The organism is Paenibacillus sp. RC67 (assembly GCF_030020805.1).
Taxonomy (GTDB): domain Bacteria; phylum Bacillota; class Bacilli; order Paenibacillales; family NBRC-103111; genus Paenibacillus_S.
The window spans coordinates 5,648,061-5,763,403 of the sequence record NZ_CP125098.1 but is presented as its reverse complement, the minus strand read 5'-3'; the positions used below and the strand labels follow the sequence as shown (position 1 = coordinate 5,763,403).

Below are 115,343 nucleotides of genomic sequence, written 5' to 3'. Positions count from 1 at the left end.
ATTAATCGGTGAATATCAAATTAAGATTACCGAAATGGAATTTGGACCTGAATCATCAGAAGAAATTCACGAAGAGATCAAGGCGCTCATTACCGAAGCTTATGCTGCTAGATCATGGACAGGCTATTTTGAGTCTGTGTTCGAGTGAACCTTACGATAGAAACTAAATGCACATGTATCGCGGATGTGTTAGTGGAAAGGTAAAATAACACAAACAGAACCCGCCACAGATAGGCGGGTTCTGTTGCGTAAAAATCTTTTAACACGCCCGAATCCGCACAGCGGCCTGTGGCATGCAATCGGTAATACACATTTCTACACCACCACAGTTGTTAATCGTCCAGTGTACGGTACACCCTGTTCCCTCAACTTCATAGAGCACGCCTTCTGCCATGTTGACCAAGATGTTGAAGGCTTGTTCAGCTTCACTGGCATAGTGAAATTCCGCCTGATACGCCGTATAGCTTTCGTTAAAAGACTGCTGCAGCATCCAAACATTAAAACCAGTGGAAACTTTGCCAAGTTGGTAATAAGCAGCAAACCAATTGATGACCGGAGCCGACAAACCGCCAAAATGATGCCATCCTGCGCCTCGACCTGTTTGCACGATAAAGTGCTCATAACAGTTGTAGGTGGCCTCGGTCTCACGCTTCCATAAGTCTAAAGCGGTTTCCGCGATGCGGAAAGCAAGATCGGAGTAACCCAAATCGAGCATGGTTTTCCAGAAAAACCATTGATGTGGCATCCAAACCGCACCGTTCCAATAGCCATCCGCCCGATAATAAGGCGCGCTTTGGTCAACGGTGGACAGGCCGATTGGCGTCCATAAATGTTTTTCGTCAAACAGCACGGTAATTAGGCGATCCGCACGCGATTTGGTACAGATGCCGGCTACTAGCGGGTAAAGCCCATCCATCCCCATGTTGTAATTGGCCCCGGAGCTGTGCCGTAGAGGGCCTTCTGGCTCACCCTGCTCGCTATGCACTACATAGCCGTAATAACCGGCTTCTTCATCCCACGCATGCTTCTCTAAAGCATGACTCCATCGTTCTATATCCTGCTCGTATTCCCTAATGTCTTCCTGCCAATTCTCCGACATTGCGGCAGCCATTTTCAGGATTTTAGCAATACGAATGGCCTGGCTCGTTGTCACAATAGGGGCAACTGTTGCTTCGAGCGTTTGCGCATGTACATATTTTTGCGGCGGATAGTCGTCCCACCCACCGGAATTATAGAAGTAATCCCATGTCTTAAGTAGTCCGGAGCGCAGTATGCCAGTAGTAGACCCGCTAATTTTCCCGGCTAGGAACAAGTAATATTGACGTAATCGCGGATAAAAATGATTCAAGAAGGCGAGAGACTGCCCTTGGTTCCAAAGCTCAAGAAAAACATAATGCTGCACGGGCACCGGGCTGCCATGATGAATGAAGGCAGCCTGGCGGTCTCCAGGTTCTGTCATATACGCGTTCAAGCAATCTATTGAACGCCCTGCATCCAAATCGGAGAACCCGAGTGCGATAAACCCTGAATCCCATGTATATAGGGAATCCCACCAGCGCCCTGGCGTACTGTGGCGAATATACTTGCGTTTGGTGTAGACAGGGAAGACTGTATTGGTTAGTAGCGTAGCTCGCATAAGCTGCTGGCTAAACGCATAGGTGCCACCGGTAGCATAGGAGGGAGGCGGAATTAACTTTGCACGTTCAGATTTATAAATAGCTTCGCATTTGTCGTAATCTAGCGAAACCGCTGTTAGGGAGGCAAGCACTTCTTCGTACGTCCCAGAGCAGACCATGCCATGAAGGATCTTCGATGAAGCTGGTACGACATGAATGGGACGCATGAACACATTAGTAAAGTGACCCTTTCCATTACCCTGCAAGACGGTATCAACATGATTATGCACCGTATGACGGGCATACCGATCCAGTTCGTCGTTTTTGTATTGTCGTATCTCTACATTGGGGTAGTTCCACAAAAGGCCGTAATGATACGGGCAATCTTTATATCGGAGGATCATGCTGCCAGGAACAGGCCCTTCCAGTAATTCAGGCTCGATGTGCCAGGGCCGGTCGACAAAGAAAACCTCCTCGATAGCGTTATGCTCGAGTAGGGTAAATCCGTCCAGCACCAAGGGGCCAGAACCGCAAGCATATAAGGAGAGCGTGAAGTCTCCTGCTGCAAGCGTTCCGATCGGTAGACGGGCAACCCTGAGGGAGTTGGAAGTCTCTACATCGAATCGGTATGTCTGATGTCCAATTTGAAGCTCAAGCTCCCCGCTTTTCTCCGTTTGGTAACGCAGTAAAAACACGCCGTTTTTTAAAGGCTCTGCGAGGTTTATCTCATAACGCAGCAAGTCCCCTTGGTCGACACCGAAGTTGCATCCTATTGCGGACCCCCCCGTAAAATGCTGGCCTCGAATTTCACCCCTAAGAAAACCGTCATAGACCAAGCCGTCCGACGGTCGTGGGCGTGCGAAATTCAATTCGCTATAATCTAGCGCATCAACCCACACAGCGCCCTCGGGCATCTGCGCATCTGCACATACCTGTACGTCGCCGTGCCCGAGAAGGCGAGGCGGCTGAAGCGAAGCCATCCAGTGCAGTACCAAGTTTTGCGGATGCTCGGATTGGTTCATGAAGGATACTCGAATTAGACGGCACTGATCGGAGATACGGCTGAAGGAAATGTCAGTATAGACTCGATCTTTCCATTCAAGCTCATGGCGGTGGGAGAAGAAGCTGTAATCCGCCGTTGCCTCCCATGGATGATAGCCAGATTCCCACAGCACATTGGGAATATCCATTTTTCTCCTGTAGAAGCCAGGCATTAAACTAAGATCAAAACGCAAACCTCGCGCTTGATCGCTGATATGAGAGATACCCATGTATTGTTTGGTAAAAGGTCCCCAAGCAGGCAGTCTAAGATCATGGTCATCGGGGAGTGTCTCGATCTCATGCATTGTCTATCGCTCCTTCGAAATGTAGTCTCTCTTTATTTTAAAAGAGTACATACCAAAATGCCTCTTGATATAAGCTTCAATTATCTTGAAAACGGACATTCATGATATGATGGGAATAACAATTAAATGCAGGAGGATCCCCGTGCCAGTGAATCTGACAACTTACGATAAAGAACATGTGGATTATGAAGATCCAAATTTCCGGATTAAAATATGGACCATACATTATCCTAGCCAACCATCCGATCAATATGGGCCCTGGCACTATCATGAAGAGGTGGAGTTGATCGCTGTGCTGCAAGGTACCCTGACGATGGAAACAACACATATTAGCTATAATCTGCAAGCTGGTAATGTGGTGATGTTGGGCTCCAATGAACTGCACAGATCCCATAAACATGGACATGACGATCTGCTGTATATCGTCTGCCATGTTGATATGGCAGCTTTTATGGATCCATCCTTGCTTCCGTATCTCGCCGCATTTACCGGCCGCTCGGCCAATTTAACACAGTTTAATGAAACGCTGCGTAAATATCCGACAAGCATACAGGTCATTCACCAACTTATCCATCAGATGCTGCTGGATATGACGATACAACAGCGGGGCTACGAGCTCTCAATAAATGCTAGCTTGAAAAAGCTCATGTACACGTTAATTCAGATTGATGATGCCCACATCATAAAACCGATGGATCCACAGCTAGCGGAGAAATTGCGTCCTGCACTTGTCTATATCGAACAACAGTTGGATATTTCTTTCCAAATTGCGGATGTAAGCAACAAGCTGAACTATAATAGCAGCTATTTTGCCAAGCTGTTCAAAAAAGGAATGGGCATGACGTTTACGTCCTACGTCCAGATGCGCCGAATGAAACGAGCAGAGCAGCTCTTGCTAACAGAGGCGTGGTCTGTAACTGAAATTAGCGGCAAAGTAGGGTTTACCAGTCCAGCCCAGTTTTATCAATTATTTAAAAGGCATTTCGGCTGCTCGCCGAGGCAGTTTGTTGAGAAACGAACCCACCCTAAACTTTAAAGGGCCTCATCCGAAGAACTTAAACTCGCTGACGTTTTCGATATTCGGACGGGGTTAGCGATAATTATTTAGAAGCATTTGATTACGATAAGAAGAACTATAAAGAATATGATCGGAAAGAACATTGTTAGATAAATCAGAGAAGCATGGTACCTCACCTAACACCATATTCACGCTGCGGACCCTGGCGGGTCCTTGATCTGCCCGAGGTTTTTCAAGGAGCCTAGTCAGGCAGATAAAGCCTCTCGGGCTCGTGAATACAAGAAGTACCATGGATCTGATAAAGAAATAAAAACTATTAAATCTAGGAAGAGGGTTATTACTATGAAGTTACAAGAATTATTTAAAGAAAAGCCAACTAAACTATGGAACGAAAGAATGATTGAATTTGGTGATGATCTATTCACACCAGAGCGATTAGATTTTTGTGATAAGGTAATTGATAATTACTTAAATCAATTGATCTCAATACAGGAAAGTGAAGATCAGGAGAAGATAATGAAATTAGTTGAAGAGATAGTAGTAGCTTTTAATGAGTTGAATGAGGAGAATGATTATTTTATCGAGACAATGGAACGAGAAGAATTAGCGGAATTCATAGAAAAAGCAGCAATTCTAGCTGGATTAGAAGTAGAAGAAGGTCAAGACATAACAGAAGAATGGAGAGAATGGTAAGAGCAATTTATAGAGATGTCAGGATGTCATGGCACTTCATATAACACCGAAATCACACTTCGGTCCATTCGGAAAAGTTCATTACGCTCCCTCGAAATGATTTAGTTTCCTCACTAAGACTCATGTATTCGCAGGATATCACCCTTAGTAAATGCGAGCAAAAAGAGCATACGTAGGAGCCGATAGCTGAGGATCGTAGAAATCGCATGTGGGAACAAAGGTGTGGTGTCAAACACCCATATCATTCCATATTATGCACGTCTCCACGTAGCCCTAGTGATTCTCGCTCCCATGTCTCAACGGGTCTAAGCCCTTTCATTCCTTCGTCACATCTAACTAAGGGGGGGAGGTCGGTCTTTCTAACGGAACGGGTCCGAGCCCTTTTGCGTAACGTCTCCCGATACTCCGTGCTTCTTATCATCCTGCGAATGCATGAGCCGGTGAGGATAGATTATTGTTAGGCTGCTTGCGGGAAGACCTTGGCCGAGTCGTAAACTTCGCCGCTCTTGGCTAGTCCAACAAGCATGCGGGCGACTTTACCACACAGTTTCATGATGGACTTCATCCTCTTTAACTTCTTTCCTTCAACATTATGGTGGTGCAAAGCCCTAACATCCGGATTAGTCATAACCATACACATTGTCATGAGATAGAGAAAATGACGCAGGCGAGGACATCCCCGTTTGCTGAGCGCCATTGTTCCACGCCACTTCCCAGAACTGGCCTCAGCTAGATTCAATCCAGCATGGCGAAGCAACGCATTTCCGTGCGTATATCCACTTAGATCACCAGCTTCACCAAGTATACCAGCAAGACTCGTGGCGTTAACGCCGCGTATTTCAAGCAGCCTCTGAGCATAAGGAATACGTTCAAGAATGAGATGGACCTCATGCTCAATCTGCTCAAGCCGGCTCTGGGCCAGGTCATATTCTTGGAGCAATTGCCATAAGTGAAGCTTGTAAACGTGAAGCGCCTGTGTAGTACCAACACTCGATTTTGCTAGTGAAATGAGCAAATTAGCGCGCTTAATGCCAGAATGACGCTTCACAAATTGCTTCCAACCCTCGAGGATCTGCCCCGTGTTTAATTGACTAATTTCTCTTGGTAAAGGGAAGAGCCGTAATGTTGCGATTGCACTGGTGCATGTAAGGATTTTAAAGACCTGACGCAACTCAGGGAATACAATGTCTACCCAGCGATGAATCTGATTCACGGCACTATTGAGGCGTTTGGTGACCGTTTCACGGTTCGCCATGAGAATACGTAGTTCGTCATAAGTCTCTGAATGAAAACGAACTGGAGAGTAATACCCGTTTTTGATCATATCTGCAATGACAAGCGCGTCTTTACGATCACTTTTGGAAGGTGTATTATCTCGGTTTTCTTTGTTCTTTTTAACAAGATGAGGATTAACCAGAACAGCTTCAATACCTTGGTCAACAAGCCAGCGTGCAAGGCTGAACCAGTAGTGACCGGTTGGTTCCATGCCAACCATGACGGCTCAGATTGTAGGTTTTGAGGAGATCTTGGATCCAGCGCTCGAATAGCCTGAACCCCTCACGATGATTACCGAACTCGAGGGGAGTTCCCAGAGCTATCCCTCGAAAGCTGACAGCGCGTGCGACATGGGCTTCTTGGGCCATGTCTACACCAACGACCAGATGATGAACGGTAATGTTTTCTATGAGTTGATTTTGTTTGTCCTGTGCCTTAAACTTCATGATAGAGCGACCTCCTAGATGGGCTTTTTGAGGCTTTTGACCTCGTGCGTAACCCCATCGTAACGAGGCGCTCGTTTTTGTTCAAACACCAAATTTTTCGTTTTACAGGAATTCTAACGGGAAACGATAACATAATAATCAAGGAGCAGTTCACAACAGCCGATTATTGAAGATACCGTATATCTGCATCGCTATCAACATACCTATGCGTTCCAACTCCTTGATAACGGTGCCCCTCTAAATTTCACCCAAGTATGCTAGGTCAATCAACCACGCAATTCTACGTACAGCTCCGCAACGAGCGCCGTAGAGAACTTTATCGACGATTTTTTTACCACTTATTAGAGGCGAAATCCCCTTTAAAATTCCGCCTCTATTCAACTATTCTAGGGTATCTGGAACGATTTTGAGCCTATTTCAGTCTGACTTTCTATCGTATAGCGAATTTAAGCCCCGCCAATTAGCCGGTAGTTAACCCCCTCAAGGATTGGGAACCGGAACGCGCCGGTGATCGGCATGAAATCGAAGTCGGTCCTCAAGCCGGACCCAGCCTCAATAACTTCAAGCGTCTCTGGATTCCAGCCTTTATTGTCATTCCTAATCAGGGAGGTTCGTTCGCCGTCGGGATAGTGAAAAAGATAGACAGACCCGTTCCCAGCTACCGGATATACCTCTGCATAGAGCCGTTCGTCCGATAAGTCTCGGACGACGAGCACGCCCTTCCCCCCGATCCACACCGGAAGCTTATCCAGCGGCAGAGCGTATCCGGGCAGCACGACAGGACCTTCGTACACTTGCCCAGTCTCATAATCGATCCAGGTGCCACTGGGCAAATACACATCCCGCGACGTAACCTCAGCATAATCGCTCCCGTAAGCCGGTGTTGCCAATAGGGAAGGGCCGAGCATCCATTCGTATTGCTTCGTCCTTTTATTAGCCAAGGCATACGTATCCCTTTCCTGTGGGTAGGCAATTGGCAGAGGCGTCATCGTGTGCGGGTAGCCGGTGGCATAGCTCTCTTGCGCTGCGCTGTACAAATAAGGCACCAAAGAGGAATGGAAGTCAGACGCCTTCTTCACCACTGCTTCATAGGCCTCATCGTTCAGATTCCAAGGACCAAGCCCTACGGACATCGCCGGGAATACGGCTGCGAACATCGCATTCCGGACAAAATACAGCTTCTGATCCTCCGTCAGCGGAGCGTTCATGTATTTGCCTGCCACAATATCCGGATAGACGTTCGGGGCTCCGCTCGCTGCGTAATTCAAGCCGTTCAGGGCCGGACGGTCCTGATCGAAGCCGTACATCGTGTCCTCCAGGCGCAGAATGTCGCCGGGCACGGAATAAGCGCTGTTGCGAACCATTGTGAGATAGCCGGCCCCCATCTTTTTCACATTCGTTCCGTTGCACTTGGCATCGTTGCGAAGGACGAGCCCGTCCTTCAGCATTGTATCCTCTTTGAAGCCGTCCGCCTCCCACAATCCGGCCAGAGCCAAGTACCATGCCACCGCCTCAGGCTTGCGGACGTCGAGCAGATAGACCGCGCCTTTAGGAAATACAACCCGGAAGGTCAACGGCTTCCCTTCGGCATCGGAGACGAAATAGCCTCGTTCCAAGCCTTCCAGCACATAAGGGCCGTCATGCTCAGGCTCATAATGTCCGCCTTGCTCGCGTAGCGCCTTGAAGCTGATGCGCAGCCCCAGGATGAGCTTCAGTCCATGTGAGCGGAACCACGCCTTCAGCGCCTTCTGGTCCGGGTACCTGGGATTCGGGAGGCCGTCGGTCCGGCCCTCTTGCCGCTGCTCATCCCAGATCCCGAAGCTCGTCGTCGCTCCCTGTTCATTCGCCTTCCGGTCGCCCTTCCAGAAACCCGAGCCGATGACGCTCCAGCGCAGCCGGTAGCCTCGGTCGAGAAAAGCTTGAAGATCGTCCAACACCGATTGCTGGTACGTATTCCATCCCAAAGAGCCGAACGCCTCATACCCAAGCTCGAAGAAGTCGATCTTTGGCTTCGCGTCTGCGTATCCCTCGTGAAGGCGGGCGTGCTTATAATCCCGGTAAATCTCCTGCATCGTGCCGATAAAATAATACAAACCATCCACGTCGCGCACTCCGGCCACACCCAAGGCATTCTCCGTTTCGTGGATTCGGACACGTTTCACACCGTCCTCGAACAGCACCTGCGCGAAGCCGGCTGCCGGGAAGACGGCAAAATTCGAGACGAAGCGCTTGCCGTCGCTAGCATTACAGAAGTTATCGTCAGAAAAGCCGAACAGATCCGCGGTGTCCCCGTAGCCTCCATGGTCGCCAAGACCGAAAACGGGCTGGAGGGGAGCAGTCCTAGCCTCGATGACATACCGGCCTTCGGCCAGCGGAAAGACCTGCAGCTTAACACAGCAAGGGAAGGGCTCTATCCGTACCTCGGCCTGATCGCCGTGACGGTTGCAGATAAGGAGGCACACCTGGGTATCGTCGCTTGATACGTGTGAAGCGATCATCGCGTCATGAAGCCCTTCCCTGTCAGGAGAGGAGAACCGCAGGCCGGAATCTTGGTGTGCAGCTGCGATTATTGATCGTTCAGGACCGTTGAAAGAGAACCGGAAGCCGGTTTTATCGATGTGCATGACATAACTGCTCGTGGTAATGACGAGTTCGTCGGGAGTTTCCTTCAGGGTGAAGCCTGTTACATTAAGCATGATTCTGGGATCCACATCCTTATTGAAATTTATCCTTTGTTTCAATATAGAGGAATTCCTTTCCTTTTAAAATGGACTGTATTAATATATGTTTAATACAATATTTCAATTATCGAGCCGCCTAAGGGAGGGCCTGTCACTCGTGCAATGTTTATGGAATCTGAATCCCCGCATGAGCCAATGCACGTATTGGTTTCAGAAGCAGCAGTTTTCTTATAAAGAAGATATATATGCCGAATGGGTCATATTTGCCGTGGAGGACGGCTCCTTTCACTATGAGATAGGTGATCGGGAAGGCATCGCATCGTTCGGCGACATCGTTATATGCCCGCCTGGCATCCCGTTCTACAGGGATGTCATTACACCGCTGTCGTTCTATTATATTCGATTACAATGGGTCGACGGCGGGGGCAGCCTTGTGCATTCTCATGAATCGATTCCGGTAGGGAAGGTGAAGTTTAAGGATACACGGAGGCTCGCTTCGAATTACTTCCGGATGAAGAGTCTGGCCGGCTCTCCTGATCCTTTCTATTTGAGCTGGATTGCGGTGCACCTGCAAGACATTCTCTATTTGCATTATGCCGAGTCCATTCATTCGGAGCCCAAGGAAGACGTCCGCCGTGATCCCCTCATGGAACGGGCATGCCGTCTGATCGAGCAGAAGGCGTATGAGGCATTCAGTATGAAGGCGCTGTCCGATGAGCTGGGACTAAATCCTGTTCAGTTCACACGCCGGTTCCAAGCTACACAAGGCATGACCCCAACCGATTACCTGACCGGTCTACGGCTGAAAAAGGCATGCACTCTCCTCATTACCGGCGGAGCGACAATTGAAGAGGTGGCACATCAATGCGGCTACGAGAACGGCTATTACTTAAGTCGGCTGTTCTCGAAGAAATTGCAAATGAGCCCTTCGGCGTACCGAAGGACTCATCAGGTGTAAGCTCACGATCATTGGGTGCTGCCCTGGATCATTCTGTTAATCTCTTCATCAAGGCGGGAGAGCGCGGTATTGACATCAATCTTGCCCGTCATGTACTCGGTGAATTTGTCGCGGACCATGCTCTCGGCCTTTGAACGGTACTTGGACGCAACCGGATATTTCACCGGTTTGCTCTTGAAGATGCCCTGCACATTTTTCCCCATCAGCACATCGCGCGACTTACCGAATTCGCTCTTGAACTTGGGATCCTTCAGCGGCGTGACGCGGCCCTTCCGGGCGCTCTCCAGCTGCACCGCATCCGAGACCGCCGTCTGGATAACCTGAAGTGCCTGCTCCTTGTGCTGGCTCGTCTTTGTAATCATCAGCATATTGACACTGGCGTTGCCGTAAATGTTCGGCTTCTCAGGATAGCTCGGATACTGAACCATATCCCAGTTCAAGCCGTTTGCAGCAGCCAGCTCCAGGTCGTTAATGATGCTGAGATCGGTGTACATGGCGAGTGCCTTATCCTTGAGGAAAGAATCCTTCGGGGTCCCCTTTGGCTCGTTCCCGGGGATAGAGTAGAACGACTTCACCATTTCAAATACTTTTTTCCATTGGTCATTATTCATGGTAGCCTTCTCGGTCTTCGGATCGACTACAGCGATGCCAAGCGGCTGGGATACCCAGATGACGCTGTTGCCCGGGTCGAAGCCACGGATCTGCATACCGCCTGAATCCACACCGGTGACCTTTTTGGCGAGCTGCAGCACTTGATCCCAAGTCATACCGTCGTTCGGGTAGGGCACCCCGAATTTATCGAAGATGTCCTTGTTGTAGTAGAGAGCGTGATAATTTAGACTGAGCGGCAGCCCGTAGACTTCGTCATTCGCAGCTCCAATCTTGGAGTCTTCTAGAATGCTGGGGTCGAAGTGCCCTAGGTCAACGTTCATTTGCTTCAATAAGGGTGTCATGTCGTATAAAATGTCGAAGTCCTGATAGGATGCAATTTTACCGTTGTAAGTGAGTACAATGTCCGGAGGTTGGCCGGCTATGATAAGCTCAGGCAGCGTAGTCCCCTTCACCGATTTGATGAACTCTACCGTGATGTTCGGATGATCCTTTTTCAATTGCTCTTGAATCTGTGTCATTAAATCTTCGTCAAGCGTTGTGTCCATGCTGATCTTGATCGTGACCTGTTCCGAGCTGGGAGACGTGGTGCTGGCCATGTTCCCCGGTTTCGGCTTCTCGCTGGAACATCCTGCAATCATGATAGCGCTTACGATAGTGGCGATAAAAAATGATTTACACGGTTTCATAATAAGACCCCTCCGTTACATTTCATTAAGCATACTCTCTATTTCAATGTACACCATCCCAAATTACTTTAAAATGCACAATTTTAGCACTTGCCTTGCACATTGTTTCATGAGGTATAACAGGTTCAGATAATCAACAGGTAGCCAGAATACATCTATGGAAAGGAAGAGTTCGATACTGTGAATCAGGAAGACATAGATTCATTGATGACTGGGTAAATAAAGAAATTCATTTTTAGAACTTTTTCGACGTTCTTTAAGACCTATCGCAGGTCTGTACTATAAAAGTAACGGTTCCGATAGCCGATGGAACCGATCCATCGCTTGTTTTAGTTTGTTTGCACATTGTCAACAAACAGTGCCGAATTAAATATTACATGGAAATGATGTAAACATATTAGAGGGGGGATCATGAAACACATTCTTTTTAGCGCGATAACCCTTATTTTCATCGTTTCAGGAATTTTATTTTCACCATGGGTAACTGTAAGCTTCGCGGAATATCGAGCTGTTAACACGTTTGAGGGACAATGGAAAAATGCATAGGATGGATGTGGTTTCAACTGCAAAGATTGTGGTGTCAAAACCTCAAAAAAGTTTTGTTTGGCCGTAAGGTAGTTATAGAGTATGCATGTGGTTTGTTACATTCTGATTCACCTGAATATCATAAGCGGAAAGAGTTGCTTGTATCTTTTTTAGGGACAGTTCATTGAACTAACGGGTTCGAAAGCGTAATAACTAGGAAGCAGATCGCTGCGCGACAGTTCCTCCCCGTTTTCATTAAAATAACAGGCAGGATAGATTAATATATATTTTCTTTCCCTTCAAATAGTATTGAATTTAGTGGTACTTTAATAGGGGGGAACTTTCCCTAGAAAAATGTGTATAGGAGCTACAAATGTTATCAAAGGAGAAAAATGTTAACGATACAACAAATAAAAGATATTGAAAAATTGCAAAAAGAGTGTGAAATTCATGATCATTTACAACTGAAGCTTAACTGGGAAATGCTTAGAGAACGCGAATCTGATCAGCTAGATTTTTTTCATTATGAAAATGGCGAACTTGTAGCGTTTTTAGGTTTGTATGCATTTGGTTCTACAGTCGAAGTTTGCGGAATGGTGAAACCAAGTGAACGACGAAATGGGCATTTCCATCGATTGTTCCAACAAGGAATGGCAAAAGTCAAACAAACCGGGTACAAGAAAATCTTGTTGAACGCGCCTGCAGGATCAGATGCGGCAAAAGCTTTTTTGAGTAAACAAGGTGCTGAGTATGCATTCTCAGAGCATCAAATGGAGTGGCAAGAAAAGGCACTTGAAGAAACGGACGGTATTTTTCTGAGGCAAGCAACATTAGATGATTACGAAATGCGCGTACGATTATCCGTTACGGCGTTCGGTTTGGACGAAGAAGACGCCAGAGCGAGAGAAAGCAAGATCTTCGCGGATAACACTGATATGCTCATGATTGACGTGAGCGAAGGAACGGTAGGGAAAATTCGAGTGAGCCGAGAAGAGGGGCAAGCGTGGATTTATGGATTTTCCATTTTGCCAGAATATCAAGGCAAAGGAATAGGCAGAAAAGTGTTGCGCCGAATCATTAAAGAGCAAAGATCGGCGGGATATTCGGTACACTTAGAAGTCGAAACGAAAAACGACCACGCTCTAGGGTTATATGAATCGGTTGGATTTAAAACAATGCATTCTCAAGATTATTATAGGTGGATGAACTAATCGTATATCGTCGCAGATTTATGCTAAAACGATAGCTGATAAATGAATACCTCTGGTAAAATTCTTCTTGTTGGTATCCCACTTTTACTACTCTGGGGATATTACAAAGTTCCTCTTAGTGATGTTCGATTGCGTTAAAGGGTACGTTAGCGCAATAACCAGGAGCAACTCGCCACGCGGCAATTGCTCCCTGGTTTCGTTAAAGTAACGGGCAGATTTGCGCAACCAATGGCAGTTTATTAAACAGATATTGTGGTTGTTTAGAATAAAGGATATCATTGGAAATAGCAGAGCGGAGTTATGATGAGAAATGGAGATGAGAAGCTATACCGGTGTTTTATTTGACTTGGATGGGACCTTAATAAACAGCGAAGGGCTTGGAACGGAAGCGTATAATTATGGGATTCGAAAAATTTTGAATCGAGACTTGGATGAACACGAAAAACAATACTTACTTGGAAAACCATTTAAGGCTTTAAAAGAGCTCTTTCCTTTCTTATCATTGTTAGAAATCGAAAGAATCATAGAGGAGCATTGGGATACTATAAAAAATACAATCATAATATTAAAGAATATAGTGGTATTCGTGAAATGCTTCAGAGTCTTAAAGGAAATGGATTTAAATTGGGTATTGTTACGGCGAAATTAAAGCAAAATGCAGAAAAAGAATTACAAAATACCGGACTAATGTCTTTCTTTGAGGTAATTTTGGCTAAAGAAGATTGCCTTGATTTTAAACCAAGTCCAATTCCTTTACTACAGCTGGCAGAAAAACTTAATTTGAAACCAAGTGATTGTTTTTATGTTGGTGACCAACCGACTGATATACAGGCAACCCACGCTGCAAATATGACTAGCATTGCCGCTCTATGGGGTGAAGGCAAGAAAGAAAGGCTATTTCCATTAAATCCAACATACTTATTCGATTCACCAAGTCAGATAGTCACATTATTATTAAACTAAAGGGTACGATAGTGCAAATATCAGGGAGCAGATCGCCGCGGCAGCTGCTCCCTATTCCCGTTGAGGTAACTGGCAATTTTCTTTAATAACAAAAATCCATAAGACTCTAATAATAATCCATTTATATCCAGACATTCGAGCGATAAACTGTAAACAGAAAATTCGTGGAGAGAGGTTGGGATTTGGCAGATTACATTAAAGAACTACGTACTTTGGTTGGAAATACGAAAGTAATAATGGTAGTGGCAGGTGCATTTGTATTCAATGAAAGTCAACATTTACTGCTGCATCGTCGTTCAGATAACGGTTATTGGGGATTACCTGGTGGATTCATGGAATTAGGAGAGCAAATAGAAGATACTGCACGTAGAGAAGTTTTTGAGGAAACAGGATTACAACTAGGTAGTATGGATTTGTTTGGTATCTATTCAAATACTGAGAAAATTTTTATAAATGGTGACCAAGTCTCTATGGTACAAATTATGTTTACTTGTAAAGATTATAAAGGTGAGTTACATCAGTATAATAATGAATCGTTGGAAATTATGTTTTTCCCACTTAATTCATTACCTGAGAATCTTTTTCCCGATCATGCAATTTTCTTTGATGATTTATATTCTGGAAAGAAGCCTCCCTTTATTAAATAAGACTCCACTAACGGGTAACGATAGCTCAACACAAACATCATGAGGTCGCTGCGGGAACAATTGGTGGCCTCATTAAGCTAAAGGGCAGGTTAGTGTGACAATAATGCCGAGTCTTTTAGGGATACATAATTACCATTACATCAATGCAAATACGTATTGAAAGATACGGGAGGTATGAGAGATTAATGGGTGTTAAAGATATTGTATTAGGCATTCCAGTGACGAAATCAGGTAATTTTGAAGAATACGAAAAAGCAATTGACTGGTATGTAAATGTGCTGGGATTCAAATTGATATGGAAGATGGGGATTGCAAGTCTTAAGTTGGAAAACGGGCAGGAAATCTTACTTTTCGGAGAAGAAACTGACGAAAACAGCATTTGGTATACAGGTAATATTAAGCTGAACCCACATTATTCGATACAATTTACAACAGAAGACATAGAGCAGTTGCGATCTGAATTAATTGGCAGCGGCGTCACAGTGGGAGAGATTACGATCGGCGGTGGAGGAGATAAGGTTTTGATGTTTTTTGATCCGAACGGAAATCGTTTCTGGGCAATCGAAGAGCCTAAATGAATCCATTTTCGGGTACGATAGTGCAATGGACGTACTTAGGAAGCAATTTCTTCCTTTAGTACGTCTATTTTAAATTTTGCCATGGATCTGTTCTCCCTCATAATTAGTTCTCTAAATCCCAAACACTTAGATGATCCGTTTTTCTTCACAAACACTACATAAGTACAAGCTTTATGCAATAAAACAAGCTCCGTAAATGTCTCCAGAGCTTCTTGATAAATTAAAGCGATTCAGCTACATTTTTTCAACTAACTGGCAGGTAGCGGGGCAAACAAGCTGAACAGACAAGAGGCCCTGCGGAAAAGTACGCTTCTATCATGGATTATAATTAATTAGTAGCATGAAAATGAAATAATTTCTCTTAAATTAACTGTATAAGGATTCCATCTTCCTCCGAAAAATCTATATCCTAAAATCGATGTCCTTCCGACAAAAGTCAGATAGAACCAAAAGCTATCTCCATTATTAAGCCATATAAAAGTGTATTGATCCAAACAACCAGAAATTGTCCCAAGGTCAACAGCATATGGAGACATTTGAGGTACATATGAGGGTGGAGGAGAAGTTGGACCTTGCTGCGGTATAAATCCCATTCGATTTTTTCACTCCTTATTAATTGGGCTTCTAACTCAGTGTATGCCGAGATAATTAATAGGGATTGGATATATGCCCATATCTATCTCGTAAATAAGTATGGAATAGTTCTTGATTCCGACATCCCATCATTTTAGCATTAAAGCCACTTGCTGAAAGTAGCTTTTCTCATAGATAATAATGCAATACGTGAGGTGAATTTCAATGCGGTTCACAGTAGGCGATATATTCGAAATTAAGGTACGACAACGACTGTTGTTGAACTAATGGGCAGTTTTGTTGAATAAGTTGTAAAATTAACATTTAAAAGTAAGAGCATTTCTTTGTAATGAGAAATGCTTTTTATTTTTATCAAAATACGATATTTATTTATTGAAAATCGATAAATTATGTGATAAAGTAAAAACTGACATTAAATAGGTGAGGTGCGCTTTATGAAACGAGGAACAACAATCTTTTTGAAGATGGCTGTTATTCTTATTGGAATCCCAATTCTCGCTTTGTGCATATTTTTAGTGCCTAAGATTGGGAATTTTGCTGGAGAATTGTATCCAGAAATGGCTTATATGAAATCTCTCGTTTTAATCGATATGTACGCAGCAGCGATTCCTTTTTACTTTGCTCTGTATCAAGCTTTTAAACTTTTAAGCTATATTGATAAGAACCAAGCGTTCTCGGCATTATCGGTAAAAGCTTTAAAGAATATAAAATACTGTGCCATCACAATCAGTACCTTGTACCTGCTAGGTATGCCACTCTACTATCTCATGGGGAAGAGAGTTGACCCTCCAAGTTTCATACCAATGGGATTGGTCATTATTTTCGCCTCTATGGTGATTGCTGTTTTTGCTGCTGTTCTCCAAAGGCTTTTACAAGAAGCTATTAATATAAAATCAGAAAATGATTTAACGGTCTGAGGTGGAGCATATGGCAATTATTATTAATATTGATGTGATGTTAGCAAAACGAAAAATGAGCGTAACGGAGCTTTCGGAGAGGGTTGGAATTACTATGGCGAATCTTTCCATTCTGAAAAATGGGAAAGCAAAAGCGGTTCGTTTTTCAACATTAGAAGCGATATGTAAGACTTTGGATTGTCAGCCAGGTGATATTTTGGAGTACAAAAGCGACGAAGACACTCAAGACAACAAATTTATTTAACTAACGGGTCTCTTTAGTTCAACAAATCATGTAGCAGTTTGCCGCAGCAACTGCTCCTTCTGTCGTAAATCTAACGGGGTTTATAAAAGACGTAATACATGAGCCAATCTACGTGTCTGGGTAGCGTTCTTAGTTTTTAAGCTACTAACGGTAGCTGAGCCTTATCTGCAGAAAATTTTTGTCCTTCTTTCGCTATGGCTACAAGCATCCGAGCCAGTTTCCCAATCAGATTCATCATTGACTGCATTTTCGTCATGCGTTTCACTTCTACATTGTGTTTATGAAGGGCTTGGAATGCACGATTATGAGATAAAATGTGAAACACAGTGAAGTACAAGTGCTTACGTAGTAATGAGTTGCCTCGTTTTGTGCGCTTAATTTGCCCCTTGTATTTACCAGAACTACGTTCTGCCAAGTTCAATCCTGCCTTTCGCAATAACTGATTTCCATGAGACAGCATAACTAAGTCCTCACCACACAAGGAGAAAGCAAAAATAAAGCCCATTTCCGTCGTTGAGATGAGTCATTTTTCCGCATATGGGAAAATGGACAAGTTACCAAATTCGATTAGATAATCTTGAACTGCTTGGCTGAGCCTTCTCATGTCACGGGTCTGTGAGCTAGACACATTCAGTCAAAGACTTTTTTTTAATCAATAAACTTTTCGCTTGGTTTAAGTAACGAGCGAGCCTTTATGTTGAATTAATTGCAAGATTATTTGGTTCAGTACGAACAACTGAAGGATGTGGATTTACCTCAAAAAATTTCCTTGGTCGACTGACATATTAGATATGACTAGTATGTGAAATCCCTTATTTAATACAGGTTTTTCAAATTTAAGTCTTGATAAACCGTGAATAGTATTAGACTGGGAACGGAATTAAGCTAACGGGCAGGATTGTGGAATGAAATGGAAGGAGTTGAGTCGATTCTATTGAATTTATGTATTAAATAAATTGTCTCGAGGTGAAAATTTATGCTCACATCACTTGAACATGTTCAAATTCCTGTGCAACAAATGGATCGGGCAATCTCATGGTATACCGAACAGTTGGGGTTTCGATTAAGTAGCCGCGATGGAGACCGCATTGCATTCCTTACATTGCCAGCAGGTCCACTCCTTATGCTATGGCAAACTAACGACGATTTGACGAATGCGCATTATACTGTAAATGGAACAGATTTTCCTGTGTTATTATATCGTACGACCCGGATCCATGAGCTCTATAAAAACTTGACCAGATTAGGTGCTCAAATTCAACTGTATCAAAACGACGGATTCGCATGGGTGCTCAAATTTTATGATACAGAAGGAAATCTTTGGGGAGTTTTGCAATTTAATCAGCCTGATGAGAAGTCTGCAACAGAACATTTTTGATTTGTAAATCGGAGATTAATAGCGTGGGCGATGGAACCGACCCATCGCTTGTTTTTCGTTTTGTTCTCTCGCTCAACTAACAGGTACGATAACTCAATAAAGAATTTGAAGGCAGCCGGCTTCTTGTGATCGGTTGCCTTTTCTCAACTAACGGGCAGATTACGCTAATCGAATAAATTGATTATTTTGAAGCCTGATGAAGGAAAAGAGCAATTCGATGAGGGGATTTTTCAATAAGTAGTCTGCTCATTTCTAATTTTACGGAATTCCTTAGGTGTACTTTTACGATGTTTTTTAAAAGACTGGATAAAATGATTGACATGATTGAAACCAACTCTCCGGGCGATTTCGGTTATCGTATATTCAGTGGATTCTAACAACTCGCAGCTCCTTTTGATACGGTATTTAACCAAGTAGTCATAAGGAGTCATATGAATGCTTTTCTTAAAGCTGCGCGTGCACTCCGAAACGCTCAAATGGGCTGCATCAGCAATTTCTTTCAATGTTATTGGATCTGTATAGTTTTGATGGATAAAGCTAAGCATTACTTGTAACCTCTCTTGTTGGAGTCTGTTGTGTTTGGAGGACTCCTCTGAAGAAAGAGATATATTTGATATTAGAGTCAACCATAACTGAACCGTTTTGATCGAAACCTCGTACTGCCATCCCCAAGCTTTTTTCTTTTCAAATTCCTTTTTCATATCCCAAAGGATATGCAGAACTTGCTTTTGCCACTCCGCATCTCCTTTTATTTCTAGTGACAATAAGAAAGAATTCGTATAAGGAAGTACAAAGCTTTTTTCCATAATACTGTCTGAATAGAAGGCGAGTAGCTTCTCCGGAAAATTAAAACTGACATACTCCCCGTCATGAGTGAGGTGTATAACAATGTGCAGGACACTCTTATTGATAAAGATGGCTTGGCCGGCTTCTAAATAATAATCGATTCCGTTGATTTGTATCGTTAGTTTCCCTTTGGTCACTAAAGTCATTTGTAATTCTTCGTGCCAATGCAGATCGTTAACGCCTCTGCCTTTGGGAATCGACTCATGATTCGTATGCGTGTACATAATGTATGGAAAAGCCTCGTCAGGATACTGAATGGCTTCGTATAATTGTTTTCCCAAGGGACAGACTCCTCCATTCGACGATATTTCAATATAAATGAAAGATATAGTTGCACAAAATAGACGTTGGTGATGATATTATTATATCCATCTCAGGCCTATCCTTACAATTCTGTGCACAGGTAATTGTCTAATGCTTGGAGGAATTATGGTTAAATTCAATAAATCTTCGTTACCGTTTATTTTGTTAATTATCAGTATATTGTCCGTTTCAATCTCTTCTATCATGATCAAGTTTTCAGATACGCCCACTTCTGTGGCTGGGATGTACAGATTGTTTATCTCAGTCATCATCATGCTTGCCTTGGTGCCTTGGAAAAGGCTTCGTTCCATTGAGATGAATAAAAAAGATTGGAGTATCGTTCTTTTAGCCGGTCTTTTTCTAGGGTTTCACTTTCTATTCTGGATGGAATCCTTGGTCTATACCTCAGTTGCAAACTCCATGGTCATCTTGGCATTGCAGCCATTATTTGTGATGATTGGTTCATATTTTTTGTTCAAGGAACAAGCAAATCTGACAACTGTTCTATGCTTGATCGTTGCTCTTTCGGGTTCAATCCTTATCGCTTGGGGAGATATAGGAGTTTCCAAAGAAGCACTAATTGGAGACGGCTTATCGTTAATAGGGGCACTCTTCGTTTCCGCATATCTGTTGGCGGGGCAGAAAGTAAGCAATAAAATCGATGCCAATGTATACAGCATCATCGTCTTTTTTATTGGTGGCGCCGTAATGCTCGTCTACAATTTGATTAATAACTATTCTTTAATTGAATACGACTCATCCGATTGGACCTACTTTTTGTTGCTTGCGATAATCCCGACTATCTTTGGACAATATATTTTCAATCTATTATTAAAATCAATTGGGGCAACAACTATCTCCGTAGGTATCATTGGAGAACCTGTACTTGCTATCATTCTTGCGTATCTTTTATTGGGAGAAACCATATCGTTATTTCAGTTCTTAGGCGGTATCCTGACTTTATTTGGTATGGGCATGTATTTTTGGTCAAAATCTTTAAGCTACAATGTGGATAGGGGATTGAAAAATGGCAACAATCGATGATTTCTTGAAACTCGATATTCGTATTGGAACAATTACTAAATCGGAGTTTTTTGCAGAAGCAAAAATACCTGCTATTAAACTTGAAATTGACTTTGGAGCAGAGATCGGAATTAAAACATCGAGTGCACAAATTACGAAACGGTATAAGGCTGAGGAGATTATAGGGAAACAAATAGTAGGTGTCGTTAGCTTTCCTGCCAGACGTATAGCTGGTTTCAAATCAGAAGTATTAGTTCTTGGAGGAATACCGGAAAAGGGGGACGTAGTTCTCTTGAAACCAGACATTACACTACCGAATGGAACACCTATTGGGTAAGTTAAGAAAGTTAGGAATTGAACTAACGGGTACCGATAGATCAAAAAACGACTAAGACGCGGCTGCCTGCATCGATTGGCAGCCGTTTGTTACGCTCCCTCAGAGAATAAGGATTTCCTCACGAATGCTCGCTCATTCGCAGGATTTCACATGGATGTTAAAATAGGAGTTTAGATGATTTAATAGTGTGGGCATTGCGATTCCGTTAGAGGGCATGCGGAAATAGAAGGTATCGATCTATTTACAACATCTTCCATGCAAAAGCAATGCTGCACGTCTCTCTCCACAAGGTCCTTGGGATTCACTCTCCCAAATCTCAACGGGTCTATGCCCTTACATTCCTTCGTCCTACCTATCTAAGGTGTGGAGTCCGATCAACGTTAACGGAACGGGTCTAAGCCCTAAAGCGTAAAAATCTCGGTACTCCGTGCTTTCTTTGTGAAATCCTGAGAACGAGCCAATCTACGTTTCTGGGTTGTGATTTAGTTTCTAAGCTGCTAACGGAAGCTGAGCCTTATCTGTGGAAAATTCTTTGCCTTCTTTCGCCATGGCTACAAGCATACGAGACAGTTTCCCAATCAACTTCATCATTGACTGCATTTTCGTCATTCGTTTCACTTCAATATTGTGTGCATGCAGGGCTTGAAATGCACGATTGTGAGATAAGAGATGAAACACGGAGAAGTACAAATGCTTACGAAGTAATGAGTTGCCTCGTTTGGTGAGCTTAATTTGCCCTTTAAACTTGCCAGAACTACGTTCCGCTAAGTTCAATCCAGCCTTTCTCAATAACTGATTTCCGTGAGACAGATCACGTAAGTCCCCTCCAAATGCTAATATGGCCGCCGTCGCAGGGACGGAAACACCGACAGATCGAACAAGATCTGAACAGGGGATTTCGGGCAGTATCTTTTCAATCATCTCATCTGCTTCATCAATAATTTGGCAGACTCTTTCATATTCTTCGATTAGGTGTCTCAGTTCCCATTTGTCTTCTTCTAGGGCGGTAGCGTCTCCAACGCTATGTCTAGCGAGTGCTTGAAGCTAGGTCGCCTTGTTCCTGCCTCGCACACCGCCAGGTCTAGCCATGTACTCTCCCCAGATATGCACCATTTGCTCCGGAGTTAACTGCAATACGTCAGATGGGGCTGGAAAACGACGCAAAGTGGCTAATGAACGAGGAGTAAAAATATCCTCAAATGCTTGTCTGTATTCTGGAAAACGGATATCCAGCCAACGGTGGATTCTGTTCTTGATCCGTCCAGATTTAACAACCCAATGCTCTCTGTTTGTAACGATAACCCGAATGCGGCGGAAAGCTTCTTCCTTTGGAGAGAAAGGTGTGTAGAACCCGCGGCTCACTGCATCGGCAATGACCAATGCGTCCTTGGGGTCATTCTTTGAAGGGGAGTTATCTCTGCTTTCCTTATTGCGTTTGGTAGTCATTGGATTAACAAGGACAACAGAAATACCCTGATTCACCAACCAATTGGCGATATTGAACCCGTAGTGACCGGTACTCTCCATTCCCACAACGACGTCATTCATGCTGTGCATTTTTTGCAATTTACGTATGCTGCTTTTTAAATGCTCAAAGCCGGCATGCTCATTTGAAAACATGATTGGACGGTTGGTGAGGACAATACCTCGAAAATTAATGGCTTGAGCAACATGTTTCTCCTTGGCCATGTCGATGCCTATGACAAGAGTGGAAGTGGAAATACGTTCAACACGTTGATTTTGCACTTTATTTAATCTAGACTTCATAATAACGCCTCCTAAGGTGAGTTCTGAGGGCTGCAACCCAGTACATACTCATCCTAGCGAGGCGTCCGTTTTTCTGCAAATTGAATCTACTAACACCTACAGGAATGTTAACGGGTACGTTAGTTAGTTCAAGGGCAGCCGAACAATCAACTGTCTTTTCTACGCTAAACGGACAGCTACTTTTTCGAAAGTGGGTGGGTACCTTTTTGAAAATATTTAAAAGAGGAAAGAGAAAAATGAAGTATGCCGAATTACGAAGAGAACTTCTTTTTTACAAACCCATTTACGAATTTGTCATGGCTGATGTTTATTGGGTGAATTTGAATTGGAGGTTGTTGAGATTTCTGGTAGGACAGTTTGAAAAAGAATATGAGGCGAAAGGACTTTCAAAAGATGAAGTTGTCCAATTAGATAGCTCAACTACTGCATATATTTCTTCATTACTCACATTCTTCGAAAGAAAAATCCAAAAATTACAAATATACTTTGACCGTTTTAACAACTCCACACTTGTTATTAAACCAGCAGCTAACTTCTTTTACGGGCATTTTGATTTGATACTGAGGGTACAAAAAGATATAAAAAGCGAGGTCGATAAAGAGCATATTTCTTTATCTAAACTAAGATACCTGTACAATTATATATTTTCTATATACCTAGATACTGTTGAAGGAATAAAAAGATTCGAAGTGGTATCTAAGGAGTTAGAACATTTCTCGTAAAGATTTACATTAGTCCCAGACAAATTTCTATTGAACTATCGGGAAACGATAGATTCATTGAAAAATACTAAGACGCGGCTACCGGCATCAATCGGCAGTCGCGTTGCGCTAACGGGCAGGATAACGACAGTAAGGGTCGAAATCTATGATGAGTTTAAGAGGGGCAATATTCATAAAGTCGCTCATGAGAGGAGAAGAGCAATGGCGGAGGTTCTTTTATTTCATCACGCACTGGGACTGACAAAGGGGATTTTTACCTTCACCGACGAGCTTAGAAGGGCGGGGCACACTGTACATGTTCCTGACCTATTCGACGGTCATTTGTTTACCACTATCAAGGATGGCATGGCCTATGTCAAGGAGATTGGGTTCGAAGAGATAATGGAGCGTGGTTCACGAGCGGCCAGTGAGTTTCCGTACGAGATCGTCTATGCGGGGTTTTCGCTCGGTGTATTGGCGGCCCAGAAGCTCGCTCAGACCCGTGAAGGCGCCAGTGGAGCGTTGTTCTTTAACTCCTGCGTTCCGACCTCGATGTTCGGATCTCCTTGGCCAGCTAATCTGCCGGTGCAAATTCACGGCATGGACACGGATCCCTATTTCGTTGACGAGGGCGACATTGAAGCGGCACGTGAACTCGTGGCGACGGCCAATCATGCCGATCTCTTTTTGTACCCAGGCGATCAACACTTATTCGCAGACAGCAGTTTGCCGTCATATGACGCTGAAACGACGACGTTGCTGTTACAGCGTGTATTCGAATTCCTCCGGCATTTGGATGATTGAGCGTTTACTTAGGCTTTTAACGATCATTGATAATGAAATATATATGTAATTCTTGAAACATTAAGGGAAGGGAACAGTCTCTTGCATACGGGTAAAACTAGCGGGGAACGATTGCATAACAAGAAAGGAAATAATATGAAATGAAATACAAATGTAGTTGTGGCATGGACTTATCCATGATCGGCAGACTGTTCGAAATTGGGAATGAAATAGTTCGCAAAAAAGACGTTATCTGCAATTCGTCTAGATCTTTAAAACAAAATTAGTAGGTGTTACAGTGAAGACTTTGAAAATAATATTTATAGTGCTTTTTTTAGTACCCCTTATAGTTTTCGTTATAACTATGGGGATAGTACATTTCCTTTCTTCAATGGCTGATTCATATTCATCTACTACTACAATGAGTAGTTGTAGTACATTCTTTAACTCTGATAAGACAAAAGAAAGTTGCAGTTATAAATCTTTTAAAGGAACGAAATTATTAAAAACTATTAGACTCAAAGAAAATCAAGTATTTAATGCAGATTATAGTGTTGACTTAGTTTTGGGCGATCTGAAAATCCAAATTTTAAATGAAGACAAAACTATTGAGTGGGCAAGGGAAACAAATAACAAGATGGATGGAAACATAGAATTTAAGGCGCAAAGGGAAGGAAAGTACGATATAGTTTTGACAAGCAACGCAAGCGAAGGAAGCTATACAATGTTTTGGTATAAGTAACTTTTGGGGAATCTCAATGAAGAGACGAACATCAGATAAACCGTATTCATGCTGCGGCTCCTAGCGGAGCCCTCGGTCCACCGGACAACCTAGCTACATCGCGGAGCATCTGCTGAAACGTGAATTTCTAGCCGATGGGCCTATGCAAAAGCTGGTGACAGATATTACGTACCTGCCATATGGCGGAAAAATATTGTACTTGTCGAGCATTCTAGACTTGTACAACGGAGAGATTGTAGCTTATAGTATTGCAGATAAACAAGATACAGCGTTTGTTCTTGACACGTTGAACCAATTACCAGGCGGGACAGGAATGATGCTCCATAGTGATCAAGGAAGCGTATATACGTCCTGGGCATACCAGGAGGCTGTAAAAGGAAAAGGCATTACCATGAGCATGTCCCGTAAAGGTACGCCCGCTGATAATGCCCCCATTGAATCGTTTCATTCCACGCTAAAGTCTGAAACGTTCTATCTCGAAGGTTTGACCTGCACAACGACGGCAATCGTTGAGCAAACCGTTCGAGACTACATTCACTACTATAACTCAATTCGCATTCAAACGAAACTAAATAACCAGTCGCCTATAGATTTTCGGCGACTGGCTGCTTAAAACTTGAAAGGTGCTTTGATCCCTGTCTCACAAACGGGGGTCAGTCCCACCTCCTTAAAAAGAGGGTTTTTGTTTTTATCAGAACAGATTCTTGTCAAATGTCAGTGTCAAGAATTTGTTCTGATTACCGGTTGAAGCCAAAAATCACTATCAAACAATTATAAAAATTTGAATAGTTTGATTTCTCACTGAGGCCCGACGACGCGCTCCATGACGATACCAGGCTGTGTGCCGCACTGCAGTCGGTCAGCGGCGGCACATGGAGAGGCAACGTCTACGATGTGGAACGGATCGTTCAAGCTCTGGAAGCTGGAAAAAGGTATCAGGTTGGATATAGAACTGGCAAAAAGCGTCTCCGAACCGGGGCCGCTTATCGTTGGTTCGGGCATTCACGCTCTGCACTGCTTCTGAACCCACTCGGGGTCATGGCTGTCCAGCGCTTAAATTGGCGGCTGAAGTGGGCGCTTGTTTTATACCCGAGCAGCATGGCTATATGATCTATGGACAGGTCCGTCTGAAGCAACAGGCGCTGGGCCTCGCTTAACAAAACTTCCGACATATATTTGCGGGGAGCCTTCCCGTAAACCTGCTGAAATATCCGATTCACCTGGGACGGACTCAATTTTAAGGATTCGGCTATATCTTGGACGAATGTTCTTTCGCTATCTACCATTTGGCCATGTAACAGGCTGCTGCGGATCGAATCCTCAATATTCTCGGCGATGCGGCCGGCCAGTAATTCCTTTTTCGTTAGCACGACGTTGTCGGTTTGTAACAGCTGCTCCACCAACGTTCCCAAAAGCTCAAACACGGCTGCGTACATCTTCATGCTTTTTGCGGCAGAAAGCGATCGGCTCCTGTTTTCAGTCGCAAGATTACATAAGTCTGTTAGGAAGGGGGCCAATTCCTTGACAAGGGGAGAGGGTGCTTCGTAGCAGGTGGCTTGATTGCGCTCCAGCTCCTTGGACAAAGCGGGATCGGCTACGCTGAAATGCACGCAAAAATAAGTGAAACCATGCGAGCCTGCCGACTTGCACGAATGGATGATTCCCGGACGTATGAAGAGCAGGTCTCCCTTTTTTTGATCGTAAATTTGGCCTTCGACGTCCATCTGCATGTCCCCTTCGATCATCCAATGAAGCTCGTACATAGGGTGTTCATGGGATGGATATGTCCACCGGGAACCCACTTCGCGAATATGCAGCCCCATCAGATGAAAGGACATTCGAACGTCGGGAAGCCTGCCAAGTTCAACGGAATCGGCGGTCATTACAAACATAGTGTACGTCCCCCTTACTCATCCGATCTATTACCAAACTTATTATACAGCGCTTTCATTTTCGAGTAAATGCAAGAAATGGGTAATTCTATTTACGATTAGCGCATCGTCAACTCCGCTGTAGTCGTGGTATGTTAGTATTATCAATTGCCAAAGGCAGCAAAAAATCTATCCGCAAGGCGTTATCAGCATATGGTGGCTGGAAGAATGAATCCAAGCAAAATAGGGCGGCCGTTTAAGCCTAATAATGCTATCCGGTTCACTTCCCTCAAACTAGTATACTAGGGTAACTAGTCATCCTGATTTTGTTTGTAAGCGCTTGAAGGATGAATAATGAACGGCTTGTTTTCCGCGAGCGGGAGGATCTAATGAGTATTCAGATTGACACTTTAAGAGACAAAAGAGGACTCATACGGGATTTCGTTTACGAGACCTTGAAGAAAAACATCATGGAGCTTCGACTCGAGCCGGGGCGGTTTATCTCGGAAAAAGAACTGGTCGAAATGCTCCAAGTGAGCAGGACGCCGATTCGTGAAGCATTGGTTAAACTCACTCAGGAGGAATTAATCGCTACCACTCCTCAAAAGGGCTCCATCATATCGCTTATCGATTTGCAGCATGCGGAAGAATCCCGGTTTGCCAGAAAAACATTGGAATCCGCCGTTGTTCGGGAAGCATGTGAGCTGCTCAGCAAGGAACAGGTGCTTCATCTGCAAAATCTCGTCTCGCTGCAGGAACTGTGCGAATCCGAACAGAATTACGGGCGTCTGTTTGAGCTCGATGAAGAGTTTCACAAATCGATTATGATCGGCTGCGGCCGGGCTCGTACGTGGGGACTTATTCAACAAATGGCAACGCATGACAATCGCATCCGGTTTTTACGGCTTGCTTCCGATTCCGACTGGCAAATCATACTTGCCCAGCATCATGGAATTGTTCGCGCCATCAAGGAGAAGGATCCCGACCAAGCGGAAAAAATGCTAAGGGATCATCTGGAGCTGGTAGTGATTGAAAAAGAAAATTTAAAACAGAAGTACGCCAAATTTTTTAAATAAATCTAAGGAATGAAAGACGATGATTAAAGTAGCTGTTATCGGTACCGGTGGAATCGCAAATTCACATCTGGAGGCGTATGTGTCCTCGTTTAATGGAAGATGCCAAGTCATCGAACGCTCCGCATTTTTACGAGAAGACCTCGTCAGTAGTTTCCTTCTCGAAGAACGAGATTACGCTCGGCAGCGATTATAAGAAGTAACACAAAACAGGAGATGAATGCTATGCAAGCACAAGACGGCATGAATTACGCCCCGAAAGGAAAGCCGGCCCCGGTTTGTGAAAAGGGAGCTTTTCCGTTTGCGGCGATTGGTCTCGATCACGGGCACATTTTCGGAATGTGCAACGGGCTTATCGAAGCCGGAGGACAGCTGAAATGGGTGTACGACCCGGACCCGACCAAGGTGGACAAATTCATTCAAACGTATCCTGGAGTCAAGGCGGCACGATCCGAACAGGAGGTGCTGCAGGATCCGAACGTGAAATTGGTTGCAGGCGCGGCCATCACGTCAGAACGTTGTACCCTGGGAATGTGCGTCATGTCGCACGGAAAGGATTACTTTACGGACAAAGCGCCGTTTACAACGCTCGCGCAACTGAAACAGGCCCGGCAAAAAGTGGCGGAGACCGGCTTGAAGTATGCGGTTTATTACAGTGAGCGAGTGCACGTGGAAAGCGCGGTCTTTGCCGGGCAATTGATCGAACGAGGCGCGATCGGGCGTGTGCTGCAGGTGAGCGGATATGGTCCGCACAGGATCAACGTGCCGTCCAGGCCGGATTGGTTTTTTAACCGGGAGCAATTCGGCGGCATTCTTTGCGATATCGGCAGCCATCAATGCGAGCAATTTTTGTTTTACACAGGTTCCAAGGACGCAAAAGTGGTAAACAGCCAGGTGGCTAATTATAACCACAAGCAATTTCCGACGTTCGAGGATTTCGGCGATTGCAACTTGGTGGGCGACAACGGTTCCACGGGATACTTCCGTGTCGATTGGTTTACGCCGAACGGCCTCAGCACATGGGGGGACGGCCGTACGATTATTCTGGGCACCGACGGTTATATCGAATTGCGCAAATACGTTGATATAGCCAGAGAAAAAGGCGGCGGGCACGTGTACCTCGTTAATCATGAGGGCGAGTATCATTTCGACGTAAAAGGGAAGATAGGATATCCGTTTTTCGGGGAACTGATTATGGATTGCCTAAACCGCACGGAGAACGCGATGACGCAGGAGCACGCCTTTAAAGCGGGTGAGCTTTGCTTGGCGGCACAACGTGATGCCAAATTGATTGAAGGCGTGTAATAGCGAAGAAGCTGCTCGGATGGGAGCCTCAGTACAAAATTATGGAACAGTGACATTTTGGAGGAATCGACGATGAGAATGGTATTCAGATGGTTTGGTGAAGGCAATGATACGGTAACCTTCGGCCAAATCAGACAAATTCCTGGCGTGGAAGGCATTGTCTGGGCGCTTCACGACATCTCCGCAGGGGAAGAATGGCCGCTCGAAAGAATGCTGGAGATCAAAAAACAGGCTGACGAATACGGCTTTCACATTGAGGTTGTAGAGAGCGTTAACGTACATGAGGATATCAAGCTGGGCCTACCGACTAGGGACAAATATATCGACAACTATAAAATAACGATCGAGAGGCTGGCAAAGGTCGGCGTGAAGGTGATTTGCTATAACTTTATGCCGGTTTTCGACTGGATCCGCACTAACTTATTTGAGCCGCTGGAGGACAAATCCACTGCGCTCTTTTATGAAAAGGCTAAGATCGACAGCATGAATAATCCGGCAGAGCTGGTCCGAGTCATCAACGAGAATCCGGACTTCACGATGCCGGGCTGGGAGCCGGAGAGAATGAAGCATCTGCCCGCGCTTTTTGAGGCCTACAAGAACGTTACGGAAGAGGACTTGTGGAACAACCTCAAATACTTTCTGGAGCAGATCATTCCGGTTTGCGAGATCAACGACATTAAAATGGCGATTCATCCGGACGATCCGCCATGGTCTCTTTTCGGGCTGCCGAGAATCATTACGAACCGGGATAATATCCGCAGGCTGCTGAAATTGGTGGATAGCCCTTATAACGGCGTCACGTTGTGTAGCGGGTCGCTTGGCGTAAACCCGAACAACAATATAGCGGACATGGTGAGGGAATTTGCAGACCGCATTCCGTTCGCCCATATCCGAAACGTGCGGGTTTACGACAACGGAGATTTCATCGAGACCTCTCATCGATCCCAGGACGGTACGGTCGACATTTGCGAGATTGTCGCAGCGTATTATGAGAAGGGCTTTACGGGTTATGCCAGGCCAGACCACGGAAGACATATTTGGGATGAACAGTGCCGTCCTGGATACGGACTGTATGACCGTGCTCTCGGCATTATGTATTTGTGGGGAATTTGGGACTCGCTCGAAAACACCAAACGGGAGGTGGTAGCATGCTTACAATCAACGAAAATTTGAAAGGTAAAGGTAGCGGTTATAACGGGAGGAAGCGGCGTTCTTTGCTCCGCTATGGCATGGGAGCTTGGCCGTCATGGAGCGAAGGTGGCCGTATTAAACCGCACACAGGAAAAAGGAGAGCAGGTTGCAGCGCACATCAGGGAAGCCGGCGGAGAAGCGATCGCCGTTGCCTGCAACGTGCTGGATGCGGAAAGCATGAAGGCTGCGGAAGAAACGGTGACGCGCCAGCTGGGCGTGTGCGACATTCTCATCAACGGGGCGGGAGGCAACCATCCCAAGGGCAGCACAACGAATGAAACCTTGAAGCCGGAGGATCTGGGGAATAAAGAGATCACGACCTTTTTCGATCTAACCGATGAAGGCTTCAGCTATGTGCTCAACTTGAATTTCCTCGGAACGCTCATCCCTACACAGGTTTTTGCCAAAAATATGATCAATCGCCAAGGCGCAGTCATTATCAATATTTCTTCGATGAGCGCTCCAAGCCCGATGACGAAGGTTCCGGCGTACAGCGCAGCGAAGGCGGCGATTGAAAATTTCACGCAGTGGCTGGCCGTTCATATGGCGGATGTGGGCATCAGGGTCAATGCGATCGCCCCGGGCTTTTTTCTGACAGAGCAAAACAGAAGGCTTCTTACGAACGAAGACGGCTCTTTAACCGCCCGGTCTCATAAAATCATAACCCATACGCCAATGAAAAGATTCGGAAAGCCTGAAGATCTTCTGGGCACGTTATTATGGCTTGCGGACGATAATATGTCCGGTTTTGTAACCGGAATCACGGTGCCAGTAGACGGTGGGTTTATGGCTTACTCGGGAGTATAGAAGGGGAGCTAGAAAATATTCAAGCTGCAAATCCACGAAAGTGCACCTCGCGTTATGTTTTTTTGACGGTTGGGATCCCCCATTTTACCATTTCTCTCTACGGTTTTTTATCCGATTTTATGAGCTGCTTTTTGAACAGGCTCTATAAGTCTAAATTCTATTCTAATTTCATGCTTACGTCCTGAGCAAGTTGAGAAACTAGTAAAATGGAGGTTGTAGTTTATGAAAGCAATGAATAGCAGTGTTGCTCTGGATAAACAGGATAGCGTTGGAAAGCCGTTGGCAAGAAAAAAAGGATTGTTTTACTATTTAAAAAGTGATTTTATACTTTACCTTATGTTGGTTATCCCTGTTGCGTATATATTGATATTTAAATATGCTCCCATGTATGGCATACAGATTGCTTTCAAGGATTACAACATTTTTCAGGGCGTCAACATGAGTCCATGGAATAATTTTGCAACATTCAACCAAATTTTTTCATCGCAACAATTTTTCCAGGTTGTTAGAAACACTTTGGTGCTTAACGGTTTGGATTTACTTGTGGGATTTCCAGCCCCGATCATTTTGGCTATTTTAATCAATGAACTGGTCTGGAATAAGTTTAAAAAGGTAAGTCAGACCATACTGTATCTGCCACATTTCCTTTCCTGGGTTATTATCGGTGGAATTGTTGCTCAGTTGCTTTCTCCTACCGGCATGTTAAACTCCTTGATTACTCATATGGGCGGTCAAGCGTTACCGTTCCTTACGAACAAATATGCATGGGTTGCAACCTATTCTCTTGTTGGAGTATGGCAGAACGCAGGATGGGGGACCATTTTGTATCTTGCTGCAATGACGGGAATTGACAAGCAGTTATACGAAGCTGCTGACGCAGATGGCGCAGGAAGATTCAGAAAGATTTGGCATGTTACGTTGCCAGGTATCAGACCAACCATTGCGATCCTTCTGATCCTGCAGCTCGGTAATATTATGGCTATCAACTTCGATCGTCCATTCAACATTCAAAACAACCTTGTTATGGACTTCGGTGACGTTATCAGCACTTATGTTTATCGTGTAGGTATTCAATCTGCGAACTTTTCAGTTGGTGCTGCTGTTGGCCTGTTTCAGTCTATTATTTGCTTAATATTCTTGGTAAGTTCCAATTTTATTACCCGCAAATTAGGCGAAAATGGAATATGGTAGGGAGGAACTGACAATGTTACTGAATTTAAAAAATAGAATGGCCGACTATACAGCAGCGTTTATTGTATTAATTGCGGTTTTTATATGCCTGGTTCCTTTTCTCTATATTCTTTCGCAATCACTTAGCTCTAATAGGGCGATTATATCCCAGGCAGTTACCATCTATCCGATCGACTTTAATATAGAAGCCTATAAAGTTGTATTCGGGGATGCCAGTATGTTGTTCTCCTTGTTCTATACGGTGATCCTGACGGCTGTATTTGTGCTCCTTGCATTGACCGTGACTATATTGGCAGCGTATCCGCTGACTAAAAAAAGACTCAAAGGCAGAAACACTTTATTGCTCATGATGCTGTTTACCATGTATTTTAGCGGCGGTTTGATTCCGGATTATCTGAATGTAAAAAATCTGAGTCTTTTGAACACTCCGTTAGCATTGGTTCTTCCGGGTATGATGAGCGTGTACTATATGATCATATTAAAATCATTCTTCCAGAGCATACCTGATAGCCTGGAGGAAGCTGCACATCTGGACGGCTGCAACGAACTGCAGATCCTGCTTAAGATTGTACTGCCTCTTTCCAAGCCAGCACTTGCCACAGTCAGTTTACTATATGCCGTATTCAGATGGAATTATTTTCAGGATGCTCTATTCTACATCACAGACCAGAATTTATATACGATACAGCTTAAGCTATACAATGTTATCAACATTTCGCAGCAAATGTCCGGCGAGAATGTCAATGTAAATCTCCCTTCAGAAGCATTAAAAGCGGCAAGTATTATGTTTGGTACGATTCCGATTCTTCTCGTGTATCCATGGCTCCAGAAATACTTTGTATCCGGCATTATGATTGGCGCGGTGAAAGGCTGATATGGGTTTGTGAAATCGATGATTTCATCTATTTCGCGAATTTATATAAGTAAATTTGCTAAATAACAAATTTCTAAAGGGAGTGATTTCTTTGAAGGTACAGGGAAAAAGATCTATCCGTGTCTCTTTGGTAGCGCTAACATTCGTGTCTACATTGGCCGCTTGTTCAAGTAATTCGTCAAGCAGCACACAAAACGGTACGGCAGGTACTGCAGGTACTGCAGCAAGTACGACAGCAGGCGCTTCAAAAGAACATCGAACCTTAACTGTCGAAGTTTTCGACAGAGGCAAGCCCGGACAGCCGGATTTGAATAATAACTTCTGGACAAAGTATATCAACGATAATTTCGGCAAGCAGTTTAATGCCACAGTAAACTTTGTTACAGTACCTAGAGCCCAGGAAGTAGACAAGTTGAACGTATTGATGGCAGCCGGTCAGGCGCCTGACATTTCCTTCACCTACACCCAGGGTGTTGTATATAATTATGTACAGCAGGGTGGTTTGGCAGAGCTTGATTCAGTACTTAAGCAGTATGGACCTACTCTTACAAAATATCTTGGCGATGATGTATTAAAGTATGGTAAATTTAATGGCAAACAATATTCTGTACCGGGGAAGAGGACTGTTCTCGCAGGTTCAAATACATTTATCCGTAAAGACTGGCTCGATAAACTGGGTCTTCCTGTTCCTACTACACCAGAACAATTCTATAACACCATGGTTGCATTCAAAGAGAAGAATCCTGGAAATATAAGCGGAGTCATTCCTTATGGTTATTCCCTGCAACCTTCAGGTCCAGGATTGAGCTATATACCCGAAGCCTTTAAGCCATCTAATCTTACTGAAGAACAGTTTGCTACACTTCAGCCGCAACCTATCTGGTCGACAAACTGGAATATGCCAGGATTTGATAAAGCTGTTCAATATATGAACAAGATGTATAATGCAGGCTTGATTAGCCCAAATTTCGCAACTGACAAGGATGGAAAACTGCTCGACGCAGATATTTCCAATGGAAAAGTCGGAGCATTCCAGACTAACTGGGATGGTCCGTACAGGACAGCTCCCGGCACCTATGTCAACCTTGCAAAGAACGTTCCTGGTGCTCAGCTTATTCCAATCGATCCATGGCAGAATGATGCAGGCAAGCATCCTAAGAACGTGTACAGCCCAAATGGCATGTATATAATTATACCTAAATCAAGTAAAAATGTTGACCTTGCAATACAGTACCTCAACTGGATGGCTGACCCCAAGGTAACTCTCTTCCTCCAGAACGGCCAAGAAGGCGTGGATTACAACATGGTTAATGGCGTTCCCAAACAGACAGGAACGACAAATTCAGGCGATAAGATGATGACTGTTGCTAACAACCTCGACTACGATATACTTTCTAACGGTATCGAACTTGGTGATCAGCAGAAGAATACTGCAGCCATTTCTGCAGGATATCCTGGTTATGAAAAGGATGCAGAGAATGCTTTAAAGGTAGGTATGGTGGACAATTATACTACATACTACTATTCATTACCGAATGCAGCTGATGCAAAAAACAACACAGAGCTTAAGAATCTTTCAGCTCAAATGCTTGCAAAACTAATTGTTGCTAAGCCAGCCGAAGTGGATAGCCTGTATAAAACATTGGTTCAACAGTACATGAGTCAGGGTGGCCAGGCAGTTCAAGACGAATATGTAAAGAATTACAAGACTCAGAATGGTAAATAATAAGTTAACTGATAATCTAGAAACTGCTTCATTATGAAGCGGTTTCTTTTTTTTGAAGAAAATACCTTTTCCAAAATTGCTAAACGTATTTCTCGTGTTGTTTACCTAGGGTCTGCAAAATATTCGGGCAGCGGGTGAGGTGTAATCCACCGAAAAATAAAGTCTGCTACTGGTATCATTTTAGTAGGCAATACCCACACGTGATTTTATAAAATCGCTACTTTGTATCTGGGTATATGTAAATTCTGCAGTATCCGACACGGATATTTCAACTCCACCTTCGGGCAAAAAATTACGGTCTACACGATACTTACCTACACTCTCTCCAGCGGGTAGATACGTAGGACAGACAATAGTCCATTCGAGTGTTGATTGTTTTAGCATATCGTAAACTTTATGATGTTCTTTGGCTGCACGGACTGAATTACGCTTAGATTCACTTGACTGATAACGCAGTGATGGCGTGGTTCTACTTTGCAAGATACCAGCAGTGCCTATAGTTATAATACGTTGTATACCTTCGCTTAGCATTGCTTCGATAATTAGTGGCATACTTTCTGATAGAGTAGTTGTCCCATCAGTATTTAGTGCACTAATAACTACATCAATCCCATGTGTTGCACGCACGATATCATCTTTATTCAAAACATTACCTTGAATAATAGTTAAATTTTCATTATTTATTTGAATCTTCTCAGGAGTGCGAACTAATACAGTTACATGATGTTTGTCGTGATGGGCATATGTAACAATTTTCCTCCCAACTCGTCCAGTTGCACCTAAAATTAAAATATTCATGAACGAACCTCCTCGTGCGCGATACAAACATTACTTTATACTTAAAAGTTATTATATCGTCTTTTTCAACTAATGGGGCTTTTGTTCAATAAGCTCGTAATGGTTTTAACAATTCTAGAATAAAATAAAAAAATGGCTCTTTTTGCATTCTTTGCGAAAGATCCATTTTTCTTTTTTCTCCATTCTTTGGTTTTTCGACGGGTAGATTAGTGCCGAAAGTAAAGTAGAGATTGCCTTACATTTGGATACAAATAATAAAAGTTATCATGCTATCGATTCATTATAAGCTGCACCACACCCCATGTATCAAACAATTATGGATAGCCGAAGTAAAGAAAACCCCCGTCTGAAACAAACGGGAGTTCGATAATCAAAATATACGTTCGCGTCTAAGAACAAGAACGTTGCTTCTTTCGGTGATGATGACAAATCCGTTTCTTAAGAGACAATGGATAGCTGGGATCAAGGTAGATCCTACTCGCAAGAATTGATCGCAAGGATTAGCGCTTCCTATGATGCATACTCCAGTTATCCTATTATCTATAAATCTAATAGTAACAACATCTGGAGAAGTGGTAGATGAGCATGAACACATACTTATCACCTCCTTGAGTTTTACTATAATAGATTCATTTTTGATAGATTAGGAAACGGACAATCATGGAAAAACCAAAATAATGGGATAACCAAGGTTTATACCACGGCAGTCGGCTTTTTCATGTTTGCTTTCTTTCTAGCGTTCGCCAATACAGACCTTCACAACCTTTTATCAGAATCATATACAGGTAGAAATAATGGGGCTTGCGGGGAGTGTGAACGGGTTTATAGAGGCTCTTCTGATCCTGCTTACGACTGGCGCAGTATGTATTGCCTCTGAGCTGTTCTCAGTTAGGGTGGTTGTGATGGCAAATGTTCTTGGGATGGTATTGTTGGGAGGCTTATTATGTACATTCATTTTGCAGCGCTTATGAGCCAATCGAGACCAACCCATCTCAAAAACCTGATGATTTTAGAGAAAGTGCTGATGAGCTTGGATGTTAAAGGGCTTCGAATTCCTCTACACTGTGACTATAGGGTAAGACTATCCCCTGTAAGTAGAAGAGGATGTGAAAGGAGAACGAGCTCATGACGAACAGCAATCTAAATAGCCGGCTTAACCAAGCGAAGCAGGCATTCATAGCAAGTACCCCGGCCGAGGTGCATGAGGAGATGTTCCGCACGATCCGTGAGCTTCAGCAGTCGGGACTGGCGAGCGGACAGCCGGTCGGCTCCAAGGTGAAGGATTTCAGCCTGAAGAATGTGCTCGGCCAGAACATTTCCTTATATGAGGAGCTGGCCAAGGGCCCTGTGGTTCTGACCTTTTACCGCGGGGCTTGGTGCCCTTACTGCAATCTTCAGCTTCGCACGTATGAGGAGATGTTGCCCGAGATTCATGCACTGGGCGGACAATTGCTGGCGATCAGCGCGCAAACCCCCGACCATTCCCTGAGTCAGGTGGAGAAAGAGCAGCTTAGCTTTCAAGTGCTGAGCGACACGAACGGGCTGCTGGCCGCGAGATTCAACCTGCTCTACGATGTGCCGGATTCTCTCCGCGAGCTATATCTGAGCTTCGGGATCGATCTGGCGGAGTATAACGCGACGGACCGATGGATGTTGCCAGTTCCGGCGACTTTCATGATCGATGAGAGTGCCGTCATCCGCTCAGCATACGTCAATCCGGACTTCATGCAGCGGTTGGAGCCCGAAGATATTCTTCGCGAGCTGAGACAGCTATAGCTTGAATCGAATGTAGAAGTATCCCTTGACGTATGAACCTATGAACCAACCGGAGGTGAAACGCTTATGACTGAATCGATTTATGCAGGAAGCGTATTTGCTGCAGGTGTGCTGTCCTTCTTCTCGCCGTGCATTCTGCCGCTGCTGCCCGTCTACTTGGCCTATCTTGGCAGCGCGGAGCCGGGAGGCCGCGCGGAAGGCCGTACGCCCGGAGGGATGAAGGTCTCGCTGGTGCTGGTCGGCCGAACGCTGATCTTCATGTTTGGCCTGTCCACGGTTTTCGTCCTGCTCGGCTTCGGTGCCGGCTCGCTGGGCGGCGTCGTGAGCAGTCCGCTGTTCATGACCGTGTGCGGCGGCATCGTGGTGCTGTTCGGTCTGTACCAGACAGGCCTGTTCAAGCTTCAGGCGCTGGAGCGGGAGAAGCGTGTGACAGTTGACCTGCAGAACAGACGCGGACTGTGGGGAGCGTTCCTGCTTGGGTTAACGTTCAGCTTCGGGTGGACGCCCTGCATCGGTCCGGTGCTTGCTGCTGTCATCAGCTTGTCGGCTACCGGAGGCTCTGCTGCCCAGGGAGCCTCGTACATGCTAATCTACACACTAGGTCTGGCGATTCCTTTCTTGATCATTGCGCTGTTCTCCGAGGCGTTGCTGACCCGGGTCCGCCATGTGTATAAGCATATGAAGACGCTGAAGATCGTCTCCGGCGCTGTACTGATTGTGATGGGCCTCTTGCTCATCACCAATAAGCTCAATACGATTACGGCCTATTTTCAATTCTAATACGGAGAAGGAGGAAGACCGAATGAGAATGAACAAGCTGACGTGGCTGGTAAGCGCTGTAGTCGTCGTACTGCTGGGAGTTTTGCTGCTAGGAGCCCAGGGCGCCGGACAGGAAGGCGCGAAGGCCGCCGGGAACGGAGCGGCGAAGAATGCCGGACAGCCGGCGCCGCAATTTCAATTGAAGGATTTGAAGGGTAACCCGGTATCACTAGCGGACTTCAAGGGCCAGAAGGTGTATGTGAAGTTCTGGGCATCCTGGTGTCCAATCTGCCTGGCGGGGCTGGATGAGCTGAACCAGCTATCCGGTCAGCAGCATGATTACAAGGTGCTCACCATCGTCAGTCCTGATTTTAATGGCGAGCAGCCGGAAGCGGATTTCGTGAAGTGGTTCTCCAAGCGCGGCTTCGACAATATTCCCGTCCTGCTGGATACAGGTGGGGCGTGGACCAAGCAGTTCGGGGTCAGAGGTTATCCGTCCTCTTATTATATCGGCTCCGACGGGATTCTTGTGAAAGCAGTTCCAGGACATAATACCAATGAAGTGATCGACCAGACCTTTCAATCTATTCATTAACTAATTACTGGTTATCAAGGAGGCAAATCCATGAAACAACTAGGCTTGTTTTTCACGCTGCTGCTTCTGCTGGTCGTTACGGCCTGCTCCTCCTATAATGGAATAAACGGCAGCGTGGGGGCTTTTACCGCTCTAGGCAGTGAATCTACGGCGACGACCGCGTCGCTGCCTAACCCGAACAAAGCGCTCGATTTTTCCGCCAGTCATCTGCAGACGATTTATTTGGCCGGAGGGTGCTTCTGGGGGATGGAGGCTTATATGTCTCGCATCTACGGAGTGAGCGACGTCGTCTCCGGTTATGCCAATGGCACCGGTGCGAACCCGACCTATGAAGATGTGGTGCGCGGCGACCGGGGCTTCGCCGAGACTGTGAAGGTCACCTACGATCCGGCCCGCGTATCCCTGGCAGATCTGCTGACCGATTATTTCAAGGTCATCGATCCGACCAGCGTCAACAAGCAAGGTAATGACCGGGGGATTCAATACCGGACCGGCATCTATTATGAACGGGAGCAGGATCTGCCCGTGATCCAGGCAGCGGTAGAGGCGGTACAGAAGCAATATGACAAACCGGTGGTGACCGAGGTGAGGACGATTAGTAATTACTACCTCGCGGAAGAATATCACCAGGATTATCTGGAGAAAAATCCATACGGATACTGCCATATCGATCTGAATGTATTAAAGGATCAAGTGATCCATATCGATCCTGCGAAGTACCCGAAGCCAAGCGAGGCGGAGCTTAAGCAGAAGCTTACAAAGGAGCAATATCAGGTAGCCGTCAAGAACGATACGGAACATGCCTTCTCCAATGCTTACTGGGATAACTTCGAGTCTGGCCTGTATGTGGATGTCGCGACCGGGGAGCCACTATTCTCCAGCGCCGACAAGTACGATGCCGGTTGCGGCTGGCCCAGCTTCACGAAGCCGATCGCGCCTGAGGTTGTGAAGGAGAAGGAGGACAACAGCTACGGGCTGAAGCGCACCGAGGTTCGCAGCCGTGCTGGCGACATTCACCTGGGCCACGTATTCGACGACGGTCCTGCCGACAAGGGCGGCAAGCGGTACTGCATCAACAGCGCGTCCATCCGGTTCGTTCCTGTGGCGGATATGGAGAAAGAGGGCTACGGAGATTTGATTCAAGTGATAAAATGAAGCTAGAGGGAGTTAGCGCGCTATGTATAAACTGCTGCTCGTCGAAGACGAGGACTTGATCCGCAAGGGCATCAGGCGGTTCGTACCGTTTGAGGAGCTGCATATTCATGAGATCTATGAGGCGACCAATGGGGAGGAAGGCCTGCGGATATTCGGGGAGCAGCTGCCGGATCTGGTCCTGCTCGACATCAACATGCCGCGGATGAACGGACTGGATTTTGCAGTCCAGATCAAAGCTATGAAGCCCGAGGTCAAAATCGCCGTCATCACAGGCTATGATTATTACGATTATGCGGTAGCCTCGCTGAAAATAGGCATTGATGATTACGTGCTCAAGCCGGTCTCACGCAGCGATGTGTTCGAGGTACTGAACAAGCTGGTGCAGAAGCTGAAGGACGAGAGTCAGCGGACGGAGCTGCTGGCCCTGCTGAGAACTATGCAGACGCATACGGCGGGAGCTGCAGCTCCGGGCGAGCCGGATCACGAGAAGAAGCTGGTTCAGCAGGTGATCGAGGCCCATCTGGCGAACCCGGAATTCTCACTGGTGCTGCTGGCCGAGCAGATGGGCTTTAGTCCGGGCTATATGAGCACTTTATTCAAGAAGCTGTTCAATGTCCCCTTCCAGGATTATATCGCCTCGATCCGGATGGAGCGCGCCAAGCTGCAGCTGCTCGCGTCAGACAAGAAAGTCTATGAAATCTCAGCGGAGGTAGGCTTCGACAACCCGAATTATTTCAGCTCCTCGTTCAAGAAGAAGTTCGGCTTGTCGCCCCTGCAATACCGCGAAAGGATAAAAGAGTGATGAAGCCGTTCTTCCGCTCACTACAGTTCCGCATCTCCTGGATTTACTTCGCAATCAGCGTTCTACTGCTGGGCACCACCGGAAGTGTGCTGTATGCGGGCATTTCCCGGGTCGTCATGAGCGAATCCGTCGAATCAAACCAGATGGCCATCGCTAAGGGTGGCACATATGTGGAGATGTACATCGACCGGCTGAAGGTACTGTCTACAATGCTAGCACGCAACCCCCAGACGATCCGGACGCTGGAGGCCAAGGACCAGGCCGGGGAGCGGGATGTGCTGAAGGTGATCGACAGCGTGTTGGTCTCCGATCCATTCATCCAGTCGGTCATCGTCATCGGTAAGGACGGGTATATGCTGTCCAACGAGCAGAAGCTGAACATGACGCGCTCCTCGGACATGATGCAGGAGCCATGGTATGCCGCTGCGATTCGCAGCAGCAATCCGGTGCTGACCTCGGCGCGGATGCAGAAGTTCTCGATGGATAAGAACAACTGGGTCATCTCGATGAGCCAAGAAATCCGAGACAACCGGGGCCGTAATCTCGGCGTCGTGCTGCTCGATATCAAGTACAAGGGGCTTGAGGATTATCTGAACGATCTGGACTTGGGCAGCAGCGGGTATGTGTATATCATTAACAGCCAGAATGAACTGGTGTATCACAAGGACGTTTCTTATTTTGTCGACAGTGCCAAAAAAGAACAGCTGATCGCAATGAGCCGGCAGTCCGAAGGCTATAATCCGAAGCAAAACCGGCTGGTGTACCAGATGCCGCTCAAGGGCTCGGACTGGACGCTAGTTGGGGTCAGCTCCCTGGACGGCCTGCAGCAGATCCGCGCACAGCTGCTAAGGTCCTTTATCATGGTCGGAGCGGCGGTCCTGTTGCTGATTCTGCTGGCCTCGCCCTGGATCGCCAAGAGCATGACCCGTCCGGTGCAGCGGCTTGAGCAGGCCATGCAGCAGGTCGAAAGCGGACGGCTGGCGATCCGCGTGCCAGAGACAGGGGTTACCGAACTGCAGGGACTCGCCCGGCACTTCAACTCCATGGTGCTGGAAATCCGCCAGCTGATGGAAGACAAGGAGACGCGGGAGCGCTCGCTGCGACTGCACGAGCTGAGTGTGCTGCACAGTCAGATCAATCCTCACTTTCTGTACAACACGCTGGATACGATCGTGTGGATGGCCGAGTTCCAGGATACGGACCGGGTGATCTCAACGACCAAGGCGCTCGCCGAGTTCTTCCAGTTATCGCTAAGCGGAGGCAGCGAATATACGACGATTGAGAAGGAGATGACCCACGTCTCCCAATATTTATTTATCCAGAAGGAGCGCTATGGGGATAAGCTGAATTATGAGCTGAGCTTCGACCCCTCTCTGGTGGACGAGGTGATCCCTAAGATCATTCTCCAGCCGCTGGCGGAAAATGCAATCTACCACGGGATCCGTGAAAAGGACGGACCGGGACATCTGGAGATCCGATGCAGCCGGGCGGACGATGGGAGCATTCAATTTGTCGTCAGCGATGACGGAGTCGGGTTTAATCCTGCCCGTCTTGCCAGTGATCCGGGTTTCCTGCAGCAGCCCGATTCCGATTCGAGAAGGACCAAGCTGGGTGGGATCGGCATTCACAATGTGGATGCGCGGCTCAAGCTGTACTACGGATCGGATTATGGGGTCACCCTCACCTCGAGCCCCGGACAGGGCACGGAGGTGCGGATTCGGATTCCTGAAGTAAGATTGAGGGGGCAATAGAGCCCACCGCTAGGTTGGGTTCTGAGAGGGAGCACTCAGCGTCTAGAGCCATATATAGCACAGCAAAATCAATCTGGATAAAGAATGGGTTTGAACATTTAAATAGTGAGGAAATCTGCCGCGTTAGGGGCATGGACGTCTAAGAACGTGTAAGTAACCAAGAGAAATATTAATTTATAGTGGGAGGAAGATCGGTATGCACACGGTTATATTCGGTGCAGGCGCTGTTGGTGGGTATTTTGGAGGTAAATTAGCTAGGGCTGGTTTTCCAGTCACTTTTTTAGTACGTAAAAGACGCTTCGAGCAATTGAAAAATCGCGGTCTAATAATTTCCAGTTTTCATGGCGATTTTACTATTAATCCTCATTTAGTGGTAGAAAGTAAGGAAATCGAGAATCCGGAGCTCGTCATTTTAGCACTAAAAAACTATCATTTAGAGGAGGCCCTCCCACAATTAGAGGTTCTTATTTCAAATGGTGCTACAATATTGCCATTGCTTAATGGTGTTCAACATATGGATACATTAACGGACCGTTTTGGAGAAGAAAATATTTTGGGAGGGGTTTGCTACATAGAATCCACTCTTAATGAAGAAGGAAATATTGTTCAAACAAGCCCTATGCATGATATTGTCTTTGGTTCATTAAGAGAAGGGCAGTCGGAATTTACAAGCAAGATTGTTAACATGTTAAAGAAATCGGAATTAAATGTCTTGCAAACGGATAATATCATTAGTGAAATGTGGAAGAAATTTATTTTATTGACCACATTAAGCGGAATTACCTCGGCGACCCGTCAGCCAATCGGAGTTGCCAGGAATGACCTCGTAACGAGAGCGTTATTGGTGGATTTCATACATGAAATATATCAAATTGCTATTACTCATAAAGTTCCATTACCAGAGGATACGGTGGAAAGAATAATCAAAAAGGTAGAAGATCTTCCTCCAGCAATGACCTCCTCCATGCATCGTGATCTAGAAAAAGGACTGCCCATTGAAGTTGAAAGCTTGCAGGGATATGTCTTGGAACTGGCTAATAAACATGAAATTCAAATACCGGTTAGTCGTGCAATCTATTCACTTCTTCATCCCTTTTTAAATGGAACACCTCAATTACAATAACACTTCGGTGGGGACATAGCAGAGGATTCTTGTTATTTATCAGAACAGATTCTTGTCATCCGACAATTGTCGGGTGACAAGAACATAGTCTCATTAATTGCTGCGTAAATTGCGGCTTTTTTATGTTATGAGATCAATTTCTTGTCAAAATCCAATGACAAGAAATTGATCCCATTCCCGACGAACGTATTCTTGTACGCTTAAATTATGATTATGCTGGGTGAACCGTATCATAAATAACGGCAAGTTTTAATCATATGTGATTCACACTGAGAATCTCACGGACGTTTATTACAAACCACCAGCATCTCTTGCTGTGTAGAATGAGGGGAATATCGGACGATAATTTAACTCATCTCTAATTCGGGTCGTGTCTACGATCATATCAAAAGGGTTAAACTCATTCTGCGAGATTTCTGCCGTGTATTGACGGGAATGCCCGTGAAACTGAATCAACTCGGCAACGGAGATGGGAGCATCGTCGGCAACATTATAGACGCGACCATCTATGCCCGGAGTGGAGGCAGCGAGCAGTAACGCTCGGCATACATCCGCATGATGCACCATATGGAGTCGTTTGGCTGGATTCCACGTACTCATGATAGGGAGAAATTCGTTAATATGGGGATCTCCTTCTCCATAGACGAATGCAAGGCGTACGATTCGTAGCCCCAATCCCTGCTCAACGTGAAGTTGGACCAGCGCTTCTTCGGCAGTCGCTTTGGTTTGAGGGTACAGGAATGCAGGCTGCAAGTTGTCATCTTCCCGGCTTGGTCTCAACTGGCCATCGGAACCGTATACCAGATTGGTGCTGGCAAACACAAAGCGCGGAACTTTCGCCTTTATTGCGGCGTTCGCTAAAGCAATGGTAGCATGGATATTCGAACTTTTTGCCGTTGCCTCATCTACACCTCGGAACTGGGCAGCAAGGTGTATGACGACATCCATGTTACGTAGCGCTTCCTCAAGTTTTTCTGCCTGCATCAGATTTCCTGCGACAATCTCGGCACCTTGCAGCGGATATGATTCCGCCTTCGCGGCATCTCGAATTAATACTTTAACGTGATGACCACGCTGCAACAATCTGGGGACCAAACGACTCCCAATTTTACCTGTGGCCCCGGTGACGAAAATATTCATTCTAATTCCTCCTTTGATTTTCTGGTGCTATAGTAGAAGAATAGCGTATTACGGAATCCATTGCCTTCCTGCGTTTATCGTATGATTGGCAGTGTCAGGATAAGGGGAGATCTTCAGTGGATGAGATCAGTTCAAACATATCGTTAGGGGAATTTTTACGGGCTCGCCGAAAACGTCTTACTCCGGAGGAAGTGGGGCTGCCTTCATACGGTCGGCGCCGGACACCGGGACTTAGGCGGGAAGAAGTGGCCCAGCTTGCCCACATTGGCACATCTTGGTATACCTCGTTAGAACAGGATCGCGATGTAAGCCCGTCGGTGGAAGTGCTGAATAGCTTGGCGGTTGCGTTGCGATTGACCGTAGACGAACGCCGTTATCTTTATATGCTTGCAAAACCTAAGGAATCGAGGGAAGAAAAGAGTCTGGAAGTAAGTATCGGAATTGAGAGGATGGTCAGGTCACTTGAACCAAACCCTGCAGTCATATTGGGGAGAGGTTGGGATTTACTCATGTGGAACAAGGCGGCTGAGTTGGTATTTCGATTACCGGCATTCTCTAAGGAAGTATTGGGTCGCCCCAATTGGATGAGGCGCTTTTTGACGGATTCTTCGCTTAGAGCGAACAATACAGATTGGGGAGCCAAAGCGCAGGTGATGATTGCTCGGTTTCGTGCGGATTATGCGCACAACCCTAATGATATAAGATTTAAAGAGCTTATTAAGGAATTTATGCATATCAGCGAGCTGTTCCGCGAGACCTGGCCAAGGCATGATGTTCAAATCGCAGCCGACTGTCATAAACATTGGAACGACCCTCGTATCGGTGAGATGGAGTTTGAACATTTGGTTTTGCAGCAACCAAACGTACCGGAGATGAAGATCATGATCTATACCGCGTCAACGGATACGGCTGTGCGTTTGCAAGAACTACTTGGCACCTGGGGACAATGAGAAGTGATGGAAACTTGCCGTTACTGACAGCGCGGAGAACCGTATCACAGTAAATCATTACGCTAATGGGTACGATACTTGAGGAACTTGCCCCCGCCGGCAGTTCTTTTTTTTGACCATTGAAGTAACGGGCAGGTTACTTTAAATGGGTATTAGTAGTAAAATTAGTTAAATGGAGGAGGCTACGATCATGATCAGGAGGGATCTTTCTTGAACTAGGCTTCTGGTGGGATACGGGATTATGTTAGGTTTAGGCATGGCGCTTGCAAGCACAGTAACGCTAACTATAATTTTGTTTCTTTTAAAACATCGATGGTTACTTAAAGTTAAAGAAAAAACTAAAATTGACTAAGCTAACAAATACGATAGCGCAGGAGCTGCTTATAAGCTGCTCCTTTTTGATTTCATTGAAGTAACGGGATGATAACGCAATACAACAGCGCCGAAGTCAGATCGTTCTCGTCTACGAACAGATGCAGCATCGGCTCCCCGTCTCGTCCTCCCCCCGTGCAGATCCGCGCTGTACCTCAGCTCCTGCAGCATATCGAGAGCAAGGCGAGTCTGTCCCTCCTGTTCGAATTGAAAATGTATCGGAGCCGTCATCATCCGCTCAATCCTTTCCCTGCCTGGAATGAATTTCGCAATTAATTTGATCCGATCCACCCCGGCATATTCCAGATCTCGCTAGGTGGATGCTCCATCTGAGAAACATGATTCCATGATGGATACAATCCGGATTACTTAGATGAATAGGCGTTGGCACTTCATAATGGCACAGCCAAAGTTAAGACGCAGCTGTATTTTTGATCCCCATAGTAAAGCATACAACGTGAGGTCTTGCTAAAATGATGACAAGCGGAACGAAAGTGTGGATCTGTGACCGCAACAGACCCAGATCGAGTGGAAGCGATATCAGATCGTTTGACAATGGGGAGGTTAACGTGTAATGAATACAAAAAAACTGAAGGTGGCCGCCGCGTGTATAACTGTGATAGGTCTGCTGTCAGCCTGCGGCAGTGCAAGTGGCGGGGCAAAGGATGTGGGAAGCAGCAGCAAGGAGGGGAACACGTCTTCCGACAGCACTCCGAAATCGTTGGTGGATGAGAAAGTCGATTTGGTTATTTATTGCGAAGGGGGAACGAGCGCGGATAATTTCAACACGACTTACGGTAATGCACTCAAAACCAAGTTCCCGAATTGGACCATTACTTACATTCCACGTTCGACGAACGACAGCCTGGACAAAATGATTACCTCCGGGAGCCAGATCGATATTGTGCTGGACTCCATCGGTTATTTTCCAGACGGAGTGCTAAAAGCTGCTCTACAATCCGATATGACCGAATTGATTAAAAAATACAATGTCGATATGAATCGCTTCGAACCGTCCCTAATTGACGGGATCAAGCTATTCTCGAAGAAAGGCGAGATTTACGGCCTGCCCGTCGCGAACACAGGGCTTGTGCTGTACTACAACAAAGATATCTTTGACAAGTTTGGGGTGACCTACCCGAAGGACGGCATGACTTGGAACGAAGCTATTGACCTTGGTAAAAAGCTCACTCGCCAAGAAAACGGCACGCAGTACCTGGGCCTGGCCGCATCTCAAGGCCATATCATGAAACTGAATCCCTTCTCCCTTCCGAGTGTTGATCCGGAGACAAATAAGTCGACGATCAACTCGCCGAAATACAGCTCTAAGTGGCAAGCAATTTATCAAACGGTATACAAAGCCACGACTGAAGCGCCCGGCTATGCCGACTTCATCAAATCGAACAAAGACAAGGTTCCGTTCAGCGACGAATTCGGAAAAAGCAAAAACGTGGCTATGTTCGGGTTCCTGTCAGGACAATATTGGACAGACATGAATTGGGACGAGGTGTCCATCCCGACGTTCAAGGATTTGCCAGGCGTCGGCGCCCAATCGTACCCAACCTACGCGGCAATTACGTCTATTTCCAAACATAGAGAAGAAGCGATGCAGCTGCTCCAGTATCTCGTGTCCGACGAATTCCAGATGCAATTGTCGAAGACCGGCGGCATGACCTCGTTGAAATCGGAAGACATCAAGAAAGTTATCGGCCAACAAAGTCCGTATCCAGGAAAAAATTACGCTGCCGCTTATTACAACAAATTCGCTCCCATTTCCCAAAAATCGAAATACGACACAACCGCGGAGTCGGGCTATCGCAAGCACATCACAGACTATATTTACGGAACAATGGACCTGAATACCCTATTTCGCACCGCCCAGGAAGATGCAGACAAGGCGCTTGAGCGGGCAATCGCCCAATAAAGGAGAACTTGACCGATGGCAAAAAGGGGAGAGGCATTCAAGGAAAGCCACTCCCCGTTCAGGCGTTACCACTAATCATTGTCCGCTAAATCAGCTAGACAGCTTGGATTTACGGAATTGGTCTGGGGAGCAGCCGACGAGTTGCTTGAATACCCGGCTGAAGTGGGCATGATGCTTGAACCCGGTCTGATAAGATACGTCCGTAATGGTAAGGGTTGGATCCAGGCTCAGTTTTACCTTGGCATGGTTGATTCGCAAATGGGTCAAGTAATGAAAAACCGTCATTCCGGTAACCTCCTTGAACACTTTAGATAAATGATGACGATCTAAGTGAAGATGCTTCCCCAAATCATCCAAATGGAGATCCATGGCATAATGCCTATCTAGGTAGGCCATCACCTGCTGAACGTTGTTCTCCTTGGTGGAGAGTACCGGAGAAGATACCGAATCGGGAAGATCGCAAAGCTCGTAAAGGAGCAGAAAAAAATCGAGCAAACTCACGTGGAACCGGTGCTTCTCGATCGGATCGGCGGCATGCTGCATCCGCTCAAGCTTCTGAAGTATGGCCTCAAATTCCTCGCGCATTTGCCCCTTCAAGGAGAAGCGGTAATGCTTGATGCATGAAAACGGTTGCAATATATTTATGAAGAAAGCCCTCGGAATCCAGCTATGCAAATAGTCCGGATTGAAATGAACGATGGTCCTTTCGTATCCGTAAGCCGGATTGATATTGGCACTGTGCCATGTCAAACCGTTCATGAGAATCAAGTCGCCGGGCTCCAGCGCATAAAATTGACTGCCGATGATGAAGTTGCACTTTCCCGAGTGAAAGTAGTAGATTTCATGATCGATATGGGAATGGGGCATATTCACAGGAGGCATGTAGCTGGCATGCCTAATCCGGATCGGCAGCGAGGAATTTAAATACTCCACGGGCATAACAAACACCATCCTTCGTACAAGTTATGTATCCCTATGATAACATAGGTCTCTTGCTCTGACGACAGGTCGAAGGCCTTCTCATTAGCCAGATTAAAGCAACCGAACACGCGGTCTGCTTTGCCGATAGAACAATTGAGGAGCAGTAACCAATTTTACCTAAGGAAGGAAGTATTGCATCTTGTACCATACATGGGAAGTGTGCTATGCCGAATACAACCAAAAGCGCTGCAGGATCGACTTTTTTCTTCCGACTCAGCGGCTGGCCCCGATTAGTTTGCTTTTTATCCATGGTGGAGGCTGGGAGAAAGGAGGGAAGGAGAGTTGGCGGGATGTGGCGGTTTACTTTGCTGAACGCGGCTTTGCAACTGCATCAACGGGGTATCGGCTCGCGCCTGACTATCGGTATCCCGCACAAATAGAGGATGTAAGGCTCGCCATGCAACGGGTGAAACAATGGAACCGTGAGCTTGGCTTGGCGGCGGACAAAGTTGTCGCGATCGGTTCTTCATCCGGGGGCTATCTGGCAGCCATGCTGGCCATGATTACGCCTCATGAGGAACTCGGCGTAACGGAGAAGCTGGTTGACTTGGAGACAAGGCCGTATGGGGTAATCTGCTATTGTCCGGTTACAACACTTGAACTTCGAAGGCCATTCGTGGAGCGCTTTATGGGCGGACCGTTCGAGACGATGCAGCAGGTCTATCTTGAAGCTTCGCCGCTGCATAGAATTCGAGGCGGGGAGCCCCCGTTTCTTCTCCTCCAGGGGGATTGTGATACGACGACATCTTTGGGGGATACGAAGAGATTCCACGAGAGACTGCTTGTCGCGGGTATTTCCTCCCGCTTGGAGGTGCTGCATGGTGTCGGTCATGGTTTTGGCTACGGAGCAAGTACGGAAGCGCAGGGCAAGTCCATCCGCGCCATCGAATCTTTTCTTGATGATCTCGTCAAGAGATAGAGCGCACGCGGCAGGAGATCAGCACGGAGCTTATTTCGTGTTACGGAGCGACCTTCGCTTTAAACTTCAGGCCGGCGGTACCAACGTACGTTTTATTTGTAGGGGAGTGAACGGAAGCCGTTCATCTTCCCTGCTTTATTCGATGATGAAAGTAGGTAGGATGATGAGAAGACAGACGGCAAAAATCGTAAGCGCTTTAGTGATAATGGTACTACTTGCTGGATACCTGCCATTGGCAGGGGAAGGGTTGGTTGCCCGTGCTGAAACGAGTAACGATTTTGATCTGATGAGGTCGAAATGGAAGGAAATTTTGACTGGAGGAGCTTTTAATGATCCGAATGATCCCGATGTCCGCAAGCTAGTTGACTCAACTGCGGCAGCAGCGACAAACAGCAATGGAACCGGTCAGTGGGACACCTTGAATAAATCACCTCAACGCACCAGTCTTTGGGACGATCTGACGAGCACGACCGCATCGGCTCACATAACAAGCAATTATAATCGGATCAAAACGATGGCGAAGGCCTACGGGGTCATCGGATCGCCTTTTTACGGTAATGAAGCACTACGTGATGACATTGTAAGCGCACTGGAATGGATGTACGTGAACCGTTACAACGAAACGAAAACAGCCTACGACAATTGGTGGGATTGGGAATTGGGAACTCCCATGGAATTGAACGATATTATGGTTATCATGTTTGATGCGTTATCCGTTGAGCAGGTCGACAAGTTCTCACGAGCCGTTCTCAAATTTTCCCCTGCCGTCAAGCCAAGCGATACAGGAGCGAACAGAGTGTGGCGATCCACTGTTCTCGGGCTCAGTGGAGTATTGAATCGAGATGAAGATTCAATCGCCGCAGCGCGCGACGGCCTCAGTGATGTATTCCTGTATGTGAACAGTGGGGACGGTTTTTATGAGGATGGTTCATTCATTCAGCATAACAAGCATCCTTATAATGGAGGGTACGGTAAGGCGTTGCTTGGCACAATCGCCAACATCATGTATATGCTGAACGGTTCACCCTGGGAGATCACCGATCCGAATAAGCAAAACGTGTACCGTTGGGTAAAGGATTCATTTGAGCCGCTTATCTATAACGGCGCGTTCATGGACATGGTTCGCGGGCGGGAAGTTTCACGTCTCCAGTCGCAGGATCATGTGATCGGCCATTTAACGATTTCAGCCATCATCCGATTAGCAAAATCTGCTAGTCCAGCTGACAAATTTGACTTTGAACGAATGGCGAAAAAATGGATTTTGAATGACGGCTATCGCAATTATATTGGCAATGCAAATCTGGGCATCATTAGTGAAGCTAAAGCGCTGATCTTTAATCCAGCTATCCCAGCGGGGGATAAGCTATTGTTGAACAAAGTCTTTCCAGCAATGGATCGGGTCGTGCATCATACCGAAGACTTTGCGTTTGGATTAAGCCTATCCTCAAGCCGAACGTTCAAATATGAGTCCATCAACAAGGAGAATCTAAAGGGCTGGTATACATCAGACGGGATGACTTATTTGTATAATGGGGATCAGTCGCAGTACAGCGACGGCTTTTGGGCAACTGTCAATCCTTATCGACTTCCGGGCACTACCGTAGATACTAGAGAACGGCTCGCTCAGACTTCTGCCAATTACGCCGCTTCGAACCTTTGGGCTGGCGGCACGGTGATGGAAGATGTGTATGGCATTGCGGGTCTCGACCTAGATGCTGATGGGAACCAACTGACCGCGAAAAAGTCCTGGTTCATGTTTGATGACGAAATCGTCGCTCTGGGAGCGGGAATTACGAGCAATGAGAATCGGACGATTGAAACCATTGTGGAAAACCGCAAATTGAACCAGACAGGGAATAATGTTCTGACGGTCAACGGAGCGGTTAAATTGGGGACTGAGGGATCTGCTGAAACGATGAGTGGGACGAACTGGGCGCATCTGGCTGGTAAAGCGCCAGACTCGGATATCGGCTATTATTTTCCGGGCAGTGCACAGATCAAGGGATTGCGGGAGAAGCGAACGGGGGCATGGAGTGACATTAATCAAAATACAGGCACTCCTGCGTCGATCACTAATCATTTCCTAAACCTTTGGTTTGACCACGGGGTCAATCCAAATCGGGCGGAGTATGCCTATGTTTTACTGCCGAAGAGAGATGCTGCGCAAACCGCTGCATATAGTGAGAATCCGGATATTCAGATCGTTAAAAATACGGAAGTGGTTCAAGCAGTCCGTGAGAACAAGCTTGGGATCATCGGTGCTAATTTTTGGGCGCCAGGGCGTGTGGAATATTTAAAGACCTACCAGCCCGCCTCTGTCATTGTCAAAGAAGAAGCAGACCAGCTTGTTGTTTCCATATCAGATCCGACACAGGCTCAGGAACAAATCATTGTGGAGCTAAGCAAGGCCGGGACCAGTGTGATCAGTCAAGACCCGTCCATCACGGTGTTAAATATGTCCCCCGTTAAAATTGCTGTGAATACCGCTGGTTCACAAGGCAGCACACACACGATCAGGATTGCTTATGACCCTAGCCTAATGCGTCCGGATAAGAAGCTTTATCCTGTAGCGGATACTTATGTGGATAAAGGCAATCCAAACGCGAGCTTCGGTACATCTCCGTTACTCGCTGTGAATGGTGGTGATCCTGTGCAGGAGACCTTCTTGAGATTCAACCTGGATTCCCTTAGTGGTGAAATCGATGCTGCGGCATTGAAGGTGTACGGAGGTGTATCAGATCCTCAAGGTGTAACTGTGCAGAATGATGTTTATGCAGTGCTGCAGAATGGTTGGACAGAAACTGGTGCAGGAAGTATTGCTTGGCTCAATAGGCCCCAGTTTGGATTGCGGCTTGGGTCCTTTGACGCGAATGAGATCGCTGGGTGGGCTGACGTTAATGTGACCGACTACGTTCGCACACAGCATACGGGTGATCACAAAGCAGGCTTTGCGATCACTCAAAGCAGCCCTGGTCTATACACGACAATCAGCAGCAAAGAGGGAAGCGATCCGGAGGTTCATCCGTATCTGGCCGTTAAGGAATATACGTTCAATGGAGCGCAGCTTGATCGCATTCAGGCTTCTATAGTGGGGCCGGATGTGCTAAGGGTTGGAACGAGTACCAGTCTGACGATTAGCGGGACAAAGGAAGACGGTTCGCCGGCCGACCTGACACAAGCTTCTGTCGCGTACAACAGCAGTGATCCGTCTGCTATATCGGTAGACGGATCAGGGATTGTAACTGCTTTGCGGGCTGGCAGCGGTACTATTACCGTGACGGTGTCAATGAATAGCCGGGTTAAATCGGCGACGGTTCATTTTATTGCAACGACGAATGGATTGGAGACTCAAGAAATTGTTGCTGTAGCCGACAGCTATGTGGACAAAAGCAATCCAAACAACAACTATGGGAGCGCCATGGGATTGCCGGTCACAAGCAACGGTGCAAGCACACGGGAAGCTTACTTCAAGTTTGATTTAAGTCAAGTCCGAGGCAAGGTGCACACTGCCAAGCTAAAGATTTGGGCTACGAATTCGGATGCTAAAGGCGGTATGAAGGAAAATAAAGTGTATCAGACAGGAAACGACTGGAACGAATCAACGATTACTTGGAATAACACTCCTGCCAGGGGGGCTCTTCTGGGTTCAGCTAACATAGATCCGGGATGGAAGTGGCATGAGATTGATGTGACCTCTGCGGTCTATGGTCAAGTGGATCAGACTGGAAACTTCAGTTTCTTGGTGCGCCAAGAGGAGAAGCCCGTTATGTCACCATTTTCAGCAAGGAAAAGACAAGTGAGCGGCCGCATTTAGTACTGCAGACATATAGCTTAGAGGAAGCGCAGCTTGATCGCATTCAGGCTTCTATAGTAGGGCCGGATGTGCTAAAGGTTGGAACGAGCACCAGTCTGACGATTAGCGGGACAAAGGAGGACGGTTCGCCAGCCGACCTGACACAAGCTTCAGTCGCGTACAGCAGCAGCAATCCGTCTGTTATATCGGTAGACGGATCAGGGATTGTAACCGCTTTGCGGGCTGGCAGCGGTACTATTACCGTGATGGTGTCATTGAATAGCCGGGTTAAATCGGCGACGGTTCATTTTATTACAACGACGAATGGATTGGAGACTCAAGAAATCGTTGCTGTAGCCGACAGCTATGTGGACAAAAGCAATCCAAACAACAACTATGGGAGCGCCGTGGGATTGCCGGTCACAAGCAATGGTGCAAGCACACGGGAAGCTTACTTCAAGTTTGATTTAAGTCAAGTCCGAGGCAAGGTGCACACTGCCAAGCTAAAGATTTGGGCTACGAATTCGGATGCTAAAGGCGGTATGAAGGAAAATAAAGTGTATCAGACAGGAAACGACTGGAACGAATCAACGATTACTTGGAATAACACTCCTGCTAGGGGGACTCTTCTGGGTTCAGCTAACATAGATCCGGGCTGGAAGTGGTATGAGATTGATGTGACCTCTGCGTTCTATGGTCAAGTGGATCAGACTGGAAACTTCAGTTTCTTGGTGCGTCAAGAGGAGAAGCCCGTTATGTCACCATTTTCAGCAAGGAAAAGACAAGTGAGCGACCGCATTTAGTACTGCAGACATATAGCTTAGAGGAAGACAAACCTCCTGTTGAAGGCATCAGCGCCCGAGTATCCGGAACTGATAGTGTACAGGTTGGCGAAACGTTCGATGATGTTGAGTATGGGCTGACAGGAGTCGCAGGCAAACAAAAGTTGAGGCATTGGGAAGCGAAAATTCCCTTATAATAGAAATCAGAAAATCGATATAAGGAAGTGCGAGGCTGGATATGAACATTAAACAGACCATAGAAGCGGACATCGTTGTGGTAGGGGGAGGTCCTGCCGGGGTCAATGCGGCAATCGCAGCGGGAAGGAGCGGGGCGAAGACAGTGCTGATCGAGAAATACGGCTTTATCGGCGGTATGTCGACAGCGGCGCTGGTGTACCCTTGGATGACTTTCCATACGATAGACGGGAAGCAGGTCATTAAAGGAATCGCTCAAGAAATCATTGATCGCCTGATGGAATTAAACGCTTCCCCCGGTCACGTAAGGGATACGGTTGGATTCGTGCATACGATAACGCCGTATCACCCGGAGATTTACAAGGTGCTGGCGCACGACATGCTGAAGGAAGCCGGTGTTAAGCTTCTTTTGCATAGCTTCGTAGACCATGTGGAGACTTCTGACGGCCGGATTCATTCGGTGCAGCTGACCTCCAAATCCGGCAGGATCGAAGTGCGCGGCAAAATTTATATTGATACAACCGGAGATGCCGATATAGCCTATTTGGCGGGGGCTCCTTGTGTTCAAGGCCGGGACGTGGATAGGCTGACTCAGCCGATGACGATGAAGTTCCGCATGCGGGGGGTAGATCTTGCACGAGTGAAGCAGTATATGATGGAGCATCCTGATGAGTTTTATAAGAAAACTCCGTTTGAAGAACTGCCTCAACTTCATCTGTCAGGGGTGCTTGGCTATTACAAGCATTGGAAAGCGGCGAACCTGCCGATCAATCGCGATCAAGTGCTGTTCTTTACCGGACCTGCGGACGATGAAGTGCTAGTCAATACGACCCGCGTGCAGGGGCTGGACGGTACGAATGTCGAGGATTTGACCGAAGCCGAGGAGCTCGGACGCAAGCAGGTACTGGCGGTCGCTGACTTTATGCGCAGCAGCCTGCCGGGCTTCGAAAAGGCGTCGATTTCTTCGGTCGGCACCCAGATCGGCATTCGCGAAACACGCCGCATCGACGGCTTATACGCGCTACAGGTAGACGATGTGGTGCAGGGCCGCCGGTTTGACGATGTGATCGCGCGCAGCGGCTATCCGATCGATATCCATGATCCTTCCGGTAAAGGCGTGACGGCTGCATGGGTACAGGGAGACGGCGCCTATGATATCCCTTACCGCTGTTTGCTGCCAAAGCGGGTTCGCAACCTGCTTACAGGCGGCCGCTGCATCTCCACCACGCACGAGGCGCTGGCTACGACGCGCCTAACGCCCAGCTGCATGGCGACCGGCCAGGCTGCGGGCTCGGCTGCGGGACTCGCCGTAAAGCACAACGCGGCGCCGGCCGATATTGACGTTGCAGAGCTGCAGCGCATGCTTGAAGAAGATGGAGCGCTTTTAGACTAACAGCGCTGATTGTTACTGAAGCCATCATCCTCACTATAATGGTGAAGATGACGGCTCTTTTTACTTATAATCAGAGATAAGCTGAATCTTGTAGAACCGCCATCAGTCACGGTTTGTACCCGCCGTAGGTTAGCGCTGAATTACTTTGTAAAACGAATGGTTGCCGAATGAAGTAATACTTCTCTACGTCGGAAGAATGATTTTCGTCAAAAGGGGTTTCCTCCCTATTGGAGGCCACGGGCAACAATCTAGCATGGGGAAGCAACGCATTTCCGTGCGTATCCCACTTAGATCACCAGCCTCACCAAGTATACCAGCAAGACTCGTGGCGTTAACGCCGCGTATTTCAAGCAGCCTCTGAGCATAAGGAATACGTTCAAGAATGAGATGGACCTCATGCTCAATCTGCTCAAGCTGGCTCTGGGCCAGGTCATATTCTTGGAGCAATTGCCCTAAGTGAAGCTTGTAAACGTGAATCCCCTGTGTAGTACCAACACTCGATTTTGCTAGTGAAATGAGCAAATTAGCGCGCTTAATGCCAGAATGACGCTTCACAAATTGCTTCCAACCCTCGAGGATCTGCTCCGTGTTTAATTGACTAATTTCTCTTGGTAAAGGGAAGAGCCGTAATGTTGCGATTGCACTGGTGCATGTAAGGATTTTAAAGACCTGACGCAACTCAGGGAATACAATGTCTACCCAGCGATGAATCTGATTCACGGCACTATTGAGGCGTTTGGTGACCGTTTCACGGTTCGCCATGAGAATACGTAGTTCGTCATAAGCCTCTGAATGAAAACGAACTGGAGAGTAATACCCGTTTTTGATCATATCTGCAATGACAAGCGCGTCTTTACGATCACTTTTGGAAGGTGTATTATCTCGGTTTTCTTTGCTCTTTTTAACAAGATGAGGATTAACCAGAACAGCTTCAATACCTTGGTCAACAAGCCAGCGTGCAAGGCTGAACCAGTAGTGACCGGTTGGTTCCATGCCAACCATGACGCGGCTTAGATTGTAGGTTTTGAGGAGATCTTGGATCCAGCGCTCGAATAGCCTGAACCCCTCACGATGATTACCGAACTCGAGGGGAGTTCCCAGAGCTAACCCTCGAAAGCTGACAGCGCGTGCGACATGGGCCTCTTGGGCGATGTCTACGCCAACGACCAGATGATGAACGGTAATGTTTTCTATGAGTTGATTTTGTTTGTCCTGTGCCTTAAACTTCATGATAGAGCGACCTCCTAGATGGGCTTTTTGAGGCTTTTGACCTCGTGCGTAACCCCATCGTAACGAGGCGCTCGTTTTTTCAGGTGGGTTCAAAAAGGTAAGTATCAATGGTGAAGAAATGGAATTAGATACAGAAATTCAAATAATCAACGGGAGTACTTTTGTTCCTATTAGGCTTGTCAGTGAAGCATTAGGTGCGAAGGTTGTATGGAGTGCCTAATTCATGGAAGGAATTGTTGATCGTAAAGTAGGGTCTTACCTTGAATTCTAACAAATTCTGAAACAACAAAAACGGAGCGCCGCGTGTTCGCGAGCTCCGTTTTCTAATTAATTCTGGAATTTCACATGTCGTCAAGGAGGGGGGGTTATAGTATTATGAGTAATAGAAACTGCCTCAATAGGTAGTTATTAATATAGAACAAGGAGTAGTACATGACCTGGAGCAAATTGAAACAAAATCTGGAGAGTTTTCTCTGTCCTGCGTTATATGGAAGGGTCGAATACCGTGCAACGAGCTACCGTTATTTACCCGATAAAGCAGGGCATTGTTATATTGCAGTAGATAAAAAGAACATACTTAATATGAGTGATACAACTAACTTAATCAGATGGTATCAGACGGAACTGGAGATTAAGAATGATTCAGATATCCAAATTCCTATCAACGATGAAGAAATTGAAGCAGTCAGAAAAGATACCAAGGGGATCGTTCCGGAGGATCGTCTAATAGTAATTGCAAGAAGTAGAAAAAAATCAGAATATGCAAAGGAGCTTTTGTCAGCACAGTCATCATTAAGCAAATCAAATTTTATCGTAATAGCTAATAAGTTTTTATCCATTTCAATAGAGGAAAGCATAGAGAGCAATGATATCCTATTGAATATTCTAGCTTTGGTGGACAGACGAGTTGGAAAAAAGCGAATTTTAAATATGACCGATAAGATGAAGTTAAAGCATCCAATTGTGCAGTATTTTTATGAACTACGGCTTAGTACGTTTTGAAAATAAATTACTCATTCACCTAATAACCAAATAGTTGAGCTATATCATCTTTCTCAGATCACGAAAAAAGAGTTTGATCACCTTAAGATAGGTCAAAAAGGTTTAGTTGTTTACAGAGGAACATTGTTTATCGATTTAATAATTGATAATGATAAAAATGATAAATAGTCTATAATGGATTAGCCTATAAATGCTTCCTTCCGCGTTAAGCGACATGACTAATCAAGTAGGAAATAAAAGAGAAGCTCTATCAAAGAAACCACTCCAAGCAATGAACCGCCCCCCCCCCCCTAAAATAGACATTAGAAAAAACCCCTGGGTTCATCTAAACTATTTTAGGGGGTGTTTGACATGGCAGCAAAAGGACAGAAGCTAAAAACGTACAGCCAAGAGCTGAAGTTAAAAGCTATTCATATGAAGCTAGAAGGAATGACAAAGCGCCAGATTTCAGAAGAGCTTGGGATAGAAGATCATGAGCGTGTGAACATGTTGGCTTCAAGCTGGCAGAATCAGATTCGGATTTGATTTACCAAATGCAACATTTAAATCATTATAAGCTCAACATCTATGATTCTTTTAACGGGCAGAAGAAACTGCTCGCTTCGAAAACGATTCAATGGTTTGAAACAGCGGACTAATCAACAACTTCATCAAACAGAGGAAAGAATGTTCCAAGTAGTTTTTTGAATAGAGCTTGCTTGGGAGGTATTTTTTAAAAGATTGATGTTCCAACGGTGTCACTTCACTGAAGAGATGCGGCGGTTGCAGGCAGCCTAAATCTCGGGATATTGCACGTTTCTGAGGGGAGGGTTGAGCAAACTTTTCAACGCAATTTTATTCATTAATGTACAAAATGGCCGCAAAGTTGTTTAAGAAGCAATTTGGGTAGGAGTTTGTGTAAGAATCGTAATACTCATACGGATGCTTATCAATTCCATGTATTCGGAATAGCAAAGCAAATTCAAACTATTATCGGCATCAGTCGATCACCGGCACACTTTTCGGGCGGATGTCGGGTGACAAGAACATTATCTCATTAGTTGCCCTGTAAATCGCGTTTTTTTATTTTATGGGATCAAGTTCTTGGCAAAACCAAATGACAAGAACTTGATCAAATTCCCGACGAGTCTATTTGAGATATACTAAAACTCCCTACGGGATTTAAACTAACGGGCAGATTAACAATCTGTAAGCTATATTTTTGATGTTTTGGCTATGATAATGGTATACTCAACATTACAGAGTCTATGTAGTAGCAGTAGAATAAATAATGTATTGGGATTGTGATGAGGATATGGTTAAATCAGTTGATCAGACCTCCTAAAATGAATAATGCAATAATTTTAGGAGGTTATAATAAATGATTTTCAATCCGATTGTCATTGATAACTGGAATAGAAAAACCTATTTCGAACATTATTTAAACAATGTCAGATGCACCTATAGCATGACTGCAAATATTGACATTACCCGGCTGCTGGCAGAACTTAAGAATAAGGGGATTAAGCTGTACCCAGCACTAATCCACATGATAACTACGGTGGTAAACCGGCACAATGAATTTCGCACATGTCTTGATTCTGAGGGTAGGTTAGGTTATTGGGAAAGTTTGTCTCCTAGCTTTACGATTTTCCATGAGGATGATAAAACCTTTTCAAGCATCTGGACTTTGTACGGTGAAGATTTTAATGATTTTTACAGTCGTTATCTTGATGACATGAAAAAGTACGGAAGTGTTAAACAATTTGCTGCTAAAACAAACGAACCACCAAACACCTTCCCCATTTCGAGCATCCCATGGGTCAGCTTTACGGGCTTTAACCTGAACGTCTATAACGAGGGAACCTATTTACTACCCATCTTTACAATGGGGAAATATTTTCAGCATGACGAAAAAATACTGTTGCCATTATCGGGACAATTCCATCATGCCGTTTGCGACGGCTACCATGCCGGCGTGCTGTATAATGAGCTACAATTACTTGCAGATACCTGTACGAAATGGTTGCCAAACAATTAATTAGCTACTACATTCCGCAAACGGAGAACGATAGTTGAATCAAATTCTACGTAGGCAGCCGGCCAGAGCGATCGGCTGCCTTTTCCACGCTAACGGGCAGAAGAGCTATGGGGATATCGATGATTAGGATATGAACAAGAATGTGATATCCCGCGGATCGTTAACTGAAGCGATCTGTTAGACATCCTCAAAGTATGAAGAAGGGTAATGCAAAAATGCCTTCAACCACTGATTGTGGATTGAAGGCATTTCTATTTATGTGACGAGCTTGAATTGTAAGTTGGTTGCGGGGGCAGGATTTGAACCTGCGGCCTTCGGGTTATGAGCCCGACGAGCTACCGGGCTGCTCCACCCCGCGAAAGTATAATCGAGCACTGTGATCATTAACGTCGACCAGATTTCCTATATTACAGCAATTCCCGCGAACATGCAAGCCTTGGCTGAGAAGCTTTATGTAATACCTGCTACCACTACCTGAATTAAAGTTTTTTTGATTACAAAATAAGAGTCTTGTACATATATAGCTGATTTGAGGTGTAACTTTCGTCTTGCTTGTTGTGCTATTCCAGCTAATAGCTTGTCAATATTTAAAAGTAAATGGAAAATAACCGTCCCACATGGTATGGAGTTAGATTCCATACACCTCCATTTCATGCTGCTTACTCTAAACAGAACACTTCCTTAGTAGTCAAGATGGCAAAAATCCAGTGGATGAGTTTATTCACACAAGCAATTATCGCTACTTTGAACAGCTTTCCTTCAGCAAGTTTCTTATCATAATAAGCTTTTAGTTTTTTATTTCTATTACTACGAATACCACATCGTACAGCTTGATACAGGGCAGTACGAAGTCTTCTGGTACCGTGCTTAGTTATTTTATTTATGATTGCTGTTAACTTGCCTGATGAAAAAACACTTGGATCTATACCAGCAAAGGCGTCAAGTTTCTTTGCGTGATCAAACCGATCGATTTCCCCGATCTCAGCTAAAATTGTTGCAGCAATTTTAGCCAATCCCGGGTATCGATTGAATTAAATCATATTCAAGTAATTCTTCAGCCAAGGCCTCTACCGATTTATTAAGGTCTGCTAGATGGTCCTGGTATTGAAGAAGCAATTTGATGAGCAGTTGCATGGAGATCAGATGACTTGGAAAAGCTGTCTCCTTAAAGGAATTTCGCTTTGCTGCTGCAACTAAGTTTGAGCGCGCTCCAGACAGTATAAAGCCGATTTGCCGCGTCCTGTAAGGCGTTGGATTGCTGCTGTAATCTCCTTCCCATCCAATTCCAGAACCTCTCTAGACGTCGGGTATAAGGCCAGAAGTCGAAGGTGAACTTTTGAATAAAAGTCACCAAACACGCCATGGTATTTAGGGAAAAACTGATCCAGAATGGCCTGAAATTGTAGTTTTGCTTGGATATACATACCCGTTAAAAATTCATGTTGACGTGTTAGATAGCGTAAATTCATGAGATGCTGACCCCGCTTTTTGTAGGGTTCAAGCGCTTCTTTATAATACAGCATCCCTAGTAGATGAGCATCAGTGTCATCCGTTTTCAACCGTCGTAAATTGGTTTTCTTGGCGTTATGTGAGATCAAAGGATTAATGACGATATTCAGATACTGATGCTCATCTAGAAACTGAACAACGGGGCCGTTATAATGGCCAGTTGCTTCCGTCACAATGGAGAGACGAATTATTAGCCAAATTGTTCCCGTATTTCATGATGGTGCTTTTATGCAACCATTCTTGTGGACTTGTTACACTAACGGGTACGAGATAGCATCATGACAAACAGGCAGCCGACCCAGAATGATCGGCTGCCTTTGCTGTTGAAGTAACTGGAAGATAGTAGGAGTAATTGTCTCAAAATATTCATTATATCCCATTCAATTTTATGTGATAATTTACATATAAAGCATTTACATAATTCTGGATGGGGTTGAAAAATTGGCACATAATCTTGCGGCTGGAATCGTGGTTTTAAAAGGTGATGCAGTTCTGTTAGTAAAAGATAAATATGGCTGGGGTTTGCCGAAAGGTTCGAGCGAAATGGGTGAAACTTTCTTACAAGCTGCTGAACGGGAAGCGCATGAGGAGACTGGGATTAAAATAGCTGCTGAAGATGTTGCTTTCGTTACGGAGTATACTTCAGAGAAGTATGGACAGTACCTCCAAGTTTATTTTACAGGAAGGTTGCTGTCAGAGCAAAACGAAATAAAAGATCCTGACCAAGATGTCATTGAGGTACAGTTTGTGAATATCAGTAAATTACGTGATTTTATTACTTTTCGCCCGTGGATAATACCCTTGGAAAATTGGATTCAAAAAAGGGAGTTGAAATACCATTCATTCCATTTAGATGTTGAAGGGTTTCATATTTCTTAGCATTATTTTTCACAGCCTCATAAAAGTAACGGGAGACGATAGTTAGGAGCTGCCGTGAGAGCAGCTCCTATTTAGTATTCATTGAAGTAACGGGCAGGATAGTTTAAGATCAAACGCGGTGAACCGTACCATAAGTAGGGCCAAGTTTTTTTGGGCTGCAAAGCACCTTCTATCTGATCGTAGGCTGACATTTCCAAGCAATGTCGGACTGGCTTGCTTTACTCAGCTTCCCCAGCAAGGGTAAAGCGTTCATTGATATGCCGCGGCTGTTCGATTTCATCTAGCACCGCAATGGCAAGGTCGGCGTAGCTTATGTAGCTTTGACCGCTGCTGTTTGAGACAAGATGATCTTTTCCCGTTTTGTAAGAACCCGTTCTTTTTCCATTCGGGTCATAAAAAGCAGCCGGACTGACATAAGTCCATGTGATTGACTGGGTATTTTGCAAATCCTCAAGCTGCTTTGCCGCATTGACGGCCGTTGGAATAATGGCAGCCGGGAAATCAGGCGTGTCCATCAGCTTTGTTGTACTTTCTTCATCTACAAAGAGGCTACCGGCGCCTCCCACAACGATCAATTTTGTATTGGGGGCTTCTGCAAGTGCCTGAATCAAGACTTTCCCCGATTCAATGTACAGATGTTCTTCCCCAAACGGTGCTGCATAGGTGCTTACCACAACGTCAAGGTCTTTAAGATCGGATGCCGTAAGAGTAAAAACATCCTTTTCAATCACCCGGACGTTGGGTTTAGTAATTTTTGAGGCATTTCTCACTAATGCGGTGACGGCATGTCCTCTGTTCAAAGCTTCCTCCATTATAAGGTTTCCGGTTTTCCCGTTTGCGCCAATAATTCCGATGTTCATTGTCTATTCCTCCACTGTATGTGATTGATATTGTTTATAGTTATATACTATAGTATTGGTTCTACTTTTGTAAGTAGTCATTATTTTGTGATATAGTCATATAAATATGACCATCAGGAAGGGAGAGGGTTAGATGTGGCAAGAACGTCATTTCAGGGTGAAATTCCCGTCGAACAAATTGAGGTTTGCCCTGTAACGGATACGCAAAACATCATCGCCGGTAAATGGAAGATCATTATTCTGTGGCATTTAAGAGAGACCCGGCGATTCGGTGAGCTACAGCGGCTGGTGCCGGGAATTTCAAAAGGCATCCTGACCAGTCAACTGAGGGAGCTGGAAAGGGACCAAATGGTGCATCGAAAAGTTTATCAGGAGGTTCCGCCGAAAGTGGAATATTCCCTGACGAGTTCTGGGCAAAGCTTTATTCCCATACTGGAGAGTATGGGTGAGTGGGGCAAGAAGTATCATAAGAAGGGATAGCCGCTGCCAGCGGCTTTTTTTGGCGGGATCGTTGTTGTCCAAGCGGTATGAATCCGGCGGAATACCAAGGGGGCCCGAAATCGGTAGCCCTAAAACTTGCAGTTACAGATAACGCGGTGAACCGTATCATAAATAACCGTTACGCTCCCTCAGAGAATAAGGATTTCCTCACGAATGCTCGCTCATTCGCAGGATTTCACATGGATGTTAAAATAGGAGTTTAGATGATTTAAAAGTGTGGGCTTTGCGGTTCCGTTTGAGGGCATGCGGAAATAGAAGGTGTCAATCTATTGACAACATCTTCCATGAAAAGGCAATGCTGCACGTCTCTCTCCACAAGGTCCTTGGGATTCACTCTCCCAAATCTCAACGGGTCTATGCCCTTACATTCCTTCGTCCTATCTATCCAAGGTGTGGAGTCCGATCAACGTTAACGGAACGGGTCTAAGCCCTAAAGCGTAAAAATCTCGGTACTCCGTGCTTTCTTTGTGAAATCCTGAGAACGAGCCAATCCACGTTCGCACCATGACAAGGCTACCGCGTCGAACGGCAGCTTTGTTGCGCAAATGGGCAGGATAGCGCAACTGTTTACGAATAATAAAGTCGTATAAAAAATAACATAGTTGTTTGGAAATTGGTGTTATATGAATTATTTCATATTGTCATGTATAATAAATGCATAAAATATTCTAGTATCGAATGTTTAACGAACTGACAATATGGAGGAAGAAAATTGAAGATATTAGAACTACCAATTGAATTTGAATTTAATGGACAAAAAAATTACATTTACCCTAGCTTAATTATATTGAATAATGAACTAACCTTGGTCGATACAGGATATACAAATTTTTTAACTTTAATTGAAAATGAAATTTTAAAATATGGATATGAAATGAAGAATTTAAAGAATATAATCATTACTCACTATGATGATGATCATATAGGTTCCTTATATGATTTCAAAGAAAAGTATCCTTGGATTAACATTATAGCTAGTGAAATTGAATCGAAATACATCAGTGGTGAAATGAAGTCAGAGAGATTGGTTCAAGCCGAAGAAATGCTGGAAAATATGCCAGGTGAAGAAATCGAATTTGGTAAATGGTTTATACGGCAATTAAAGAATTTGAAGCATGTTTCAATTGATAAAAAGGTACATGATGGTGATATGATTCTAGATAACAAATGTAGAGTAGTAGTAACACCAGGGCATACTTCAGGGCATATTTCATTATATATTCCAAGTTTAAATAGTGTAATTACAGGTGATGCAGCTGTTCATGAGAATCATGAATTGGTCATTACTAATCCACACTTTTGTTTAAATGTTGAGAGAGCAGAACAGTCTTTGAGACAGGTTAAAAATCTTAAAGCTGAAACTTACTATTGTTATCATGGTGGGAAATTTACTTTATAATTGGGGCTAAACGTAAATATTTGGCTCTCGAATTAAAAACTTTATTATTCAGTTTTATAACAATAATCGTGAATACAATTAAAAATTATAAATAACTTTAATACCCTTCCAATCATTTCATCGTTGGAAGGGTATTAGCTTAGCATCAATTGAGGTTCTTGCGCTATCAGGTGGTATCTGGAATCGATTGAATATTAAAACGTTGGAATCATTATCCGGATTAAAGCAAATGAAGCGATGGACACTTACCAATATCAATGTAGATGATCAATCACTGGAACCATTGTCTCAGCTTCATGTATTAGAAACGTTGGAAATATCAAACCAATTTCCTTTAGAGGAATATGCCAAATTATCTGTTGAATTATCACAAACAGAATGCAAAATGTTCTCACCATATATAAAACTAAATAGTTCAATTAGAGAAAATGACATGACATAATGATACCTGGAAAGGGGAACCCATTTCTTAATCTTTAAAGGATAGTGAAAAGATTAAAGGGTTTGAAATAAAGTTCAAGGAACTTCAATAACACTTCAGAAAATCAAAGAGGTAGCTACTTTGACTAACACTATATTCAAGCTTCGAGCAATTGCCCCTTAGTTTGATTCGATCTTTATTACGCATTCCTGCTGGACGCCGATCATAAGCTGCCTGATGAACTCGCTGAAGAGATCTTAAAGGATGCCAGATTTCGGATAAATGGGACACTTGAAGTGAGAAAATTATCTTATGACAGTTGAACTAACCGGGTACGATAGCCTAATAAAGACTGTGACGCGGTTTCCGGTATAATTCGGTAGCCGCATTATGTTAACTGGCAGGATTAGCTACTCCTTCTGACGCTTCTTTGAGCAATCGCTTGCCTGGTACCTAAAAGCGTTGTACACCAAAAAAGCCTCTGATATTCTTAATAAAAAGATGTTACATAATTAAAATGGACCGTATTAAATGATAAGATTCAAAATAAGAAGATAAATAATCAATAAAATATTTTCCAAAGTCACTTTCAAGAGCGATTTTTGTTTTTTAATTAATGGAGAATCTTTATGTAAAACAACTCAGCTAGACTCATATTTTCTCCATACATCTAGAAATGGCACGCCTTTTTTTGAAAGCTAGTATCGTTGAGATTTTAAAGTCAGATATATATCGAAGTTTCATTTGGAAGTAACATTTGCTTGTGAGAGGGATTAAGGGCTGTCTTGTTATATGATGTTATCGCTTGTTGAACAAACAGCAGGATGGTTCCAATATGTGGTATATTTGATTTAATAATAGGCAATTTAAGGAGGTCATTGCTTGATTTATGTGGTACGACGTGGGTCAACCGATTTAAACCGAGAAGGTAAGCTTCAGAGCAGAATGGTTTTATCCCTAACATTTCCTAAGCGGAGGTGCCTATGAATCCTGCTTTTGACACCTATATCCAATCGCTGGCCGGCCGGGACGTGACCGTCATCGGCGCCGGTGTCAGCAACGCACCGCTGATTCGAATGCTGTGCTCTGCCGGGGCACGCGTCACCGTGCGCGACCGTAACCCGGCCCTGCTCCGAGAGGAGTGGGACGATCTGGGCGTCGGGTTGCACCTAGGGGAGAATTATCTGGATCGCGTTGGGGGAGACATGGTGTTCCGCACTCCGGGCATGCGCCCAGACCATCCGGCGCTGGACTTAGCCCGCGCGGGAGGAAGCCGTGTAACCAGTGAGATGGAGGAGTTCTTCGCGCTGTGTCCGTGTCCCATTTTCGGAGTGACCGGCTCGGACGGTAAAACAACCACCACGTCGCTGATTGCTGACATGCTGGCCAACGGGGGGCGTACGGTACATCTGGGCGGCAACATTGGCACGCCACTGCTAACGCGTGTGGGTGACATGTCGCCGCTGGACGCATGCGCGGTCGAGCTGTCCAGTTTCCAATTGATGGACATGACGCGCTCTCCCCATGTAGCGGTGATCACCAACCTCTCGCCAAATCACCTCGACTGGCACAGCGACATGGATGAATATACCGCAGCCAAACGCCGACTGTTGGATTTTCAGACTGAGGACGATTTTGCGATCTTAAACGGCGATAATGCGGCGACTGCCGCACTACGCGGGCGGGGGCGAACCAAGTATTTCGGCGGGCACATTGTCCACGACGGGGTGATCGACGGTCTGTTACCCATCAGTGACATTCGATTGCCAGGATGGTACAACGTGGAAAACGTTATGGCTGCCATGAGCGCTGTGCGGGAGACCGTGGCGGATGAGGCAATCCTGGAGGCGGTGCGCAACTTCGTCGGAGTAGAGCACCGAAACCAGTGGGTGGCAACTGTGGGCGGCGTGCATTATTATAACAATTCCATCGGCTCCAGCCCCGCCCGAACCGTCGCCACGCTGCACGCGCATGTGGGCCGAGTGCTGCTGATCGCCGGCGGGCGAGATAAGAAAGTACCGTTTGACGAAATGGCTAGGCTGCTGCCTGATCATGTCAAGGTGCTGCTTTTGATCGGCGAAGCGGCCAGTCAAATCGAGGCTGCGGCGCGCGGAGTGCCGAGCTGCCCGCCTATTGTCCGCTGCGAAGGCCTGGCCGAGGCAGTGGCGCAGGCACACAAGCTTGCCGCACCGGGCGACACTGTGCTGCTGAGCCCTGCCTGCACTGCATATGACCAATATAGTAACTTTGAAGAGCGCGGGCGTCACTTTGTAGAGCTGGTCGAGATGCTGCGCCGATCGGAGGAAAAGGATTGAGTAAGACATGGGCGTTTGCCGGGAAAACCTGATTGCGCCAATGTATTCCATTTCAAAGATGGTTATTAAGAAAAACTAAGACGCGGCTGTCGGCATTGATCCGCAGCCGCATTGCGCTAACGGGCAGTAGTATACTAAATGGGATTGTTGTCCTTCATGAACGTTTTGGCCAAGCTTTCAACATACCGCTCCCTTGTATGAGAATCCTCGTAATCTTCCAGAACATCAATGAGATATTCTTCTCCGGGTCTAAACGCTTTGAAAATGAACTGCTCTTTATTTTCTATGCATACATCGTGACCGCAGTCTTTAAGGCATTGCTCAAAGTCTTGTATTGTAGGTTCCTGATTTTCCTCCAAATAAATAAGTCCTCTTAGTATCCGCGTTCCCGCCTTGCTAACAATTTTAAAATGGACGATATGCTCTTTCATTACTAGTTTCCTCCATTAAACAGTAGATATAGGTATTTTCATTCCATTATATAGTAACGAAGTTTTGAAGTCAGTGATATTTGATACAGACCGGTTTCCAATCGCTTCGGAATGGACGACGGATTACGCGATAGCTGAGGGCTTTAATAATGAAGTAACGGGCAGATTAACGCAACGAAATGAAATAAAATATAATACGAAGAAAGAAAATGAAATCTAAACGAATAGCTACTTTCGAAAGTGGGTGTACTGCAAGAATGTGGATTCTTTTCCCGAGGAAGCCATTATGTTATTGCAGTCAATGGATTATAGCTTCCCATTAAAACTTGAACTTAAGGCATTGGATGTTTAACCGACAGATCGGATCCTTATCGCATTTTCATCAGAAATGGTACATATAATGAGAACTAGTGAGCAATAAAGCGATTGAAACTTTTTTGACATTGGAATCGAATCGGATATTTTACTCCGCCTATGTTTACTTAGTATTCCGCTGTTTTTGATGGATTTTAAGGCTTATAGTAAATGGGGGGGCAATCAAATGCGTCGTGTGTTTGTCATTGGCGATAGCATCTCGATTCAGTATGGACCGTATTTGAAAGATATGTTGGCAGATCGCTTTGGGTATGATCGAAAAAGTGGCGAGGAAGCGGCACTGACTAACTTGGATAACCCGATGGGAGCGAACGGTGGGGATAGTTCAATGGTTTTGGAATATTTGACCTTGGAGCATAACCATGGGACCCGTTATGATATTCTCCTTATGAACTGCGGATTGCACGATATCAAAAGCAGTCTAACTGATAGCTCCAAACAAGTGCCACCGGATGATTACCGAAGCAATTTGCAAAGCATTGCTAAGTTAGCACAGAAAATGGCAAATGACGTGATTTGGATTCAAACGACTGATGTTGTTACAGAAATTCACAATGCACGCTGTCGTTCCTTTCATCGATTTGAAGTGGATGTATTGCAGTACAATAAGATAGCCGATCAAGTATGGGAAAGTTTCAAAATTCCTCGAATGGATCTTTACAGTTTCAGTCGAGCATTTGGGACCTCGGCTTACTGCGATCATGTTCACTTCACGGAAGAGGTACGGCGGTTGCAGGCAGCTTATATCACTGGATATTTGGATTCACGTTTTCCGACGTTTTGATTGAATTATTCAAATGGTAAATTTTCAATAAAATTACCATTAAATGATAGGGGGATAACGTTTTGATTTGACACTTTTGATACTACACCCGAGGCCCTCCGTATAAATGTTGCATCTCAAAATGAATATTTTGATGAACATTTATTGGAAGGGAAGAAGATGAAATATGGAATATATTTTTATGTTCAAACAACTTTGGTTATATGCTGATCGAGAGCGATGGAAAGTTGTAATATATCTCATTCTACATGCTTTTTCTATGCTTGGAGAATTAGGTAAACCTTATGCATTTGCTATGATGATCAACGCACTGCAAAAGAATGACCCATCGGTTGTAGATGAGGTAGTAAAATGGCTTATGTTTTATGTTCTGTGTTTCTTTATCTTTGAGATTTTTCATCGCAGTGCACGTTTCATTGAAAGATATGTTGCATTCCGTAACCGGAAACGTTTTATTACTATTATGTATGATCATCTCCACTCTTTGCCGCTAGGTTGGCATTCGGACAATCACTCAGGATCCGTGATTGACAGGGTGAACAGAGCTGGTAATGCCATTCATCAATTTAGCGAGGCACAGTATGTGTTTGTAGATTTCTTTATGAAGTTTTGGGGACCATTGATCATTTTATGGACGATATCCCCGACCATCTCCCTCATTATTATGGGAAGCGGTATTCTTTTGGTATTTATTACGAAAAAGCTATATGGCTTGTCAGTACCGCAATATCGAGCACAGAATGAAAGGCTGCACCAGTTAGCGGCAGCACTTTTTGATTACATTAGCAATATAAGAACGATTATTATGTTGAGAGTGGGTCACCTTGCAAGAAACGATATTGAAAATCGCATCAATCGTATATTTCCGCATTTGGCGAAAGAGAATGCGATCACTCATATCAAATGCTTTATTTCAGGGCTAATCATGGTGTTGCTTGATGTTGGCTTGATTTTCTACTACATCTATGACCAGAAGCAAGCTGGTGCAGCCATCATGATTGGCTCTGTTACGTTGATTTTCCAGTATCTGCATCAATCGATGGCATCCTTCCAATTTTATACAGGTGGATATGAGTCGGTCATTCACTGGAAAACCGATTTTGAAGCAGTAAAAATGATACTCGATGATAAAGAAAAAACTCAAGAACAGAAAGAAACTTACCTCGGAATATGGAACAAACTTGATATTGAGTCCCTAAACTTCTCGTATGGAAATGGAAAACACCAGCTTACTGAAATTTCAGTGTGTTTGAAACATGATAAAAAGATTGCATTTGTTGGTGAAAGTGGTGCAGGAAAGAGCACCCTGCTCCACTTGCTGCGTGGGTTAGTTCCTATCCAACAGGGGGTTTTGACGAAGGATGATAGCAAAATACTATCATTTGATTCCCTTGCAAGTACAACAACTCTTCTTCCACAAGAGCCTGAGATTTTTGAAAACACGATAAGATACAACATTACAATGGGAATGCCGGCCAGTGATGCAGAAATTGATTCTGCGATTTGGGCTGCAGGTTTCAGTGATGTTGTAGAGAAATTACCTAACGGTCTTGATAGTGATATTCGAGAAAAAGGTGTGAATCTCTCTGGTGGTCAGAAGCAAAGACTTGCTTTGGCGAGGGGGATTTTCACCCTCCGAGACAGCAGTATAGTATTACTAGACGAGCCCACGTCAAATGTAGACCCGGCCACCGAAATGCTTATTTTTAAGAGATTGTTCGAGCGGTTGTCTGCAAAATGTATGGTAAGCGTGCTGCACAGATTGCATCTGGTCCGCTATTTCGATTATGTATATGTATTTAAGCAGGGGAAAATCGTGGAAGAAGGTAATTTCGACAATCTCAGTATTGCAAACGGGGAATTTACTCGTCTTTGGAATAATTACCTGGCTGAAGAGGAGACATTTGGTAAGATTGACTATGGAGGCTGAATCAGACTCCATATCAGATGGAGTTCAATAAAACTAACAGGCTGCCATCGCGGCCTGTTTTGTGCACGTGTGGGCGGGCCGATAAATATACCTTTGGGTACGTTTTTCCATGTTAGGTTGATGATACTCCTATAAGCTAATTTTAGGCTGAATATTCCATTAATGGTCAACATCCGTGTTGTGCTAATGGGTAGTTTAATTTAGGAGCACACTTCTGGGGAATATGGTAAAATCAGTATTTAAGAGGTGGTTATAATCAAATTTAATCGTTATTTTGGAATTTGGGTATTGCTCTTATTTATTGAATTGGTGTACTTTAATGATTTAACTCATCGAGTTCACGATACTGAAGATACCGTTTATATCATAGTGGTCATTGCAGTTACGCTTAAGGTAGGTTCAACATTTTTGGGTATTAATTCGAAAAAAATTCGTAAAGGCAACGTCTTCTCATCTGCTGATGCTAAACTAACGGGAGATATAACCTTATCGTCCACCCACTAGGAATAAGCTCTTTTCTCTCTTATTGAATAAAATGAGCGGACTTCATTGGTTTTTTGTTTCTTTGTTCATCGGTCCGATAGCAACCTTATTAATTGTAATATGGAATAAAAATCCGGAGAAGTAAGGATTATGGTCTAACTCGCTGTTAAGGGGTATGAAAGCTGAATAACAACTAAACAAAGCTGCCGTGGAAATGACCGGCAGCTTCTTTACGATAAAGGAAAGGTTCTGGGGTAAAAAGGGTTTTTTGGTAATACAGAAGTATTCTAAGAAAAATTATATTCTACGATGTTATGTTGGAGGCGAATAAATTGTCCTTAGCTTCATTTGAGAACGGTTTGAACGAATTTTCACTTAACTTAAGCGACCTAATTGATATTGTCAGGAGAGCCACTGGGAAAACGGAAATTGAGCTTATTTCGTTATATAGTGAGCCTCTAATTAAAGGCAATATGAACCCGGCTACGGGAGGTGTATACAGACTAAGAGGTGAACTAATAGAAGACGATAAAATAGATGAGTGGTCCTTAATACTTAAGATTTCCGCACCGAATGTGAATTACTCCGACCCTACTCATTATAACTATTGGAGGCGGGAATCGCTTGTTTATAGTTCAGGGCTGCTTAGTCAAATACCGCAAATTTATAAAGTACCAGAATGTTATTCCATCGACGAAAAGAATGATTCGTCCACATGGTTGTGGATTGAAGATCTCATAAAAAAAGACAAAAAAGGTTCCTGGTCTTATGACCAGCATATCATTGTTGCACGCTATGTTGGGATATTTAATGGAGCGTATTTGACCCATTCTTATTCGTTACCTGATGAAGAATTCATATGTCGTAATTTTATGAAATCTTGGATATCTGAATGTGATAGATTTGAAAGAAAGCAATTCAATGGTTCTTTATTTGAATATCAAGAAAAACTTAATGATATCTCATTAAAATTGGGTAAACGTTACGAAGATTTTTGTGACAATAAGGAAAAATTACTGCAGAAGCTAGAGCTATTACCACGGGTATTTGCGCATCAAGATATATGGAGTAAAAATATTCATTTGCGTAATGATGGGCGATTACATATATTCGATTGGCAATTTGCGAGTATATCGGGCATAGGCGAAGAAGTTGGTCGCATGGTTGGATATGCAATTAGTACCCAGCTTTATAATCCTGATTCAATTGAGACGATTATAGAAAAGATTTTTCTAAGCTATCTGCAGGGATTACACGAAACAGGTTGGAATGGTGATCCTCGTTTGGCAAGATTCGGGTTTCTAACATCCGCTTCATTTCGATTGCTAACAGTTGTTTCAAAGTTAATTCGGAAAAAAGAAGAGGAGAAGGTGGGCAACCTACTTGCAGCCCATACTTTATTGAAAATGTCAGCGGAAGCGATAAAGTTGAAAAACGTTATATTTTATTAAATAAAAGTCTGACAAATCATATTTAAGCGTTCTAATTGTAATGTTGATTTAAAAATGGTGATAAAAGTGATCCATTATTATCATTCCGCTAATGGTTACGATAACCGTATTTAAATATATGGGATTATAGAACATGGTGTCGATAAACAGTGGTACAAGTACAAAGAAATTGCGAGAAAAGAATTAGTACGAGAGAACAATTGGAATTTTTTGAACTTGAAGCGAGTGATTTAATATTTTAGACAGTCTAGTATAGATTATGGGAAAGTAACAAAAGTTGTTGAAAGTTTAGATATAACGAACAAAGACGGAAAGCAAGTAATATACTCGCTCTTAGTCGATGTAATGAACAGCCAACGAACTAAAATGTAATCTTTAGCAAAAGGGAATCGATTGTGTGGAGCTGCATTGCGAATCACAATTACTTACTTCGTATGATCAGTACGGCTTGCTTTTGAAATGTCGTTTTTCATCTTCAAATGTGGAAGGAATATGGAATGAAGAGGGGACAGAGATGGACGTAATGAGTGCAATGGACGATGACAAATGGAGACAAGACCGACGGGAGGAATCAATAGATCGAGCAGCAGATGATGCAGTTACCCGTTATTTGGAGAAAAAGCGACGCGCTGAGCAGGCCGCTAACGAGGTGTTCGAACGTCATACCGCAAAAAAAGAGGAAGCTAATCATAGGATGGATGTCGTCTTTCAACGGGTCGATGAGACTCGCCGCAGCGCGTATGAGCATATGGAACGGCAGGCTGACCGCATCTTTGAACAGCGTGAAGCGGAGGCACGTGCCCTTGAGCAGCGCATGGAGCAATTAATCACTCGCGTTCGCGAAGCGGAGAAGCGGCTGAAGGAAGAGATTGAGCAGAGGGCGGCACTAACGCTGGAAACCGTTGAGTTGGCCAAGCGGCAATCGTTAGAGCGAATCGAGCGTGAAGTAGAACAAGCGGCTGCGCGTTTTACCAAAGTGAAAAAGTCATCGGGTGGGGAGGAGACGGCTTGGATCGATGTGGCGATGGAACGGCTCGAAATGAAACGACAGCAGGCGAAGGCGGAGGCGAATCGATTAGCCGATGAGATTATCGCCCGAGTCCGGGAACAGGAGCGATTGACGCAGCTTGATGTGCGCGATCGATCGGCTTATTTGCAAGGAAGAACGGCAGGGATACTCAATGATACGGACCTAGCGCAGTATGAACCGGGTATTATTGAACGGTTTGGCACCTTTTTGAGTGAAATTTTGGGAAGCTTGGTTCGCGTGCCATTCGAAATCGTAGAGGCGTTGACGGGAAGTGAAATGATCAGCAGAATCGGCATGGCTGTAGGTGGCTCTGTTGAGCGTTCCGGCATAACGACTTCTAAAGCTGTCCAAGGCGCAGTTGATGTCATACACGGCATCGTTACCGATGATAACGAGAAGATGAGGCAGGGTGCTCACAACCTGAAAGAAGTGGGATCACGCGTCATTAAAGGAACGGCTAGTACGATTGAATATACAGCCCGAAGTATGGGACATCTTGTCAGCGGCGATCAATCCCGCATTGGTCGTGGGGTAGAGGGATTGCTTACGGTAGCCGCCGTTATTGCGATTCCGACGGGTATTGCATTGGATTTGGGCAGCTTCGATATCGACTTGGGCTGTGATGATTCCACTGAAGTAGGCATGCATCACGTGGAACCGCATGAGGTCGGCCCCTATACGAGAGCTGACGGAACGGAGGTTGGTCCCTATCACCGCGGTGGAGATTGGGGATATGACAGAACGAACCCTGACGGGAATCCGGATAATAATTTAAGTTAAATTCATGGTGCATATGTGCGTGCAAGAAATGTTTTTATCCCGGTTGTGTTCATTGGAATGTTAATCTTAAGTGGATAACTACTCAAAGTCCAATTCAATCTGTGAAACTGGAGGCCATAAAATATACGATTATGGAAGCTCGGGATAATAAACTCATTCTTCAATACAAATACATGATGTTTGAACAACAAAAGAAGATTTGGGATGCGGCATACAAGCAATTGCTAAATCGTTCGTATCTCTTGATAACTGAAACAGTAACAATTTATTAACAGATGTCGATAGCTGAATAAACTGCAGCCGAATTGAGCTAATGGGTATTTTTATGAAATACAAGAAGGGATTTAATGGTAAAAATAGAATATTGTCAATGATTATTATTCCAAAAATGAAAAGAGAAAAGGTTAGTAAGTATTGAAATCAAAATTCCAGCTTCCATTTTTGTGACCTTTGCGGAACGAAAATAAACAGAAGTAATTCTATTACGCCTCAAAAAAACGGAGGAAATTAAGGCTAATGAACATTTCAGATATCCGATACGAACACTTCAGTGAAAAAGATTACAATGCCGTGAGAGAATTATTAGGCTTTGACGTCGAGGCTGGTGAAAACATCCTTCGGGTGCTTGCTGAAGAACCGAAACTGTTTGTTACCGCGTTTATTGAGGATAAGCTTGTTGCACTGGCCCAAGTGAACGAGCCTGGAGCGCAGACCTATTTAACCGTATTCGTCGCTCCACAGTTTCGCAGGCAAGGAATCGGTTCTGCAATGGTAAAGTATGCTGAAAATGAATTACGGGCGGGTGGAAGCCAAAAAGTCAGGACTTCCTTTCGTACTGGTCATCAATCATCTCTTGCCTTTGCGAGTAAGCTCGGTTATGACAAATACTTTTCTTCGGCTTATATGCAGCGAACCGGCGATGCCTTTCCATTGGAGAAACTTCCGGTGAGGCTGTATAGGGACGAGGACTATCTTGCCAGTCAGTCGCTGTATGCTGCAGCTTTTCATGAAATGCGCGTCCGTGTTGGCAGCTTTCCTGATTCTGTGATTGCCCAACCTAGTGAAAAAGAACGAAGGGCATGGAAAGAGGATGCGGATGACCGTTTTGTCTACGAAATAAATGGGGAAATCGTTGCTTATAGTCACCTTAGCGGCAATGAACTCAGTAGTGTATCCGTTCGTTCAGACTTTCAAGGGCTTGGGATAGGAAGAAAGTTTGTTTTGTATTTATGCAACGAGATCCATCAGCGTGGCAGCACAACTGTCCATCTTTGGTGTGTCGTTGGGAATTACGCCAGAAGTCTGTATGACAGCCTTGGCTTTAAAGAAAAGTATATTATGGAATTTATGCGGAAAACGCTGGAGAAGTCGTAGATAAATTCGGTGTCACGTGGATGATTACATTCATAATTCAACTATGGGATAACGATAGTGGAGGAGCTCCTACGAGGCAGCTCCTTTTCGTTTGTTGAAGGAACAGAACCAATTTGTTAATAAGTCAGGCAAACCAATTGAACTACCGGGTACGATAGCTCAACGATAGTAGGGGGAATGAGATGACCAGCATTAAAGGATGGTTATATGTACTATTTTTACTGAGTACTCTAATTTTCGTGGGAATTACTCATCGGGGATACCTAGTTGGAGATGATATCTTCAGAGCAATTGGAATCTCTCCTTGGAGCAACCCTGTAGCAAATGAAGGATTCCATTATTCTGTAATTTTCGGAATAGTTATGGTAATACTCAGTGGAAATTTAACAATAAAATATTTCAGGCAGCATTATATAAAATATGTAGGCAGAACGGTTTTGATTTCTTGCATCATTTTCACATACATATATCCACTTCTGACAGAACAATTGTATTATCTTTCTTATGCAAAAAAGGCGGGAATTGAAGCTGTAGATTTTCTAGAGAAAGGTTCACGTTGTATATATGGTACTCAAGAGAATATCGTGTCGATTCAATGTGATTTAAGGATAACCAACTATGGTGGGCATAATGAAAGAGTATGGATTCGTCCAATTATCCAAGAAAATGGTGATTATAAGGGGATCTGGTCGTTCGTTGAAGTCCCACACCAAGAAATCACCTTGACGCTAAGATCTAACAATATGTACAGCATTCATTTTGAAAGCAAGCCTGATGATCGGATAGCTGAATTTGGTGCAAGCGGCACGGCCAATTCCTTTGGTTTGGAATTCGTTAAGGATGGTCTAAAGAAAGAAGTATTTACGTACTAAATAAGTGAGATACTCACACTGGTAGTTGCCGCACCGGGAGGTAGAATCACTTTATATTTAATTGAAACGAGCACTTTATACCACACGAAGAGAGGCAAGTACCATTTATTCCTTCGGATTCAGCGGCAATCAAATTGTTTCCTATGGTGCCGGTAATTCGTATTCGGTTGACCAAGAAGGGAATATATTTGATTTCGTATCAAAACGGGGCCGTTAATGTGAAGGCTCCTTTGAACTTAGTTACAACGGGGAAAGTTATGGGGATGAGCAAAGATGAAACCGGTTTTTATATATCAAAGGATAAGATGGCCATCGTGTACGGTTTCGCGAAAGGAGCATCCAAGCCGATGCACGTATTAATAGCTGATAAAAAAGGGAAAAAATGGAACGGGCATGAGATCAAAGGCGCAAAAGGATTTGAGACAAAATTCATCGGTTTCACAACGAAAAAGGAGGGGGGATTGTTAGTGGCGCTTCCCACGGGGGAGGAAGCGCATTGAATTACGTGTATGCGGACGGCGGAAAGACATGGAACAGACAGCGCGAAGAACCGTATCACAAATGACAGTTCAATATGCTTGGAATCAATCATCGCTTTGGCAGAGTTTTCTATGCTTCATTGAGGCGCGAGTAGGAAAGCTTTCACAAGCTCATCTTGGTTGTTTTCCTTTATATCTCGATCGTCTAAGTTGGCAGCATAATAAATGCCATTCTTCTCCCATAAATAATAGCTTTCGGTTATGACTTCTGTCTTGTCGGCGTCGCGGTAATAAGGTCCGCCATAGACATGATTCCCATCCTTGTAGACGGAAATGCTAATGCCGTTCATGTCCAGAGTGCGTTTCAGTGTCAGCTGTGAACCGTCGATAAGCGGGGATTTGCTCTGATAAACCGAGAGATTCCCTTTTTGGGGATCATCTACGGCAAGGTATGAATTTCTAATCGCATTTACCTTGTGTCGGAACGAATATCCGGTGTTCTGATCTCCTGCTTGGAGCATGACGGAATCCACCAGCTTAAGCTCGTTATTTCTTATAGCGAACGGGAGTTTCACTTTAAAGCCTAGAAGCTGTTCCGCTTCCTTTAAATCCTTCTCCCCATAGATGGGGAACGAATTTCCCTTTCCGTCGTAGCTGACGTGTTGGAGCTGCTGCGGGTTTTTGAACGATTGTAAAATGAGTTCCAATTGCTCTTCCGAAATCGTTCTCCGATTGCGTGAAAGTCCTTCTTCCAGGGTGTGATCTTCGCTATAAAATCGAATGGCATAGTATATTCTTTCATCACGCCAAAAGAAGGTCTTTTCGATTTCCGGCTGATGGTTCTCATATTTTTGCACGGTGGTTACTAAAATCCCTCTGATATTGGCATACGTAACCTCATCTTGGATATAGGTTTGGGGTTGTGCCGTGCCCCATGAGGGTCCTGGGATTTTCCTCGTTTCGCCTCCCTCCAACCGTTGAGAGAGTGCTTTATTTAGTATATTTCCCGTAGAGGCGATCACTTCGAATTGGTTCTCGTCTTCTTTACCGTGATTGGATACAAAGTTGATGGTGACCTGATTGTCCGTACGATTCACATATTTCTCGTCAACCTCGATACTTGCCAATTGATAACCGTCAGGAAGATAGTCGGGGACTTTGAACGGGAAGCCGACAAACTCATTTGCCCTTCCAAGATTGTTGAACCATTTAGCCCAGTCATTCAGTCTCTGAAACTTAAAGGTGGAAGGCCTCCCTTGCTTAGAGGCTGAATCTGTACCCGATTCGGCACTCTCCACGCTCTCCGAAGCATTCGTGAGCATAAGGACACTTAAGGCAAGGACCAGAATAATCGCGACCACGGACAGCTTATACGTACCTTTTTTGAATTTGGCGATCATGGTAATTCTCCGTTTCATTTCCTTATTGTTTTCCAAGAAATGCGAAAGATTGACCTGGGGTGAAGCGCTTCGGGTAAATAGCCGCGACAACATGAGAAGCGTCATACCGTAGGACGAAGCTTCCTGCTCACCGAGCACTTCGAGTACTTTTGCGTCGCATGCGACTTCCCGGTCGGCCTTGATTGTTTTCATAGATAGCCAGACAACCGGATTATACCAGTGGAGCAAGGTAGTCCATGTCCATAGGAAATTGAACCATAAATCCTTCCGTTGATAATGGGTTAGCTCATGCAGAAGAATGTGCGTCAGCTGACGGGTATCGGCAATCGTAATAATATCAACGGGCAAATAAATTCTAGGCTTGGTCAGGCCGTAGATGCATGGACTATGGAGACAATCGGTCTCATAGATAGGAATCGTTGCAGTGATGCCCAGCTTCTCCTTGCAAGCTTCCAGGATGGAAAGCAGCTCGTCATTATCGACCTTACGGGATGCGCTCATTTTTCTATTGAATCTCAGGGCAACAAACAGGTAATACATACCCAATGATACCATTCCTGCTAGCCATACCAGTGGGCCGATCGCGAGCATCTTTGGCAGCTTATCCCGATCTTGTTCATAGGTATACGTTGGAGAGGGAGGCTTCACAATTGCAGTTGGCTCTTCCATCTGCTTTGACATAGGAGCAGGGTTAACATCGGCTGCTGCGCTATTCGTTACGGTTAGCTCTGGTTCCTTTACGGTTTGTGAAGAAGCAGGATGCTCCTCCGCGTGCCATTTAGGCCCAAATGATATCTCTTGGATGTTCTGCGGTACCAGATTAAAGAGGCTGACAGGACTTTGTGGAGCTATAGGAACAAGCAGCTTGATCAACACAAGAAACCACAGTACATGAAAAATTCGGGGGCCAAGACGCTTGTATAGCAGCTTCCGAATCAAGAGCAGTGGCAGTATGATGATAGTGGATGCCAGTGAGGCGGTCAACATGAGATAAAAAATGGTTTCGATCAATTTCATCAATTCGTTCTCCTTCTTACAACCTCATGGCAGAAGCATCCGCCGATCCTAGCTGCCATCTCTTTTCTTTTTCTCCAATAGCTGCTGCAGCTGCTCAATTTCGCTTTCAGAGAGCTTTTCCTCTTCGATAAATTTCGCAAACAACATACCGACAGCCCCGTTATAAATCCGATCCAGGAAGGAGCGGTTCGCTGCTTTGACATATTCGTCGTATGAAACCAGTGGATAATATAAGTAGTTCCTGCCGGACTTTTCAAATCGGATCGCCTGTTTTTTGTGGAGCCGATTCAGGAATGTTTTGATGGTCTGGTCCGACCAGTCCATCTGATCCTTCAACTTGGAGATGATCTCAATAGACGTCAAAGGTTCCTTCTGCCATAGAAGCTTCATCACTTCACTTTCAGCCTCGGTAATGTGAGGGGGATTGTGCAACATCTTCACCTTTTTTCATGTATATTGTTTACGCTTGTAAACGTTGGTTATAGTTTACGATTGTAAACGATAAAAGTCAAGGGATAGTGTGCTTTCTTTGAAATCCCGCGAATGAGTCACAATTCGCACAACAAAAGGGTAGGAAGAAAAACTAAAAATCAAGCATTGACTCAATACGATATATCGTATTGTGGGGCTGAATTTGAAGAGAATAAGCAGAACTGCAAAGAAAATAACTAACCGAAAGTTTGTATATCTTTACATATTACAATAAGGAGACAATTCTATGTTAATTCAAACAAGAACAATAGTTGTGTAAAAGGGTATGGTGGACCTGGCCCTTGAACGCTTTACTAAAGAAAGCCCGGTGGATGTTATGGACGGGCTTATTGACAGAACTGTCATGGTGAATCGAAAGAAGCAAGAAGATGTAGAAGAAGTAATTGTAATGATTCGATGGGAATCCGTAGAGGACTGGAAGAATTGGGAAAAAAGTGATGTCCATATTCAAGGGCATCGACAAAACAACGGTAAACCGAAGCCGGATTACATTATAAGCACAACAGTTAATATGTATGAAGTGAAAGCAGTGAAAGAAGGCGTGAAAAAATAATGGCCTGATAGTGGCCCTGTGATTTAAGTTTCGTAAAGTACATCTTCAATGGGAGTTGAATCGGCTGCTTATTGGCAATCCACTAATGAGCAGCACGTCATCTTGTAAAAATTATAGATAGGTTTTATAAAAATAAAATTTGCAATTTGCAAATAAATGTTGTATAAATAAATTCAAGAGGTGAAGACATTGGATAACCTGAGAGAAATTTTTCAAATCATGACACGCCGCTTTGGTCTATTAGATAAAAATTGTTGCACTGCTGGAGGGATGGATATCTCATTAATTCAAAGCCATATCCTTTATGAAATTGATCGTCAACATAATCCATCCATACAACAGCTAGCTGATACTTTATCTGTAGATATTACAACATTTAGTAGGCAAGTACAAACACTTGTGAAGATGGAGTTGGTTAAGAAAACGCCGCTGCCTGAAGATCGAAGGGTAATTATTTTAACTTTAACCGCTCAGGGAAAATATATCGCAACGGTTATTGATGGTCAGATGAATGATTATCTTAAAGAAGTTTTGTCACACATGTCGGAATTTGAACAAGAAATGGTGGTCCGATCCATAAAGCTCTTGAATGATAGTATGGCGAAATCAAAAGTGTGCTGTACACCATTGGGATAATTATTTTATCCCCCGATCCATAATACTTGCAGTATGCAAATAATAACGTTTTGGATATGACGTTTTACTCAGTTTTTATAGAGCTAATAGATTTAAATAAAACACATTTTGGAGGAATTACAAATGATAAATTTAGAGGTCAATCAAACCAGTTGTTGTGAAGCCAAAGAAAATAACAAATTGCCCGTCGCTATTATTGGTTCGGGGCCTGTAGGTCTAGCAGCCGCTGCGCATCTCATTGCTCGTGGGGAGTCATTTGTGCTATTTGAGGCAGGAGAGAAAGTAGGAGCAAACATAGTGAAATGGGCACATGTTCGTTTGTTCTCACCCTGGCAGTACAACATAGATAAGGCTGCAAGAAAATTACTGATTTCAAGCGGATGGGTTGCACCTGACGACTCCGCAATACCTTCAGGTAAAGAGTTGGTCGAATCGTATTTGATGCCTCTGGCTCAATTATCGGAGATAAAACCCTTTATTCATTTGCAAACTCAAGTAGTTGCAATCAGCAGGAAGGGGTTAAGCAAGGTTAAAACACAGGGACGCGAACAGCTTCCTTTCGTAATCCACGTTAAAAAAAATGATAAACGGTTTATCTTTGAGGCCAGAGCGATCGTTGATGCATCAGGGACTTGGTCTAATCCGAATCCAGTCCATTCAGATGGCATTTTTACGGCAGAAGAGAAGTCTCTTGGTAGTCAAACTTATTATGGAATACCTGATATTTTAGGTAAAGATAAAGAACGTTATAGTGGAAAAAAGGTCCTTGTAGTTGGAAGTGGTCACTCCGCAATCAATACACTTTTGGAACTGGGAACACTCAAGGAGCAGGTAAGCGAGACTGAAATTGTATGGGCACTGAGAAAGTCAAAACTTGAAGATGTTTATGGGGGGCGGGATGCAGATAGCCTTCCTGCTCGAGGAGATCTAGGCACACGAATTCAACAATTAGTTGAATCAGGTATAGTCAAAGTCATAACGTCACTCCATATCGAAGAGTTAAGGAAGAATGGGAGAAAAGTCCAAGTCATTGGTTCCATTGGAAGGGAAAGGACTTCAATTGATGAAATTGACGAAATCGTATCAAATACGGGTTCACGTCCAGATTTATCCTTTGTTCGCGAAGTTAGAGTGACTACAGATTCCAGTTTGGAAAGTGTGTTGGAGCTAGCTCCACTAATTGATCCCAATGTCCATAGCTGTGGTACGGTAAGACCACATGGCGAAAAGGAGCTTCGACAGCCAGAAAAGGATTTCTATATCGTAGGTTCCAAAAGTTATGGAAGAGCGCCGACGTTCTTGATGGCGACAGGGTATGAGCAAGTTAGATCTGTTGTTGCTGCTCTGACTGGAGATATGGAATCAGCCGAAAGAGTCGAGTTGGACCTGCCAGAAACAGGAGTATGCAGTATTCGTGGTGCTGTCAAGCAATGTTGTGAACCAGAAAATCCGGAAGAATCAAGTAGTGCTTGCTGCACGCCTGTCACTAAGCCAGAGTCATCGCCCAAAATCATCTAATAAAAAAGATTATCTTTAAAAGGGTGTATTGCGCAGATATCGCAGCATCCTTTTGTACAAAAATTTTAAATATAAGCAATTGATTATATAACTGAATCGTTATATAATTATTTGAGTGGATGATTGGTGTGAGAGGTTACAATAATGAACAATCTTCAATTTTGCTTTTTATGTGTTCATAGCCGAGTGGTTCTATTAAGCAGCAAGGATTTTTTGGATAAAGGGGGGGCTACATATGGAACATAATATTGAAGACATGGCAGAAGCGTACAAGTTATTAGCAGATAAAACGCGGCTAACGATCATCGCATTGTTGAAAGAACATGAGCTTTGTGTTTGCGACATTACCGAAATTATTGGTATGTCACAGCCCAATGCCAGCCAGCATCTTCGTAAACTCAAATCTGCAGGGCTATTAAATGAAAAGAAAAAAGGGCAGTGGGTATATTACTCACTTAATTATGAGGCTGAACCATATGTACAATGTATTTTTGATTATTTACCTTCAATGAAAAAAAAGATAGTTGGTCTCAAAAATAACTGCTGTGAAGTTCTGGAGGAAGAATGACTATCCTTGCTGTGATTATATTTTTGCTTACGCTGACTTTCGTAATTTGGCAGCCGAAAGGATTAAATATTGGTTGGTCCGCGTCCGCAGGTGCAATTCTTGCTTTGATCTTTGGTGTGGTTAGCTTTGCGGATGTGGGCACTGTTACAGGTATCGTTTGGAATGCAACACTTACTTTTGTAGCCATTATTCTAATCTCTCTGATATTAGATGAAATTGGTCTTTTTGAATGGGCAGCGCTGCATATGGCTCGCCTTGCAAAAGGAAATGGGCAGGTCATGTTCCTGTTTGTTATTTTGCTCGGAGCTGCTGTAGCAGCGCTATTTGCAAACGACGGCGCAGCGCTAATTATTACGCCAATCGTACTTTCTATCGTTAGGGTGTTAAAATTTGAAGAGAAAATGATCTTACCATTTATTATGGCGAGTGGATTTATTGCCGATACAGCTTCACTGCCACTTGTCGTAAGCAATTTGGTTAATATCGTTTCTGCAGATTACTTTGGTATAGGCTTTGTAGAGTATGCCAGCCGGATGATCGTTCCGAATTTCTTCTCCATTATCGGCAGTCTTATCGTTTTATATCTACTTTTTAGAAACGGCATTCCGAAGAATTACAGTATAAATCAACTTAAGAAGCCCAAAGAGGCAATTAACGACTTGAGATTGTTCAAGTTGTCGTGGGGGATTTTATCCGTTCTGCTAGTTGCTTATTTCGGCAGTGAATTCTTCTCGATTCCCGTTTCCATTATAGCGGGAATGGCGGCAATCGTTTTCCTTTTTGCTGCGAGAAGGAGTCCAGTAATTCATATTAAAAAACTCATTATGGGAGCGCCTTGGGCGGTTGTTATCTTCTCGATTGGTATGTACGTGGTAGTTTATGGACTGAGAAATGCTGGTTTAACGGATGCACTAGGTAGTGTTATACAGGCAGTTGCAGACAAGGGTCTCTTTGCAGCAACGGTAGGTATGGGCTTTATTGCAGCCATATTATCCTCTTTTATGAATAACTTGCCAACAGTTATGATTGATGCTCTGGCAATCAAGGGCACACAGACACAAGGAATCCTGCGCGAGGCACTAGTTTATGCCAATGTAATTGGTTCTGATTTGGGTCCGAAAATTACGCCGATCGGCTCTCTAGCTACTCTTCTTTGGCTGCATGTACTTTCCCGCAAAAATGTCAAAATCAGTTGGGGTTATTATTTCAAGATAGGTATTTTGCTTACAGTTCCTACATTGTTCATTACGCTAGCAGGGCTTTACTTATGGCTGTATTTCATACAAACACTAAACATTAACGTGTGGATTTCAATTATTGTTATTGTGATATTGATTGCAGTCCTCACGATGATTTTTAAGATGATAGTTACGAGCAGCCAAGCCAAAAGAGGGAGGCAGGGTATTTAACATTCATTATATTAAGGGGGGCTTACAGTGGAAAAGAAACCATTAATCTATTTTTTGTGCACAGGAAACTCTTGTAGAAGTCAAATTGCAGATGGATTTTTAAAAGCTCTGGGCAGCGACAAATATGAAGTAAGAAGTGCAGGTCTTGAAGCGCACGGGCTGAATCCTCGAGCAATTCAAGTAATGAAAGAAGCTGGTGTTGATATCAGCAATAATACTTCTGATGTCATAGATCCGGAAACTTTAAATCGTGCTGACATTGTAATAACACTATGTGGTCATGCGGATGAGCATTGTCCTGTGATCACTAACAAGAATGTAACCAAATGGCATTGGGGGTTTGATGACCCTGCCCAAGCAACTGGAACAGAGGATGAAATTATAGCTAAGTTCCGTGCAGTTCGTGATTCGATAAAAAATCGTATTGAACGCTTTTTAGAAAATGGAGAATGCGGGGGAATTTAGTGGAAACAGAGTAGCTTTTCAGTGTGGTGGAGAGAAGAATGGCAAGGCTATTCAAAAGCCAGGAGCTCTGCTCTTGGCTTTTTGAAATTCTGTCATACGAAGGTCAATGGAAACCGTTCGGATGTAATGTTCTAGTCCCATGCAATTTCTTGAAATGTGCCCGTGATCGAGGACTGTTGTGCTTTCAAACACAGAAGTGCGCTAATCAGTCCGTCTTCGAGCGGAGAGACTGACCTCTCCATGCTGCCATCCATTAGCCCCAAGAAGCAGCGCGCTAGCTCTGAATCGCCACCGAAATGCCCCTTATCTCCTGTAAATTCATACGTTTCGACGCGTGGAGAATGGTGCATGTATACTTTAACTACTCCAGTGTAAAAATCGAATTCGAGAGTTCCTTTGTAGCCAAGGAAGCGCGCCCCGCGTGCAGCTGCTTTATTACGGGCAAAAAAGTTTTGTGAATACGACACGTGCAGACCGCTTTCATATCGAATCAACGCACTACTTGAGTCCTCGTTGCCAGTATCCTTCGCGAAGCAGCAATGAGCCCATTCTTCTTTGAGGCTGTCGGTACGAAACGCCGTACTTTCCGGACAGGTTCTATTCTCCTCACATTCGATGCATTTGAGACCGGAAGGTTTAGTTCCTTTAAAAATCTGCTTGGATGCCATCGTGGCCACTGATTCAGGCTTTGTTCCCAGCACATAGTTAATGTAATCGAAATCATGCGTTGCTTTTTGCAAGAAAAGGCCGCCTGTTTCTTCCTCGTCCCGGTACCAGCTCTGAAAATATACATTACCATAGGGCACGTTATTGATGGCCTGTACATGCTCTACGGAACCGATTTTGCCAGAGTCTATAATCTCTTTGGCTAATTGAACAATAGACGTAACCCGTAAAGGAAACGATACGACCACTTTGCGGTTAGCTGACGCCTCATAGCCGTTCTTAAGCCGCTGCACATCCTTCATGTTTGTTGCTACAGGTTTCTCCAAAAATAACGGCAAGCCACTAGACAGCACCTTAAGTGCCATTGGGGTATGCAGTGAGCAGCGTGTGCCAATCATAATACCATCCAGATCTATTTCTTCGAGCATTGCTTCAGGGGTTTCGAAAATACGAACATGCTCTGATCCATCCTGCTGTACCTGCACATGTTTTGCGGGATTAATATCTACCAGCCCCGAGATTTGAACATCCGGATCTAATTTTTTGAGCTCGTTATTGATAACCCCTCTAATTCGCAAGCCATAACCGATGACTCCAATTTTCATCTATGATACCTCCCTCATGTATTCGTTGAATCCTGACTTCAGTATAAGAGGGGGGCGAGATTATTTCTTTGTCCTGGAAGCCGCATTTTTTGTCAATTCAGCTAGTTATCATTTTAGATGCACTTGAGATGTGTCTCTGACTATCTAGTCCGATTACAAAATCATACTTTTCCCCGACGAAAACAAGCTGTATCATAAGGAAGGTTACAGAAAACGTTCAAGGGGCAAATGAAACATGATGGATTATAAAAGGACGAGTCTGAATCAAACGATTGTCATTCAAAATCTAATAACGATGTACTATTTTGAATTTGGGAAGAATTACGTTTTTTCAGGAGAACGTCATGATTTCTGGGAGTTTCTATATGTGGACAAAGGCGAGGTTGAAGTACTTACGGATTCAGAACGTCATCTCCTAGGGCAAGGAACCATAATATTCCATAAGCCCAACGAATTTCATAGCTTCTATGCACATAAGGAAAAAGCACCTAATTTGATCGTTGTAACGTTTGACTGCCAGTCCGAGGCAATGAAATATTTCGAGAATCGAGTGATGTCGTTAGGAGATATTGAACGAAACTTACTTGCCCAGATCGTAAAAGAAGGTACAGAATCATTTTACTTCCCCTTTTCATACCCCTTATTCACTAGCCGGCGGAGTGATGCACTAATTGGCTCGGAACAGATGATCAAGCTATATCTTGAAACGCTGCTAATTCATTTATTACGCAAAAATAATTTCGAAGATATGAAGCCTATACTCTCGTCAACCTCTCGAGAAAAGGAGAACTATAACTTGTCCAAACAAGTCATTGAGTTCCTGGAGGATCATTTGGACCGTAATCTGACACTAGAGGAAGTTAGCGAATCGCAACACATAGCCAAGACGCGGCTTAAGGAAATTTTCAAAAAAGGAACAGGTTATACGATCATGGGGTATTTCGCCAGATTGAAAATTGAAAAAGCGAAGCAACTCATTCGTGAGGAATCCTGCAGCATAACTGAAATAGCCCAACAGCTCGGATTCAGCAGCGTCCATTATTTCTCAAAAGCTTATAAAAAGGCAACGGGCATGAGCCCTACGGAATATAGTCGCACCGTCAGAGCACGTATGTGAACCCGTTCTTTAACGTCGATAACATAAAAAAAGTGCCAAAGCCAATCTTTTCAGATGGATTAGGGCACTTTTCTTTATTTTCTAATTCATGCCAACCTTTAAACCGGCAAAAATACTTCCAAGAAAAAGAACAGCTACAAGAAAGTAAAGAACAATGGCGATAACTGCCCAAAGAAGCCCGGCTTTGGCGTAGTTTGCCTTGGATGGATTTGCTCCACCACCAAAAGCCCAAACAAATAACATGATGAGATTAACCACAGGAATGGCTAAAAGTAGCATCGTCAACATCCAGTCTTTTACAGTCAAGATGGGCGCGGTTTGATTCTGTTGCTGGAGATTTTGATTCACATTCGATTCCATGGGATCTCCCCCTTCAAATATTTTAGAGCAATCCGTTTATTAATTACCCCACGCTAATCATATGTACATAATTGGAAATTATGAGACCCATCGAGCTAGGGAACAGGCCAAAATAATGGCGTAGTTTGACGACGATTCCTTTACTGGCTATAGTGTTTTTATAATGCAAAGGAGGATTCCAATGAAACAACCATTTACCATTAAACATGATCAAATAAACGGAAAATTTACTATGAGTCAAGCACGACCAGAAGATACTGAAGCCATTATGGCATTACTATTGGAAATAGCAGAATGGCTGCGCAGCAAGGGTTCTTCTCAATGGAAGGGTCTCCTTGAGGGCCACGATTCACATGATACGGCTGGTGCAATTCGACGTGGAGATGTTTTTATCTGCAAGTTCGAGGAGGATGTAGCAGGGACCGTGTTGTTGCTTCGGGAGCAGAGTGATTGGGATAATAAGCTGTGGGGTTCAAATGCGCACCATGAGGATCAGGCGATTTATTTGCACCGGTTGGCAGTGAAGCGCAAATATGCAAACACTGGGCTAGGACAAGCTATACTACAATGGTGCGACTCTGGCATCCGTTTTGACGAGAAAAAAATAGTTCGGCTGGACTGCATAGCCAATAGCTTGCTGCTAAACAACTTTTATAGTCAGAATGGATACGCCTATAAGGGCGAAAAAGACGGTTTCAGTCTATATGAAAAGCCTGTCGCTCTGGTGGATTGAGAATGAGGGTATCATGTAATTAGCAGAAAAGAGAGGGTGAATTTCATGGAACTCGTATTCCCAAATGTAGAGACAGAGAATGAAGTTGCGAACTTAGCTCAATTAGCATCAGACATTTGGTATGAATATTTTGTGTGTATCATATCCAAGGAACAAATCGACTATATGGTAGGGAAATTTCAATCCATTAATGCAATTACTGACCAAATTCATAATCAAGGCTATGAGTACTACTTCATGAGCAGGAATGGCAACAACATCGGCTATTTGGGTGTGAAGCAGGAAGAAGGCAAGTTGTTTCTAAGTAAATTTTATATATTAAAAGAATATCGAGGAAAGGGCTATGCAAGCCTAGCTATGGAGTTTTTGGTGGATATGTGCAAAAAGAGAAGATTGAGTACTATGTGGCTTACTGTTAATCGATATAATGATGCGACGATTGCAATTTATGAGAAAAAGGGCTTTAAAACAGTACGTACTCAGGTAGCGGATATAGGAAATGGATTTGTGATGGACGATTATATTATGGAAAAAGAAATTGAATTTAAATAATAGTGATTTTATGACCTGTGAGAGGATACTTTTGAAAAAGTGATCTCTATCAGGTCATTTTTTTATTATAACGGGTTAAATTCAAGCTCCAAGGCCATTTACACCGAGTGGGCTAAACATAAAAGAGGCAGTTTCAGGAAAAAAAGACTTGATTTTGGGTTTCTTTTCTGATATTTTTGATATTAACAAATTGATATTATCAATTAATTACGAAGATGGAGCCGGATCTTGACAGTCTCGAGATTAGGACGAAAGCAGAGGGGATACAAGTGAGAAAATCTTTGGGTGGATGGAACTTATACGAAATAGCTTGGCTGGGCCTATTCTCTGGAATCGCTATCGTGTTAACGGTTATTATGAAGGATACTTTGTTCGGATTCACGGTATTCCTTACGGGAGTATTATGTGTGGTCCTCGCGGCCAAAGGCAACCTGATGACTTATATTTTCGGTATGTACAATACACTGGGCTACGCTTATTTGGCTTATATGAACGGATTGTTTGGGGAGGTCATGCTGAATCTACTGTTCTTCGTTCCCATGAATGCGATTGGTTTCTTTATGTGGAAGAAGCACCGCGATGGTGGCAAGTTGGCCATGCGGCAGATGGATCAGAGAAGTTTGTTCCTCGTCATTGTTCTTTGCGTGTTAGGCAGCCTGCTGCTCGGATTCGGACTGTCGTTCATACCGGGACAGAATTCCCCTTATATCGATGCCCTTACGACTGTGTTATCGGTTGTGGCTACCTTTTTGATGGTGAGAAGGTTTAAAGAGCAATGGCTGATCTATATTGTGCTGAATATTTTCACAGTGCTGTTGTGGGTGATTAGAATGCTGGACGGGAGTCCGGACGGCGTGTTGATGATCGTTATGTGGAGCGCATACCTGATCAATGCATTATATGGCTACTACACATGGAATAAAGGGGTCAAGGAGGTAATGCAATGAAAACGTTGGGATTAACTTTGGGAAAGTTTGCTCCGCTGCATAAAGGACATCAGTTCATGTTTGAAACAGCGCTGCAAGAGGTCGATGAGCTGATTATTGTCATCTACGAGACGAAAGTCATGACGGTTCCACTTCATATTCGGGCGAACTGGATTCGGAAGCTTTATCCGACGGTTCGGGTCATCGAAGCCTGGGACGGCCCGGATGGATATTCAAACGATCGGGACCATGAGATTCGGGAAGAACAATATATTCTGGGTTTGCTGAAGGGCGAGCAAGTGACGCATTTTTACTCAAGCGAGTTTTATGGTGAACATATGAGCATCGCTTTAGGTGCGGTGGATAGGCGAGTGGATGAAGATCGTAAGCTTGTCCCGATCTCAGCAACGATGATCCGTTCCGACCCTTATAAGTATCGGGAGTTTATAAGTGATATCGTTTACCGGGACTTAATTACGAAAGTCGTGTTCGTGGGAGCGATGTCGACAGGCAAATCCACCATAACCGAAGCTTTGGCGAGACGGTATCAGACGACATTCGCAAGTGAGTACGGACGGGACTACTGGACCGAGCATCAAGTGGACAGAAGAATCGGTCTGGCTGCCTTTGATGAGATAGCGGTTGGGCATATCGAGCGGGAAGAGAAGGCTTTACTTGGGGCGAATCGGTATCTATTTGTTGACACCAATGCGATTACTACCTATATGTTCGCACTGGACTATCACGGTCAGGCACCGGAGCTGTTAACCCGAATTGCACTGGAAAACGCTCAGAGATACGACTTGTTTTTCTTATGCGACGATGATATTCCTTATGATGATACTTGGGATCGAAGCGGGGATCAGAAGCGGCATGTTTTCCACAAACAGATTATCGCGGATTTGAAAGAGCGCCGGATTCCCTTTGTAACACTGAGAGGGAGCCTTGAGGAACGATTGGGAAAAGTAGACGAGGTATTGGGAAGGTTCAAGCCATACGACAATTAATTCGGTGAGAGCTAGTAACTAAAAAGAGATGAATAGGTGAGGAACATATGGTGGACATTGTGGATCGCGACGGACTGACGGAACGCCAATTCATGGAAAGGTATCAGGCGGAAGATTACGAGCGTCCCTCGGTTGCAGCGGATATGGTTATCTTCACCGTCACGGACGAGGACGAGGACAATTACCGCAAGCTTCCTGAAAAGGAGCTGAGGATTTTGCTCATTCGACGGGGAGGGCATTCTTTTCTGGGCAAATGGGCATTGCCGGGCGGCTTCGTTCGGCCGAATGAGACGACAGAACAGGCTGCTACAAGGGAACTGCGGGAGGAAACCGGCGTGGAGAACGTGTATCTGGAGCAATTATATACGTTCAGCGATATAGGACGTGATCCCCGTACTTGGGTCATGAGCTGCTGTTATATGGCGCTGATCAACAGTGGCCAGGTGCAGTTGAAGGCGGGAGATGATGCTGCCAATGCTGCGTGGTTCAAGGTTTGCTACCGGCTTCTGCGAGAGCAGAAGGAGCTAATCGAGGGCGGATACGTAAAGACGCTGCAGTACGAGCTGAAGCTGAGCTCCGAGCACGGGGAGTTGGCCGCCGTAGTGGAACGGAAGGTTAAAGCGACGCTAACTTCGACTTCAACGTCGTACAACATCGTATCCAATGACGGTTTGGCTTTCGATCATGCAAAGATTATTGCCTACGCCATCGAGCGTTTACGGGGCAAGGTTAACTATACCGATATTGCGCTTCACTTGATGCCGAAGTTGTTTACCTTAACGGAATTGCAACAGGTATACGAGGTAATTTTGGATAAAGAGCTGCTGAAAGCTGCATTCCGACGTAAAGTGGTTGACCTCGTAACAGAAACAGATCACTATACCGAAAATGCGGGCCACCGGCCATCCCGCTTGTATCGAAGAAGTTTGGAGGAGTTTTGATGATTTACGGAATCGATGATTTACGTAACGCTTATCGCAGTGGAAAAACATTCAAGTTTCTGTTTTTCTGGGGCCATACGCCGCCAAGTGATGGAAGCGTGGATAAAAGCTGCTTCAGCCAGTGGTGGATGAGCCCGTTCGTTGCCGAGGGAACGGAGTATTCCTGTGCAGAACAATATATGATGGCGGAGAAGGCGCGGCTATTCAAGGATGACGAGATTTTGGCCTCCATCTTGAAGGCTAAGCACCCTAAGGAGATGAAGGCTTTGGGGCGTGCGGTGAGAAACTTCGACAATGAAGTCTGGGAGAGTCAATGCTACAGCATCGTCAAGCGAGGCAGCTTGGCCAAATTCTCGCAGAATCCGGAGCTCGGAGATTTTCTCAGGTCAACGAAAAATCGTATTTTGGTAGAAGCCAGCCCACTAGATCGAATTTGGGGCATTGGTATGGGCCAAGCTGACCCAAACGTAGAGAATCCAATGAAATGGCGGGGCAAAAACCTGCTGGGTTTCGCGCTGACCGAAGTGCGAGACGAGTTATTGTTGAAAGAAGGGGATTAAGATGAGTAGAAAGGAAATTGCCCAGGAGACCTTGAGGATTCAGCAGCAAGGCTACTATGAATATAATGGGCAACGGATAGATTTCGCCACGGCGCAGAAACATTCGGAGGACAACAGCCATCTGATTACACCTGCACAGGGTGCGGCTTTGGTACGCGATTGTCATCTGTTGTCTAAGTCACAACAAGCAGCCGTATATTCCGTCACCAATGAGGCGACTGTAAAGGCTATAGTGGATCTTACGGAAGCAGGGAGAGAGCAGATCGGTGTGTTAAACTTCGCCAGCGCGAAAAATCCTGGAGGCGGTTTTCTGAACGGAGCCATGGCACAGGAGGAAAGTCTGGCGGCTTCCAGTGGATTATACGGAACATTGCTGCGCAACGAAGGCTACTATTCAGCCAATCGTGCTTACCGTTCTATGATGTATACCGACCATGCCATTTATTCCCCTGATGTCATCTTTTTCCGCGATGAGCGATTTAACCTCATGAAACGGCCGATTAAGGCTTCGGTGCTAACGTTGCCCGCCGTGAACTATGGACAGGTTATGCTAAAAGGAGAGGATCAGCATAAAGCGGAGCGTGTGATGAAAGACCGTATGCGGTTGGCTTTGGCGATATTTGCTAGTAAGGAAAACAAAAACCTCGTTTTGGGAGCATACGGTTGCGGCGTATTTCGGAACGATCCGGTGAAGGTCGCAGGCTGGTGGCAGGAACTATTGAAAGAGGAAGGCTTTGGCTTGTTGTTCTCGGAAGTCAGGTTCGCGGTATTGGATACTTCGAAGGACGGCAAATGTATACGTGCATTCGAAAATGTGTTTAATTGAAAGGTTAGAAAAATGAGTATTTGAAAGGAGTTAAGCCGCTGCAGGGGCTTAACTCCTTTATTGCGTCCACTGTGATTTCAACGGGCAACTCCATTTCGTATCCACTTTATTCCCCAACAATTCCTTCTTATTGGTGTATACTAAACACGAATTGACCTATTTTGCAACACTATTCGGAGGATTAATATGCAAACGAAAATTCGTATATTGGCGATAGCGCCTTATCCCGGCTTAAAGGATGTGCTGCTCGAAGCAGCGGGCCAGGTAGAATCGATTCAAATGGACGTAGAGGTTGCCGATTTGCAGGAAGCGATTCCTCTCGTTCAGCATGCAGAGGAGCGAGGATACAACATGATTGTAAGCCGTGGCGGAACGGCTACGGTGATTCGTGAGCATGTAAAAATCCCTGTGATAGATATTCCGGTGTCCGGATACGATATTTTGCGTGTGTTGACTCTGGTGAAGAATACGAACGCCACTGTCGCTATTATCGGATTTCCTTCGATCTGCCGAGGGGTTGCAGAAGTATCCAGCCTGCTTCAAATCGATATTCCTTCTTACGAGGTACAGCATGAAGCTGAAGTCGCCGTGGCGTTGCAGCAGGCTTTTCAGTCCGGTGTTCAGATCGTTCTTGGCGATATGGTCACCATCCGCACCGCGCAGGACATGGGATATAGAGGCATTCTTATCACTTCCGGCAGGGAGTCCGCTGAAGATATGCTGGGGGAAGTGCTGAGAGTATACGAGGTATACCGCAATGGACAGGAAAAAGTACACTTCTACCGGCGGCTGCTAGATGCAGATAAGCGTGGCATTATTGTCTTGGATGAACTGCGGCGAGTTGAATATGTGAACCAGGCAGCCTGCCGGATGCTTAGACAATCGGAAGAAGGTCTGCAGGGGCAGAATGTCGTACTGGCTTCCCCCGCTTTGGCCAATGTGATTAAGCAAACCGATGAAAGTCGGTACATTTCCGACGGAGAGCACTACGTGCATTTGTTCGACGAGCAGTACAAGGTGAACGTGATGCTGCATGAAACAGCAGCAGGTCATCCGGGCTTTCTGGTCTATCTGGAGTCACTAACGGCATGGCGGAGCGAGAGGCGCTTTGAAGCATACATCCCGTCACGTCTTGTTACCTTTACCCAACTGGCGGGTACCAGCCCGACACTCCAAAAAACAGTGAACCGCGCCAAAAAATTCGCAGGCTCTACCTCTAATCTATGGATTTCAGGAGAGCGGGGAAGCGGCAAATTTATGTTTGCACAAGCGATCCATTCTGCAAGCCGTCGGGAGCAGGAAGGCTTCTATATGATTGCGTGCGATGAAGTCCTGGATGAAGAGATGAACCGGCTTGTACACGGAAGTGTCGGGGTTTCGGGATTACTAGAGGGAGGCTATTCGGGGACACTGTATTTAAACCGTGCAGATCGTTTAAGCCCGGAGGCGCAGGAGAGTGTCCTGCAGTTGATCCGCAATAACCGCAACTTTCGTTTTATTGCGTCCTCCTCCATCCCGATGACGAAGCTAGCTAAACGCGGGGATTATAATCAAGAATTGATTTATGCGATAGGAGAACTGCATCTGACCGTTCCGCCGCTGCGAGAGCACGTGGAGGATGCGGAGGAAATGATCCGGGTGATGATCGCCGAATATAACTCCCAATCCGGTAAACAGATTGTAGGGATGCGAGAGACAGTGCTCGAGCGGCTTACACAGTATGACTGGCCCGGCAATATTCCTGAATTTGAGAGTACGATCCGTGAAATGCTTTTGATGACGAAGGGCAACTATACCGAATGGGAAGAAGTAGATCAAGTTTGGGAACGGCTGCTTCAGCATTCAGGCTCCCGCTCGTCGCAAGAGACTTATATCCAGATTGATCTGAGCGGTACATATGAGGAAATTGAGGAACGGATTTTGCGGCAAGTGCTGCAGGAGGAAGGAATGAATCAATCCAAAACCTGTAAGCGGCTGGGCATAAACCGGGCGACCTTGTGGAGAAAAATGAATAAAATGTTTAAAAATAAAACATAATTGCGATTGAGTGAAAAGGAGAGTGCTTGTTATAATGCAGAAGTAAGGTTCACAACCTATCACATTGTTGCAAAATAAAACAATCATCATGGAGGGCTTCTTGTGAAAATTAAAGCGACAATTGAACGTATTCCTGGCGGAATGATGATCGTGCCTTTGCTTCTGGGTGCCATTATTAACACGCTCTTTCCTTCGATTCCTAAGACGTTTGGATCGTTTACCGGGGCGTTAATGACCGGTTCACTGCCAATTCTGGCTGTGTTCTATGTGTGTATGGGCTCGACCATTGACTTTAAAGCAACCCCTTACATTCTGAAAAAGGGTGGAACGCTGCTAGGTACTAAAGTATTGACAGCTGTGGTCGTAGGATTGATTGCATCGAGATTTCTCGGAGAGGGCATGGTTGAAAGCGGATTATTCGCGGGCTTGTCTGTCGTAGCGATCGTAGCGGCAATGAATGACACGAACGGCGGCTTGTACATGGCGCTGATGGGCCAATTCGGCAAAAAAGAAGATGTCGGTGCTTACTCTATCATGTGCTTGGAATCGGGCCCGTTTCTTACGATGGTTACTTTGGGCGTGGCTGGTTTGGCTGCATTTCCATGGCAAACGCTGGTCGGAGCCATTCTTCCTCTAGTCATCGGTATGATACTCGGTAACCTGGACAAAGAACTGCGCGAGTTTTTGAGCAAAGCCGTGCCGGTGATGGTCCCTTTCTTTTCATTTGCGCTTGGTGCAGGCTTGAATTTGAAAAATGTATGGCAAGCGGGTATTCTCGGCGTTATGCTTGGCATTGGAGTCGTCGTAGTTACCGGAATTACGCTTCTGCTTATGGATCGTTTAACGGGCGGCAACGGAATTGCAGGTCTGTCCGCTGCATCAACGGCCGGGAATGCCGCTGGAGTTCCAGCGGCCGTAGCGGCAGCCAATTCCGTGTACGCACCAGTCGTTCCTACAGCGACAGCACTTGTAGCTTCATGTGTAATCGTTACAGCGATTTTGGCACCGATTGTCACGGCGTGGTGGGCGAAGCGCGTGGGTGCGACGGCGCAGGGCTAAGCCGCAGAAGAGTGAGTCCCAGCGGAGGAGCTGGGCATGCTTCTATTTTTCAAATTAAGGGAGGGAGACGGATTGCTGCAGTTAGCTATTATAGCGGATGATTTGACGGGAGCTTCCGATTCCGGTGTGCAAGTGGCTAGAAAAGGGCTTCCGACCCAGGTGGTTTTTGATTGGACGGAGCTGACAGTATCATCCTCCACCGCAGAAACCATTGTCTTGGATACGGACAGTAGATCGGTACCAGGGGAACTGGCGTACCAACGCGTACGTGAGGCAGCTGAGTCCTTGAAAGCGCAGGGTTGTGCCTTTATTTATAAAAAGATGGATTCCACGCTGCGTGGAAATCTGGGTCAAGAAATCGAAGCGGTCCTTGATGTGTACGGCTTCGAAGGAGCGATCGTCGTTCCAGCCTTTCCGAGAATCGGAAGAACGACGATTGACGGCAAGCATTACTTGAACGGGGTGCCGATCCATGAGACGGAGATCGGTCGGGACCCTAAGACACCTGTCCCAGATGCCGACATCAGTAAGCTGCTGTCGGGACAATCCAAGCGGACGGCGGTGAGTATTCCGCTCGCGTTAATTCGCAGAGGGCTCGCGGTATTGGAAGAAAGCATTGGCGAAGCATTGCAATCCGGCGCCGAGCTGCTGGTACTAGATGCCGAGACCGACGAGGACGTGCAGCTGATTGCGGAGCTGATGCCAAAATATAAGGAACGTTTCCTTTGGGCCGGTTCTGCGGGCCTGGCCGAATATTTGCCTTTTACGTCCCTTAGGGTGGCGGGAGCTGAATCGGCTGCCGGTGCGATGTTCAGGTCAGTATCGAAGCAAGAGATTAACCGCGGCGGAAAACCCGTTATGCTAGTAGCTGGAAGCATCTCGCGCGTAACCCGCGCCCAGGTGCAGAAGGTGAACGAGCAGCCGGATATGGCTTGTGTAGAGCTGGACCCACTCTGGCTGCTCGCATCTCCGGAGCAAGCTGCTCAAGAGAAGGAGCGATGCTACCACGGGCTGTCCGATGCGCTGCAGGCAGGTTCGGACGTATCGTTCTATGCCGGCTCGTCGCCGGAGCAGGTAGCGCAGGCGCAGCAGCTCGGCGCAAGCAGAGGCATGGACGCTTCCAGCGTATCGAATGCCATTGCGGATGCGCTCGGGGAAGTTGCCGCGGCTCTCAGCTCGGCATATACGCTGCAGGGCATGGTGCTGACCGGGGGCGATACAGCAAAGGCCGTATGCCGACATTTGGGTGTGCGAGGCATTGAATTGACGGCAGAGCTTGAGCCGGGCATCCCGCTCGGCAGGCTGATTGGGGCACAGAATTTATCGGCGGTGACGAAAGCAGGGGCTTTTGGTAACGAAGATTCGTTATTGCATGCAATGCATATTTTGAAAGGGGAGCATGAACATGAGTAGACCGATAATTGGCATTACAATGGGGGACGGCGCGGGCGTCGGGCCGGAAATCATTATGAAGGCGCTCAATGACGCAGGGATGTATGTGCAGAGCCGTCCTTTTGTTATCGGCGACGCCAAACTGCTTGAGAGAGCAGCGCAGGTTGTTGGCAGCGGACTTAAGGTAAATACGATTGCGGATCTTCAGGAAGCGAAGTTCGAACACGGTAGTGTGGACTGTATGGACTTGAATCTGCTTCCGGCGGATTTGCCGTTCGGTGCAGTAAGTCCGGAGGCCGGCCATGCCGCCTTTATGTACTTGCAGCAAGCTATAGAGCTGGCTAACCGCGGAGAGATTGACGCGATTTGCACGGCGCCGCTGAATAAAGAGGCGCTTCACAAGGGGGGGCATATTTACCCTGGGCATACCGAAATTTTAGCGGAGCTGACTGGCACCAAGGACTATTCCATGATGCTGTCTGCTCCTAAGCTGAAGGTCATTCATGTGACGACGCACGTTGGCATTATTGATGCCGTGAAGCAGATTAACCCGGATCGGGTATATAAGGTTATCCGTCTAGCGCATGAAACGCTGCAAAAGGCCGGCTATGCCACACCAAAAATTGCGGTATGCGGCATTAACCCGCATGCTGGCGAGAATGGGCTGTTCGGCTACGGAGAAGAGGAAGAGAAGGTCATCCCTGGCGTACAGAAGGCACAGCAGGAAGGCATTCAAGCTGTCGGTCCGCTGCCTGCGGATACGTTGTTCTTCCGTGCGACGCGCGGGGATTTTGACATCGTCGTGGCTATGTATCACGATCAGGGTCACGGTCCGATCAAGGTGCTCGGCCTGGAAGCTGGAGTCAACATTACGGTCGGCTTGCCGATCATCCGTACGAGTGTCGATCATGGTACGGCCTTCGACATCGCTGGCAAAGGCATTGCCGATGAGCAAAGCATGAAAGAAGCGCTGCGTCAGGCTATCGAGCTGGCGCCGAAGCGTTCATAGCATGAATCATTAGATTGTTCATGATTTTGCCGTTAGGTTGAAAAGGCCCTATCCGCCATTGTTTGTTTCTTGAGTCAAGTCTGCGAGGCTTTGACCAGGAACTCGAAAGAGGCGGTTAAGGGTCTTTTTGTTATTCAATATTAGCCATATGAAACAGAGACTCACGCCCCATACTTGTAAAATGAAAAAACATCCGCCCTATTGCTAGGGCAGATGCTTGAGACATTATCTACCTATGGTTACGCCTTCTTTTTTATTATATCGATCCGTTGCTTCTTTAATAATTTCATTGCCGCCTTTGGATTTGTACTCCTCAATAACCTTCGGCCAATCGGAGATGGGCTCTTTACCATAGACCATTTTGACCATATGGTCGACGATCAGCTTAGCCCCGGTATCACTTGTCGGTGTCAAGTCAGGATACTTAGCGAATGCATTCAGATCTGGAGTAAATGAGATACCTGGCAGCCCTTCTTTGGACAAGATCGTATCAAATGCCTTCAGCGTGTCCTGACCATCTTGGTTCAATTGCAATTGTAGCTTGTTGTAGGTTGCATCTTGACCGGCCCATAATGTTCCTGAACGCCAGCTTTCCTCGTCCTTTTCTTCCTTGTTAGCAGGGATTTTATAGTTAATTTTACCGTTATCTATTGTATAGTTCTCGCCTTCAATCCCATAGCTGAAGAATATTGCCGCTTCATCAGTAGCCATCCAATCAAAGTATTTCATAATGGCTACGAGCTTGTCTTTATCTACTTTTTTGTTAATATAGAACGTTCTTACTGTTGGTGAATACAATGCATAACCATTTTTACCTTCAGGACCTTTAGGTGAAGCAATAACGTCAACTTTAGCGTTAGGATTAACCGCTTGAATATTGGTTCTGAAGGCTTGCAGTCCTCCACCTACGTTAGCGGACCACATACCAGATTTGCCTGCATTGATCATTTTACTGTAATCCGTCGAGGAAATGATGGCAAAGTCTTTTGGAATCAAGCCTTCGTCATACATGGTTTTGTAGGTTTGAAGTACTTTCTGAGTGTTCTCGACATCGAAGAATTTTGGAACAATTTGGTCGCCTTTTTTCTCGAATTGGTCTTTATATGGAAGTACGTCATATGCACCGAAGATCACATCAGCATATTTGAAGTTTTCACGCATTTGGTACGGATTCTCTACGCCCAGCTTTTTGAAAGCGCGCATGACATTTAAGAAATCGTCAACGGTTTGCGGAACCGGTAACCCGGCTTTTTCCAATAAATCCGTACGAATAAACGTACCGCGACGTGAAGGGTTAGTCAAATAGTCAGGAATTGCATAAATATGTCCATTGTAGGAAACCGTATCCCATACCTCTTTTGGTACTTTCTTTAGCAGGTTCGGTGCATATTGCTTCAACACTTCATCCAGCGGCTGGAATATACCTGCTTCTACCGAACCTCCCATATCTTTACCTGTAGGTAGAAAGGTTGTACCCATAACGTCAGGGATGTCGTTACCAGCAAATACCACACCCATTTTCTCTCTTTGAATCAACCTAACATCAAGCTCGGTATTGGTCAGCTTATTCAATCGTTGGACCCACTTTTCTTTACTCAGATCCGCTTGTCTTTGACCGTAACCGTCACCTGTTGTTATAGGAAACGCAATGGAAAACTTAGTAGGTCCTGCTGCTCCGTTTGCCTTGTCTCCTTGTTTGTTTCCGCCGTCTGCACAGCCTGCAATGGAGCCGACAGTTAAAATCGATGCCATGACCAAACCTATTGTCTTTTTCATGTGTACCTCTTTCCTTATGCGTAATCTTGAAATCTCTTGATTTCGTGTGCGTTATTATCATAAGTCAACATAGGGCTAAGCAAAATTGAAAAATTTACGAAGGAAATGTGTTTATTTATGTTTTATTAAAGCCTAAGAGGAAGATCAAAGTACCTCATAGTTTGTTCGTACACTAACATGAAAATACGACGGGCTCAGTATGGTCAGCTCAATAAACCATGAGAGTTAAAGGAGAAATGTGGAATGCATAGAAAAAGACATCTTCTTGGATTTAAGCGAAAAGAACTTTGGGCGGATGGAAGGATAGCAATTGCATATGCCTTCGAAAATATGTTTAGTTGAAAGGAATAGTGGGAGTAAAGGAGCAATTGAGAAGAAACAAAATGGCTGTTACATGTTAAAATAATTAGTGTGGGAATTTTCTGCTTTAACCGAACCTAAACATGTAGAATGCGTATGTGCTGCACAAGTTCGAGTTTTACTTAAAGTCGGAATTATAGAATAGAAGTGAGGAGAGTGTAAATGAAAAGCGATATTGAATCGTTACAAGCCGCTGGCGAAACCGGAGAAGCGATCATCATAGCCGACGGTCTTGTAAAAAGATATGGTGCCCATACCGCTGTGAACGGAGTTAGTTTTACCGTCAAACGCGGTGAAGTGCTCGGGCTGCTTGGACCGAATGGTGCTGGCAAGACGACGACAATGGAGATGATTGAAGGCCTCCGACGGCCCGACGGAGGCGTTGCCAAGGTAGCTGGTTTCGATACGCAGAAAGATTTACGGAAGGTTAAGGAAGTGATCGGCGTGCAATTGCAATCGACGTCGATGTTCGACCTACTGAAATTAAAGGAAATCGTGCGCATGTACGCAAGCTTCTACCCGAAATCTCTTCCGGTTGAGTCGTTGCTTGAGGCGATGCTCTTGAAGGAGAAAATGAACGACCGTGTCAAGCATTTGTCGGGAGGCCAGAAGCAGCGGCTCGCGATCGCCCTAGCCCTTGTCAACGACCCGCAGGTCGTGTTCCTCGACGAACCGACGACCGGCCTTGACCCACAGGCTCGGCGGACGTTGTGGGACATAATCCTTAAGCTTAAGGAGCAAGGGAAGACTATTGTGTTAAGCACGCATTATATGGATGAAGCCCATGTCCTTTGTGATCGCATCTGCCTTATGGACCAAGGAAAGGTGATCGCTCTCGACACCCCTCAGCGGCTCGTCCGCAGCCTTCATTCCGACAGCGCTATCGAATTCCGAGCGCCCAACTACGAAGTTTTGCCGGAGACGGAACGCGCTGGTATATTGCAGCTTTCCCAATCTGTCAGTGAAGTGAAGCAGGTCGATACACACAAAGATATTTTTATTCTTTATACCGACAATTTGCAAGCCTCGCTGATAGATTTCATCGGCAAGGCCGGAGCGACAGGCTTATCCTATACCGAGCTGCAAACGAGGACGGCAACGCTTGAAGATGTGTTTATCCACATGACAGGGAGGAGCTTGAGAGAAGAATGAATTTCGCTGCATATATCCAGGTGACGCTTGCTCAGCTCCGTCTCTTCGCCCGCAACCGTCAAATGCTGTTCTTTACCCTGCTGTTCCCGTTACTTCTCATGATTATGCTTGGTTCTTTTGTTGGTAAAGGAGGCAGCGTGTCGCTTGACACCGTCATCGTCGATCACGATAGCACGCCGCAGTCGGAGTCTTTGATTGCTACGTTGGAAGCACAATCCGTATCGCCGCTGAAGGCAGTAGTTAGCGATGACGAAACACAGGCCCTTGACCTACTGAAAAAGGGTGATAAGCAGTTCGTCATCGTCATCCCAAAAGGCTATGGTGAACAAATCGCTGCATTCTCCACCTCATCGGCTATCGCAGGGTCGAACTCTGGAAAGCTCGATGTTTATTATGACGAAACGGATGCGACCAGAGCGAACGTTGGCCTTGCGGTGATCGGACAGCTTGTCGATGGCATAAGTAAGAAAATCACGCAGTACAAGCCAGCCGTCATGATCGAGGGTAAAGGCGTCAGATCGCTCAACTTGAGCTATATCGATTTCCTCGTGCCGGGTATCGTCGCTATGATGATCATGTCGAACAATCTGAACGGCGTCGCCGGTCAAATTTCGTCATGGCGCGAGCGCGGCGTGCTGCGCCGGATGCAGAGCACACCGCTTCGTGCACCTACGTTCATCGCCGGTCAAATTACGGCGCGCCTCCTGCTGAACTGTATTCAAGCGCTCCTAGTTATACTGATCGCCAGCTTGTTTTTTCACACGCAAGTGAATGGCTCATGGTGGCTGCTCATTCTGTTTGTCGTGCTGGGCACACTCACCTTCATGGCAATCGGATTTATCATTGCCGGATTAGCGAAAACCCCGGAATCCGCGGGTCCGATTGCCGGTGTGATCTCATTCCCGCTGATGTTCCTCGGCGGAGTATTTTTCCCGATCAATTCAATGCCGGAGGCTTTCCAGGCTGTCGTCAAGCTGCTGCCGATTTCACATCTGTCGACGGCACTTCGTCAAGTAATGAACACCGGTGCCAGCTTCGGTGAGCTGTGGCCGCAGGTGGCATTGCTCGGTGGCTGGACAATCGTAGCCTTCATAGTGGCAAGCTTCACATTCCGATGGGATTAAAAGTGTAGATGAAAAGGGCACCAACCGTATGGATGACGGTTGGTGCTCATTTTTACTGGTCAGCTTGATATACTAGCGCTTCAGCTCGGACTGGTAGCGATATAAGACAAGTGCTGTCATAGTCATTTATTTTTGTACTTTTTAGCAAATTTAATGTATAGGTTGAGGCCCTGCAATGTGCTATGATGAATAGCAATATTGAAAGCGCTCTTATGAGAAGGAGGCACTGATCATGCAGATGAATACGGAACCGCTATCGGTTTTGATTGTGGATGATGAACTGCCGCTGCGTGAAGAGCTCAGGTTTTTCCCATGGCAGTCTTGTCAGGCTGAGCTTGTAGGAGAGGCCGAGAACGGGGAAGAAGCATTGGAGTTATGCCGGAAGCTAAATCCGGATTTGGTCATCACGGATATAACGATGCCAGTGATGAACGGTTTGGAGCTATTCCGCTGCATTAAGCAGCAATTCCCTCTTACTCAGGTCGTTTTGTTAACCTGCCATAGCGATTTCGACTATGCCCGTGAGGCGCTGCAGCTTGGTGCGCTGGAATATTTGATCAAAGTCTCATTATTGGATAGGGATATGGAACAAGTGATCACTAAAGCTCGCCACGCAATCATGCGAGAGCGCAATCACATGCAGAGCGAGAAGCAGCGGCAGCGGTGGCAGCTCTCCAGAATGCTCGTCCAGTCCCAGGCATCGGAAGAAGCGGGTCAAGATGTTTCAATGATTTTACGGCAATGGAACCTTGAGTATCCTTTGCAGGTTATAAGGCTGCACACGGATGCGAGGGAGGAAGATGAGGTATACGTTCATCACGAACTTCAAGCGTTACTGACTCAACGTGCGAATAACGAATTGATGCGTTCCCAATGGGTGCCTTATGGGAAAACCGGAGATTTTTTACTGCTTATCAGTGATAGAACGGAGATTAGCAGGATAGAGAGGCTTAAGCAATTGGAGAGGTTGCTTGCCCATTTGCAGGATGAACTGGAAAAGCGATTGCCTTATATCGGGGCACCAATCCGTCTATTTGCCGTATTAGGTCAATCATGTGGGACGATCGAGAAGATGCTCGCCTTGGACAATAGTATTCGTCTGCCGGAGTCATCATTGTTTTACGATAATACCGGAACTGTCTATGAAGGTATAGCGGAAAATACCGTGAATCCACTCCATACGGTGGATAAGGAAGAGCATCAGATACGTATCCGCCAAGCTTCAGCAACGGCGCAGGAGCTGACCCGCTATTTCCGTGAGGAATTGACCGACTGGGCTCTCGAGCGGCGACCGGACCCAGGACAATTGAAGGGGTGGCTGCTTTCACTTAGGAAAGAATGGCTAAGAGCGGACGATTCTGGCTCCGAGATCCATTTTGCGAATCAGCTGCTCAGAGCCGATACCATGATGGAGTTCGTCTCCTTAATGTCTCGTGAGCTGGAAGCTGCAGCGGGCTTTCAACCCAAATGCCGCAAAGAAGTCGTTCAGGCAAAGAAAATAATATCCGAGCGGCTGGCTGAGCCTATAACCTTAACGCAAATTGCTGAAGAGGTGGGGCTAAGCTCCTACTATTTGAGCCGCTTATTTCGGGAGGAGGCTGGGGAGTCCTTCAATGAATTTGTGACGCGCCTGCGGATGGATAAAGCAGTAGAGCTGCTCCGAACAACCCATCTGAAAGTATATGAAGTTGCGGAACGGGTAGGGATTCCGAGTTATCGGTATTTTTCCGTATTATTTCGCAATCGTACCGGAGTCGCTCCGACGGAGTACAAGAAAGGTTGAGATGCGATGGTCAAAAGAGCGATAAGCTGGTTGAAAAGCATGAATATGGCGATGAAGCACTTTTTGTTCCTTTTTACAGGGACATCAGTGCTATTTGCTTTGCTTGCATGGAATAACCTGCACGATGCGGAGCAATTGTTCCGTAAGCAGGTGTTGTCCGATGCGCAGGTCATTATCGACCGCACCAATCTGTATTTGAACGCCTATTTGGACAATGTGCAAAACATTCTGCTTCTTTTGTCTACGAGAGAAGATTTACTGGATGAAGAACATGAGGAGGAGGCGGTGCGGGTTCTCCGCCAATATGCCGAGAAGAACAGCACACTGTACAAAACGCTGTACCTGATAAGAGCGGACGGCAAGGTGATGTCGAACACGCAGGTATACCTCGACATTATTGGGAACCCGTATCTGGAGAAACTGTACGCCCAAGCCTCCAAAAACTATGGCGTTATGATCAGTGAGCCTTACGATTCGCCGCTGTCTGGGAAGACAGTCGCTTTCCTGCTGCCCATTACATCCAAGTATGGAGGAGAGATGAAGGGGATGGCGGTAATTGAGATCGATCTCGTCAAGCTGACTAACATGCTCGCCCAATTTATGAATTCCAAGAATCAAACCTTCACGATTATTACCAATAAAAATAACGTAGTCAATACGTACGATTCCAGCTGGCCTTTATTTTATTATACGCTGCTGCCTTATAACACCACGTTGTTTCCTCCGGAGCTGAAGGAGGATTTCGTGACGAGGATCAGTGATTTGCCTGTAGGGGTTACCCAAATAGACGGAGCAAAAGACAAGCTGATAGCGGTCAAATCCGGGATGAACCGGCTAGGCTGGTATTTTATCGCGTTCATCGAGGACAGCTTCTTTTATCAGAATCTAATTATTTTATATAACAACTATAAAACGGCCGCAGTGGTGTGGATTCTGATCCTTTGTATCAGTACGTTCATGATGAGCCGCTACGTAACCTATCCTGTGCGAAAGCTGGTCGCCAAAATGGACCGGGTTCACGATATGGAGGTTCTGCCCAGCATTTCCGTACCGGGGGAAGATGAGATAGGGAAGCTAGCCAAGAGCTACAATGCGATGATGGAGCGGATTCACCACCTGCTGACCGAGACGAAGGAGATGGAGCAGCGCAAAAAGCAGTATGAGCTGAAAATGCTGCAAAGCCAGATTGCACCGCATTTTCTTTACAATACTCTTGCTTGCATCAGCAGTTTGGCCAAACAGAGGAAGATTGAGGAAGTGCGTGAAACGATCCGCTCGCTCGTCGGGTTGTTGTCTTTCAGCTTCGATAAGAGCCATGAATTCGTCTCTCTCGAGGAGGAGCTAGAAGGACTGCGGATGTACGCACACATCCAAACGGTCCGTTACGGCAATAAGTTTACTCTTGATATGAATGTCGACCCTGATACTCTGTCCATCCGTATGCTTAAGCTGACTCTGCAGCCGTTGGTGGAAAACTCGATCTTTCATGGAATCGCACCGCAAAAAAAAGAAGGGCATATCCATATCCGTACTTTGCTGCGCCGTGGCAATTTGATTGTGTACATTAGAGATAACGGGGTTGGAATGGATATGCAGCAGTTGGAGGGCGTATTCACCGAAAGGCGAAAAGCGCCGAGCAAGCACAGGTTTACGGGAATTGGCATCATGAATGTACAGGAGCGGATTCAACTTCACTATGGGGAGAAATACGGTCTTCGGATTGCAAGCATCCCGCATACGGGAACGTTGATACAGATCAAGCTTCCGGCCCATATTTACGGAGAAAAGGACATTAGCAATAATTGAAACATTTTCGCAGGATCACTGCATAGAACCGATTGTAAGCGCTTGCTATACTACGAATATAGAAGCTAATGCTTACGACGAGGAGAGAGGTGATCGCAATTTGGAGCAGCAGCTGACGACACAAGATATGTCCGCTATCGACTCAACAACCGGGTCCAAATCGATGAAATTCAAGCTAGGTATGAAAAAAGTCTGGGCGTTTCGCGCCTTTTATTTCATGCTGCTTCCAGGAGTTCTGTACTATGTACTATTCAAGTATATCCCCATGTACGGAGTCATTATTGCGTTTAAAGATTTCAATATACTCGAGGGTATTTTAGGGAGTTCTTGGGCAGATCCTTGGTTCAAACATTTTCAAGCTTTTTTTAACTCCCCTTATGTTACTTCCTTGCTCGTCAATACGTTTCTGATCAGCATTTACAAGCTCATCTTCGGTACGGTGCCGCCGATCCTGATGGCTCTGCTGCTGAATGAATGCCGGAATCGATGGTTTAAGACCGTTATCCAGACGCTGACGTACATGCCGCATTTTTTATCTTGGGTCATTATTTACGGCATATTGATCGCACTGCTCTCGCAAAGCTCGGGTCTAGTGAACCGCTGGATTGAAGAGCTGGGAGGCACATCAATCGGGTTTATGACCTCGATCGACTACTTCAGAGCAATCCTGGTCGGATCGGAAATATGGAAAGATCTTGGTTGGGGGGCGATCATCTATTTGGCTGCGATGACGGGGATCGATCCAACCCTTTACGAAGCGGCCCGCGTTGACGGAGCCAGCAGGTTCAGGATGATCTGGCATATTACCCTGCCGGGTATTCGCAGTGTGATCGTTCTTCTCCTGATTTTGAAGCTCGGTCATATTATGGACGCCGGGTTCGATCAGATCTATATTTTGTACAACATTCAGGTGTATCAGGTTGCCGATATCCTCGACACCTGGGTATTCAGAACAGGACTGCAGCAGTTGAACTTCAGCATGGGCGCAGCAGTCGGACTGTTCAAATCGATAATCGGCATGGTGCTGGTCATCGGTTCGAATCATTTGTCCAAAAAGTGGGGTGAAGGGATATGGTAAGACGCTGGGAGGAACGTATCATCGATTCGGTTGTATACGCGATACTGGGATTAGCCGGTCTTGCTGCGATTTTTCCGTTGATGTACGTCGTATCAGTATCCATCACTCCTTTCTCGGAGGTGCTCAAAAATGGCGGCTTCCTGCTCATCCCGAGATCCGTTACGTTCTCGGCGTACTATCAGCTGTTCACGCAATCCAATATCCCGAGAGCGTTCGGCGTCACCGTCTTCATTACAGTTATCGGCACTTTGATTAATCTGGTGCTTACCGCCTTGATGGCTTACCCGCTCAGTCGCAAGCAGCTGCCAGGACGTTCTATCTTCCTGATGCTCGTGGTGTTTACGATGCTGTTCAACGGAGGAATCATTCCGACCTATCTTATTGTGAAATCCCTTGGCTTAATCGATTCCGTCTGGTCGATGATTTTACCCAATGCCATCTGGAGCTTTAATGTGCTCATAATGAAAAGCTTCTTTGAGAACTTGCCTGATGAACTGTTCGAATCCGCGCGTATGGACGGGGCCAAGGAGTTCCGGATCTTAATGCAGATTGTTCTTCCGCTCTCCGTGCCTTCTATGTTGACGGTCGGTTTGTTCTATATGGTTGGACATTGGAATGAGTTTTTTCAAGCCGTAATGTACGTGACCGACCGCACGTTATTTCCGCTGCAGGTTGTCATCCGCGAAATATTAATGTTAACCCAGCAGCCACTGGAGAACGCGGAAAATATGCTCCCTACGGAAACGATGCAGATGGCTTCGGTCGTCACGGCAAGCCTGCCGATAATTTTCATATATCCGTTCATTCAAAAGCATTTCACCAAAGGCATGCTTCTCGGTTCCATCAAAGGTTGAACGTCGGACAGCCTGCTACGGACTGCAGCCGGACTCGGGCGATCCGCTTTCATAAATGAAGGAAAGAAGGGGATTACATTGACCAAAACAAAAACGCTTATTCTCGCTATGTCCGCTATATTGCTCACAGGCTCGTCCTTGGCCGGATGCTCGAGCACCAAGCCAGAACCGGCGGCAGCTTCTAAGGACGGTGTCTCTGGGGCCAAAGGCAGCAAGCCGATCAAGCTTGACATTATCGAAACGGGCAATGGGCTGCCTTCTCCCGATCAAGATATTATTAAGCAGGAGCTGGATAAAGCGCTGGGCACCGATTTGAACTTGACCGTGTATGCTTCCGGGGATGATTACAAAAATCAGCTGAATGTGCGGATGGCCTCTGCGAACTTTCCTGATTTATTCGGGGTGGATCGGCAGCAGCTAAAGCAATTTTCGGAACAAGGGCTGCTGCTCGACATGACCCCCTATTTGGATAAGCTGAAGCCGACAAAGGATTTTATCGGTGAAGAAAGCTTGAAGAAGGGGATGATGAACGGCAAATTATTTGCCATAGCAAAGTCGCCAAACATTCCTTACAACACTTACTTCATCCGGAAAGACTGGCTTGATAAATTAGGAATGCAGGTACCCAAGACAACGGATGAGCTGTTCGAAGCGGCCAAGGCGTTCACAGAGAAGGACCCGGATGGCAATGGGAAAAAGGATACGTTTGGCCTTACCGGACAAAAGCTTGATACGTTCAACACGATATTCGGCGCTTATGGAGTTGGATTCGAGGCAGGAGCGCCCAGCCTTTACGTTCGGGACGGGAAGCTCGTGAACTCGCTGTACGATCCGGGTATGAAGGATGCGCTCGGCTTCATTAAAAAGCTGACGGATGCCGGAGCCGTCGATCCCGAGCTGATGGCTAATTCCGGTTTGCAGCATCAGCAAAAAGCGATTAAAGGGCAAGCCGGTATTATTTATATCGATTGGCCGAATATGACGAAGGATCAATTCGTTGAGCAGATCAAGGCCGTCAATACGAAGGCCGAATGGGTGCAGGTCGGTGCGTTAAAAGGTCCAGGAGGTCAATTTGCCAGTGCATGGGATATTGGGAAAACCGCCGGCTTGTATGCAATCCCGAAGGCGCTGGAGAAAAATCCGGAGAAGCTGCAAAAAGTGATCGATCTTTTGAATTATGTATCCACAAAGGATGGCTCTCTACTTGTACAATATGGGGTCAAAGGCAAGCATTACAATCTGGAGAGCAGCAAGGTCGTTCCAACCGACTTAATGGGCAAAGAGGGAGGATATTTCTGGCTGTATCAATTCACAGGTCGCCCGGAGATGGACTATTTGCAGGTGAAATTTGCCAAACAATCACCTTTCATTGAATTCGCCAATCAGCAGCCGCGCATTCAATCGCTTGTCGGCTTCGTCGATTATCCGAACGGCTATAATGCAACGGATGCTGGACGATACATTGAAGAGGAGCTTGCCAAATTTGTTTACGGCAAACGTCCTATCAGCGAATATGATGCCTTCCTTAAAACACTCGAGGGCTCGATGAATTATAAAGTCTATATGGATGCTGCGCAAAAGCAGCTAAAGGATCTCGGCTATTTGAAATAAGGAACTCTGATTATTAGTGACCTTAACTATATAAAATGTAAATTTAGGAGAGTGTAATCTATGGATCAACCTTCTGTTCCCGAGCTGGTGCGTCAATTTCACGAAGACGGTTATTTGCTGCTCAAAGGGGTCTTGTCACCGGAGAAGGTGGGGCGTCTGAATGCGGCTATCGACTCCATCATTGCCGAGGAGCCCGAGTCGCTGGCCTACAACATATACAACAGCGTGGAGCGCCATGAAGAAATTGCATCGCTTATTGACGAACCGACAATTCTGCCGTTGATGGTGCAGCTGCTTGGATACAATATCCAGCTCCATATATCTCACCTGACGATCCGCCGGCCAAATCCTCAAGGGGAGACTACATCCTCGCAAAGCTTTATCAACTGGCATCAGGATGGCCCGCACCCTCAGTTTCCTCGATTGGGAGGAGTCACATCCACCTATTATATTAAGAGCTGCTATATCTTAAGCGATATGTCCGAGCCTAACCGGGGCAATACCAAGATCGTACCGGGCTCTCATAACAAGCCCTTCCAGCCTGACCATCAAAATGTAGACGATCTGCTGCCTGGAGAAATTCAGGTATGCGGGGAGCCGGGGGACGTGTTCCTGTTCCCGCAAAACTTGTGGCACGCCGGCGCGCCGAACCGTTCGAACCATACACGCAGGCAGCTGTTTCTCGGGTACAGTCCCATCTGGATACGTCCGATTGACTACCGCGCCGCTTCGGAGAAGCTGCTGAAAGACGCGAGCCCTTACCGTAAGCAGCTTCTCGGAATCATTGACGACAATCCGTTTAAATATTACGTTCCAAGCGACACCATGGTACCCTTAAAACAGCTTTATACCGGCGACCCGGGAACAGGAGGGTATGCACACTAAATCTGGGTAGGGAGTCTGGTGAAAAAACAGCTCTGAGCCTGCTCAAGGCAGCCTGTTTATAGGTTAGGATCAATCCGTCTATTCCGGTTGATCCTTTTTGTATTGCCTGATGAATTCGGGAAGAATGCGCTTAAACAATTTAAACCTGTCCTTTAGCTCCGTCATCTTTTGTGCGATATTTTCAGTTCAATGGATGACCGCATCAGAGCAACATTGAGTGGCAGCTAGTGATATCCCGCTACACCTTATACTTTTGTTGAACTCCTACTCGGAAATCTTTTGGGGAGCAGCCTATATTTTTCTTGAATAACTGTGAAAAGTAGGAGGTGCTATCCAAACCGATTTCATAGCAGATGCTGTTGATCGGTAAATTAGTAGTACCTAATAGTAAACATGCTTCACGAAGCCGTCTTGCTATCACATATTCTGTAATTGAAAAGCCGGTTGCTTCTTTAAAAAGATGAGAAATGTAGTAGGGTGATAAATGCAGATTGGCGGAGAGCTCCTCGAGTACAAGTTTTTCTCTAAAGTGGTTCTCAACCCACTCCATCACCTTTTCGGTATGGTGATCCGTTCGAACGGACTTCATTTTATTCGCGGAGAGCTCCTTCAAAGAAGTATCTCTTAAATAGCTGAGCAGCGAGACTATAAAAATAATGAATTCCTCGTTACGGCTTTCCTGTGGAGATTGTGTTAGTCTGGAGTGAAATCGTTGATAAAGAGATTTGAGCTCATTTTTATCTCCCTGATTAAAAGTTTGCTGTGGCAGCTTTTCCTTCCAAATGTAACGGAAGTATGATCTGAGCTCTGGAAAAGGCTTCAAGTGATTATCTAGAAATAACGGATCAAAATTTAGGATCGACCTGACATATTTGGCCGAACTCATGTTCATATGCACGCGATGAAGCTGATAGGGCTGAAAAAGCACAAGGGTATTCGGCGTGATAGCGTGAATTGTTTGGTCAATGACGATTTGACCGGTACCTTCATGAATGAACAGCAATTCAATGCCTTGATGAGCATGAAATTTATCAAATACAGAACCTACCAATTCATGCCGGTAGTTCAGAATAAAGGGGCCTCGCGAAATAAAATTAACTACTTCGATCAGCTTCATTTTTTATATGCCCCCTCATGATAACTGTTAGAAAATAACAAATATATTGTATCACATAAAGGAGCATGGTGATGAAGCTAGTAACGATGGAACCAGTGCGTATTTCGCAGCAATTAATGAACGATCCTGGTGTTCTTAATTACGGCAAATTTTCTGATGCTTGCTAATAATAATATGAAATTAAACAATCATATAAAAATATTAAACGTTAAATGAACCAGCTAATCCTTATAATAGTACTATCACGTATAAGGGGGATTAGTCATGCTATGCAAGACGAGGAAAACGGTTGCTTCGTTCCTGGTATTCTCGATGGTATTTTCTATGGGAACGACTGGTTTGGCGGCAAATGTCGATACAACTAAGACAACAGCAGCCTCAACTGGCTCTAATGCAAAAGATTCTTTCTCAGATGTTTCTACTCATTGGGCAGCTAGGGAGATTGGTAATTGGTCTCAAAAAGGAATTATTAACGGGTACGAAGACGGAACATTCAAGCCTAACGTGCCCATTTCAAGGGCAGAATTTGTCTCGCTAGTGAACAGAGTTCTCGCTTATCCGAGAGAGGCGACTCAGACCTTCCCTGATGTATCTTCAAGCGCCTGGTACTCAAAGGACATATCCAAAGCAGCAGCAGCGGGTATCGTGTTCGGAGATGACAATGGGAATTTCAAGCCTGAAGCACCAATCAGTCGTCAGGAAGCTGCGGTGATCCTTTCCAGAGCGTTTGACTTGAAGGCTCATGACAAAAAGGCGTCAGACCGATTTGCCGATGCAGGCACAATTGCCAGCTGGAGTAAGGATCATGTCAACGCATTGGTTGAAGGCGGATATGTATCCGGTCGGGAGGATGGCCGTTTCGATCCTTTGGCTAATATCACGAGAGCAGAATTCGTAAAAATGATCGATAGCGTTGTTGGTGAATTGAAAGGTACAGCAGGCAACTATACAGAAAATGTGAACTCCAACCTGGTTATAAATACAAAAGATGTAAATCTGAAAAACATGACGATTTCAGGGGATTTATATATTACACCGGGTGTTGGGGACGGCAACGTTTCCTTGGACCATGTTACGGTTAAAGGCCGAACTGTTGTTCGAGGCGGAGGCGAGCATAGTATCGTCATTAATAATTCTACGTTGGCTGGGACATTGCTCGTAGTTAAAAGTGACGGTAAAGTTCGTATCCTCATGCAAGGATCATCGGAAATCCCTTATGTTGAACTGAATTCCGGTGCCAAGCTGGAAACAGATCATAAAAGTGGTAAAGGCTTTGGGGATGTTCAAGTCGTTGGAACGATGGCTGGTGATCAGCAAATCATACTGGATGGGGATTTTACCAGTGTTTCGATTGAAGCCCCGGGGGTGACTGTTCAGGTAACCCATGGCTCCGTGGATAAAATCGACGTGAAGGAGAAAGCGGTCGGCTCAAGCGTGAAGGTGCTCGATGGGAAGGTAAGCCAGCTAAACGTCCAGTCTAAGGCAAAGTTAGATCTTTTGGGTGGAACGGTGGCCAAAGTCGACATACAAAAATCAGCTGCAGGCACGTCCGTCCAGATGGCTCCAGATTCGACTGTTACGAATTTCAAAATGGATGCTCCCATTGAAATCAAAGGATCGGGAAAAATTGAAACCGCTTTAATCAATGCAGATGGCGTCAAAATTGAAACCAGACCTACAAACATTAC

At 45.3% G+C, this 115,343-nt stretch carries 108 protein-coding genes, 1 tRNA gene and 4 pseudogenes (2 of these 113 cut by a window edge); 85 read left to right on the top strand and 28 right to left on the bottom strand.

Translation table 11 applies throughout. From position 1 onward, the window contains the following. Nucleotides 1-148 carry the 3' portion of a hypothetical protein gene (locus tag QMA13_RS26135; RefSeq protein WP_282936636.1) on the top strand. The gene continues 20 nt to the left of window position 1, outside the view, so the window shows 148 of its 168 coding nt (coding positions 21-168); its start codon lies off the left edge, out of view; the stop codon is at nucleotides 146-148. Between the two features lie 111 nt (nucleotides 149-259). On the opposite strand, the gene QMA13_RS26130 is transcribed toward QMA13_RS26135, so the two are convergent. Beyond that, nucleotides 260-2,962 carry an MGH1-like glycoside hydrolase domain-containing protein gene (locus QMA13_RS26130; protein ID WP_282936635.1) on the bottom strand — a complete coding sequence of 901 codons (2,703 nt, stop codon included), beginning with the start codon at nucleotides 2,960-2,962 and terminating at the stop codon, nucleotides 260-262. A 142-nt stretch (nucleotides 2,963-3,104) separates the two neighbouring features. Between QMA13_RS26130 and QMA13_RS26125 the strand changes: the two genes are divergently transcribed. Both QMA13_RS26125 and QMA13_RS26120 read left to right on the top strand, forming a co-directional pair. Beyond that, on the top strand, nucleotides 3,105-3,998 hold the full coding sequence (locus QMA13_RS26125; RefSeq protein ID WP_282936634.1) for a helix-turn-helix transcriptional regulator: 894 nt from the start codon (nucleotides 3,105-3,107) through the stop codon (nucleotides 3,996-3,998). A 324-nt stretch (nucleotides 3,999-4,322) separates the two neighbouring features. Then, nucleotides 4,323-4,673: a hypothetical protein gene (locus QMA13_RS26120; protein ID WP_282936633.1), complete on the top strand. Its 351-nt coding sequence runs from the start codon at nucleotides 4,323-4,325 to the stop codon at nucleotides 4,671-4,673. Between the two features lie 457 nt (nucleotides 4,674-5,130). Here QMA13_RS26120 and QMA13_RS26115 read toward each other — a convergent pair. Further along, nucleotides 5,131-6,394 (bottom strand): annotated as a pseudogene (locus tag QMA13_RS26115) (IS110 family RNA-guided transposase). 446 nt (nucleotides 6,395-6,840) lie between these two features. Continuing rightward, nucleotides 6,841-8,556 (bottom strand): TIM-barrel domain-containing protein, encoded by a 1,716-nt coding sequence (locus QMA13_RS26110; RefSeq protein WP_282936632.1) that lies wholly within the window; start codon nucleotides 8,554-8,556, stop codon nucleotides 6,841-6,843. On the opposite strand from QMA13_RS26110, the gene QMA13_RS26105 reads away from it, so the two are divergent. Together QMA13_RS26105 and QMA13_RS26100 are read left to right on the top strand one after the other, a co-directional pair. Then, a complete protein-coding gene (locus QMA13_RS26105) occupies nucleotides 8,536-8,874 on the top strand; it encodes a hypothetical protein (RefSeq protein WP_282936631.1) in 339 nt (112 codons plus the stop codon). The genes QMA13_RS26110 and QMA13_RS26105 overlap by 21 nt on opposite strands. 358 nt (nucleotides 8,875-9,232) lie before the next feature. Continuing rightward, entirely contained in the window at nucleotides 9,233-10,033 is an 801-nt protein-coding gene (locus tag QMA13_RS26100; RefSeq protein WP_282936630.1) for an AraC family transcriptional regulator, read from the top strand. Nucleotides 10,034-10,041: 8 nt separating this feature from the next. Here the strand turns inward: QMA13_RS26100 and QMA13_RS26095 are convergent, their stop codons facing one another. Then, nucleotides 10,042-11,331 carry an ABC transporter substrate-binding protein gene (locus QMA13_RS26095; RefSeq protein ID WP_282936629.1) on the bottom strand — a complete coding sequence of 430 codons (1,290 nt, stop codon included), beginning with the start codon at nucleotides 11,329-11,331 and terminating at the stop codon, nucleotides 10,042-10,044. Between the two features lie 917 nt (nucleotides 11,332-12,248). Here QMA13_RS26095 and QMA13_RS26090 point away from each other — a divergent pair. From QMA13_RS26090 to QMA13_RS26070, 5 genes are all read left to right on the top strand, one after another. Beyond that, nucleotides 12,249-13,067 (top strand): GNAT family N-acetyltransferase, encoded by an 819-nt coding sequence (locus QMA13_RS26090; RefSeq protein ID WP_282936628.1) that lies wholly within the window; start codon nucleotides 12,249-12,251, stop codon nucleotides 13,065-13,067. Between the two features lie 310 nt (nucleotides 13,068-13,377). After that, entirely contained in the window at nucleotides 13,378-13,716 is a 339-nt protein-coding gene (locus QMA13_RS26085) for an HAD family hydrolase (protein ID WP_282936627.1), read from the top strand. Further along, entirely contained in the window at nucleotides 13,602-14,030 is a 429-nt protein-coding gene (locus QMA13_RS26080; protein WP_282936626.1) for an HAD family hydrolase, read from the top strand. The genes QMA13_RS26085 and QMA13_RS26080 overlap by 115 nt, the downstream gene beginning before the upstream one ends. A 182-nt stretch (nucleotides 14,031-14,212) precedes the next feature. Further along, nucleotides 14,213-14,677 carry an NUDIX hydrolase gene (locus QMA13_RS26075; protein WP_349254172.1) on the top strand — a complete coding sequence of 155 codons (465 nt, stop codon included), beginning with the start codon at nucleotides 14,213-14,215 and terminating at the stop codon, nucleotides 14,675-14,677. 185 nt (nucleotides 14,678-14,862) lie between these two features. Next, nucleotides 14,863-15,255 carry a VOC family protein gene (locus QMA13_RS26070; RefSeq protein WP_282936625.1) on the top strand — a complete coding sequence of 131 codons (393 nt, stop codon included), beginning with the start codon at nucleotides 14,863-14,865 and terminating at the stop codon, nucleotides 15,253-15,255. Nucleotides 15,256-15,587: 332 nt separating this feature from the next. On the opposite strand, the gene QMA13_RS26065 is transcribed toward QMA13_RS26070, so the two are convergent. Then, a complete protein-coding gene (locus QMA13_RS26065) occupies nucleotides 15,588-15,848 on the bottom strand; it encodes a hypothetical protein (protein ID WP_076238555.1) in 261 nt (86 codons plus the stop codon). Nucleotides 15,849-16,283: 435 nt separating this feature from the next. Here QMA13_RS26065 and QMA13_RS26060 point away from each other — a divergent pair, with 435 nt between their 5' ends. Together QMA13_RS26060 and QMA13_RS26055 are read left to right on the top strand one after the other, a co-directional pair. Further along, nucleotides 16,284-16,766, top strand: coding sequence for a DUF2975 domain-containing protein (locus QMA13_RS26060; RefSeq protein ID WP_282936624.1), 483 nt, complete (start codon nucleotides 16,284-16,286; stop codon nucleotides 16,764-16,766). Nucleotides 16,767-16,776: 10 nt separating this feature from the next. After that, the gene (locus QMA13_RS26055; RefSeq protein ID WP_282936623.1) at nucleotides 16,777-17,010 is read left to right on the top strand and encodes a helix-turn-helix domain-containing protein; all 234 of its coding nucleotides are present in this window, start codon (nucleotides 16,777-16,779) and stop codon (nucleotides 17,008-17,010) included. Between the two features lie 136 nt (nucleotides 17,011-17,146). Here the strand turns inward: QMA13_RS26055 and QMA13_RS26050 are convergent, their stop codons facing one another. Next, the gene (locus tag QMA13_RS26050) at nucleotides 17,147-17,470 is read right to left on the bottom strand and encodes a transposase (RefSeq protein WP_282936622.1); all 324 of its coding nucleotides are present in this window, start codon (nucleotides 17,468-17,470) and stop codon (nucleotides 17,147-17,149) included. Between the two features lie 516 nt (nucleotides 17,471-17,986). Here QMA13_RS26050 and QMA13_RS26045 point away from each other — a divergent pair. Next, a complete protein-coding gene (locus QMA13_RS26045) occupies nucleotides 17,987-18,388 on the top strand; it encodes a VOC family protein (protein ID WP_282936621.1) in 402 nt (133 codons plus the stop codon). A 230-nt stretch (nucleotides 18,389-18,618) separates the two neighbouring features. Here QMA13_RS26045 and QMA13_RS26040 read toward each other — a convergent pair whose 3' ends face one another. Then, on the bottom strand, nucleotides 18,619-19,515 hold the full coding sequence (locus QMA13_RS26040; RefSeq protein WP_282936620.1) for an AraC family transcriptional regulator: 897 nt from the start codon (nucleotides 19,513-19,515) through the stop codon (nucleotides 18,619-18,621). 148 nt (nucleotides 19,516-19,663) lie between these two features. On the opposite strand from QMA13_RS26040, the gene QMA13_RS26035 reads away from it, so the two are divergent. Continuing rightward, nucleotides 19,664-20,581 carry a DMT family transporter gene (locus QMA13_RS26035; RefSeq protein WP_282936619.1) on the top strand — a complete coding sequence of 306 codons (918 nt, stop codon included), beginning with the start codon at nucleotides 19,664-19,666 and terminating at the stop codon, nucleotides 20,579-20,581. Next, nucleotides 20,565-20,897, top strand: a complete 333-nt coding sequence (gene csaA, locus QMA13_RS26030; protein ID WP_282936618.1) for a chaperone CsaA — start codon at nucleotides 20,565-20,567, stop codon at nucleotides 20,895-20,897. The genes QMA13_RS26035 and csaA overlap by 17 nt, the downstream gene beginning before the upstream one ends. A gap of 489 nt (nucleotides 20,898-21,386) precedes the next feature. Here csaA and QMA13_RS26025 read toward each other — a convergent pair whose 3' ends face one another. Both QMA13_RS26025 and QMA13_RS26020 read right to left on the bottom strand, forming a co-directional pair. Beyond that, nucleotides 21,387-21,818: a transposase gene (locus QMA13_RS26025; RefSeq protein ID WP_282936617.1), complete on the bottom strand. Its 432-nt coding sequence runs from the start codon at nucleotides 21,816-21,818 to the stop codon at nucleotides 21,387-21,389. A 123-nt stretch (nucleotides 21,819-21,941) separates the two neighbouring features. Next, nucleotides 21,942-22,664, bottom strand: a complete 723-nt coding sequence (locus QMA13_RS26020; protein ID WP_282936616.1) for an IS110 family transposase — start codon at nucleotides 22,662-22,664, stop codon at nucleotides 21,942-21,944. A 206-nt stretch (nucleotides 22,665-22,870) separates the two neighbouring features. On the opposite strand from QMA13_RS26020, the gene QMA13_RS26015 reads away from it, so the two are divergent. The 4 genes and pseudogenes from QMA13_RS26015 to QMA13_RS26000 form a co-directional block, all read left to right on the top strand. Continuing rightward, complete coding sequence (locus QMA13_RS26015) at nucleotides 22,871-23,386, top strand: hypothetical protein (protein WP_282936615.1); 516 nt, start codon at nucleotides 22,871-22,873, stop codon at nucleotides 23,384-23,386. Nucleotides 23,387-23,587: 201 nt separating this feature from the next. Further along, complete coding sequence (locus QMA13_RS26010) at nucleotides 23,588-24,169, top strand: dienelactone hydrolase family protein (RefSeq protein WP_282936614.1); 582 nt, start codon at nucleotides 23,588-23,590, stop codon at nucleotides 24,167-24,169. Between the two features lie 370 nt (nucleotides 24,170-24,539). Then, nucleotides 24,540-24,890 carry a hypothetical protein gene (locus tag QMA13_RS26005; RefSeq protein WP_282936613.1) on the top strand — a complete coding sequence of 117 codons (351 nt, stop codon included), beginning with the start codon at nucleotides 24,540-24,542 and terminating at the stop codon, nucleotides 24,888-24,890. A 73-nt stretch (nucleotides 24,891-24,963) separates the two neighbouring features. Further along, nucleotides 24,964-25,503: pseudogene (locus QMA13_RS26000) on the top strand (IS3 family transposase); the annotation flags it as partial. Nucleotides 25,504-25,688: 185 nt separating this feature from the next. Here QMA13_RS26000 and QMA13_RS25995 read toward each other — a convergent pair. Both QMA13_RS25995 and QMA13_RS25990 read right to left on the bottom strand, forming a co-directional pair. Further along, nucleotides 25,689-25,892 carry a hypothetical protein gene (locus QMA13_RS25995; RefSeq protein ID WP_282936612.1) on the bottom strand — a complete coding sequence of 68 codons (204 nt, stop codon included), beginning with the start codon at nucleotides 25,890-25,892 and terminating at the stop codon, nucleotides 25,689-25,691. Further along, on the bottom strand, nucleotides 25,874-26,782 hold the full coding sequence (locus tag QMA13_RS25990; protein WP_282936611.1) for a helix-turn-helix domain-containing protein: 909 nt from the start codon (nucleotides 26,780-26,782) through the stop codon (nucleotides 25,874-25,876). The genes QMA13_RS25995 and QMA13_RS25990 overlap by 19 nt, the downstream gene beginning before the upstream one ends. Nucleotides 26,783-27,150: 368 nt before the next feature. On the opposite strand from QMA13_RS25990, the gene QMA13_RS25985 reads away from it, so the two are divergent. From QMA13_RS25985 to QMA13_RS25950, 8 genes are all read left to right on the top strand, one after another. After that, nucleotides 27,151-27,837 carry a GntR family transcriptional regulator gene (locus QMA13_RS25985; protein WP_282936610.1) on the top strand — a complete coding sequence of 229 codons (687 nt, stop codon included), beginning with the start codon at nucleotides 27,151-27,153 and terminating at the stop codon, nucleotides 27,835-27,837. Between the two features lie 77 nt (nucleotides 27,838-27,914). Beyond that, the gene (locus QMA13_RS25980; RefSeq protein WP_282936609.1) at nucleotides 27,915-28,037 is read left to right on the top strand and encodes a hypothetical protein; all 123 of its coding nucleotides are present in this window, start codon (nucleotides 27,915-27,917) and stop codon (nucleotides 28,035-28,037) included. Between the two features lie 22 nt (nucleotides 28,038-28,059). Then, the gene (locus tag QMA13_RS25975) at nucleotides 28,060-29,139 is read left to right on the top strand and encodes a Gfo/Idh/MocA family protein (RefSeq protein ID WP_282936608.1); all 1,080 of its coding nucleotides are present in this window, start codon (nucleotides 28,060-28,062) and stop codon (nucleotides 29,137-29,139) included. A gap of 72 nt (nucleotides 29,140-29,211) precedes the next feature. Continuing rightward, nucleotides 29,212-30,312 (top strand): mannonate dehydratase, encoded by a 1,101-nt coding sequence (uxuA, locus tag QMA13_RS25970; protein ID WP_282936607.1) that lies wholly within the window; start codon nucleotides 29,212-29,214, stop codon nucleotides 30,310-30,312. Between the two features lie 51 nt (nucleotides 30,313-30,363). Next, nucleotides 30,364-31,137, top strand: coding sequence for an SDR family oxidoreductase (locus tag QMA13_RS25965; RefSeq protein WP_481858027.1), 774 nt, complete (start codon nucleotides 30,364-30,366; stop codon nucleotides 31,135-31,137). A gap of 222 nt (nucleotides 31,138-31,359) precedes the next feature. After that, nucleotides 31,360-32,328, top strand: a complete 969-nt coding sequence (locus QMA13_RS25960) for an ABC transporter permease (RefSeq protein WP_282936606.1) — start codon at nucleotides 31,360-31,362, stop codon at nucleotides 32,326-32,328. A gap of 13 nt (nucleotides 32,329-32,341) precedes the next feature. After that, nucleotides 32,342-33,202, top strand: a complete 861-nt coding sequence (locus tag QMA13_RS25955; protein WP_282936605.1) for a carbohydrate ABC transporter permease — start codon at nucleotides 32,342-32,344, stop codon at nucleotides 33,200-33,202. Nucleotides 33,203-33,293: 91 nt separating this feature from the next. After that, entirely contained in the window at nucleotides 33,294-34,928 is a 1,635-nt protein-coding gene (locus tag QMA13_RS25950) for an extracellular solute-binding protein (RefSeq protein WP_282936604.1), read from the top strand. Between the two features lie 180 nt (nucleotides 34,929-35,108). On the opposite strand, the gene QMA13_RS25945 is transcribed toward QMA13_RS25950, so the two are convergent. Continuing rightward, the gene (locus tag QMA13_RS25945) at nucleotides 35,109-35,726 is read right to left on the bottom strand and encodes an NAD(P)-dependent oxidoreductase (protein ID WP_282936603.1); all 618 of its coding nucleotides are present in this window, start codon (nucleotides 35,724-35,726) and stop codon (nucleotides 35,109-35,111) included. An 812-nt stretch (nucleotides 35,727-36,538) separates the two neighbouring features. Between QMA13_RS25945 and QMA13_RS25940 the strand changes: the two genes are divergently transcribed. The 8 genes from QMA13_RS25940 to QMA13_RS25905 all read left to right on the top strand — a co-directional run bounded on the left by QMA13_RS25940 (nucleotide 36,539) and on the right by QMA13_RS25905 (nucleotide 43,687). Next, complete coding sequence (locus QMA13_RS25940) at nucleotides 36,539-36,697, top strand: hypothetical protein (RefSeq protein ID WP_282936602.1); 159 nt, start codon at nucleotides 36,539-36,541, stop codon at nucleotides 36,695-36,697. A gap of 154 nt (nucleotides 36,698-36,851) precedes the next feature. Then, nucleotides 36,852-37,502 (top strand): peroxiredoxin-like family protein, encoded by a 651-nt coding sequence (locus QMA13_RS25935; protein WP_282936601.1) that lies wholly within the window; start codon nucleotides 36,852-36,854, stop codon nucleotides 37,500-37,502. Between the two features lie 66 nt (nucleotides 37,503-37,568). Then, nucleotides 37,569-38,282, top strand: a complete 714-nt coding sequence (locus tag QMA13_RS25930) for a cytochrome c biogenesis CcdA family protein (RefSeq protein WP_282936600.1) — start codon at nucleotides 37,569-37,571, stop codon at nucleotides 38,280-38,282. A 22-nt stretch (nucleotides 38,283-38,304) separates the two neighbouring features. After that, nucleotides 38,305-38,856 (top strand): TlpA family protein disulfide reductase, encoded by a 552-nt coding sequence (locus tag QMA13_RS25925; RefSeq protein ID WP_282936599.1) that lies wholly within the window; start codon nucleotides 38,305-38,307, stop codon nucleotides 38,854-38,856. A 30-nt stretch (nucleotides 38,857-38,886) separates the two neighbouring features. Next, the gene (gene msrB / locus QMA13_RS25920; RefSeq protein WP_282936598.1) at nucleotides 38,887-40,011 is read left to right on the top strand and encodes a peptide-methionine (R)-S-oxide reductase MsrB; all 1,125 of its coding nucleotides are present in this window, start codon (nucleotides 38,887-38,889) and stop codon (nucleotides 40,009-40,011) included. Between the two features lie 22 nt (nucleotides 40,012-40,033). Continuing rightward, nucleotides 40,034-40,813 carry a response regulator transcription factor gene (locus QMA13_RS25915; protein ID WP_282936597.1) on the top strand — a complete coding sequence of 260 codons (780 nt, stop codon included), beginning with the start codon at nucleotides 40,034-40,036 and terminating at the stop codon, nucleotides 40,811-40,813. Then, on the top strand, nucleotides 40,813-42,564 hold the full coding sequence (locus QMA13_RS25910) for a sensor histidine kinase (RefSeq protein ID WP_282936596.1): 1,752 nt from the start codon (nucleotides 40,813-40,815) through the stop codon (nucleotides 42,562-42,564). Before QMA13_RS25915 ends, QMA13_RS25910 begins: the two co-directional genes overlap by 1 nt. Before the next feature lie 196 nt (nucleotides 42,565-42,760). After that, nucleotides 42,761-43,687 (top strand): ketopantoate reductase family protein, encoded by a 927-nt coding sequence (locus QMA13_RS25905; RefSeq protein WP_282936595.1) that lies wholly within the window; start codon nucleotides 42,761-42,763, stop codon nucleotides 43,685-43,687. Between the two features lie 291 nt (nucleotides 43,688-43,978). On the opposite strand, the gene QMA13_RS25900 is transcribed toward QMA13_RS25905, so the two are convergent. Then, nucleotides 43,979-44,827: an NAD-dependent epimerase/dehydratase family protein gene (locus QMA13_RS25900; RefSeq protein WP_282936594.1), complete on the bottom strand. Its 849-nt coding sequence runs from the start codon at nucleotides 44,825-44,827 to the stop codon at nucleotides 43,979-43,981. A 116-nt stretch (nucleotides 44,828-44,943) separates the two neighbouring features. On the opposite strand from QMA13_RS25900, the gene QMA13_RS25895 reads away from it, so the two are divergent. After that, entirely contained in the window at nucleotides 44,944-45,777 is an 834-nt protein-coding gene (locus QMA13_RS25895) for a helix-turn-helix transcriptional regulator (RefSeq protein WP_282936593.1), read from the top strand. A gap of 381 nt (nucleotides 45,778-46,158) precedes the next feature. Here QMA13_RS25895 and QMA13_RS25890 read toward each other — a convergent pair whose 3' ends face one another. Further along, nucleotides 46,159-46,440, bottom strand: coding sequence for a hypothetical protein (locus tag QMA13_RS25890; RefSeq protein ID WP_282936592.1), 282 nt, complete (start codon nucleotides 46,438-46,440; stop codon nucleotides 46,159-46,161). 283 nt (nucleotides 46,441-46,723) lie between these two features. Here QMA13_RS25890 and QMA13_RS25885 point away from each other — a divergent pair, with 283 nt between their 5' ends. Further along, nucleotides 46,724-48,073: an ABC transporter substrate-binding protein gene (locus tag QMA13_RS25885; RefSeq protein ID WP_282936591.1), complete on the top strand. Its 1,350-nt coding sequence runs from the start codon at nucleotides 46,724-46,726 to the stop codon at nucleotides 48,071-48,073. Between the two features lie 90 nt (nucleotides 48,074-48,163). On the opposite strand, the gene QMA13_RS25880 is transcribed toward QMA13_RS25885, so the two are convergent. Then, nucleotides 48,164-49,006, bottom strand: a complete 843-nt coding sequence (locus tag QMA13_RS25880; RefSeq protein ID WP_282936590.1) for a helix-turn-helix transcriptional regulator — start codon at nucleotides 49,004-49,006, stop codon at nucleotides 48,164-48,166. 187 nt (nucleotides 49,007-49,193) lie between these two features. On the opposite strand from QMA13_RS25880, the gene QMA13_RS25875 reads away from it, so the two are divergent. The 4 genes from QMA13_RS25875 to QMA13_RS25860 all read left to right on the top strand — a co-directional run bounded on the left by QMA13_RS25875 (nucleotide 49,194) and on the right by QMA13_RS25860 (nucleotide 56,136). Beyond that, a complete protein-coding gene (locus QMA13_RS25875) occupies nucleotides 49,194-49,973 on the top strand; it encodes an alpha/beta hydrolase (protein WP_282936589.1) in 780 nt (259 codons plus the stop codon). Further along, nucleotides 49,873-53,787, top strand: a complete 3,915-nt coding sequence (locus QMA13_RS25870; protein WP_282936588.1) for a polysaccharide lyase family 8 super-sandwich domain-containing protein — start codon at nucleotides 49,873-49,875, stop codon at nucleotides 53,785-53,787. Before QMA13_RS25875 ends, QMA13_RS25870 begins: the two co-directional genes overlap by 101 nt. A 68-nt stretch (nucleotides 53,788-53,855) precedes the next feature. Next, nucleotides 53,856-54,569 carry a CBM96 family carbohydrate-binding protein gene (locus tag QMA13_RS25865; RefSeq protein WP_282936587.1) on the top strand — a complete coding sequence of 238 codons (714 nt, stop codon included), beginning with the start codon at nucleotides 53,856-53,858 and terminating at the stop codon, nucleotides 54,567-54,569. A gap of 217 nt (nucleotides 54,570-54,786) precedes the next feature. Continuing rightward, nucleotides 54,787-56,136, top strand: a complete 1,350-nt coding sequence (locus tag QMA13_RS25860) for an FAD-dependent oxidoreductase (protein ID WP_282936586.1) — start codon at nucleotides 54,787-54,789, stop codon at nucleotides 56,134-56,136. 244 nt (nucleotides 56,137-56,380) lie between these two features. Here the strand turns inward: QMA13_RS25860 and QMA13_RS25855 are convergent. Further along, nucleotides 56,381-57,366: pseudogene (locus QMA13_RS25855) on the bottom strand (IS110 family RNA-guided transposase); the annotation flags it as partial. Nucleotides 57,367-57,448: 82 nt separating this feature from the next. Here QMA13_RS25855 and QMA13_RS25850 point away from each other — a divergent pair. The 4 genes and pseudogenes from QMA13_RS25850 to catA form a co-directional block, all read left to right on the top strand. Further along, a pseudogene (locus QMA13_RS25850) lies at nucleotides 57,449-57,586 on the top strand (stalk domain-containing protein); the annotation flags it as partial. Nucleotides 57,587-57,798: 212 nt separating this feature from the next. Continuing rightward, entirely contained in the window at nucleotides 57,799-58,368 is a 570-nt protein-coding gene (locus QMA13_RS25845; RefSeq protein ID WP_282936585.1) for an SF0329 family protein, read from the top strand. 351 nt (nucleotides 58,369-58,719) lie between these two features. Further along, nucleotides 58,720-58,893, top strand: coding sequence for a hypothetical protein (locus QMA13_RS25840; RefSeq protein WP_282936584.1), 174 nt, complete (start codon nucleotides 58,720-58,722; stop codon nucleotides 58,891-58,893). A gap of 835 nt (nucleotides 58,894-59,728) precedes the next feature. Beyond that, nucleotides 59,729-60,388 (top strand): type A chloramphenicol O-acetyltransferase, encoded by a 660-nt coding sequence (catA, locus tag QMA13_RS25835; RefSeq protein WP_282936583.1) that lies wholly within the window; start codon nucleotides 59,729-59,731, stop codon nucleotides 60,386-60,388. Nucleotides 60,389-60,669: 281 nt separating this feature from the next. Here catA and QMA13_RS25830 read toward each other — a convergent pair. The 4 genes from QMA13_RS25830 to QMA13_RS25815 form a co-directional block, all read right to left on the bottom strand. Further along, nucleotides 60,670-60,746: transfer RNA gene (locus QMA13_RS25830), tRNA-Met, on the bottom strand. 301 nt (nucleotides 60,747-61,047) lie between these two features. Then, on the bottom strand, nucleotides 61,048-61,401 hold the full coding sequence (locus QMA13_RS25825) for a transposase (RefSeq protein WP_282936582.1): 354 nt from the start codon (nucleotides 61,399-61,401) through the stop codon (nucleotides 61,048-61,050). Further along, nucleotides 61,394-61,522, bottom strand: a complete 129-nt coding sequence (locus QMA13_RS25820; RefSeq protein WP_282936581.1) for a hypothetical protein — start codon at nucleotides 61,520-61,522, stop codon at nucleotides 61,394-61,396. The genes QMA13_RS25825 and QMA13_RS25820 overlap by 8 nt, the downstream gene beginning before the upstream one ends. A gap of 59 nt (nucleotides 61,523-61,581) precedes the next feature. Beyond that, nucleotides 61,582-62,070, bottom strand: coding sequence for an IS110 family transposase (locus QMA13_RS25815; RefSeq protein WP_282936580.1), 489 nt, complete (start codon nucleotides 62,068-62,070; stop codon nucleotides 61,582-61,584). 268 nt (nucleotides 62,071-62,338) lie between these two features. Between QMA13_RS25815 and QMA13_RS25810 the strand changes: the two genes are divergently transcribed. Continuing rightward, nucleotides 62,339-62,776 (top strand): NUDIX hydrolase, encoded by a 438-nt coding sequence (locus QMA13_RS25810; RefSeq protein WP_282936579.1) that lies wholly within the window; start codon nucleotides 62,339-62,341, stop codon nucleotides 62,774-62,776. A gap of 218 nt (nucleotides 62,777-62,994) precedes the next feature. Here QMA13_RS25810 and QMA13_RS25805 read toward each other — a convergent pair whose 3' ends face one another. Continuing rightward, on the bottom strand, nucleotides 62,995-63,636 hold the full coding sequence (locus QMA13_RS25805) for an NAD(P)-dependent oxidoreductase (protein WP_282936578.1): 642 nt from the start codon (nucleotides 63,634-63,636) through the stop codon (nucleotides 62,995-62,997). 135 nt (nucleotides 63,637-63,771) lie between these two features. Between QMA13_RS25805 and QMA13_RS25800 the strand changes: the two genes are divergently transcribed. The 4 genes from QMA13_RS25800 to murD all read left to right on the top strand — a co-directional run bounded on the left by QMA13_RS25800 (nucleotide 63,772) and on the right by murD (nucleotide 68,272). Next, nucleotides 63,772-64,116, top strand: coding sequence for a winged helix-turn-helix transcriptional regulator (locus tag QMA13_RS25800; RefSeq protein ID WP_282936577.1), 345 nt, complete (start codon nucleotides 63,772-63,774; stop codon nucleotides 64,114-64,116). Nucleotides 64,117-64,849: 733 nt separating this feature from the next. Beyond that, nucleotides 64,850-65,536 (top strand): MBL fold metallo-hydrolase, encoded by a 687-nt coding sequence (locus QMA13_RS25795; protein WP_282936576.1) that lies wholly within the window; start codon nucleotides 64,850-64,852, stop codon nucleotides 65,534-65,536. Nucleotides 65,537-65,723: 187 nt separating this feature from the next. Beyond that, nucleotides 65,724-65,978: a hypothetical protein gene (locus QMA13_RS25790; RefSeq protein WP_282936575.1), complete on the top strand. Its 255-nt coding sequence runs from the start codon at nucleotides 65,724-65,726 to the stop codon at nucleotides 65,976-65,978. A gap of 962 nt (nucleotides 65,979-66,940) precedes the next feature. After that, nucleotides 66,941-68,272 (top strand): UDP-N-acetylmuramoyl-L-alanine--D-glutamate ligase, encoded by a 1,332-nt coding sequence (gene murD, locus QMA13_RS25785; protein ID WP_282936574.1) that lies wholly within the window; start codon nucleotides 66,941-66,943, stop codon nucleotides 68,270-68,272. Nucleotides 68,273-68,406: 134 nt separating this feature from the next. Here the strand turns inward: murD and QMA13_RS25780 are convergent, their stop codons facing one another. Beyond that, nucleotides 68,407-68,703, bottom strand: coding sequence for a hypothetical protein (locus tag QMA13_RS25780; protein WP_282936573.1), 297 nt, complete (start codon nucleotides 68,701-68,703; stop codon nucleotides 68,407-68,409). Nucleotides 68,704-68,767: 64 nt separating this feature from the next. On the opposite strand from QMA13_RS25780, the gene QMA13_RS25775 reads away from it, so the two are divergent. The 8 genes from QMA13_RS25775 (at nucleotide 68,768) to QMA13_RS25740 (ending at nucleotide 78,282) form a co-directional block, all read left to right on the top strand. Further along, on the top strand, nucleotides 68,768-68,923 hold the full coding sequence (locus QMA13_RS25775; RefSeq protein ID WP_282936572.1) for a hypothetical protein: 156 nt from the start codon (nucleotides 68,768-68,770) through the stop codon (nucleotides 68,921-68,923). Nucleotides 68,924-69,244: 321 nt separating this feature from the next. Beyond that, a complete protein-coding gene (locus QMA13_RS25770) occupies nucleotides 69,245-69,862 on the top strand; it encodes an SGNH/GDSL hydrolase family protein (protein ID WP_282936571.1) in 618 nt (205 codons plus the stop codon). Between the two features lie 181 nt (nucleotides 69,863-70,043). Continuing rightward, nucleotides 70,044-71,792, top strand: coding sequence for an ABC transporter ATP-binding protein (locus QMA13_RS25765; RefSeq protein ID WP_282936570.1), 1,749 nt, complete (start codon nucleotides 70,044-70,046; stop codon nucleotides 71,790-71,792). Between the two features lie 815 nt (nucleotides 71,793-72,607). Continuing rightward, entirely contained in the window at nucleotides 72,608-73,726 is a 1,119-nt protein-coding gene (locus tag QMA13_RS25760; protein ID WP_282936569.1) for a phosphotransferase, read from the top strand. A gap of 514 nt (nucleotides 73,727-74,240) precedes the next feature. Beyond that, nucleotides 74,241-75,536, top strand: a complete 1,296-nt coding sequence (locus tag QMA13_RS25755; protein ID WP_282936568.1) for a hypothetical protein — start codon at nucleotides 74,241-74,243, stop codon at nucleotides 75,534-75,536. A 516-nt stretch (nucleotides 75,537-76,052) separates the two neighbouring features. Beyond that, on the top strand, nucleotides 76,053-76,910 hold the full coding sequence (locus QMA13_RS25750; RefSeq protein ID WP_282936567.1) for a GNAT family N-acetyltransferase: 858 nt from the start codon (nucleotides 76,053-76,055) through the stop codon (nucleotides 76,908-76,910). A gap of 182 nt (nucleotides 76,911-77,092) precedes the next feature. Beyond that, nucleotides 77,093-77,782 carry a hypothetical protein gene (locus QMA13_RS25745; RefSeq protein ID WP_282936566.1) on the top strand — a complete coding sequence of 230 codons (690 nt, stop codon included), beginning with the start codon at nucleotides 77,093-77,095 and terminating at the stop codon, nucleotides 77,780-77,782. A 188-nt stretch (nucleotides 77,783-77,970) separates the two neighbouring features. Continuing rightward, the gene (locus QMA13_RS25740; protein ID WP_282936565.1) at nucleotides 77,971-78,282 is read left to right on the top strand and encodes a hypothetical protein; all 312 of its coding nucleotides are present in this window, start codon (nucleotides 77,971-77,973) and stop codon (nucleotides 78,280-78,282) included. Nucleotides 78,283-78,398: 116 nt separating this feature from the next. Here the strand turns inward: QMA13_RS25740 and QMA13_RS25735 are convergent, their stop codons facing one another. Next, nucleotides 78,399-80,678, bottom strand: a complete 2,280-nt coding sequence (locus QMA13_RS25735) for a M56 family metallopeptidase (protein WP_282936564.1) — start codon at nucleotides 80,676-80,678, stop codon at nucleotides 78,399-78,401. Nucleotides 80,679-80,726: 48 nt separating this feature from the next. Beyond that, nucleotides 80,727-81,113 carry a BlaI/MecI/CopY family transcriptional regulator gene (locus QMA13_RS25730; protein WP_282936563.1) on the bottom strand — a complete coding sequence of 129 codons (387 nt, stop codon included), beginning with the start codon at nucleotides 81,111-81,113 and terminating at the stop codon, nucleotides 80,727-80,729. Between the two features lie 322 nt (nucleotides 81,114-81,435). On the opposite strand from QMA13_RS25730, the gene QMA13_RS25725 reads away from it, so the two are divergent. The 6 genes from QMA13_RS25725 (at nucleotide 81,436) to arsC (ending at nucleotide 86,319) form a co-directional block, all read left to right on the top strand. Then, a complete protein-coding gene (locus QMA13_RS25725) occupies nucleotides 81,436-81,723 on the top strand; it encodes an antibiotic biosynthesis monooxygenase (RefSeq protein ID WP_282936562.1) in 288 nt (95 codons plus the stop codon). Between the two features lie 189 nt (nucleotides 81,724-81,912). Further along, entirely contained in the window at nucleotides 81,913-82,359 is a 447-nt protein-coding gene (locus tag QMA13_RS25720) for a MarR family winged helix-turn-helix transcriptional regulator (protein WP_282936561.1), read from the top strand. A 123-nt stretch (nucleotides 82,360-82,482) separates the two neighbouring features. After that, the gene (locus QMA13_RS25715) at nucleotides 82,483-83,877 is read left to right on the top strand and encodes an NAD(P)-binding domain-containing protein (RefSeq protein WP_282936560.1); all 1,395 of its coding nucleotides are present in this window, start codon (nucleotides 82,483-82,485) and stop codon (nucleotides 83,875-83,877) included. A gap of 235 nt (nucleotides 83,878-84,112) precedes the next feature. Continuing rightward, nucleotides 84,113-84,445, top strand: a complete 333-nt coding sequence (locus QMA13_RS25710; RefSeq protein WP_282936559.1) for an ArsR/SmtB family transcription factor — start codon at nucleotides 84,113-84,115, stop codon at nucleotides 84,443-84,445. Next, nucleotides 84,442-85,854: an arsenic transporter gene (locus tag QMA13_RS25705; RefSeq protein ID WP_282936558.1), complete on the top strand. Its 1,413-nt coding sequence runs from the start codon at nucleotides 84,442-84,444 to the stop codon at nucleotides 85,852-85,854. The genes QMA13_RS25710 and QMA13_RS25705 overlap by 4 nt, the downstream gene beginning before the upstream one ends. A 27-nt stretch (nucleotides 85,855-85,881) precedes the next feature. Next, nucleotides 85,882-86,319, top strand: coding sequence for an arsenate reductase (thioredoxin) (gene arsC / locus QMA13_RS25700; RefSeq protein ID WP_282936557.1), 438 nt, complete (start codon nucleotides 85,882-85,884; stop codon nucleotides 86,317-86,319). A 131-nt stretch (nucleotides 86,320-86,450) separates the two neighbouring features. Here the strand turns inward: arsC and QMA13_RS25695 are convergent, their stop codons facing one another. Then, nucleotides 86,451-87,590: a Gfo/Idh/MocA family protein gene (locus tag QMA13_RS25695; RefSeq protein WP_282936556.1), complete on the bottom strand. Its 1,140-nt coding sequence runs from the start codon at nucleotides 87,588-87,590 to the stop codon at nucleotides 86,451-86,453. Between the two features lie 235 nt (nucleotides 87,591-87,825). Here QMA13_RS25695 and QMA13_RS25690 point away from each other — a divergent pair, with 235 nt between their 5' ends. Then, the gene (locus tag QMA13_RS25690; RefSeq protein ID WP_282936555.1) at nucleotides 87,826-88,707 is read left to right on the top strand and encodes an AraC family transcriptional regulator; all 882 of its coding nucleotides are present in this window, start codon (nucleotides 87,826-87,828) and stop codon (nucleotides 88,705-88,707) included. An 81-nt stretch (nucleotides 88,708-88,788) separates the two neighbouring features. Here the strand turns inward: QMA13_RS25690 and QMA13_RS25685 are convergent, their stop codons facing one another. Next, on the bottom strand, nucleotides 88,789-89,067 hold the full coding sequence (locus QMA13_RS25685; RefSeq protein WP_282936554.1) for a hypothetical protein: 279 nt from the start codon (nucleotides 89,065-89,067) through the stop codon (nucleotides 88,789-88,791). 181 nt (nucleotides 89,068-89,248) lie between these two features. Between QMA13_RS25685 and QMA13_RS25680 the strand changes: the two genes are divergently transcribed. The 11 genes from QMA13_RS25680 (at nucleotide 89,249) to pdxA (ending at nucleotide 100,109) form a co-directional block, all read left to right on the top strand. Next, on the top strand, nucleotides 89,249-89,800 hold the full coding sequence (locus tag QMA13_RS25680; protein ID WP_282936553.1) for a GNAT family N-acetyltransferase: 552 nt from the start codon (nucleotides 89,249-89,251) through the stop codon (nucleotides 89,798-89,800). Between the two features lie 45 nt (nucleotides 89,801-89,845). Beyond that, nucleotides 89,846-90,352, top strand: coding sequence for a GNAT family N-acetyltransferase (locus QMA13_RS25675; protein ID WP_282936552.1), 507 nt, complete (start codon nucleotides 89,846-89,848; stop codon nucleotides 90,350-90,352). Between the two features lie 269 nt (nucleotides 90,353-90,621). After that, nucleotides 90,622-91,299, top strand: a complete 678-nt coding sequence (gene pnuC / locus QMA13_RS25670) for a nicotinamide riboside transporter PnuC (protein WP_282936551.1) — start codon at nucleotides 90,622-90,624, stop codon at nucleotides 91,297-91,299. Then, nucleotides 91,296-92,285, top strand: a complete 990-nt coding sequence (locus QMA13_RS25665; RefSeq protein ID WP_282936550.1) for an AAA family ATPase — start codon at nucleotides 91,296-91,298, stop codon at nucleotides 92,283-92,285. Before pnuC ends, QMA13_RS25665 begins: the two co-directional genes overlap by 4 nt. Nucleotides 92,286-92,335: 50 nt before the next feature. Next, nucleotides 92,336-93,226: an NUDIX hydrolase gene (locus tag QMA13_RS25660; protein ID WP_282943555.1), complete on the top strand. Its 891-nt coding sequence runs from the start codon at nucleotides 92,336-92,338 to the stop codon at nucleotides 93,224-93,226. After that, nucleotides 93,226-93,786: a riboflavin biosynthesis intermediates N-glycosidase gene (locus tag QMA13_RS25655; RefSeq protein WP_282936549.1), complete on the top strand. Its 561-nt coding sequence runs from the start codon at nucleotides 93,226-93,228 to the stop codon at nucleotides 93,784-93,786. The genes QMA13_RS25660 and QMA13_RS25655 overlap by 1 nt, the downstream gene beginning before the upstream one ends. A 1-nt stretch (nucleotide 93,787) precedes the next feature. Continuing rightward, nucleotides 93,788-94,612: a TIGR02452 family protein gene (locus QMA13_RS25650; RefSeq protein WP_282936548.1), complete on the top strand. Its 825-nt coding sequence runs from the start codon at nucleotides 93,788-93,790 to the stop codon at nucleotides 94,610-94,612. Between the two features lie 186 nt (nucleotides 94,613-94,798). Continuing rightward, entirely contained in the window at nucleotides 94,799-96,649 is a 1,851-nt protein-coding gene (locus QMA13_RS25645; protein ID WP_282936547.1) for a sigma-54-dependent Fis family transcriptional regulator, read from the top strand. A gap of 102 nt (nucleotides 96,650-96,751) precedes the next feature. Continuing rightward, nucleotides 96,752-97,708, top strand: coding sequence for a 2-keto-3-deoxygluconate permease (locus QMA13_RS25640; RefSeq protein ID WP_282936546.1), 957 nt, complete (start codon nucleotides 96,752-96,754; stop codon nucleotides 97,706-97,708). A gap of 36 nt (nucleotides 97,709-97,744) precedes the next feature. Continuing rightward, the gene (locus QMA13_RS25635) at nucleotides 97,745-99,121 is read left to right on the top strand and encodes a four-carbon acid sugar kinase family protein (protein WP_282936545.1); all 1,377 of its coding nucleotides are present in this window, start codon (nucleotides 97,745-97,747) and stop codon (nucleotides 99,119-99,121) included. Next, nucleotides 99,108-100,109 carry a 4-hydroxythreonine-4-phosphate dehydrogenase PdxA gene (gene pdxA / locus QMA13_RS25630; RefSeq protein ID WP_282936544.1) on the top strand — a complete coding sequence of 334 codons (1,002 nt, stop codon included), beginning with the start codon at nucleotides 99,108-99,110 and terminating at the stop codon, nucleotides 100,107-100,109. The genes QMA13_RS25635 and pdxA overlap by 14 nt, the downstream gene beginning before the upstream one ends. 225 nt (nucleotides 100,110-100,334) lie before the next feature. On the opposite strand, the gene QMA13_RS25625 is transcribed toward pdxA, so the two are convergent. Next, entirely contained in the window at nucleotides 100,335-101,885 is a 1,551-nt protein-coding gene (locus QMA13_RS25625) for a type 2 periplasmic-binding domain-containing protein (protein WP_282936543.1), read from the bottom strand. A gap of 522 nt (nucleotides 101,886-102,407) precedes the next feature. Between QMA13_RS25625 and QMA13_RS25620 the strand changes: the two genes are divergently transcribed. The 8 genes from QMA13_RS25620 to QMA13_RS25585 all read left to right on the top strand — a co-directional run bounded on the left by QMA13_RS25620 (nucleotide 102,408) and on the right by QMA13_RS25585 (nucleotide 112,538). Beyond that, on the top strand, nucleotides 102,408-103,397 hold the full coding sequence (locus QMA13_RS25620) for an ABC transporter ATP-binding protein (RefSeq protein WP_282936542.1): 990 nt from the start codon (nucleotides 102,408-102,410) through the stop codon (nucleotides 103,395-103,397). Continuing rightward, nucleotides 103,394-104,521, top strand: a complete 1,128-nt coding sequence (locus QMA13_RS25615) for an ABC transporter permease (RefSeq protein WP_282936541.1) — start codon at nucleotides 103,394-103,396, stop codon at nucleotides 104,519-104,521. The genes QMA13_RS25620 and QMA13_RS25615 overlap by 4 nt, the downstream gene beginning before the upstream one ends. Before the next feature lie 232 nt (nucleotides 104,522-104,753). Beyond that, nucleotides 104,754-106,304, top strand: a complete 1,551-nt coding sequence (locus QMA13_RS25610; RefSeq protein WP_282936540.1) for a response regulator — start codon at nucleotides 104,754-104,756, stop codon at nucleotides 106,302-106,304. 6 nt (nucleotides 106,305-106,310) lie between these two features. After that, nucleotides 106,311-108,110: a cache domain-containing sensor histidine kinase gene (locus QMA13_RS25605; RefSeq protein WP_282936539.1), complete on the top strand. Its 1,800-nt coding sequence runs from the start codon at nucleotides 106,311-106,313 to the stop codon at nucleotides 108,108-108,110. 163 nt (nucleotides 108,111-108,273) lie between these two features. Further along, nucleotides 108,274-109,188, top strand: a complete 915-nt coding sequence (locus QMA13_RS25600; RefSeq protein WP_282943554.1) for an ABC transporter permease — start codon at nucleotides 108,274-108,276, stop codon at nucleotides 109,186-109,188. Further along, a complete protein-coding gene (locus QMA13_RS25595; protein ID WP_282936538.1) occupies nucleotides 109,182-110,042 on the top strand; it encodes a carbohydrate ABC transporter permease in 861 nt (286 codons plus the stop codon). The genes QMA13_RS25600 and QMA13_RS25595 overlap by 7 nt, the downstream gene beginning before the upstream one ends. A gap of 108 nt (nucleotides 110,043-110,150) precedes the next feature. Then, a complete protein-coding gene (locus QMA13_RS25590; RefSeq protein WP_282943552.1) occupies nucleotides 110,151-111,653 on the top strand; it encodes an extracellular solute-binding protein in 1,503 nt (500 codons plus the stop codon). 60 nt (nucleotides 111,654-111,713) lie between these two features. Then, nucleotides 111,714-112,538 carry a phytanoyl-CoA dioxygenase family protein gene (locus QMA13_RS25585; RefSeq protein WP_282936537.1) on the top strand — a complete coding sequence of 275 codons (825 nt, stop codon included), beginning with the start codon at nucleotides 111,714-111,716 and terminating at the stop codon, nucleotides 112,536-112,538. A 238-nt stretch (nucleotides 112,539-112,776) separates the two neighbouring features. On the opposite strand, the gene QMA13_RS25580 is transcribed toward QMA13_RS25585, so the two are convergent. Continuing rightward, entirely contained in the window at nucleotides 112,777-113,655 is an 879-nt protein-coding gene (locus tag QMA13_RS25580) for an AraC family transcriptional regulator (protein ID WP_282936536.1), read from the bottom strand. A gap of 264 nt (nucleotides 113,656-113,919) precedes the next feature. On the opposite strand from QMA13_RS25580, the gene QMA13_RS25575 reads away from it, so the two are divergent. Next, nucleotides 113,920-115,343 carry the start of an S-layer homology domain-containing protein gene (locus QMA13_RS25575; protein ID WP_282936535.1) on the top strand. Its footprint extends 6,298 nt past the window's final position, so the window shows 1,424 of its 7,722 coding nt (coding positions 1-1,424); it begins with the start codon at nucleotides 113,920-113,922; the stop codon falls past the right edge of the window.

Coding starts and splice junctions, on each gene's coding strand:
- QMA13_RS25990 (WP_282936611.1), bottom strand. CDS start 26,782: ATGTTTGTAATGACCGCCGATTCCGTTGAACTTGGCAGGCTTCCCGAC.
- QMA13_RS25885 (WP_282936591.1), top strand. CDS start 46,724: ATGAATACAAAAAAACTGAAGGTGGCCGCCGCGTGTATAACTGTGATA.
- QMA13_RS25585 (WP_282936537.1), top strand. CDS start 111,714: ATGGATCAACCTTCTGTTCCCGAGCTGGTGCGTCAATTTCACGAAGAC.
- QMA13_RS25610 (WP_282936540.1), top strand. CDS start 104,754: ATGCAGATGAATACGGAACCGCTATCGGTTTTGATTGTGGATGATGAA.
- QMA13_RS25905 (WP_282936595.1), top strand. CDS start 42,761: ATGCACACGGTTATATTCGGTGCAGGCGCTGTTGGTGGGTATTTTGGA.
- pdxA (WP_282936544.1), top strand. CDS start 99,108: ATGAACATGAGTAGACCGATAATTGGCATTACAATGGGGGACGGCGCG.
- QMA13_RS25690 (WP_282936555.1), top strand. CDS start 87,826: ATGATGGATTATAAAAGGACGAGTCTGAATCAAACGATTGTCATTCAA.
- QMA13_RS26095 (WP_282936629.1), bottom strand. CDS start 11,331: ATGAAACCGTGTAAATCATTTTTTATCGCCACTATCGTAAGCGCTATC.
- QMA13_RS25930 (WP_282936600.1), top strand. CDS start 37,569: ATGACTGAATCGATTTATGCAGGAAGCGTATTTGCTGCAGGTGTGCTG.
- QMA13_RS25770 (WP_282936571.1), top strand. CDS start 69,245: ATGCGTCGTGTGTTTGTCATTGGCGATAGCATCTCGATTCAGTATGGA.
- QMA13_RS25725 (WP_282936562.1), top strand. CDS start 81,436: ATGGTGGACCTGGCCCTTGAACGCTTTACTAAAGAAAGCCCGGTGGAT.
- QMA13_RS25860 (WP_282936586.1), top strand. CDS start 54,787: ATGAACATTAAACAGACCATAGAAGCGGACATCGTTGTGGTAGGGGGA.
- QMA13_RS25750 (WP_282936567.1), top strand. CDS start 76,053: ATGAACATTTCAGATATCCGATACGAACACTTCAGTGAAAAAGATTAC.
- QMA13_RS25620 (WP_282936542.1), top strand. CDS start 102,408: ATGAAAAGCGATATTGAATCGTTACAAGCCGCTGGCGAAACCGGAGAA.
- QMA13_RS26120 (WP_282936633.1), top strand. CDS start 4,323: ATGAAGTTACAAGAATTATTTAAAGAAAAGCCAACTAAACTATGGAAC.
- QMA13_RS25945 (WP_282936603.1), bottom strand. CDS start 35,726: ATGAATATTTTAATTTTAGGTGCAACTGGACGAGTTGGGAGGAAAATT.
- QMA13_RS26065 (WP_076238555.1), bottom strand. CDS start 15,848: ATGGGATTTATACCGCAGCAAGGTCCAACTTCTCCTCCACCCTCATAT.
- msrB (WP_282936598.1), top strand. CDS start 38,887: ATGAAACAACTAGGCTTGTTTTTCACGCTGCTGCTTCTGCTGGTCGTT.
- QMA13_RS25985 (WP_282936610.1), top strand. CDS start 27,151: ATGAGTATTCAGATTGACACTTTAAGAGACAAAAGAGGACTCATACGG.
- QMA13_RS25910 (WP_282936596.1), top strand. CDS start 40,813: ATGAAGCCGTTCTTCCGCTCACTACAGTTCCGCATCTCCTGGATTTAC.
- QMA13_RS25655 (WP_282936549.1), top strand. CDS start 93,226: ATGATTTACGGAATCGATGATTTACGTAACGCTTATCGCAGTGGAAAA.
- QMA13_RS25955 (WP_282936605.1), top strand. CDS start 32,342: ATGTTACTGAATTTAAAAAATAGAATGGCCGACTATACAGCAGCGTTT.
- QMA13_RS26085 (WP_282936627.1), top strand. CDS start 13,378: ATGGAGATGAGAAGCTATACCGGTGTTTTATTTGACTTGGATGGGACC.
- QMA13_RS25650 (WP_282936548.1), top strand. CDS start 93,788: ATGAGTAGAAAGGAAATTGCCCAGGAGACCTTGAGGATTCAGCAGCAA.
- QMA13_RS25685 (WP_282936554.1), bottom strand. CDS start 89,067: ATGGAATCGAATGTGAATCAAAATCTCCAGCAACAGAATCAAACCGCG.
- QMA13_RS25805 (WP_282936578.1), bottom strand. CDS start 63,636: ATGAACATCGGAATTATTGGCGCAAACGGGAAAACCGGAAACCTTATA.
- QMA13_RS26070 (WP_282936625.1), top strand. CDS start 14,863: ATGGGTGTTAAAGATATTGTATTAGGCATTCCAGTGACGAAATCAGGT.
- QMA13_RS26005 (WP_282936613.1), top strand. CDS start 24,540: ATGGCTGATTCATATTCATCTACTACTACAATGAGTAGTTGTAGTACA.
- QMA13_RS25705 (WP_282936558.1), top strand. CDS start 84,442: ATGACTATCCTTGCTGTGATTATATTTTTGCTTACGCTGACTTTCGTA.
- QMA13_RS25735 (WP_282936564.1), bottom strand. CDS start 80,678: ATGAAATTGATCGAAACCATTTTTTATCTCATGTTGACCGCCTCACTG.
- QMA13_RS25715 (WP_282936560.1), top strand. CDS start 82,483: ATGATAAATTTAGAGGTCAATCAAACCAGTTGTTGTGAAGCCAAAGAA.
- QMA13_RS25645 (WP_282936547.1), top strand. CDS start 94,799: ATGCAAACGAAAATTCGTATATTGGCGATAGCGCCTTATCCCGGCTTA.
- QMA13_RS25730 (WP_282936563.1), bottom strand. CDS start 81,113: ATGTTGCACAATCCCCCTCACATTACCGAGGCTGAAAGTGAAGTGATG.
- QMA13_RS25635 (WP_282936545.1), top strand. CDS start 97,745: ATGCTTCTATTTTTCAAATTAAGGGAGGGAGACGGATTGCTGCAGTTA.
- QMA13_RS25965 (WP_481858027.1), top strand. CDS start 30,364: ATGGCATGGGAGCTTGGCCGTCATGGAGCGAAGGTGGCCGTATTAAAC.
- murD (WP_282936574.1), top strand. CDS start 66,941: ATGAATCCTGCTTTTGACACCTATATCCAATCGCTGGCCGGCCGGGAC.
- QMA13_RS25605 (WP_282936539.1), top strand. CDS start 106,311: ATGGTCAAAAGAGCGATAAGCTGGTTGAAAAGCATGAATATGGCGATG.
- QMA13_RS25580 (WP_282936536.1), bottom strand. CDS start 113,655: ATGAAGCTGATCGAAGTAGTTAATTTTATTTCGCGAGGCCCCTTTATT.
- QMA13_RS25595 (WP_282936538.1), top strand. CDS start 109,182: ATGGTAAGACGCTGGGAGGAACGTATCATCGATTCGGTTGTATACGCG.
- QMA13_RS25960 (WP_282936606.1), top strand. CDS start 31,360: ATGAAAGCAATGAATAGCAGTGTTGCTCTGGATAAACAGGATAGCGTT.
- QMA13_RS25900 (WP_282936594.1), bottom strand. CDS start 44,827: ATGAATATTTTCGTCACCGGGGCCACAGGTAAAATTGGGAGTCGTTTG.
- uxuA (WP_282936607.1), top strand. CDS start 29,212: ATGAGAATGGTATTCAGATGGTTTGGTGAAGGCAATGATACGGTAACC.
- QMA13_RS26055 (WP_282936623.1), top strand. CDS start 16,777: ATGGCAATTATTATTAATATTGATGTGATGTTAGCAAAACGAAAAATG.
- QMA13_RS26130 (WP_282936635.1), bottom strand. CDS start 2,962: ATGCATGAGATCGAGACACTCCCCGATGACCATGATCTTAGACTGCCT.
- QMA13_RS25675 (WP_282936552.1), top strand. CDS start 89,846: ATGGAACTCGTATTCCCAAATGTAGAGACAGAGAATGAAGTTGCGAAC.
- QMA13_RS25745 (WP_282936566.1), top strand. CDS start 77,093: ATGACCAGCATTAAAGGATGGTTATATGTACTATTTTTACTGAGTACT.
- QMA13_RS25765 (WP_282936570.1), top strand. CDS start 70,044: ATGTTCAAACAACTTTGGTTATATGCTGATCGAGAGCGATGGAAAGTT.
- QMA13_RS26035 (WP_282936619.1), top strand. CDS start 19,664: ATGGTTAAATTCAATAAATCTTCGTTACCGTTTATTTTGTTAATTATC.
- QMA13_RS25665 (WP_282936550.1), top strand. CDS start 91,296: ATGAAAACGTTGGGATTAACTTTGGGAAAGTTTGCTCCGCTGCATAAA.
- QMA13_RS26060 (WP_282936624.1), top strand. CDS start 16,284: ATGAAACGAGGAACAACAATCTTTTTGAAGATGGCTGTTATTCTTATT.
- QMA13_RS26050 (WP_282936622.1), bottom strand. CDS start 17,470: ATGCTGTCTCATGGAAATCAGTTATTGCGAAAGGCAGGATTGAACTTG.
- QMA13_RS25925 (WP_282936599.1), top strand. CDS start 38,305: ATGAGAATGAACAAGCTGACGTGGCTGGTAAGCGCTGTAGTCGTCGTA.
- QMA13_RS26090 (WP_282936628.1), top strand. CDS start 12,249: ATGTTAACGATACAACAAATAAAAGATATTGAAAAATTGCAAAAAGAG.
- QMA13_RS25980 (WP_282936609.1), top strand. CDS start 27,915: ATGTGTCCTCGTTTAATGGAAGATGCCAAGTCATCGAACGCTCCGCAT.
- QMA13_RS25845 (WP_282936585.1), top strand. CDS start 57,799: ATGACCTGGAGCAAATTGAAACAAAATCTGGAGAGTTTTCTCTGTCCT.
- QMA13_RS25615 (WP_282936541.1), top strand. CDS start 103,394: ATGAATTTCGCTGCATATATCCAGGTGACGCTTGCTCAGCTCCGTCTC.
- catA (WP_282936583.1), top strand. CDS start 59,729: ATGATTTTCAATCCGATTGTCATTGATAACTGGAATAGAAAAACCTAT.
- QMA13_RS25710 (WP_282936559.1), top strand. CDS start 84,113: ATGGAACATAATATTGAAGACATGGCAGAAGCGTACAAGTTATTAGCA.
- QMA13_RS25625 (WP_282936543.1), bottom strand. CDS start 101,885: ATGAAAAAGACAATAGGTTTGGTCATGGCATCGATTTTAACTGTCGGC.
- QMA13_RS25695 (WP_282936556.1), bottom strand. CDS start 87,590: ATGAAAATTGGAGTCATCGGTTATGGCTTGCGAATTAGAGGGGTTATC.
- QMA13_RS26010 (WP_282936614.1), top strand. CDS start 23,588: ATGGCGGAGGTTCTTTTATTTCATCACGCACTGGGACTGACAAAGGGG.
- QMA13_RS25780 (WP_282936573.1), bottom strand. CDS start 68,703: ATGAAAGAGCATATCGTCCATTTTAAAATTGTTAGCAAGGCGGGAACG.
- QMA13_RS26045 (WP_282936621.1), top strand. CDS start 17,987: ATGCTCACATCACTTGAACATGTTCAAATTCCTGTGCAACAAATGGAT.
- QMA13_RS25820 (WP_282936581.1), bottom strand. CDS start 61,522: ATGCAACTGCTCATCAAATTGCTTCTTCAATACCAGGACCATCTAGCA.
- csaA (WP_282936618.1), top strand. CDS start 20,565: ATGGCAACAATCGATGATTTCTTGAAACTCGATATTCGTATTGGAACA.
- QMA13_RS25755 (WP_282936568.1), top strand. CDS start 74,241: ATGGACGTAATGAGTGCAATGGACGATGACAAATGGAGACAAGACCGA.
- QMA13_RS25935 (WP_282936601.1), top strand. CDS start 36,852: ATGACGAACAGCAATCTAAATAGCCGGCTTAACCAAGCGAAGCAGGCA.
- QMA13_RS25915 (WP_282936597.1), top strand. CDS start 40,034: ATGTATAAACTGCTGCTCGTCGAAGACGAGGACTTGATCCGCAAGGGC.
- QMA13_RS25870 (WP_282936588.1), top strand. CDS start 49,873: ATGGTGTCGGTCATGGTTTTGGCTACGGAGCAAGTACGGAAGCGCAGG.
- QMA13_RS26025 (WP_282936617.1), bottom strand. CDS start 21,818: ATGATTGAAAAGATACTGCCCGAAATCCCCTGTTCAGATCTTGTTCGA.
- QMA13_RS25600 (WP_282943554.1), top strand. CDS start 108,274: ATGAAATTCAAGCTAGGTATGAAAAAAGTCTGGGCGTTTCGCGCCTTT.
- QMA13_RS26020 (WP_282936616.1), bottom strand. CDS start 22,664: ATGAAGTCTAGATTAAATAAAGTGCAAAATCAACGTGTTGAACGTATT.
- QMA13_RS25680 (WP_282936553.1), top strand. CDS start 89,249: ATGAAACAACCATTTACCATTAAACATGATCAAATAAACGGAAAATTT.
- QMA13_RS25840 (WP_282936584.1), top strand. CDS start 58,720: ATGGCAGCAAAAGGACAGAAGCTAAAAACGTACAGCCAAGAGCTGAAG.
- QMA13_RS25995 (WP_282936612.1), bottom strand. CDS start 25,892: ATGCCCGAACCAACGATAAGCGGCCCCGGTTCGGAGACGCTTTTTGCC.
- QMA13_RS25975 (WP_282936608.1), top strand. CDS start 28,060: ATGCAAGCACAAGACGGCATGAATTACGCCCCGAAAGGAAAGCCGGCC.
- QMA13_RS25590 (WP_282943552.1), top strand. CDS start 110,151: ATGTCCGCTATATTGCTCACAGGCTCGTCCTTGGCCGGATGCTCGAGC.